At 69.7% G+C, this 115,343-nt stretch carries 71 protein-coding genes and 1 pseudogene (2 of these 72 only partly in view); 35 read left to right on the forward strand and 37 right to left on the reverse strand.

From position 1 onward, the window contains the following. The 8 genes from PcP3B5_RS14885 to PcP3B5_RS14920 all read right to left on the reverse strand — a co-directional run. A protein-coding gene (locus PcP3B5_RS14885; protein ID WP_061561713.1) for a gamma-butyrobetaine hydroxylase-like domain-containing protein crosses the window boundary here: on the reverse strand, nucleotides 1–156 show its 5' portion. Its footprint begins 123 nt before the window's first position; 156 of the gene's 279 nt are visible here — the first part of the coding sequence; the start codon lies at nucleotides 154–156; its stop codon lies off the left edge, out of view. Continuing rightward, the gene (locus PcP3B5_RS14890; RefSeq protein WP_043272713.1) at nucleotides 153–1,118 is read right to left on the reverse strand and encodes a HEAT repeat domain-containing protein; all 966 of its coding nucleotides are present in this window, start codon (nucleotides 1,116–1,118) and stop codon (nucleotides 153–155) included. Before PcP3B5_RS14890 ends, PcP3B5_RS14885 begins: the two co-directional genes overlap by 4 nt. After that, nucleotides 1,115–1,969, reverse strand: coding sequence for an ABC transporter ATP-binding protein (locus PcP3B5_RS14895; RefSeq protein WP_043272716.1), 855 nt, complete (start codon nucleotides 1,967–1,969; stop codon nucleotides 1,115–1,117). Before PcP3B5_RS14895 ends, PcP3B5_RS14890 begins: the two co-directional genes overlap by 4 nt. Next, nucleotides 1,966–2,754: an ABC transporter permease gene (locus PcP3B5_RS14900; protein ID WP_061561714.1), complete on the reverse strand. Its 789-nt coding sequence runs from the start codon at nucleotides 2,752–2,754 to the stop codon at nucleotides 1,966–1,968. Before PcP3B5_RS14900 ends, PcP3B5_RS14895 begins: the two co-directional genes overlap by 4 nt. Before the next feature lie 48 nt (nucleotides 2,755–2,802). Then, complete coding sequence (locus tag PcP3B5_RS14905; protein ID WP_061561715.1) at nucleotides 2,803–4,209, reverse strand: ABC transporter substrate-binding protein; 1,407 nt, start codon at nucleotides 4,207–4,209, stop codon at nucleotides 2,803–2,805. 193 nt (nucleotides 4,210–4,402) lie between these two features. Then, complete coding sequence (locus PcP3B5_RS14910) at nucleotides 4,403–4,648, reverse strand: 4Fe-4S dicluster domain-containing protein (protein ID WP_009622146.1); 246 nt, start codon at nucleotides 4,646–4,648, stop codon at nucleotides 4,403–4,405. A 237-nt stretch (nucleotides 4,649–4,885) separates the two neighbouring features. Then, on the reverse strand, nucleotides 4,886–6,628 hold the full coding sequence (locus PcP3B5_RS14915; RefSeq protein WP_061561716.1) for a fumarate reductase/succinate dehydrogenase flavoprotein subunit: 1,743 nt from the start codon (nucleotides 6,626–6,628) through the stop codon (nucleotides 4,886–4,888). Continuing rightward, a complete protein-coding gene (locus PcP3B5_RS14920; RefSeq protein WP_061561717.1) occupies nucleotides 6,625–7,374 on the reverse strand; it encodes a GntR family transcriptional regulator in 750 nt (249 codons plus the stop codon). The genes PcP3B5_RS14915 and PcP3B5_RS14920 overlap by 4 nt, the downstream gene beginning before the upstream one ends. A gap of 306 nt (nucleotides 7,375–7,680) precedes the next feature. Between PcP3B5_RS14920 and PcP3B5_RS14925 the strand changes: the two genes are divergently transcribed. Beyond that, complete coding sequence (locus tag PcP3B5_RS14925; protein ID WP_061561718.1) at nucleotides 7,681–8,640, forward strand: alpha/beta fold hydrolase; 960 nt, start codon at nucleotides 7,681–7,683, stop codon at nucleotides 8,638–8,640. Here the strand turns inward: PcP3B5_RS14925 and PcP3B5_RS14930 are convergent. Together PcP3B5_RS14930 and PcP3B5_RS14935 are read right to left on the reverse strand one after the other, a co-directional pair. Next, a complete protein-coding gene (locus tag PcP3B5_RS14930) occupies nucleotides 8,628–9,845 on the reverse strand; it encodes an MFS transporter (protein ID WP_061561719.1) in 1,218 nt (405 codons plus the stop codon). The genes PcP3B5_RS14925 and PcP3B5_RS14930 overlap by 13 nt on opposite strands. Nucleotides 9,846–9,918: 73 nt before the next feature. Next, complete coding sequence (locus PcP3B5_RS14935; RefSeq protein ID WP_061561720.1) at nucleotides 9,919–10,836, reverse strand: AraC family transcriptional regulator; 918 nt, start codon at nucleotides 10,834–10,836, stop codon at nucleotides 9,919–9,921. Between the two features lie 105 nt (nucleotides 10,837–10,941). Here PcP3B5_RS14935 and PcP3B5_RS14940 point away from each other — a divergent pair, with 105 nt between their 5' ends. The 6 genes from PcP3B5_RS14940 to panE all read left to right on the forward strand — a co-directional run bounded on the left by PcP3B5_RS14940 (nucleotide 10,942) and on the right by panE (nucleotide 16,367). Next, the gene (locus tag PcP3B5_RS14940) at nucleotides 10,942–11,496 is read left to right on the forward strand and encodes a carboxymuconolactone decarboxylase family protein (protein WP_009622140.1); all 555 of its coding nucleotides are present in this window, start codon (nucleotides 10,942–10,944) and stop codon (nucleotides 11,494–11,496) included. Nucleotides 11,497–11,550: 54 nt separating this feature from the next. Then, a complete protein-coding gene (locus PcP3B5_RS14945) occupies nucleotides 11,551–12,612 on the forward strand; it encodes an acyl-CoA dehydrogenase family protein (RefSeq protein ID WP_061561721.1) in 1,062 nt (353 codons plus the stop codon). Then, nucleotides 12,609–13,445: an ABC transporter ATP-binding protein gene (locus tag PcP3B5_RS14950; RefSeq protein WP_061561722.1), complete on the forward strand. Its 837-nt coding sequence runs from the start codon at nucleotides 12,609–12,611 to the stop codon at nucleotides 13,443–13,445. The genes PcP3B5_RS14945 and PcP3B5_RS14950 overlap by 4 nt, the downstream gene beginning before the upstream one ends. Beyond that, a complete protein-coding gene (locus PcP3B5_RS14955) occupies nucleotides 13,411–14,610 on the forward strand; it encodes an ABC transporter substrate-binding protein (protein WP_061561723.1) in 1,200 nt (399 codons plus the stop codon). Before PcP3B5_RS14950 ends, PcP3B5_RS14955 begins: the two co-directional genes overlap by 35 nt. Continuing rightward, nucleotides 14,607–15,368 (forward strand): ABC transporter permease, encoded by a 762-nt coding sequence (locus PcP3B5_RS14960; RefSeq protein WP_061561724.1) that lies wholly within the window; start codon nucleotides 14,607–14,609, stop codon nucleotides 15,366–15,368. Before PcP3B5_RS14955 ends, PcP3B5_RS14960 begins: the two co-directional genes overlap by 4 nt. A gap of 81 nt (nucleotides 15,369–15,449) precedes the next feature. After that, nucleotides 15,450–16,367, forward strand: coding sequence for a 2-dehydropantoate 2-reductase (gene panE, locus PcP3B5_RS14965; protein WP_061561725.1), 918 nt, complete (start codon nucleotides 15,450–15,452; stop codon nucleotides 16,365–16,367). An 87-nt stretch (nucleotides 16,368–16,454) separates the two neighbouring features. On the opposite strand, the gene PcP3B5_RS14970 is transcribed toward panE, so the two are convergent. From PcP3B5_RS14970 to PcP3B5_RS30725, 5 genes are read right to left on the reverse strand one after another with little or no spacing between them, the layout of a single operon-like run. After that, nucleotides 16,455–17,579, reverse strand: coding sequence for a DUF3396 domain-containing protein (locus PcP3B5_RS14970; protein WP_082816333.1), 1,125 nt, complete (start codon nucleotides 17,577–17,579; stop codon nucleotides 16,455–16,457). Beyond that, complete coding sequence (locus PcP3B5_RS14975) at nucleotides 17,576–18,661, reverse strand: DUF3396 domain-containing protein (RefSeq protein WP_061561726.1); 1,086 nt, start codon at nucleotides 18,659–18,661, stop codon at nucleotides 17,576–17,578. The genes PcP3B5_RS14970 and PcP3B5_RS14975 overlap by 4 nt, the downstream gene beginning before the upstream one ends. A gap of 15 nt (nucleotides 18,662–18,676) precedes the next feature. Beyond that, entirely contained in the window at nucleotides 18,677–19,378 is a 702-nt protein-coding gene (locus PcP3B5_RS14980) for a VRR-NUC domain-containing protein (protein WP_061561727.1), read from the reverse strand. Then, the gene (locus PcP3B5_RS14985; protein ID WP_061561728.1) at nucleotides 19,375–19,893 is read right to left on the reverse strand and encodes a PAAR domain-containing protein; all 519 of its coding nucleotides are present in this window, start codon (nucleotides 19,891–19,893) and stop codon (nucleotides 19,375–19,377) included. The genes PcP3B5_RS14980 and PcP3B5_RS14985 overlap by 4 nt, the downstream gene beginning before the upstream one ends. A gap of 47 nt (nucleotides 19,894–19,940) precedes the next feature. Then, a complete protein-coding gene (locus PcP3B5_RS30725) occupies nucleotides 19,941–20,303 on the reverse strand; it encodes a PAAR domain-containing protein (RefSeq protein WP_081884721.1) in 363 nt (120 codons plus the stop codon). Nucleotides 20,304–20,730: 427 nt separating this feature from the next. Between PcP3B5_RS30725 and PcP3B5_RS32600 the strand changes: the two are divergent. Further along, nucleotides 20,731–20,843 (forward strand): annotated as a pseudogene (locus PcP3B5_RS32600) (polar amino acid ABC transporter ATP-binding protein); the annotation flags it as partial. A 114-nt stretch (nucleotides 20,844–20,957) separates the two neighbouring features. Further along, the gene (locus PcP3B5_RS14995; protein ID WP_043272729.1) at nucleotides 20,958–22,088 is read left to right on the forward strand and encodes an MFS transporter; all 1,131 of its coding nucleotides are present in this window, start codon (nucleotides 20,958–20,960) and stop codon (nucleotides 22,086–22,088) included. Between the two features lie 251 nt (nucleotides 22,089–22,339). Here the strand turns inward: PcP3B5_RS14995 and PcP3B5_RS15000 are convergent, their stop codons facing one another. The 8 genes from PcP3B5_RS15000 to PcP3B5_RS15035 form a co-directional block, all read right to left on the reverse strand. Next, nucleotides 22,340–23,200 (reverse strand): efflux RND transporter periplasmic adaptor subunit, encoded by an 861-nt coding sequence (locus tag PcP3B5_RS15000; protein ID WP_061561729.1) that lies wholly within the window; start codon nucleotides 23,198–23,200, stop codon nucleotides 22,340–22,342. A gap of 13 nt (nucleotides 23,201–23,213) precedes the next feature. Next, nucleotides 23,214–23,426, reverse strand: coding sequence for a DUF1656 domain-containing protein (locus PcP3B5_RS15005; protein ID WP_061561730.1), 213 nt, complete (start codon nucleotides 23,424–23,426; stop codon nucleotides 23,214–23,216). Continuing rightward, the gene (locus PcP3B5_RS15010) at nucleotides 23,413–25,410 is read right to left on the reverse strand and encodes an FUSC family protein (protein WP_082816334.1); all 1,998 of its coding nucleotides are present in this window, start codon (nucleotides 25,408–25,410) and stop codon (nucleotides 23,413–23,415) included. The genes PcP3B5_RS15005 and PcP3B5_RS15010 overlap by 14 nt, the downstream gene beginning before the upstream one ends. Nucleotides 25,411–26,114: 704 nt before the next feature. Next, complete coding sequence (gene aceF / locus PcP3B5_RS15015) at nucleotides 26,115–27,716, reverse strand: dihydrolipoyllysine-residue acetyltransferase (protein WP_061561731.1); 1,602 nt, start codon at nucleotides 27,714–27,716, stop codon at nucleotides 26,115–26,117. An 11-nt stretch (nucleotides 27,717–27,727) separates the two neighbouring features. Next, nucleotides 27,728–30,376 (reverse strand): pyruvate dehydrogenase (acetyl-transferring), homodimeric type, encoded by a 2,649-nt coding sequence (aceE, locus tag PcP3B5_RS15020; RefSeq protein WP_061561732.1) that lies wholly within the window; start codon nucleotides 30,374–30,376, stop codon nucleotides 27,728–27,730. A gap of 218 nt (nucleotides 30,377–30,594) precedes the next feature. Beyond that, nucleotides 30,595–31,569 carry a DNA-binding protein gene (locus PcP3B5_RS15025; protein ID WP_061561733.1) on the reverse strand — a complete coding sequence of 325 codons (975 nt, stop codon included), beginning with the start codon at nucleotides 31,567–31,569 and terminating at the stop codon, nucleotides 30,595–30,597. Nucleotides 31,570–31,724: 155 nt separating this feature from the next. Then, the gene (locus PcP3B5_RS15030) at nucleotides 31,725–32,039 is read right to left on the reverse strand and encodes a hypothetical protein (RefSeq protein WP_061561734.1); all 315 of its coding nucleotides are present in this window, start codon (nucleotides 32,037–32,039) and stop codon (nucleotides 31,725–31,727) included. Between the two features lie 148 nt (nucleotides 32,040–32,187). Further along, entirely contained in the window at nucleotides 32,188–32,697 is a 510-nt protein-coding gene (locus PcP3B5_RS15035; RefSeq protein WP_009622104.1) for a DUF4142 domain-containing protein, read from the reverse strand. A gap of 169 nt (nucleotides 32,698–32,866) precedes the next feature. Between PcP3B5_RS15035 and PcP3B5_RS15040 the strand changes: the two genes are divergently transcribed. The 3 genes from PcP3B5_RS15040 to PcP3B5_RS15050 all read left to right on the forward strand — a co-directional run bounded on the left by PcP3B5_RS15040 (nucleotide 32,867) and on the right by PcP3B5_RS15050 (nucleotide 36,904). After that, nucleotides 32,867–33,364, forward strand: a complete 498-nt coding sequence (locus tag PcP3B5_RS15040) for a sigma-70 family RNA polymerase sigma factor (protein WP_043317692.1) — start codon at nucleotides 32,867–32,869, stop codon at nucleotides 33,362–33,364. Between the two features lie 52 nt (nucleotides 33,365–33,416). Further along, nucleotides 33,417–34,379 (forward strand): FecR family protein, encoded by a 963-nt coding sequence (locus PcP3B5_RS15045; protein ID WP_043272740.1) that lies wholly within the window; start codon nucleotides 33,417–33,419, stop codon nucleotides 34,377–34,379. A gap of 164 nt (nucleotides 34,380–34,543) precedes the next feature. After that, nucleotides 34,544–36,904, forward strand: a complete 2,361-nt coding sequence (locus PcP3B5_RS15050) for a TonB-dependent siderophore receptor (RefSeq protein ID WP_420820171.1) — start codon at nucleotides 34,544–34,546, stop codon at nucleotides 36,902–36,904. 393 nt (nucleotides 36,905–37,297) lie between these two features. Here the strand turns inward: PcP3B5_RS15050 and PcP3B5_RS15055 are convergent, their stop codons facing one another. Next, nucleotides 37,298–37,675: a hypothetical protein gene (locus tag PcP3B5_RS15055; RefSeq protein ID WP_043272741.1), complete on the reverse strand. Its 378-nt coding sequence runs from the start codon at nucleotides 37,673–37,675 to the stop codon at nucleotides 37,298–37,300. 185 nt (nucleotides 37,676–37,860) lie between these two features. Between PcP3B5_RS15055 and PcP3B5_RS15060 the strand changes: the two genes are divergently transcribed. Then, a complete protein-coding gene (locus PcP3B5_RS15060; RefSeq protein WP_082816335.1) occupies nucleotides 37,861–38,406 on the forward strand; it encodes a GNAT family N-acetyltransferase in 546 nt (181 codons plus the stop codon). Here the strand turns inward: PcP3B5_RS15060 and PcP3B5_RS15065 are convergent. After that, the gene (locus PcP3B5_RS15065; protein ID WP_061561736.1) at nucleotides 38,382–39,770 is read right to left on the reverse strand and encodes an aminotransferase-like domain-containing protein; all 1,389 of its coding nucleotides are present in this window, start codon (nucleotides 39,768–39,770) and stop codon (nucleotides 38,382–38,384) included. The genes PcP3B5_RS15060 and PcP3B5_RS15065 overlap by 25 nt on opposite strands. A 150-nt stretch (nucleotides 39,771–39,920) precedes the next feature. Between PcP3B5_RS15065 and PcP3B5_RS15070 the strand changes: the two genes are divergently transcribed. From PcP3B5_RS15070 to PcP3B5_RS15090, 5 genes are all read left to right on the forward strand, one after another. Further along, nucleotides 39,921–41,201: a hydroxymethylglutaryl-CoA reductase, degradative gene (locus PcP3B5_RS15070; protein ID WP_061563268.1), complete on the forward strand. Its 1,281-nt coding sequence runs from the start codon at nucleotides 39,921–39,923 to the stop codon at nucleotides 41,199–41,201. Further along, nucleotides 41,198–42,118 carry a hydroxymethylglutaryl-CoA lyase gene (locus tag PcP3B5_RS15075; RefSeq protein ID WP_061561737.1) on the forward strand — a complete coding sequence of 307 codons (921 nt, stop codon included), beginning with the start codon at nucleotides 41,198–41,200 and terminating at the stop codon, nucleotides 42,116–42,118. Before PcP3B5_RS15070 ends, PcP3B5_RS15075 begins: the two co-directional genes overlap by 4 nt. Before the next feature lie 33 nt (nucleotides 42,119–42,151). Continuing rightward, a complete protein-coding gene (locus PcP3B5_RS15080) occupies nucleotides 42,152–42,643 on the forward strand; it encodes a hypothetical protein (protein WP_061561738.1) in 492 nt (163 codons plus the stop codon). After that, the gene (locus PcP3B5_RS15085) at nucleotides 42,643–44,025 is read left to right on the forward strand and encodes a tripartite tricarboxylate transporter permease (protein WP_061561739.1); all 1,383 of its coding nucleotides are present in this window, start codon (nucleotides 42,643–42,645) and stop codon (nucleotides 44,023–44,025) included. The genes PcP3B5_RS15080 and PcP3B5_RS15085 overlap by 1 nt, the downstream gene beginning before the upstream one ends. Nucleotides 44,026–44,159: 134 nt before the next feature. Continuing rightward, complete coding sequence (locus PcP3B5_RS15090) at nucleotides 44,160–44,627, forward strand: aminoacyl-tRNA deacylase (protein WP_009622089.1); 468 nt, start codon at nucleotides 44,160–44,162, stop codon at nucleotides 44,625–44,627. A 15-nt stretch (nucleotides 44,628–44,642) separates the two neighbouring features. On the opposite strand, the gene PcP3B5_RS15095 is transcribed toward PcP3B5_RS15090, so the two are convergent. Next, on the reverse strand, nucleotides 44,643–45,548 hold the full coding sequence (locus tag PcP3B5_RS15095) for a LysR family transcriptional regulator (RefSeq protein ID WP_061561740.1): 906 nt from the start codon (nucleotides 45,546–45,548) through the stop codon (nucleotides 44,643–44,645). Nucleotides 45,549–45,647: 99 nt separating this feature from the next. On the opposite strand from PcP3B5_RS15095, the gene PcP3B5_RS15100 reads away from it, so the two are divergent. The 3 genes from PcP3B5_RS15100 (at nucleotide 45,648) to ycaC (ending at nucleotide 47,983) form a co-directional block, all read left to right on the forward strand. Beyond that, a complete protein-coding gene (locus PcP3B5_RS15100; protein ID WP_061561741.1) occupies nucleotides 45,648–46,514 on the forward strand; it encodes a pirin family protein in 867 nt (288 codons plus the stop codon). A gap of 100 nt (nucleotides 46,515–46,614) precedes the next feature. Beyond that, the gene (locus PcP3B5_RS15105) at nucleotides 46,615–47,301 is read left to right on the forward strand and encodes a hydrolase (RefSeq protein ID WP_061561742.1); all 687 of its coding nucleotides are present in this window, start codon (nucleotides 46,615–46,617) and stop codon (nucleotides 47,299–47,301) included. A gap of 55 nt (nucleotides 47,302–47,356) precedes the next feature. Then, nucleotides 47,357–47,983, forward strand: coding sequence for an isochorismate family cysteine hydrolase YcaC (gene ycaC / locus PcP3B5_RS15110; RefSeq protein WP_058489618.1), 627 nt, complete (start codon nucleotides 47,357–47,359; stop codon nucleotides 47,981–47,983). Between the two features lie 414 nt (nucleotides 47,984–48,397). Here ycaC and PcP3B5_RS15115 read toward each other — a convergent pair whose 3' ends face one another. After that, a complete protein-coding gene (locus PcP3B5_RS15115; RefSeq protein ID WP_061561743.1) occupies nucleotides 48,398–49,321 on the reverse strand; it encodes a LysR family transcriptional regulator in 924 nt (307 codons plus the stop codon). Nucleotides 49,322–49,436: 115 nt separating this feature from the next. Between PcP3B5_RS15115 and PcP3B5_RS15120 the strand changes: the two genes are divergently transcribed. From PcP3B5_RS15120 to PcP3B5_RS15140, 5 genes are all read left to right on the forward strand, one after another. After that, nucleotides 49,437–50,264: an HTD2 family dehydratase gene (locus PcP3B5_RS15120; protein WP_061561744.1), complete on the forward strand. Its 828-nt coding sequence runs from the start codon at nucleotides 49,437–49,439 to the stop codon at nucleotides 50,262–50,264. 20 nt (nucleotides 50,265–50,284) lie between these two features. Then, complete coding sequence (locus PcP3B5_RS15125; RefSeq protein ID WP_009622074.1) at nucleotides 50,285–51,445, forward strand: acyl-CoA dehydrogenase family protein; 1,161 nt, start codon at nucleotides 50,285–50,287, stop codon at nucleotides 51,443–51,445. 25 nt (nucleotides 51,446–51,470) lie between these two features. Then, nucleotides 51,471–52,820, forward strand: coding sequence for an MmgE/PrpD family protein (locus PcP3B5_RS15130; protein WP_061561745.1), 1,350 nt, complete (start codon nucleotides 51,471–51,473; stop codon nucleotides 52,818–52,820). A gap of 138 nt (nucleotides 52,821–52,958) precedes the next feature. Further along, nucleotides 52,959–54,149 carry a CaiB/BaiF CoA transferase family protein gene (locus tag PcP3B5_RS15135; protein WP_043272759.1) on the forward strand — a complete coding sequence of 397 codons (1,191 nt, stop codon included), beginning with the start codon at nucleotides 52,959–52,961 and terminating at the stop codon, nucleotides 54,147–54,149. 24 nt (nucleotides 54,150–54,173) lie between these two features. Continuing rightward, nucleotides 54,174–54,989 carry an HpcH/HpaI aldolase/citrate lyase family protein gene (locus PcP3B5_RS15140; RefSeq protein WP_061561746.1) on the forward strand — a complete coding sequence of 272 codons (816 nt, stop codon included), beginning with the start codon at nucleotides 54,174–54,176 and terminating at the stop codon, nucleotides 54,987–54,989. A gap of 139 nt (nucleotides 54,990–55,128) precedes the next feature. On the opposite strand, the gene PcP3B5_RS15145 is transcribed toward PcP3B5_RS15140, so the two are convergent. The 3 genes from PcP3B5_RS15145 to PcP3B5_RS31475 all read right to left on the reverse strand — a co-directional run bounded on the left by PcP3B5_RS15145 (nucleotide 55,129) and on the right by PcP3B5_RS31475 (nucleotide 56,760). Continuing rightward, nucleotides 55,129–55,473: a cupin domain-containing protein gene (locus PcP3B5_RS15145; protein ID WP_009622067.1), complete on the reverse strand. Its 345-nt coding sequence runs from the start codon at nucleotides 55,471–55,473 to the stop codon at nucleotides 55,129–55,131. A 131-nt stretch (nucleotides 55,474–55,604) separates the two neighbouring features. Then, a complete protein-coding gene (locus tag PcP3B5_RS31470) occupies nucleotides 55,605–56,435 on the reverse strand; it encodes a tetratricopeptide repeat protein (protein WP_145923905.1) in 831 nt (276 codons plus the stop codon). Beyond that, the gene (locus PcP3B5_RS31475) at nucleotides 56,416–56,760 is read right to left on the reverse strand and encodes a hypothetical protein (RefSeq protein ID WP_145923906.1); all 345 of its coding nucleotides are present in this window, start codon (nucleotides 56,758–56,760) and stop codon (nucleotides 56,416–56,418) included. The genes PcP3B5_RS31470 and PcP3B5_RS31475 overlap by 20 nt, the downstream gene beginning before the upstream one ends. A 733-nt stretch (nucleotides 56,761–57,493) precedes the next feature. On the opposite strand from PcP3B5_RS31475, the gene PcP3B5_RS15150 reads away from it, so the two are divergent. Then, complete coding sequence (locus tag PcP3B5_RS15150; RefSeq protein ID WP_061561747.1) at nucleotides 57,494–58,000, forward strand: DUF3015 domain-containing protein; 507 nt, start codon at nucleotides 57,494–57,496, stop codon at nucleotides 57,998–58,000. Between the two features lie 497 nt (nucleotides 58,001–58,497). On the opposite strand, the gene PcP3B5_RS15155 is transcribed toward PcP3B5_RS15150, so the two are convergent. Both PcP3B5_RS15155 and PcP3B5_RS15160 read right to left on the reverse strand, forming a co-directional pair. Then, entirely contained in the window at nucleotides 58,498–60,081 is a 1,584-nt protein-coding gene (locus PcP3B5_RS15155; protein WP_058489626.1) for a GGDEF domain-containing protein, read from the reverse strand. A gap of 287 nt (nucleotides 60,082–60,368) precedes the next feature. Further along, a complete protein-coding gene (locus PcP3B5_RS15160) occupies nucleotides 60,369–60,920 on the reverse strand; it encodes an RNA polymerase factor sigma-70 (protein WP_061561748.1) in 552 nt (183 codons plus the stop codon). 299 nt (nucleotides 60,921–61,219) lie between these two features. Between PcP3B5_RS15160 and PcP3B5_RS15165 the strand changes: the two genes are divergently transcribed. The 7 genes from PcP3B5_RS15165 (at nucleotide 61,220) to PcP3B5_RS15195 (ending at nucleotide 105,507) form a co-directional block, all read left to right on the forward strand. Continuing rightward, nucleotides 61,220–74,191, forward strand: a complete 12,972-nt coding sequence (locus PcP3B5_RS15165) for a non-ribosomal peptide synthase/polyketide synthase (protein WP_061561749.1) — start codon at nucleotides 61,220–61,222, stop codon at nucleotides 74,189–74,191. Nucleotides 74,192–74,422: 231 nt separating this feature from the next. After that, nucleotides 74,423–75,841, forward strand: a complete 1,419-nt coding sequence (locus tag PcP3B5_RS15170; RefSeq protein ID WP_043272768.1) for an aspartate aminotransferase family protein — start codon at nucleotides 74,423–74,425, stop codon at nucleotides 75,839–75,841. A 238-nt stretch (nucleotides 75,842–76,079) separates the two neighbouring features. After that, entirely contained in the window at nucleotides 76,080–76,298 is a 219-nt protein-coding gene (locus tag PcP3B5_RS15175) for an MbtH family protein (protein WP_009622053.1), read from the forward strand. Between the two features lie 45 nt (nucleotides 76,299–76,343). Beyond that, nucleotides 76,344–77,051, forward strand: coding sequence for a thioesterase II family protein (locus PcP3B5_RS15180; protein WP_061563269.1), 708 nt, complete (start codon nucleotides 76,344–76,346; stop codon nucleotides 77,049–77,051). 209 nt (nucleotides 77,052–77,260) lie between these two features. After that, nucleotides 77,261–95,872 (forward strand): non-ribosomal peptide synthetase, encoded by an 18,612-nt coding sequence (locus PcP3B5_RS15185; RefSeq protein WP_061561750.1) that lies wholly within the window; start codon nucleotides 77,261–77,263, stop codon nucleotides 95,870–95,872. Further along, entirely contained in the window at nucleotides 95,872–104,478 is an 8,607-nt protein-coding gene (locus PcP3B5_RS15190; protein ID WP_061561751.1) for a non-ribosomal peptide synthetase, read from the forward strand. Before PcP3B5_RS15185 ends, PcP3B5_RS15190 begins: the two co-directional genes overlap by 1 nt. A gap of 66 nt (nucleotides 104,479–104,544) precedes the next feature. Beyond that, nucleotides 104,545–105,507 (forward strand): alpha/beta hydrolase, encoded by a 963-nt coding sequence (locus PcP3B5_RS15195; RefSeq protein WP_043272771.1) that lies wholly within the window; start codon nucleotides 104,545–104,547, stop codon nucleotides 105,505–105,507. A gap of 405 nt (nucleotides 105,508–105,912) precedes the next feature. Here the strand turns inward: PcP3B5_RS15195 and PcP3B5_RS15200 are convergent, their stop codons facing one another. From PcP3B5_RS15200 to pvdM, 5 genes are all read right to left on the reverse strand, one after another. Next, complete coding sequence (locus PcP3B5_RS15200; protein WP_081884723.1) at nucleotides 105,913–108,369, reverse strand: TonB-dependent siderophore receptor; 2,457 nt, start codon at nucleotides 108,367–108,369, stop codon at nucleotides 105,913–105,915. Nucleotides 108,370–108,577: 208 nt separating this feature from the next. Continuing rightward, complete coding sequence (locus tag PcP3B5_RS15205) at nucleotides 108,578–110,233, reverse strand: cyclic peptide export ABC transporter (RefSeq protein WP_043272773.1); 1,656 nt, start codon at nucleotides 110,231–110,233, stop codon at nucleotides 108,578–108,580. 116 nt (nucleotides 110,234–110,349) lie between these two features. Then, the gene (pvdO, locus tag PcP3B5_RS15210; RefSeq protein WP_009622042.1) at nucleotides 110,350–111,204 is read right to left on the reverse strand and encodes a dihydropyoverdine dehydrogenase; all 855 of its coding nucleotides are present in this window, start codon (nucleotides 111,202–111,204) and stop codon (nucleotides 110,350–110,352) included. A 27-nt stretch (nucleotides 111,205–111,231) separates the two neighbouring features. Beyond that, nucleotides 111,232–112,512, reverse strand: coding sequence for a pyoverdine-tailoring periplasmic protein PvdN (pvdN, locus tag PcP3B5_RS15215; RefSeq protein WP_061561752.1), 1,281 nt, complete (start codon nucleotides 112,510–112,512; stop codon nucleotides 111,232–111,234). 19 nt (nucleotides 112,513–112,531) lie between these two features. After that, nucleotides 112,532–113,878, reverse strand: coding sequence for a pyoverdine-tailoring dipeptidase-like protein PvdM (gene pvdM, locus PcP3B5_RS15220; RefSeq protein WP_061561753.1), 1,347 nt, complete (start codon nucleotides 113,876–113,878; stop codon nucleotides 112,532–112,534). Nucleotides 113,879–114,050: 172 nt separating this feature from the next. Here pvdM and pvdP point away from each other — a divergent pair, with 172 nt between their 5' ends. Further along, nucleotides 114,051–115,343, forward strand: partial view of a pyoverdine maturation tyrosinase PvdP gene (gene pvdP / locus PcP3B5_RS15225; protein WP_061561754.1) — the 5' portion only. The gene runs 336 nt beyond the window's last position; the window shows 1,293 of its 1,629 coding nt (coding positions 1–1,293); the start codon lies at nucleotides 114,051–114,053; its stop codon lies off the right edge, out of view.

Consider the following 115,343-nt stretch of genomic DNA (forward strand, 5'->3'; position numbering starts at 1 on the left):
CGTGATGCGCCCCTGCAGGCGCGCCGCGCGGCACTGCGAGCAGGGGCAGGCGCCGCGCAGGCGGGCGAAGGCGATGCGCTGCACTTCGCCGTCGCCCCAGTCGATGCGCAGCTCGCGCTCGTTGCTGGAACGGTGCAGGGCGCGGGGCGCGTTCATGCCGGCGCGCCCAGTTGGGTGAGGGCGATGCGCACGGCCTTGCGCACTTCCGGGTCGCCGTCGGCCTGGGCTGCCTGGAGAGCGGGCAGGGCGCGGATGTCGCCCAGCTCGCCCAGGGCCAGGGCGGCTTCCTTGCGCAGGTTGCTGATGGCGTGGCCGAGCAGGCCCTGCAAGGCTTCGCGGGCGGCCTGGTAACGGAGGTTGCCGAGGGCCCGCGCGGCGCGCAGGCGCACCTGCCAGAAGTCGTCTTCCAGCGCTTGCAGCAACGCCTCGCCGGCCTCTTGCAGGCCCAGCTTGCCGAGGGTGGCGGCGGCTTCCTCGCGGACCTTCCAGGCCTTGTCGCGCAATGCCGCGCCCAGCGCCGGCAGCACGCTGGCATCGCTGGCCAGGCCGAGGGCGCCGGCGGCGGCGCGGCGCACCTCGCTGTCGGCATCGTCGCTGGCCAGGGCGGCCAGGCGCGGCAGGGCCTCGATGCGCTTGAGCCAGCCGAGGATGCCCACCGCCTCGCGGCGCACGCCGGCGTCGGCATCGTCCAGGGCGGCCAGGGCCGGGTTCACGCTTTCTTCCAGGCGCAGTTCGCGCAGGGCGCGCAATGCGCTGCGGCGCACGAAGGTGTCGGCGTGGGCCGCCCAGGGCAGCAGCAGGCGCCCGGCCTCGGCGGTCTTCAGTTCGCTGAGGCTTTGCGCGGCGGCTTCGCGCACGCTTTCGTCGCTGTCGGCCAGGGCCTGGCACAGGGCCTGGACCACTTCGGGTTCCTCCCAGGCTTCCAGCAGGCGCGCGGCCTCGGCGCGCACGGCGGCGGCCGCGTCACCGGTCAGTGCCCGGGCCAGCCAGGGCAGGGCCTCGGGTTCCTCCAGGTCGGCCAGTTCGATCAGAGCGATGCGGCGCACGCCGGGGTCGGCGTGCTGCAGGCGCGGTTGCAGGTCGAGGATGTCGGGGTTGTCGGTCGTGAACGGGGTCATATGGCGAATCGCGCTCTTGTCGGATCATTGTTCGGCAGGCCTAGGGGCGTCAGGCGCGGCAGTTGGCGGCCGTCTTCGTGGCGCAGCAGTTCCAGGCAGTGGCGTTTGAGGCGGGCGAAGCCGGCGCTGGTCAGCAGCTCGGCATGGCGCGGGCGCGGGAAGTCCAGGCGGATTTCCTCGAGGATGCGCCCCGGGCGTGGGCTCATCACCAGGATGCGGTCGGCGAGGAACAGCGCTTCGTCTATGTCGTGGGTGATGAACAGCACGCTGGTGCGCAGGCGCGTCCAGATGTCCAGCAGCAGCTCCTGCATCATCATCCGCGTCTGCGCGTCTAGGGCGCCGAAGGGTTCGTCCATCAGCAGCAGGCGCGGCTGGTTGATCAGCACCCGGGCGATCTCCACACGCTGCTGCATGCCGCCGGAAAGCTGCGACGGCCAGCGATTGGCGAAGCCTTGCAGGCCCACCAGCTGGAGCATTTCCTCGGCCCGGGCGTGGCGTTCGGCGCGCGGCACGCCGCGCATCTTCAGGCCGAAGGCGACGTTGTCGCGCACCCGCCGCCAGGGCAGCAGGGTGTGCTGCTGGAACACCATGCCGCGCTGCGGCGAGGGGCCGCCCACCGGCTGGCCGTCCACTTCCAGGCGCCCGCCGCTGGGGCGCAGGTGGCCGGCCAGGGCGCCGAGCAGGGTGGACTTGCCGCAGCCGGAGGGGCCGAGCACGCAGACGAATTCGCCGGGCTCGATGGCGAAGCTCAGCGAGTGCACCGCTTCGAAGGCGTCGCGGCCGCTGCCCAGGTGGATCGACAGGCCCTCGACGCGCACGTGCCCGGCGGGCACTCGTTCAGGCAGGCTCATGGCTTGCCTCCGGCCTGGCGCTGCCAGGGCGTGGCCAGGGCGCCGAGCTGGCGCACCAGCAGGCTGCTGGCCATGCCGAGCACGCCGATGAGCAGCATGCCGACGACGATGTCGGGGTAGTTCTGCAAGGTGTAGGACTCCCAGGTGTAGTAGCCGATGCCCCATTGCCCGGAGATCATCTCGGCGGTCACCAGGCAGAACCACGAGGTGCCCATGCCGATGGCAAGGCCGGTGACGATGCTCGGCAGGGCGCCGGGCAGCACCACCTCGCGCAGCAGCGCCAGGCGGTTGGCGCCGAGGCTGCGGGCCGAGGCGAGCAGGCGCGGGTCCACCGCCTCGACGCCGTGGATGGTGTTGAGCAGGATGGGGAACAGCGCGCCGGTGAAGGTGATGAAGATCATCGACAGCTCGGCGCTGGGGAACATCAGGATCGCCAGCGGTATCCAGGCCACCGCCGGGATCGGCCGCAGCACTTCCAGCGGCGGCAGCAGGCCGTCGCGGGCCCAGCGGCCGCGGCCGATGGCCAGGCCCAGGAGCACGCCGGCGACGGCCGCCAGCAGGTAGCCGGCGAGCACCCGCGCCAGGCTCGCGCCCAGGTGCCGGCCGAGCTTGCTGGACTGCGCCAGTTGCACGGCGGCGTCCAGCACTTCGCCGGGGCCGGGGACGTTGGCGAAGGTGACCAGGCCGAGGTTCAGGTGCCGGGCGCTGGCCAGCTGCCAGAGCGCCAGGCAGGCCAGCAGCGAGGCCAGGCGCAGGCTCCAGCGGGACAGGGTTGTGAGGTTCATTTTCGTGGCTCCGCAAGGGCCCGGCGCGCAGGGCGCCGGGCGTGGACGTCAGCGGCTGGCGACGGCCTGCTGGCTGGCACCGGCGAAGTCGCGCACTTCGCCGCCGTTGCTCTGCGCGTAGCGCTCGGCCTGCTCCTTGAGCAGGAAGGCGTCCAGCGCGCCGTCCCTGCCCTGGACGAACCAGGCCTGGCTGGCCAGCAGCTTGATGCCGCTGTCGCTGGCCTGGGCATAGACGGCGCGGATGTCCTTGCCCTGCTGCTTGAGCTTGGCCGCTTCGCCCAGGGCTTCCCGCGCCGAGGCGTAGCTGCGCACCCTGGGTTCGCCGCGCACCCACACCTGCGCGACGTGGCGCGGGTCGGCGATGGCCTTGCCGGTCAGCGCGTCCGTGGCCGTTAGCGGCTGCTGGGCATAGTTCTTCAATGCGGCGTCGTAGTCGGCGCCGGCGGCCTTGAAGGCGGCGCGGATGTAGCGGTCGTCGACGAACTGCTCGACGTTCAGCCCGCGGTCGGCCTTCTTCAGCAGCTTCAGGGTGTCGATGGCGGTGGTCACGGCCTGGCGGTACTCCGGCTTCCAGGTCAGGTCGCGGGTCTGCAGGCCGAGCGGGCCGTGGAACAGGTAGTTCACCTCGGCGGGGATGCCGGCGACCTTCTCGATCAGCTCGCTGTACTTCTCCGGTTCCGCGGCCAGCAGCTGGTTGGCCTCGTAGGTGGCGCGCAGGTAGGCCTCGACGATCTCCGGGTATTTCTGCGCGTAGTCCGCCTCCACCAGGGCGCCGTGGAAGGTCGGCGCCTTGGCCTGCGAGCCGTCGTAGATCTTGCGGGCAATGCCGCGGCTCTCGAACAGCTCGGCGAAGGGCACGAAGTCGGCGTGGGCGGCGATCTTGTTGGCCTGCAGCGCGGAGCCGGCGACTTCCGGCGGCTGCGCGATGATGGTCACGTCCTTGTCCGGGTCCCAGCCCTGGGCGGCGATGGCGCGCAGCAGCAGGCCGTGGGCGGTGGAGGCGAAGGGCACGGAGATGGTCTGGCCCTTCAGCTCGGCCAGTGACTGCACCTTGGAAGAGGCCGGCACCACGATGCCGTTGCCGCTGCCCTCGATGCTGCCGGAGAGCACGCTGATGAACAGGCTGCGTTTGCCGGCGGCTTCATGGGCCACGCCGTTGAGCGAGCCGGGGAAGTCGGCCATGGCGCCGAAGTCCAGCTTGCCGGCGACCATCTCGTTGGTCAGCGGCGCGCCGCTGGTGAAGTTCTTCCACTGGATGTCGTACTGCGCGTCCTTGTACTTGCCGTCGTGGGGCAGGTACTTGGGCAGCAGGTTCAGCTCGCGGACCAGCAGGCCACCGGCGGCGCAGTTGATGGTGGTGTCCTGGGTGCCGATGGCCACGCGGAGAGTCTCGGCATGGGCGGAAAGGCTGGCGATGGCCAGCGCGAGGCCGGCCAGGGTGGTGCGCAAGGTCATGGGTGTTCCCCTCGAATCATGAGTGTTGGAATCGTCTCCGCCGCCGGTGTGCGGTGGGAAACGAGGGGGCGTTGCATCAGGCGTCCGGTGGCGTGTCCGGTAGCTTTTCGTAGGAGCGAGCTTGCTCGCGAACGCTCCTCTGCCAAAGCGGGTTCGCGAGCAAGCTCGCTCCTACAAGGGCAAAGGGTTGGCATCAACGCAGCAGGTAGGGAATCTCCACCTTCACCGCGCCGGTCGGGCAGTCCTTCTCGCAGGGCATGCAGTACCAGCATTCGTCGAAGGCCATGTAGGCCTTCTGGGTGGCCGGGTTGATCGCCAGCAGATCCATCGGGCAGACCTCCACGCAGACGGTGCAGCCCTTGTCGGCGATGCACTTGTCCTCGTCCACGGTGACCGGGGCGCTGGAGCGGAAGAAGATTTCCTGGGGTTGGTGGGGCATGGCACGGCTACCTCGTGGTTCGATTGCACCCGCTTTCGTGGCGGCGGGCTGGGTGTTTCTGTCGGGATATGGCGCTCGGCTCACCACCCTCTCCCCAGCCCTCTCCCTAAAGGGAGAGGGGGCCGTTCGGAGGTGCCTGGTAACCTGGCGTCATCCTGAAATCTGCGGGTTCCCGCTGCACGGACAGCTCCCTCTCCCGCTTGCGGGAGAGGGCGGGGGAGAGGGGCTCTAGGGCTCCTAGGCCGCCTCGTTCTTCACCCGCAACCGCTCATAGGCCTTCTGCTCCTCGTCGTCCAGGGCGATCAGGTACGGCTCCACCGGCTTCTTGAAACTGGTCATCTCGCCGCTCTCGTCCTTCTTCAGGTGCGCATGGCAGAACCACTCGGCATCGTTGCGCTGCGGATAGTCCACGCGGTGGTGGTACAGGCCCCAGCGGCTCTCGGTGCGGAACAGCGAGGCGCGCGCGGCCATCTCGGCGCAGTCGCGGATCACGCTGACTTCCATGGCGCGCATCAGCTCGTGGGGGTTGTTCGCCTTCAGCTGCTCCAGGTCGCGGCCGATCTCGGCGAAGCGCTGCAGGCCGATCTCCATCTTCTTCGTCACCTTCGGCGGCTGCAGGTAGTCGTTGACCATGCGCCGCAGCTTGTACTCCACCTGGGCCGGCGCCAGGCCGTGCTCGCGCCTGAGCGGGGCGAAGACGCGTTCGCGCTCGCGCTCCACCTGGGCCTGGTCGACTTCGCTGAAGTCCCGCTCGGCCACGTACTGCGCGGCGTTCTGCCCGGCGAACCAGCCATAGGTGAAGGCGCCGAGCATGTAGTTGTGCGGCACCGCGGCCATGTCGCCGGCGGCGTACAGGCCCTTGACGCTGGTCTCGGCCTTCTCGTTGACCCACACGCCCGAGGCCGAGTGGCCGGAGCAGAAACCGATCTCGGAGATGTGCATCTCCACCATCTGGCTGCGGTAGTCGGTGCCGCGGTTGGCGTGGAACTGGCCGCGGCTGGGGCGTTCGTTGCCGTGGAGGATTTCCTCGATGGTCTGGATGGTCTCCTCGGCCAGGTGGTCCAGCTTGAGGAACACCGGGCCGTTGCCGCCTTCCAGCTCCTGGTGGAACTCCCACATCATCTGCCCGCTCCAGTAGTCGCACTCGATGAAGCGCTCGCCCTTGGCGTTGGCGGTGTAACCGCCCAGCGGGCCGGTGACGTAGGCGCAGGCCGGGCCGTTGTAGTCCTTGATCAGCGGGTTGATCTGGAAGCATTCCAGGTTCGAAAGCTCCGCACCGGCGTGGTAGGCCATGGCGTAGCCGTCGCCGGCGTTGGTCGGGTTCTCGTAGGTGCCCATCAGGTAGCCGGAGGCGGGCAGGCCCAGGCGCCCGGCGGCGCCGCAGGCGAGGATCACCGCCTTGGCGCGGATCACCTGGAACTGCGCGGTGCGGCAGTCGAAGCCGAGCACGCCGTTGACCGCGCCCTCGGCGTCGGTGAGCAGCCGGGTGGCCACCAGGCGATTGGTGATCTCCACCCGCGCGCGCTTGAGCTGGCGGTAGAGCACCTTCTTGATGTCGTGGCCCTCGGGCATCGGCAGCACGTAGGCGCCCATGTGGTGGACCTTCTTCACCGCGTAGTCGCCCACCTCGTCCTTCTCGAACTTCACGCCCCAGCGGTCGAGCTGCTCGATGGTCTCGAAGCTGTGGGTGGCGTAGGCGTAGACGGCGGCCTGGTTGACGATGCCGTCGTTGGCCACGGTGATTTCCTTGGTGTACTGCTCGGGCGTGGCGTGGCCGGGGATGACGGCGTTGTTCAGGCCGTCCATGCCCATGCTGATGGCGCCGCTGCGCTTGACGTTGGCCTTGTCCACCAGCAGCACGCGCAGCTCGCGGTTGGCTTCCTTGGCCTTGATCGCCGCCATGGGGCCGGCGGTGCCGCCGCCGATGACGACGATGTCGTAGGCGCTTTGCTTGTCTTCGGGGAGGTCGCTGTGGCTCATGCTCGGGGGCCCTTGTGACGGTCGATGCGCAGGCGGTACTGGAAGGCGTCGCCGCGGTAATAGAGGTGTTCGTAGTCCAGCGGCTGGCCGTCGGCGCCGTGGGTGAGGCGTTCGATGCGCATCACCGGCGAGCCTTCCTCCACCTCCAGGGCGGCGGCCAGCTCGGCGTCGGCGAGGATGGCGTCGATTGCCAGGTCGGCATGCCCCAGGGGCAGGCCGCAGTCGTTCTCGAGGATCAGGAAGATGTCGCGGCTCACCAGGTCGGCCTTCTCCAGCCGGCGGCCGACGGCCTCGGGCAGGTAGGTGACCTCCAGCGACACCAGCTCGCGGTTGACCAGGCGCGCGCGCTTGATCTGCGCCACGCTGTCGCCCTCGGCCACCTGCAGGCGCACGGCCACCTGGGCGTCGGCCGGCACGAAGCGGAAGCTGCGCAGGCGGTTGATCACCTCGTAGCCGCGTTCGCCCATGGACTCGGCCAGGCCCTGCAGGGTGCTGACGTTCTGGAACGCCTTGGGCCGGGCGACGAAGGTGCCCTTGCCGTGGATCTTGAAGATCAGGCCTTCCTTCTGCAGGTCGCCCAGGGCCTGGCGCACGGTGATGCGGCTGACGCCATGGGCCTTGCCCAGCTCGGCCTCGGAGGGCATGCGGCTGAGCGGCGGGTAGCTGCCGTCGAGGATGCGCGTGCGCAGCAGCTCCTTGAGCTGGCTGTACAGCGGGACAGGGGAGAGGGGGAGTAGTTCGGTCATGGCTATGACTTGTTATGACGAGTTGTGGGGCGACTATAGGGGAATAAGAATCCGGGTGGGAAAGACCGGATTTGCATATGGATATATGCATGTAGGGCGTATAACCGTTCGCGGTTATACGCCGATACGCCGGGGTTATGGCCAACGCCCAGGTCAACCCCGGCGTCGCCGGGAATCAAGGCCAAACGGCGGATAACGCCGTAGGCGTTATGCGCCCTACAAAAGCCCCGCTATTCGTCCAACGAATGGAAATGACGTCGTCACACCCCTGCTGCTAGCGTCCCGACAAAATCCCGGAGATTCGCCATGCCCCCCATCGAGCGACGCCTGCTGCCGGTCAACGGCATCCACCTGTGCGTACACATCGCCGGCCCCGTCGATGGCCGACCGGTCTGGCTGCTGCACGGCTTCCCCGAATGCTGGCACTCCTGGCGCGCGCAGATTCCGGCGCTCGCGCAGGCCGGCTACCGCGTGCACGTGCCGGAGATGCGCGGCTACGGCCGCAGCGACGCCCCCGAGCCCATTGAGGCCTATGACCTGCAGAGCCTGTGCGGCGACGTCCTCGGCGCCATGGACGCCCTCGGCCAGGGCCGCGCGGCGGTGCTCGGGCACGACTGGGGCGCCCTGGTGGCCTGGCACCTGGCGCTGCTCGCCCCGGAGCGGGTGGCGGCCCTGGCCGCGCTGTCGGTGCCCTATGCCGGGCGGCCCAAGCGGCCGGCCACGGAGATCCTCCGCGAGGTCTTCGCCGGGCGCTTCAACTACATCCTCTACTTCCAGCAGCCGGGCGTGGCCGAGGCCGAACTGGACGCCGACATCGAGCGCAGCCTGCGCCTGTTCTTCCGCGATGCCGGCGACGACGCCCCCTTCCTCCAGGACAAACCCGCCGACGCCCGCCTGTTCGAAGGCCAGCCCACGCCCCGGCAACTGCCGGCCTGGTGCGGCGAGGCGGACCTGGCGCATTACATCGAGACCTTCGCCGGCCGCGGCTTTCGCGGGGCGCTCAACTGGTACCGCAACTTCGAGCGCAACTGGCGCTTCAGCGAGCCCCTGGCCGGCCGCCAGGTCGGCCAGCCGACGCTGTTCCTGGTGGGCGACCGCGACCCGGTGGCGAGCCTGGAGGCCTATACCCTCAAGCGCATGCCCGAGGTGGTGGCGGACCTCGAACAGCACCGCCTGCAAGGCTGCGGCCACTGGATCCAGAACGAGCGCCCGGCCGAGGTGAACGCCTTGCTGCTGGACTTCCTGGCGCGCCGCTACCCGGCCTGAACGGTGTCGGCGGCGGGCTCCGGCCACAGCGCCACCAGCACCAGCAGGGAGCCGACCAGCAGGTACGGCAGGCGCGGCTCGACGCCATAGAGCAGGCTGCCGGCCAGCGGCCCGAGCACCACGCCCAGGCCCTGGGCGGCGCCCATGGAGCCGGCGGTGGAGCCTTGCTCGTCGGCGTTCACCGCGTTGGCCGCCAGCGCCGAGAAGGCCGGGAACACCCAGCCCATGCCCGCCGCGGCGACGAAGAAGGCCAGCCACAGCTGCCAGGGCTGCAGCGCCAGGCTGGTGCCGGCGAAGCCGATGCCGGCCACCAGCGCGCCAACGCGGATCAGCCGCTGCGGCGCCCAGTCCAGGCGGCGCACCAGCAACTGGGCGAGGATCAGCGCCACGCCCACGCAGGTCAGCGCCACCCCGGCGGCCTGGGCCGCCGCGCCCGGCGCCAGGCCCAGGCGGTCGAGGGCGAAGAAGCCCACGGTGATCTGCGCCACCGCCACGCAGAACATGGCGACGAAGGCCACCAGCATGGGCCGGCGCAGGCGCGCATCGCCCAGGCGGATGCTCTGCGCCACGCGCTGCAGGTGGTGCTCCTGGCTCTGCAGGCGGGTGAGCAGCGCCAGGAACCCCAGCAGCGGCAGCACGCTCATGGCGTACAGCGGCAGGCTCAGGCTGTGCCGGGCGAGCAGGGCGGCGATGGCCGGGCCCAGCACCATGCCCACGGCATTGGCCGCGCCCAGGCTGGCCAGGGCGGCGGCGCGCTGGCGCGGCGGGTAGTTGTCGGCGACCAGCGCCTGCCCGGCGGCCGGCAGCGCGGCGTAGAAGGCGCCCACCGCGCCACGCCCGAGCAGCAGGCCGAGGAACGACAGCGCGGCGATGGGCTGCAGGCGCAGCGCAACATCGACGAAGACCGCCAACAGCACGTAGGACAAGGTCACCCCGGCGCTGCCCAGCAGCAGGATGCGCCGCCGGCCCAGGCGGTCGCTGGCATTGCCCCAGGGCCGCGCCAGCAGCAGCCAGAGCACGCCGGACACGGTGACCGCCGCGCCTGCCTGCCAGGCCTGCAGGCCGAGCAGCCGGGCGATGGGCCCGACCAGCGAGACGAAGGCCATCATCGCCATGGTCCCGGCCATGCTGGAGAACAGCAGCGGGCGCAGGTCGAAACGGGCGTCGGCGGTACCGGGCTGCGCGGCTTCGGTGGAATCGGACACAGCGGGCTCCTTGGGGTGAGGGAAGGCGCAAGGCTAGCACGGCGCTGAGAATTATTCTCGTTTGCTGGGCCTGTCAGCGCCCCTGGCCGCCGTCGCGGCCGCGCCGGTACGCCCCCGGCTGCTGCCCGGTGCTCTTGTGGAAGGCGCGGGTGAAGGCCGCCACCGACTGGTAGCCGACCGCCGCGGCCACCTCGGCCACGCTCTGGTCGGCCTTGAGCAGGCGGCAGGCCTGGCCCATGCGCAGGGCCAGCAGCACCTGGCCGGGGGACTGCCCGCAGGTTTCGTTGAAGCGCTTGAAGAACGCCGAGCGTGATAGCCCGGCGCAGGCCGCCATGTCCTCCAGCGTCCAGGGCAGCTGCGGCTGCTCGATCATGCGTTCCAGCAGGCCGGCGAACTGCGGCTGCCGGGCCAGGGCCACCAAGCCGCCGAGGCCGGGGTTGTCCAGCACCTGCTGGCGCAGCACATAGAGGAACAGCAGGTGGCTCAGGCGTTCCAGCAACTGCTGCGAGGGCGCCGGCTGGCGCGCGCATTCCTCCAGGATCAGTTCGAACAGGCTGCGCGCGGCGCGTTGCGAGGGTTCCTCGGCGCGCAGCACCAGATAGGCGGGCAGCGCCTCGATGATCAGCGCCGAGAGCCCGGAGTGGAAATGGAAGAAACCGCAGACCAGGCCGACGCCGTCCTCGGCCTGCAGCTCCAGGGCGGTCATGGCCTGGCGCGGCTGGCAGGCGGCGGCCTCGGCGCTGGCGGCGTCGGACAGCCGGTAGGGCAGGTCGCGCAGCAGGAACACGGCATCGCCGCCCTCCAGGCGCACCGGCGCCTCGCCCTCCAGGTGCAGCCAGCAATGGCCCTGCACCACCAGGTGGAAGCTGGCCCGCGCCAGGCCCTGGGTGGAGGCGTGCCAGCCGCCGCAGTAGCGGCCCACGTGGAACAGGCTGGCGTCCAGCTCCAGGCTGTCTAATAACCAATCGACAAGGGGGCTCGACGAAATCATCTAATGAAAAGACTCAGGAGCAAGTGATAGCGACTTTAGAATATTGAACGGTTTTCTTATTACCAACAGACTTTTTCGACACCTACCGCACACGGAGTCGAACTCATGTCCCGCCTGCCCATCCAGACCCTCGACAGCGCCCCGGAAGCGGCAAAGCCGTTCCTGCAGAACGCGCTGAAGAACTCCGGCTTCATTCCCAACCTGCTCGGCGTGCTGGCCAACGCCCCGGCCGCGCTGGAGACCTACGTCACCGTCTCCGGCCTCAACGGCAAGGCCGAGCTGGGCCTGGCCGAGCGCGAGGTGGTCCAGCTGATCGCCGCCACCACCCACGGCTGCGACTTCTGCGTGGCCGGCCACACCGCGGTGGCGGCCAACAAGGCCAGGCTGCCTGAGGAAGTGATAGCCGCCCTGCGCGAACAACGCGAGCTGCCGGAGCCGCGCCTGGAGGCTCTGGCTGCCTTCGCCCGCGAGGCCATCGCCAGCCGTGGCGCGGTCAGCGACGCGGGGCTCGCGGCCTTCCGCGCCGCCGGCTTCAGCGACGGCAATGCCTTGGAAGTGCTGCTGGGCATCAGCCTGGCGACCCTCTGCAACTTCGCCAACGTACTGGCGCAAACGCCGCTGAACCCCGAGCTGGGCAAGTACCGCTGGGAAAAGGCCTGAGTTGCGCATGACCGGGTGGCTGCCCCGCGGCTGCCCGCTAAAAGGAGAGCGACCATGCTCGATCCGACCCTGAGCCACTGGCTCGAGGCCCAGGCCGAGGCCCTCGACCTCGGCCATGCCGACCCGCAGTCGGTGCTGCCGCAACTGGCCAGCGCCGGGCTGTTCGGCATCGGCGTGCCCGAGGCGCGCGGCGGCGCCGGCGGCGGCCTGCTCGACGCGGTGGAGGCCATCGCCGCGGTGGCCGGCCATTCGCTGACCGCCGCCTTCGTCTTCTGGGGCCAGCGCGCCTTCATCGAATACCTGCTGCAGAGCCCCAACCAGGCGCTGGGCGAACGCCTGCTCGGCGAGCTGCTGGACGGCCGCCTGGCCGGCGCCACCGGGCTGTCCAACGCCATGAAGTTCCTCTCCGGCATCGAGAGCCTGCAGGTGCGGGCCACCCCGGCCGACGACGGCTGGACCCTGGACGGCCGCCTGCCCTGGGTGACCAACCTGCGCAAGGGCCACTTCGTGGTGGCCGCGGCCATCGAGCGCGAGGGCGCGGCGCCGCTGGTGGCGGCCATCCCTTCGGCCAGCACCGGCCTTGCGCGTTCCGACGATCTGCAACTGCTCGGCCTGCAGTCGAGCAACACTGCCGCTCTGGATTTCGACGGCGTGGCGCTGCCCCGCGAGTGGCTGCTGCACGACGACGCCCGGCGCTACCTGCCGCAGGTGCGCCCGGCCTTCCTCGGCCTGCAGTGCGCCATGACCATCGGCCTCGCGCGCCGGGCCCTGGAAGCGGTGCGCGAGCACCTGGGCGGCAGCCGCTCGGTGCTGCGCGAGGAAGAGGAACGCCTGCGCGGCGAACTGGACGGCCTGGTCGAGCGCCTGCGCGCGGGCCTGTCCAGCGGCGAGTTCGCCAGCGAGCCGGCGCGGCTGTTCCGCATCCGCATCGGCCTGGCCGAAGGCGCCGCCGCGGCGGTGCAGCTGGAGCTGCAGGCCAGCGGCGGCAAGGCCTACCTCAGCCGGCACGGCGCGGCCTTCGCCCGGCGCTGGCGCGAGTCGGCCTTCGTGCCCATCGTCACGCCCAGCCTGGTGCAGTTGCGCACCGAGCTGCAGCGCCAGGAGGCGCGGGCATGAGCGAGGTGCTGCTGCAGGCCGCCGGCGTCGCCCTGGGCTACCCCGAGGGCAAGGGCTGGCGCAGCGTGCTGGAAGGCTTCGAGCTGAGCCTGGCGCCGGGGGAGGTGGTGTCCATCCTCGGCCCCAGCGGCGTCGGCAAGTCCAGCCTGCTGCGCGTGCTGGCCGGGCTGCAGAAGCCGGCGGCGGGCAGCGTGCGCCTGCTCGGCGAGGCCATCGACGGCCCGCACCCGCGCGTCGCCGTGGCCTTCCAGGACCCGAGCCTGCTGCCCTGGCTGAGCCTGGAGAAGAACGTCGCCTTCGGCCTGGACTTCGCCCGCCAGCCGAAGCTGGACAAGGCTACGCTGCACCAGCGCGTCGACCAGGCGATCGCCGCGGTCGGCCTGCAACAGGCGCGCGGCTACCTGCCGGCGCAGCTTTCCGGCGGCATGGCCCAGCGCGCCGCGCTGGCCCGCTGCCTGGCGCGCCAGCCGCAGGTGCTGCTGCTGGACGAACCCTTCGGCGCGCTGGACGAAGTGACCCGCGCCGACATGCAGCAACTGCTGCTGCAGGTGATCCACGAACGGCGCACCGCCGCCGTGCTCATCACCCACGACATCGACGAGGCCCTGCTGCTCTCCGAACGCATCCTGCTACTGGGCGACACCCCGGCGCGGACGTTGGGCGAATGGCGCATCGACCTGCCGCAACCCCGCGCGGAGCTGGTCGAGGAACTGGGCGCGCTGCGGGTCGAGATCCTCAAAACCCTACGGCGGGCGAGCCGATCCCACGCGAATTCCCACCCTGCGCCGGAGGCTGCCCATGTGCCTGGACGATCCCACTCATTCTCGACGTGACATTCTCAAACTCGGCGCGCTGCTCACCGCAGCCGGCGCGCTGCCGCTGCTGACCAGCCTGCGCGCCCGCGCCGCCGCCGAGCCGGACGCCCCGGTGCGCATCGGCTACCTGCCGATCACCGACGCCACGCCGTTGCTGGTGGCCCACGCCAACGGCCTGTTCGAGGCCGAGGGCATCAAGGCCGAGCGCCCGGTGCTGCTGCGCAGCTGGGCGCAGGTCATCGAGGCGTTCATCTCTGGCCAGGTCAATGTCATCCACCTGCTGTCGCCGATGACCGTCTGGGCCCGCTACGGCAGCAAGGTGCCGGCCAAGGTGGTGGCCTGGAACCACGTCGGCGGCTCCGGCCTGACCGTGGCGCCGGACGTGACCGAGGTGAAGCAGCTGGGCGGGCGCACCCTGGCCATCCCGTTCTGGTACTCGATCCACAACGTGGTGCTGCAGCAACTGCTGCGCGACAACGGCCTGGCGGCGGTGAGCAAGCCGGCCGACGCGGCGCTGGCGGCCAACGAGGTCAACCTGGTGGTGCTGCCGCCCTCGGACATGCCGCCGGCCCTGGCCGGCGGGCGCATCGCCGGCTACATCGTCGCCGAGCCGTTCAACGCCCTGGCGGAGAACCTCAAGGTCGGGCGCATCCAGCGCTTCACCGGCGACGTCTGGCGCAACCACGCCTGCTGCGTGGTGTTCATGCACGAGCACGACCTGAACGGCCGCCCGGAGTGGTCGCAGAAGGTGGTCAACGCCATCGTCAAGGCCCAGCTGTGGACCCGTGACAACCGCGCCGAGGCGGCGAAGCTGTTGTCCAAGGACGGCGCCAACCGCTACACCCCGCACGCGCCGGAAGTGCTCGGCCGGGTGCTGGCCCCGGCGCCCGGCGAGCGCGAGAAGTACCTGGCCGACGGCGCCATCCGCCACGCCGACTGGCACGAGGAGCGCATCGACTTCCAGCCGTACCCGTTCCCCAGCTACACCGAGGAACTGGTCAGGCGCCTGAAGGACACCCTGATCCAAGGCGACAAGGGCTTCCTCGCCGCGCTGGACCCGGCGCACACCGCGCAGGACCTGGTGGACGACCGCTTCGTGCGCAACGCCCTGGCCCAGGTCGGCGGCCTCGGCGCCTTCGGCCTGCCCGAGGGCTTCGCGCGCAGCGAGGAGATCGCCACGTGACGGCGCCGGCACTCTCCGGCCGCCGCCACTGGCTGCTGGGCCTGGCCGGGCTGTTGGCGCTGCTCGGCCTGTGGTGGAGCGGCGTGCGCCTGTTCGGCGGCGACGGCCTGGGCCAGCTGTTCTCGCCCCAGGCCACCCTGGCCAGCCTGGGCGAGCTGCTGGGCCGCGGGGAGCTGTACCAGCACGTGCTGGTGAGCCTCAGGCGCGTGCTCCTCGGCCTGCTCCTGGCGCTGGCGGTGGGCGTGCCCCTGGGCTTGCTGGTGGGCGCCTCGCGCAATCTGGAGGCGGCCACCACGCCGGCCTTCCAGTTCCTGCGGATGATCTCGCCGCTGTCGTGGATGCCCATCGCGGTGATGCTGATGGGCGTGGGCGACCAGCCGATCTACTTCCTGCTGGCCTTCGCCGCGGTCTGGCCGATCCTGCTCAACACCGCCGCCGGCGTGCGCCAGCTCGACCCGCGCTGGCTGCAGCTCTCCCGCAGCCTCAGCGCCACGCCCTGGGAGACGCTGCGCAAGGTGATCCTGCCCGGCGTGCTCGGCCACGTGCTGACCGGCGTGCGCCTGGCCATCGGTATCCTCTGGATCGTCCTGGTGCCCTGCGAGATGCTCGGCGTCAGCGCCGGGCTGGGCTACTACATCCTCGACACCCGCGACCGCCTGGCCTACTCGGAACTGATGGCCATGGTCCTGCTGATCGGTGCCCTGGGCTTCGCCCTCGACGCCCTGGCGCGCAGCCTGTACCGCCGGCGGGCGGGCTAGGCCATGCATTTTCCCGGCACTGCGTCTATATACAGGCAATGAGCCGGCGCCATCGTGCCGGGCAGCCGAGGAGGGTGGGCCATGCGCATTCTGGTGGTCGGGGCGGGTTCCACGGGTGGTTTCTTCGGCGCGTGCCTGGCCCGGGCCGGGCGCGACGTGACCTTCCTGGTGCGCGCCGGGCGGGCGCACCAGTTGCAGCAGGAAGGGCTGCAGGTGCTCAGCCCCCACGGCGATTTCGTGCTGACGCCGCAACTGGTCGGCGCCGAGCACCTGGACGGGCCCTACGACCTCATCCTGCTGACGGTGAAGGCCTACGCCCTGGAGGCGGCGCTGCGCGACATCGCCCCGGCGGTGGGGCCGGGCACGATGATCCTGCCGGTGCTCAACGGCATGCACCAGGTCGACGCCATCGTCGATCACTTCGGCCGCGGGCCGCTGCTGGGCGGCGTGTGCAAGATCGCCAGCACCCTGGACGAGCGCGGCCGCATCGTCCAGTACGGCACCCTCAACGAACTCTCCTACGGCGAGATGGATGGCGCCCGCAGCGAGCGCATCCTGCGCCTGGACGCACTGCTGCAGGACGCCGGCTTCGACGCCCGCCTGAGTAGCGACATCCACCGCGAGATGTGGGAGAAGTGGGTGCTGCTGGCCGCCCTGGGCGGCATCACCTGCCTGATGCGCGGCAACGTCGGCTCGGTGGTCGCCGCGCCCCAGGGCGAGGCCTTCGTCAACCGCCTGCTGGACGAGGTGGTGGCGGTGGTCCGCGCGGTGGGCCTGGAACCGCGCGATGCCTTCCTCGCCGAGGCGCGCCGGCAGCTGACCCTGCACGGCTCGCCGCAGACCTCGTCGATGTACCGCGACCTGATCGGCGGCCGCCCGGTGGAAGCCGAGCAGATCATCGGCGACCTGCTCGGCCGCGGCCAGACGGCCGGGCTGGACCTGCCGCTGCTGCAGGCGGCCTTCGTGCACCTGGCGGTGTACGAGCAGGGGATGGGGTGATTGGCGTAGTCGGGGTGGCGATTTCCTGCACTTGGATTGGCCGGGAAGCTAAGTGCGTCCTCCCCAGTCATCAGGCCGCATCACGGGCTATAAGCGCTCTTCCAGGGTGTTGGCTGCGCTCAGCGCGGGTTCGTTGGCCAGTAACTTGGCGCGCCAGGCGAGTATCTCGCTGTCCTCGACATCCAGGCGCTTGAGCCACTGATCGGCGGACCAGCCGACCAGTCGTAGTTCGCCGTCGTGCGAACCGCCGTGCAGCGAACCCACGGTTTCGTAGCGGATGCCTTTGAGCAGGTGATTGAGCAGCACGTAGGCGGCGGGTTTTGGGTCTTCGGCATCACCGCCGAGATAGGGGGAGGCACCGGCCTGGATCACTACGCCGCCATCGTAGTCGTAGAAAGCGAAATGACTGGGTGGTAATTGCGAACGCAAAGCCTCCAGGCCACCAACCAGCTCCAGGCGTGCCTGATCGAGCACGGTCAACCAACTCACGGTCTTGATCTTGGTGGGTCTGAACTCGGGAATATTGGCCAACAGTGCGGCTGTTCCCACATCCAGACCTGGCATACGCGCAGCCATAAAGGCTTCGGTCGGCTCATTGTTGTCTCGGTTGGTCGGCGACAGATTGTAGGCGTGCCCGGCATAGCCCTGCGTGGGAGCCAATCGACGTGCGAAGTCGAGGAACAGGCGCAGGAAATTCAGCGGATTCTGCTCTTGGTACAGCAGCGGCACGGAGAAATCTAGAACGCTAAGATCACGCCCCTTCTTGGCCTGCCAGCCCCGCTTGCCATAAATATCAAACAGCCAGGCACTGGCGTCGCGAGACTGCTCGCCGCTGGTGTAGCAGAAGCTGAGATGGTCGTCTTCATCCATTGCTTCCATCATCTCGCGTAGTGGCTTGACATCATGGTACGCAGCCAGCGGCTTGCCCTCAGGTGGCTCTTCGCGCCAGAGCCAGGTGAGGTGGGGCTCGGCCAGTCGCTTGAACTCGTCGAAGCATTGGCACAGCGCCTCGCGCACCAAAGGGCTATGGGCCTTCTTGAAATAGAGCGTGCCGCGCAGGCAGAGCACGGCACCGATATAGTCCTCGGGGCCGCCTTTCATCAGCAGGTTGCCGGGCACCGGCGGCGGCTCTACGTACTTTGCCTGTATGCTCTCACCTTGCCTTGCAAGGCACTCAAGCAGTTGATCCGCCAAACGCTGCCGCTCGCTCATAGACGCTCCGGCAAGGTGTTGGCCGCGCTCAGAGCGGGTTCGTTGGCCAGTAACTTGGCGCGCCAGGCGAGTATCTCGCTGTCCTCGACATCCAGGCGCTTGAGCCACTGATCGGCGGACCAGCCGACCAGACGCAACTCGCCATCATGGGAGCCGCCGTGCAGCGAGCCCACGGTTTCGTAGCGGATGCCTTTGAGCAGATGATTGAGCAGCACGTAGGCGGCCGGCTTCGGGTCGTCGCCGTCGCCCCCTGACGGATAGGCACCGGCCTGGATTACCACGCCAGCACCGTAGTCGTAGAAGGCGAAATGGCTGGACGGCAGTCGGTCGCGCAGGGTATCCAGCCCGCCAGCCAAGTTCAGTCGCTGCTGATCGAGCACAGTCAGCCAACTCACGCTCTTGATCTTAGAATGTTTGAACTCGGGGGTATTGGCCAACAGGCCGGCCGTTCCCACATCCAATCCTGGCATACGCGCAGCCATAAAGGCTTCGGTGGGTTCGTTGCTGTCGCGACTGGTCGGCGACAGATTAAAGGCATGCCCGGCATAACCCTGCTCCGGAGCCAATAGACGTGCGAAGTCGAGGAACAGTCGTAGGAAACTCAACGGGTTCTGCTCCTGGTATAGCAGCGGCACGGAAAACTCCAGAACGCTTAGATCGTCTCCCATCTTCGCTTCCCAAGCAGCTTGGGCAAAGATATCGAAATACCACGGGCTCGCATCGTTAGATTGCTTGCCACTGGTGTAGCAGAAGCTCAGTGGATAATCCTCATCCATGCTGGCCAGCATTTCACGCAATGACTTTGAATCAGCATAAGCCGTCAACGGCTTACCCTCTGGTGGCTCTTCTCGCCAGAGCCAGGTGAGATGGGGCTCGGCCAGTCGCTTGAACTCGTCGAAGCACTGGCACAGCGCCTCGCGCACCAAAGGGGTATGGGCCTCCTTGAAGTAGAGCGTGCCCCGCAGGCAGAGCACGGCGCCGATATAGTCCTCAGGGCCGCCCTTCATCAGCAGGTTGCCGGGTATCTCCAGTAGGTGCGGCTGCTTGGCCAATTCTTCGGCCAGGTTGAGTTCTGGTTCCATGAGATTTTCTCCGAATCAATAGGCTGGAATCATGGGACGAGGGGAGCGGCCACGAGTCAGGATAAGCATCACCCCACTGGCGATGGCGGCAGCCCATCCCAGTTGCTCCACTGGAACCTTGGACTGCTGCTGTTCCTGGCTACAGTCACAGTCGGTGGACTTCATCTCAACGACCTTGCTCTTGTCGCCTGCGATCTTTCCATAGGCGTTTGTCTGCTTTCCATCCCGTGAGTCAGGTGGAAACTTCATCTCGACCACCTGCTTGATATTGTCCTGGGACGGCGGCTTGGTCGGGTCTTGGACGATCACCACGTCGGGCCGACGAATCATGCCTCGGCCCGGCTTGAACGGCGGATGCTCCGGGTCTTCGTCCCAGTATTTACTGATCCAGCCTGGAATCCAGCCATGCGGACTGTTGCCGGTATGGCTGTCGAGAATCGGCTGCGGCGGGTTCTTGGTCATGTCGTAACTGACCTCGGGCTTGTACGGGCTACGGCCTTGCAGGATTTCGTCCAACTCGCCCAGGCGCTGGGCCACGCAGGTCTGCTTGAGGTTCTTGCCATCCTGGCTGACGTTGGGCGTGCTGCTGCAATAGCAGATCGCCGAGCACAATACCTTCTTGTCCTGCGGGGCGAGTTTGGGTTCCAGGATGTTCAGCGGATTGTTCTGGCCTTCCGGGCTCATGCCGCCCTGGGCGAGGCTGGGCTGATCGCTCATGCTTCGCCCCTGGGCAGCAGGTCGATGTAGATGTTTTCCGCCGTCTCGTGCCTGACCCATGACGTCATGCCTTCGGCATCCGTGGTGTCGATGGCGGACCAGCCGGCGCTGGACCAGAGCTTGACCCTGCGGCCGGCGACGGGCTTGCCCGTTTCCTGGTCGATCAGCTGAAAGCGCCCGGAGTACGGCGCGGTGCTGCCAGGGAACGGCGCCACGGGAGTAACCGGCGCGGGGGTGAACGTATCGCCGATGATGACGGTGCCCGAGCCTCCGATGATGACGTTGCCGTGCGCACCCAGGCTGCCCAGTGTGGCGGCGGGCTGGCCATTGATGAACACGCTCGATGAAACGCCGGAGACGATCGGGCTGCCGCAGGCGCTGACATCGCCTTGTCGCGCTGCGGGCAGGCCGTCGAAGATAACGTCAGGCGAGCCGCTGACGATGGGGTTGGTGCCGTGGCCTGGTAGTGGACAGGCCGTTGGATCGGTGACGCGGGCTGCGGGTTTCCCACTCATGTGCGATTCCTTGCGATAGCCAGAGATGGAGGACGAAACGCTGTCGGCTAGTCAGGCTTTACAACCTGGTAGTCCGGCTGAAGCAGGCCGGGGATGCCGTCATCGTCGGCGTATTCGCGAATCTGCCCGGAGCTTTGCAAGCTGCTGACGATGGTGTCGCCGTTGTCGGTGGCGCTGCCCACGATGGCCATCGGTTGGCCGTTGTGAGAGAGCGCCGCACCGGCACCGGAGACGATCCTGCTTTCGGTGTTGTCCGGATAGCGAACCAGGTCGCCCACGCAGGCGATCGGGTAGCCATGGATTTTCATGCTGGTGCTGGCCGTAGCGACTTCACCGCCCAAACGGGTGCGGGCGCCCAGCGTGGCAAGGTCATAGGTGGCCTTCACGGGCCGTGCGGCGAGCTTCGCCATGGACTCGGAAACCAGACGTCGCGCTTCCTCTACGGTGTAATTCACGGCACATCCTTCCTGTGGGGCGAGCGCACTTTCGTGCGCAAATATAGGGAGTGCGAAAGTAACAAAGCTAAAGTGCGCAACTTCTTGCGCGCCTCCCCTCTAGCTCGCATGGATAGGATGCAAGAGAAATTTGTAACCCTTTATTCATGCCTGGCCGGCGTGGGGCGGATCGCACTTTTGAGCGTCCTGGCAACCTTCCCGCACCAGAAAAGGGGTTAGTCGTTCTTACAGGAGCAGCCTGTTCGCGAACCCGCCCCTCCGATAGTTCACGAATATCTGAACCGATTATTTGTTCGCCGCCATTTTCTCCTGCCCCTACCTGCGACAACTGCACCGACGCCAGGCCAGCCTTGGCGCTGCTCGACAAGGTCGGCCGCGCGCACAAGTCCCCCACCAGCTCTCCGGCGGCCAGCTGCAGCGCGTGGCCATCGCCCGCGGGCGGGCATCATGCTGTTCGACGAGTCGACCTCGGCGCTCGACCCCGAGTTGGTGGGCCCAGGGCCAACCGCAACCGCAGGCGACCATGGCGGGCCGAGCCGGGCACTTCCCCTCGGCAGACGGGCGTGCATCGGGTAAGGTGCGCGCTTGCCTTGTCGTCCGGGAGGGACCATGTCGTCAGACCCCGCGCAGCCGCGCCTGCGCCGCGCCGATAACGATTCCCGCCGCGCCGCCCAGGTCCTGGGCCTGTGCCTGCCCGGCGACGTGGTGCTCTACCTGCTGCTGCCGATGTACGCCGCCGACTTCGGCGTCAGCCTGGCCCAGGCGGGCATCCTGCTGGCGGCCAACCGCCTGGTGCGCATCGTCGGCTACGGCTGGGTGGTACGCTTCTACGCCCGCCACGGCGACCGCGCCACCTGCAGCCTGGCGGCCTGCGCCTCGGCGTTGTGCGCGCTGGGCTATGCGACGCTCTCCGGCGTCGCCGCGCTGCTGGTGCTGCGCCTGATGTGGGGCCTGAGCTACGCCAGCTTCAACCTCAGCACCCAGACCCTGGCCACCGCCGAGGCCCAGGGCGCCGCGCGCCGCGCCGGGCGTTCGCGGGCGACCATCTCCATCGGGCCGATGCTGGCGCTGCCGCTGGCGGCGGTGATGGCCCAGGCCTGGGGGCCGCGCAGCGTGTTCTTCGTGCTCTGTGCCAGCGCGTTGCTGGGCCTGTGGCGGGCGCGCTCGCTGCCGGCCCGAGGGCACGACCTGCATACCCCGAGCGGGCGCCGCCTGCGCCTGCCGGACAGCATCGCCACCTGGTCCTTCATCGAGGGCGTGACCCTCGACGGCCTGTTCATCTTCGGTCTGTCGCTGTACGCGGAAAGCCACCTGGGCGGCACCGGCGTGCTGGTGGCGGGCATCCTGATGGCGGTGCGCTACCTCAGCGAGATGCTCTTCAGCCCCTTCGGCGGCCGCCTGGCCGACCACTTCGGCGCGCTGCGCATGCTGGTGACGCTGTCCCTGGCGACCTCGGCGGCGTTGCTGATCTTCGGCAGCCACTGGCTGTTCGCCGGCGCCTTCCTGGTCCTGCTGCTGCGCGCCCTGCAACTGCCGCTGGTGATGACACTGGTGGCCCAGCGCAACCCGCAGAACCGCATCCAGGCCCTGGCCGGCAACGCCATCTGGCGCGACATAGGCGCAGGCCTGGGCCCGATGCTGGCCGGCGTGCTGCTGCCCGTTGTGCCGGCCTTCTGGGCCTACGCCGGCGCCGCGGCGGTGTTGGCGCTCAGCGCGCTGGGGTGTGCCTGGCGGCGTTGATCGTGTGGGTTAGATCGCGGATGGAGTCCGCTCCTACCCCTCCGGCAAACACAATGCCCGTAGGATGGTGTTGAGCGAAGCGATACCCATCGCCATGACCGCATGGGTTTCGCAAGCTCAACCCATCCTACGAAGAGCACCCCGGCGCGGCCTGTAGGAGCGCGCCCTGCGCGCGATTCGCGGGCAGGGCCCGCTCCTACAGGGAATGGTGCGGGCGGGGCGGCGTAGGAGCGGATCTCGTTCGCGATGCTCTAAGGGCTGGCCTCGATATTGACCGTGGCGGTCATGCCGGCGCTGAGGTGGATGTCCTTCGGCACTTCCAGCAGTTCGATGCGCACCGGGATGCGCTGGGCCAGGCGCACCCAGTTGAAGGTCGGCTCGACGTTGGCCAGCAGCTGGGTGTCGGGCAGGGCGTTGCGGTCGGTGATGCCGCTGCTGATGCTCTGCACCCTGCCCTTGAGCACGCGTTCGCCGCTCATCAGCGTCACCCGCGCGGGCTGGCCGACGTGGATGCCGGGCAGCTTGGTTTCCTCGAAGTAGGCGGTGACGTAGAACGAGCCCTGGTCCACCAGGGCCATGGCGGCCTGGCCGGTCTGCGCGTAGTTGCCCTGGGCCAGGCGCAGGTTGGTCACCTGGCCGTCGCGCGGGGCGCGCACCTCGCTGCGCTGCAGGTTGATCTCGGCCAGGCGCGCCGCGGCCAGGGCTTCCTGGTACTGGCTGTTGGCGATGTTGGCGTTGAGCTGCGCGGTCTCGCGGTCCTCGGCGCTGATCGCCGCGCTGGTCAGGCGCTTGCGGCGGTTGGCCTCGCTCTGCCGCAGCAGGTATTCCTGCTTGCGCGTCTCGGCCAGGGCGCGGGCCTGGTCGAGGTTGGCCTGGTAGCGGTCGCGGTCGATGCGCATCAACAGGTCGCCGGCCTTGACCTTCTGGTTGTCGACGATGGGCAGCTCGGTGACCCAGCCGGACACGTCCGGGGCGATCACCACCACGTCGGCGCGCACCCGAGCGTCCCGCGTCCAGGGCGAGAGCATGTAGTAGCGCCACAGCCAGAGCCCCGCCAGCACGGCGGCGGCGACCACCAGCAGGGTGGTCAGCACTCGCAGGAAGCCTCGCACGCAATGCTCCTCGTTATCCGTTGACGACGCCGGCGCACCAGGTGACGGCGGCCAGCAGCAGGGTGAACAGGGCGCAGTCGAACAGCGCCTCGTGCCAGATCCAGCGCCCCGCCGGCGTGGCCTGCAGCAGCTTGCGCAGCGCGATGGTCAGGGTCAGGGCGAGCAGCGCGTAGAGGAACATCGGGCTGACGTAGACGCCGCCCAGGGGCTGTTCAACCAGGGCCATGCTCGTCCTCCAGGCGGCACCAGGCGCGCCAGGTGTTGCTCAGCTGGCGCAGCGCGGCGCGGGCCAGGCGGTTGTTCTCGTCCAGGTGGCCGGGGTCGCTGCGCAGGGCGGCGTCCAGTTCGTCGCAGAGTTCGTCCAGGCGCGCCTCGCGCCCCGGGGCCGGGCCGGCCTGGAACAGGTCGCCCAGGTTGTCGAGGAAGGCCTGCCGGCGTTTGCGCAGCACGCCGCGGGCGCCGGCCAGGCAGTGGCGCAGGTGCAGCAGCTCGCTGCCCATGTCCAGCGCCAGCAGGCCGTCGAGCCAGCGCCGCTGCATGGCCTGGGGCAGCAGCGCGTAGTGCCGCGCCAGGCGGATCAGGCGGTCGGCCATGCGTCCGCCGAACCAGCTTTCCGCCTGGTCCAGCGGGTAGCGGGTGAGGCGCCCCAGGTCCAGCGCCATGGCCTGGCCCAGGCGGCGGATGACCCAGTCCGGCGGCAGCGCCAGCAGGCGGAACACCATGGCGGCGAAGCCCACGCCGATGACCGTAGCCTGGGCCGAGTTGAGCAGGCTGGCGAAGTCGTAGTGCATGTCGTTGCGCGGCGCGATGAAGGTGATGAACTGGATGGCGAAGGTGGTGGCGGTACCGATCAGCGCCGGCGGCCCGGCCATGCCCAGTGCGGCGAAGAACAGCGGCACGCCCAGGGCCATGCACAGCAGGGGGAAGCCGTTCCACTGCGGCAGCAGCCACTGGTCCACCACTATGGCGGCCAGCAGCGCGTAGAGGATGCCGCGCAGGAAGCTCATGCTCAGTTCCACGGCGTTGTCGCGGTTGGCGAACAGGCTGCAGAGGATGCCGGCCATGAGCATGCCGCCCACCGCCGCCGGCCAGGCGCTGGCCAGCCAGAAGGCGGCGATGCCCAGCAGCGCCAGGGCGCTGCGCAGGCCGTAGAACAGCGCCATCAGCCAGTCGCGGTGCCAGGACAAGCCGCTGCTGGCATCACCGCTGAACTCGCCGCTGGCCACCCCAGCGGCGGCCGTTTCGGCGGCTTCGACCTTGATCAGCAACACCGCGCAGCGCGCCAGGCAGTAGCGCAGGTCGTTGTCCAGGGCCTCGTCGGCGCTGGCTTGCAGCAGGCGGTCGCGCAGCGCCTGCAACTGTTCGGGGGTGTGGCGCGGCAGCAGTGCCAGCAGCTCGTCGAGCCAGGGTTGCAACTGCGCTTGCGCTTCGGGCGAAAGCACCTGCCGCTGGCGCGACGCCCCGCGTGCGGTGCGCAGCAGGCTCAGCACGTCGCGCGACAGGGTGCGCAAGGCCAGCGCGCGGCGCTGGCCCTGGTGGCCTTCGAACCAGGCGTGGTCGCGCTGGGCGTCGGCGGCGACGATCCGGCCGAGCAACTGGAGGATGCCCTCCGGCTCGCGGGCCTGGCCGCGCAGCGCGTTGGCCGCTGCCTGCAGCGCCGCGTCGAGGGTTTCGCGGGCGACCCGCGCGAGGTTTTCCTCGACCCGCTGCGGCCACAGGGTGGCGCTGACCACCGAGGCGCAGACGATGCCCAGGCAGATTTCCGTGCAGCGCGCCACGGCCTGGTCGAACACCTGCAGCGGCACGTTGATCGCCGGCAGGGCGATGATCGCCACCGTGTAGCCGGACAGCACGAAGGCGTAGGAAACGTGGTTGCGCAGCAGGGTCGAGGCCGCGGTGCACAGGCCCATCCACAAAGCCACCACCAGCAGGAACAGCCAGGGCGTCTGGGCGAACAGGGCCATGATGAGCACCGCCATGCTGGTCCCGACCAGGGTGCCGAGCAGGCGGAACAGGCCCTTGGCGACGACCATCCCGGACAGCGGCTGGGACACGATGAACACCGTCATCAGCGCCCATTGCGGCTGTTCCAGGTCCAGGCGGAAGGACAGCCAGAGGGCGATGCCGCCGGCCAGCAGGGTCTTGCCGGCGAAGCGCAGGGCAGGGCCGCTGGGGGCGATGAAGGCGGTCAGGGCAGGGCTGGCTAACACGGCGTCGACAGGCTCCGGCTGAGGCTTGCGGCCCGCTCAGGTGGCGCGCATCAAGGGCGGCGCGGCCCCGTTATCGGGAAGCATAGTCGATGGGGCGGTTCGCTCGGTGCATGGGGGTTCAGAGGGCGGGTTCGGCAGTGGTGTGTTGGTGGAGCCCGTTGCCCTCACCCCAGCCCTCTCCCGGAGGGAGAGGGGGCCGTTTGGAGCGGGGGGTGAGTTCGGAGTTGTCCTGTACTCCTCACTACCCCCGCCATTCCCGCGAGCGCGGGACGCGGCTCCATCACCAACAGCGCTTGCGCTGGCCCGAAGGGAAATAACCCAGTGCTTTGCACGTGGGTTCAGGGAGTTTGGTGATTGCGCTTCACGCTGAACGGTTCCCTCTCCCGCTTGCGGGGGAGGGTTAGGGTGGGGGAGCGGAGTAGAGGTTTGGCAGTGGAGTGTCGGCGGAGCCCGTTGCCCTCACCCCAGCCCTCTCCCGGAGGGAGAGGGGGCCGTTCGGAGTGGTTGGCGAAGACGGAGTTGTCCTGGGCCCCCTGTGCGCCCTGCGGGGCGCCATTCCCATGTAGGAGCGCGCCCTGCGCGCGATTCGCAGGCCGCACCGGGGGCTCTTCGTAGGAGCGAGCTTGCTCGCGAACAAACGCGGTGCCATGTGGTTCGCGAGCAAGCTCGCTCCTACGAAAAGCGTTGATAGCCGGCGGCGCGGATCACAGCAGCAGCGTTCGGATGTCCCCCAGCAGTTCGCCCAGGCGTTTGGTGAAGCGCGCGGCGGCGGCGCCGTTGATCACGCGGTGGTCGTAGGACAGCGACAGCGGCAGCATCAGGCGCGGCTGGAAGGCCTTGCCGTCCCACACCGGTTGCAGGGTCGCCTTGCTCACACCCAGGATCGCCACTTCCGGCGCATTGACGATCGGCGTGAAGCCGGTGCCGCCGATGTGGCCGAGGCTGGAGATGGTGAAGCAGGCGCCCTGCATGGCGTCGGCCGAGAGCTTCTTGGTGCGGGCCTTTTCCGCCAGCTCCGCCGCCTCGGCGGCCAGCTGCAGCAGACTCTTCTGGTCGACGTCGCGGATCACCGGCACCAGCAGGCCGTCCGGGGTGTCCACGGCGAAGCCGAGGTGCACGTACTTCTTGCGGATCAGCGCCTTGCCGCTGGGGGCCAGGGAGCTGTTGAAGTCCGGCAGTTCCTTCAGCAGGTGCGCGCAGGCCTTGAGCAGGATCGGCAGGATGGTCAGCTTGGTGCCGGCCTTTTCCGCCGCCGCCTTCTGCGCCACGCGGAAGGCTTCCACCTCGGTGATGTCGGCCGACTCGAACTGGGTCACGTGGGGCACGTTCAGCCAGCTGCGGTGCAGGTTGGCGGCGCCGACCTGCATCAGGCGGGTCATGGCCACTTCTTCCACTTCGCCGAACTTGCTGAAGTCGACTTCCGGGATCGGCGGGATGCCCGTGCCTGCCGCCGCGCCTTTCGGCCGTTGCAGCTGCTGCTTGACGAACAGTTGCACGTCCTCCTTGAGGATGCGGCCTTTCGGGCCGGTGGCCTGCACTTCGGCCAGCTCGACGCCGAACTCGCGGGCCAGCATGCGCACGGCCGGGCCGGCGTGGACCTTGGCGCCGTCGCGGCTGGGCGCGCCCACCGGAGGCGGCGCCTCGGCCTTCGCCGGCGCGGCGGCGGGCTTGGCTTCTGGCGCAGGTGCTTCCGTCGCTGCCGGTGCCGAGGGCGCTGCTGCCGGAGCTGCCTCGCCCTCGGCCTCCAGTTCGAGGATTTCATCGCCTTCCTTCAAGGTGTCGCCGAGCTTCACCTTGAGGGCCTTGACCACGCCAGCGGCGGGCGAGGGGATTTCCATGCTGGCCTTGTCGGATTCCAGTGTCAGCAGGCTCTGGTCGGCCTCGATGCGCTCGCCCACCTTGACCATCAGCTCGATGATCTCGCCCTGGCCATTGCCGATGTCCGGCACGCGCACTGTCTGCATGCCGCCACCGCCGCTGGCCCGGGGCGCCGGCTCGGGCGCTGCAGCCGGCGGCGCCTTGGGTTCCTCGGCGGCCGGGGCGGGGGCCTCGGCCTGGGTTTCGGCGGCGCCGCCCTCAGCCTCCAGTTCGAGGATTTCGTCGCCTTCCTTCAGGGTGTCGCCCACCTTGACCTTGATGCTCTTCACCACCCCGGCCTTGGGCGCGGGGATTTCCATGCTGGCCTTGTCGGATTCGAGGGTCAGCAGGCTCTGCTCGGCCTCGATCTTGTCGCCGACCTTGACCAGCAACTCGATGACTTCACCCTGGCCGTTGCCGATGTCGGGTACGCGGATCAGCTCACTCACAATGCGTCTCCTCAGCAGTCCAGGGGGTTGCGCTTGTTCGGGTCGAGGCCGAGCTTGACGATGGTCTCGGCGACCACCTTGGGCTCGATGTCGCCGCGGTCGGCCAGGGATTCCAGCGCGGCCAGGACGATCCAGCGGCGGTCCACCTCGAAGAAGTCGCGCAGCTTGCGGCGGCTGTCGCTGCGACCGAAGCCGTCGGTGCCCAGCACCTTGTATTCCTTGCCCGGCACCCATTGGCGGATCTGCTCGGCGTATAGCTTCATGTAGTCGGTGGAGGCGATGACCGGGCCCTTGCGGCCTTCCAGGCATTGCTCGACGTAGCTCAACCTGGGCTTCTGCTCCGGGTGCAGGCGGTTCCAGCGCTCGGTGGCCAAGCCGTCGCGGCGCAGCTCGTTGAAGCTGGGCACCGACCAGACGTCGGCGCCGATGCCGAAGTCCTCGCGCAAAATCTTCGCCGCGGCTTCCACCTCGCGCAGGATGGTGCCCGAGCCCAGCAGCTGCACGTGGTGGGCGGCGTCCTTCCTGTCCTCCTCCAGCAGGTACATGCCGCGGATGATGCCTTCCTCCGCGCCGGCGGGCATCGCCGGGTGCGGGTAGTTCTCGTTCATCACGGTGATGTAGTAGAAGATGTTTTCCTGCTCCTGCAGCATGCGCCGCGCGCCGTCGTGGATGATCACCGCCAGCTCGTAGGCGTAGGTCGGGTCGTAGGTGCGGATGTTCGGGATCACCGAGGCGAGCACGTGGCTCTGCCCGTCCTCGTGCTGCAGGCCTTCGCCGTTCAGGGTGGTGCGCCCGGCCGTGCCGCCGAGCAGGAAGCCGCGGACCATGGCGTCGCCGGCGGCCCAGGCCAGGTCGCCAATGCGCTGGAAGCCGAACATCGAATAGAAGATGTAGAACGGCAGCATCGGCTGGCGGTAGTTGCTGTAGGCGTTGCCGGCGGCGATGAACGAGGACATGGCGCCGGCCTCGGTGATGCCTTCCTCGAGTATCTGGCCCTTCTTGTCCTCGCGGTAGAACATCAGCTGTTCCCTGTCGACCGGCTCGTACAGCTGGCCCACCGAGGAATAGATGCCGAGCTGGCGGAACATGCCCTCCATGCCGAAGGTGCGCGCCTCGTCGGGGATGATGGGGACGATGCGGGGGCCCATCTCCTTGTCCTTGATCAGCTGCGAGATGATCCGCACGAAGGCCATGGTGGTGGAGATTTCGCGGTCGCCGGTGCTGTCGAGCAGGGCCTTGAGGGTGTCCAGCGGCGGCACCGGCACGCTGAAGGCGTTGCCGGGGCGGTGCGGCACCGAGCCGCCCAGCTCGGCGCGGCGCTCGGCCAGGTACCTGGCCTCGGCGCTGCCGGGCTCGGGTTTGTAGAAGGGCACTTTCTCAAGGTCCGCATCGCGGATCGGGATGTTGAAGCGGTCGCGGAAGGCGCGCAGGCTGGCCACGTCTATCTCGTGGATGTTGTGGGCGATGTTCTTCGCCTCGCCGGTGCCGGTGCCGTAGCCCTTGATGGTCTTGGCCAGGATCACGCTCGGCTGGCCCTTGTGGTTCACCGCCGCGTGGTAGGCCGCATAGACCTTGTAGGGGTCGTGGCCGCCGCGGTTGAGGTTCCAGATTTCCTCGTCGGAGAGGTCCTTGACCATCTCCAGCAGCTCCGGGCGGGTGCCGAAGAAGTGCTCGCGCACGTAGGCGCCGTCCTTGGCCTTGTAGTTCTGGTAGTCGCCATCCACCGCCTCGTCCATCCGCGCCTGCAGCAGGCCGGCGGTGTCCTTGGCGAACAGCGGGTCCCAGAGACGGCCCCAGATGACCTTGATGACGTTCCAACTGGCGCCGCGGAACACGCCTTCCAGTTCCTGGATGATCTTGCCGTTGCCGCGCACTGGGCCGTCCAGGCGCTGCAGGTTGCAGTTGACCACGAAGATCAGGTTGTCCAGCTTCTCGCGCCCGGCCAGGGAGATGGCGCCGAGGGATTCGGGCTCGTCGGTCTCGCCGTCGCCTAAGAAGCACCACACGCGCTGCTGGCCCGGGGGGATGAAGCCGCGGCTTTCCAGGTACTTCATGAAGCGCGCCTGGTAGATCGCCTGGATCGGCCCCAGGCCCATGGACACCGTGGGGAATTGCCAGAAGTCCGGCATCAGCCAGGGGTGCGGGTAGGACGACAGGCCGTGGCCGTCCACCTCCTGGCGGAAGTTCTCCAGCTGTTCCTCGCTCAGGCGCCCCTCGATGAAGGCGCGGGCGTAGATGCCGGGGGAGGCGTGGCCCTGAAAGTAGATGAGGTCGCCGCCGTGTTCCTCGGTGGGGGCGCGGAAGAAGTAGTTGAAGCCGATGTCGTAGAGCGTCGCCGAGGAGGCGAAGGTGGAGATGTGGCCACCCAGGGACGGGTCCTTGTGGTTGGCGCGCATCACCATGGCCAGGGCGTTCCAGCGCACCAGCGAGCGGATGCGCCGCTCCATGAACAGGTCGCCGGGCATGCGCGCCTCGTGGGTCACCGGGATGGTGTTGCGGTACGGGGTGGTGATGGCGTAGGGCAACTGGGTGCCGGTGCGGCTGGCCAGCTCGCCCATGCGCGTCATCAGGTAGTGGGCGCGCTCTTCGCCTTCGCGGTCGAGCACCGACTCCAGGGCGTCCAGCCACTCCTGGGTTTCAACGGGATCGATATCGTGCATTGCGGAATACCTTGCCGGTTGCGATAGGTCCACGCTTGTTCAGCGCCCCGGGCAATCCCCCGGCCGAAGGGGCCGGAAAGCCGCTGGACCAATCGCCGGCAGGGCCGACGTCCCGGCATGCGGGAGGCTGCTGGTCGCTGCGAAAGAAACCCGGGTGGTCGCTATAGCCTAGCTGGCAAGACGCGGGGCGCCACCGGCAATAAGTCGCAGAAGGCCCTTCAGGGCGCGCCCGGCGCTTCGTCGCGCAGCGCCAGGCTCAGCTCCTGCAGGCGCTGTTGCAGGGCCTGCAATTGCCGGGACTGCTCGCGGCCGTGCTGTTCCAGGCGCGCCAGTTCCTCGCCCTGGGCCAGGTTGCGCTGCTCCAGCACCGAGCGGGCGCCTTCGGCCTGGGCCCGCTCCTGGCGCAGGGCTTCCATCGCCAGGGCGTGGCGGGCCAGTTGTTGCTGCTGTTCCTGCTGCTGGTCGCGCAGCAGGCGGGCCTCGGTGAGCAGGCGCGCGTTGTCGCGGTTCAGCCGCGTCAGCTCGTCCTGGCGCGCGGCCAGGTGCTGCTGCGACTGGCGCAGTTCTTCCGTCAGCTGCTGCAACTGGGCCTGGTGCTGGCGTTGCTCCTGTTCCCGCTGTTCCTTCGTGGCCTGGCGCTGCTGCTCCAGGGCGAAGCGGGCGTGGTTGTGCTTTTCCTCCAGCGAGGCGATCTGCGCGTCACGCTCGCGCAGGCGGGTTTCCAGGTCGCCGGCGGCCTGGCGCAGGCGCGCGCTGGTCAGCTCGCCCTGGTGCTTCTGCTGGCGCGTCTGTTCCAACTGCTCGCGGGTTTCCCGCAGTTGCGCCTCCAGCGCCTGGTTCTGCGCCTGTAGCTGCTCGATGCGCGCCTGGGCGCTGCGGACCTGCTGCTGGTAGTCCAGGCGCTCGCGGGACAGCCGGGCGCGGTCCTCGGCCACCGAGTCGCGGGCTTCCTGCTGCAGACGCTCGGCCAGCTGAGTGACCAGATTGCCCAGTTCCTCGCTGAGGGAGAGGGGATGCCCGGCCGTGCCGCCGGCCTCGGCTTCCAGTTCCTTCAGATAGCGATGGATGGTGGTCTTGGAGCCGGTGTTGCCCAGCTCGACGCGCAGGGCATCGATGCTCGGGTTTTCCCCGCGGGCCAGTATGGCCATGCGTGCTTTCTGTACCAGTGCCTTGTTGATTCCGCCCCGTGCCATGGCCGCTCCAGTGATTTCGTACCGTACTACGTAGCATGTAATTACATACTAAAAATGTGCGATGCGAAAGCGCCCAATGCGCCGCTCCTGAGGGCGGCGCGTAGGGGGTGGGATTCGAAGGTCGATGAGCAGAGTGGGGCACGCGTGGCGCCGGTTCAGCGCCGGCGGCTCACCAGGCAGACGGCGGCCAGTACCCCGCAGGTGGCGGCGAGGATGAGCGCGACCTGCCAGGGATGCTCGCTGGCATAGTCGCCGCCGCGGCGCAGCGCGCGCCGGCCCTGGTAGGCCAGGCGGTCGCCGATGGCCTGGCAGTCGTCGCTCAGGTGGCGCAGGCGCGCCTTGAACGCGGGGATGTCCTTGGCGGCCAGCTCGCGGCCGCCATCGAGCAGCGCCGTCAGCTCGTCGACCAGGGTCTGCAGTTCGGCCACGCTGTCGTGGCGGCGGGAGGGAAACCATCGATGCGGGGTCATGGGGTTCTCCTGTGGTGTCTTCGGGCGGCCTGGTCCGGGGCGTTGCCCGGCGCCGTCCGCGGTTGATCGTCCCCAGTAGGTTTAGCCTGTTTCCTTCGGCAGAGGCCGGCGCCCGACGAGGGTTCGGGGATTCGGATGGCCGCGGCGCTCAGCCGGAACCGTGGGCCTGGGCCAACTGGCGGGCCATCTGCAGGTGCAGGCGCAGCACCGCCAGGTTGTTCTGGGCGAATTGCCGCAGGTCCTCGTCCTCGGTCTGTTGCGCCGCTTCGCTGAACAGCTGCAGCGCCTCTTCCTGGGCGCGGACCTGGCTGCTGGCGAAGGCCGCGTCGAAGTCGTCCTGGCGCGCCTCCAGGTCCTTCAGCCTGGCGCGGCTGGCCTCGTCGGGCCCATCCGCCAATTGCAGCCGGCGGCTTTCGGCCAGGGTCTTGAGCTGGACCTGGGCCTTGGTGTTGTCGTCGATGAGGTGGACGGCGAAGGTCTTCACGTCCGCCGAGCGGCTCTTGCTCAGCGCCAGCTTGGCCGCGCCCACATTGGCCAGGCTGGTGGCCGAGGCGCGGCTGACGAAATCCTGCACCCCGGCATCGGCCGCCAGCAGCGGTGCGGATACCAGCAGGGCGCCCCAGAGCAGGGCGCCGCGGAGGATGCCAGTGCCTTTCATATTCGATGCTCCTTACTCGTTGCGTTGCGTCTACATGGGTTGACGGGCGCAGGCGCCCCGGGGTTCCGGAGGCTTGCCGGGGAAATGCCGCGGGAAGTTGCCGGGCGGAGATTGCACGTGGAAAACAGGAAGCATTACCATTTGCTGATTCTTCGCGTTTATTCCTCCCATGCCCGCCAAACCCCCGCGCAAGCCTGGCCTCTTCGAACACTACGAGGAGCTCATCGGAGCCTGGACCCGCCGCCTGCGCAATCGGCACGAGGCGGAGGACCTGGCCCACGACACCTACCTGCGCCTGCTGGAAGCCCCGCAGGCCACGGTGGCGCAGCCGCGCGCCTACCTGCACCGCACGGCGCGCAACCTGGCCATCGACGCCTTCCGCCGCGAGCAGGCGCACCCGCCGGTGGGCATGGAGCACCTGGACGAGCACGAAGCGCCCGACGGCGACCCGGAGACCACCATGCACGCGGTACAGCTGGCCAGTTCCATCGAACGCGCCCTGGCCGAGCTGCCGGCCAATTGCCGCAAGGTATTCGTCTGGCAGAAGCTGGAGGGGCTGTCCCAGGCGGAAATCGCCGAGCGCCTGGGGTTGAGCAAGAACATGGTGGAAAAATATATGATCCGTACCCTGCGCCACCTCAGGGACCGCCTGGGCGACACACCGTGATGAAGGACCAGCCAGTGAAACCGACCCCAAGCACCTCGCCGGGGAGCGCCCCATGGCGTTGACCGAACAACCGCGCGACGCCGCCGCCCGCTGGTTCGCGCGGGTGCAGGACGGCGCCCTGGACGCCGCCGAGCAGGCCGCCTTCGACGCCTGGCTGGCGACGCCGGAACACCGCCACGAATTCGAGCAGCTGCAGCGCCTGTGGGGCGCCGCCGACCTGATCCCGGCGCAGCGCCTGCGCGAGCTGGCCGCCGACGAGCCGGTCGCCTTGCGTCCGCAAAAGACCCGACGGCGCTGGCCGGCGTTCGCCGCGGCGGCCTGCGTGGCCGGGCTGGCCGCCGGCATCGCGCTGTTCAGCGGCTGGGGCCGCGACTACAGCGCCGAGTTCCACACCGTCCTGGGCGAGCGCCGCCAGGTGGAGTTGCCCGACGGCAGCCAGTTGGAGCTCAACGGCAATACCCGCCTGCAGGTACGCTTCCGAGACCAGCGCCGCGACGTGACCCTGGAGCGCGGCGAGGCCATGTTCAGCGTCGCCCATGCCGCCGACAGGCCCTTCGTGGTCGACGCCGGCCTGGGCGCGGTGACCGTCACCGGCACGCGCTTCGACGTGCGCCGCGACGCCGACGAGGTGCGGGTGGCGGTGGAGGAGGGCAAGGTACGGGTCGCCGGACGTGAAGCGGCCAGCGCCGAGCAATTGCTGACTGCGGGCCTGGGCACGCACATCGACGCCCAGGGGCGGGTGGCGCCGGCCGCCGCCACCGACGTCGCCGCGCAGACCGCCTGGCGCGACGGGCGCCTGGTGTTCAACGGCGCGAGCCTGGCCGAAGTGGCCCGCGAGGTTTCCCGCTACCGCGCCCAGCCGCTGCGCGTCGGTAGCCCGGAAGTGGCGAAGATGCGCCTGACCAGCGTGTTCCGCGTGGACGACACCGACGCCCTGCTGATGGCGCTGCCGCACCTGCTGCCGGTCAAGGTGCGGACCTTGGCCGACGGCTCAAGCGAAATAATTCTCCGTTAGATTCAGGTTTTCATCACCCTGTTTCGTCTTCCCCGGCAAAGGCTCGCAAGGCCCGTTTCCTGCGCGCCGCCATTGGGACCTCAAGGAACAGGAACATCGTGACCAACCCTTCGCTCCGCCGCTCCAACCGCACCGCCCGCCACCTGCTGCCGCTGGCCCTGAGCCTGGCCATCGCCGCCGCCATCGGCCAGGCCCAGGCCGCCCAGGTGGACATCCGCCCGATGCCGCTGAACGACGCGCTCAAGCAACTGGGCCAGCAGACTTCGCTGCAACTGTTCTTCACCCCCGACCTGGTGGAAGGCAAGCAGGCCCCTGCGGTCAGCGGCGAGCTGACCCCGGAACAGGCCCTGGAACTCCTGCTGCAGGGCAGCAGCCTGGACTACGAAGTGGTCGGCAACGGCATCGTCCTGCGCAAGCGCGCGGCCGGCGCCGATGAGCCGCTGCAGATGGAATCCTCCGAGGTGAAGGTGGTCGGCGACTGGCTGGCCGACGCCCAGGAGCGCGACGTGCAGAACCACCCCGGCGCGCGCACCGTGGTGCGCCGCGAGGCCATGCAGGAGAAGGGCGTGGTCAGCGTGCGCGAGGCGCTGCGCGGCATCCCCGGCGTGCAGGTGCAGGACAACAACGGCACCGGCGGCAGCGACGTTTCCCTCAACGTCGGCGTGCGCGGCCTGACCTCGCGCCTGTCGCCGCGCTCGACCATCCTCATCGACGGCGTGCCGGCCGCCGTGGCGCCCTACGGCCAGCCGCAGCTGTCGATGTTCCCCGGCGTGGCCGGCAGCTACGACAGCATCGACGTGGTGCGTGGCGCCGGCTCCGTGCGCTACGGCCCGCAGAACGTCGGCGGGGTGATCAACTTCGTCACCCGCGCCATCCCCGAGAAGTTCTCCGGCGAAGTGGGCACCACCGTCGAGCACGCCGGCCACGGCGGCTGGAAGCAGATGCACAACGCCTTCATCGGCGGCACCGCGGACAACGGCATCGGCATGGCCCTGCTGTATTCCGGGGTGAAGGGCGACGGCTACCGCGACAGCAACAACCACAACGACATCGACGACGTCACCCTGAAGACCCACTGGGCGCCCACCGACGCCGACGATTTCGCCCTGAACCTGCACTACTACGACGGCACCGCCGACATGCCCGGCGGCCTGACCCAGGCGCAGTACGACCACGACCCGTACCAGTCGGTGCGCGACTACGACAACTTCCGCGGCCGCCGCAGCGACGGCTCGTTCAAGTGGACGCGCAAGATCGACGACCTGACCCAGCTGGAAGTGCTGACCTACTACAGCGACAGCTTCCGCGGCAGCGACATCGCCAACCGCGACCTCAAGACCCTCGCGTCCTACCCGCGCAACTACCACACCTTCGGCTTCGAGCCGCGCGTCTCGCGGATCTTCTTCGTCGGCCCGACCACCCAGGAGGCGAGCATCGGCTACCGCTACCTGAAGGAAGACATGGAAGAGCGCGCCTCCCAGGTGGCCCTGGTGAACAACGTGCCGACGCCGCAACCCGGCGCCGACGGCCACATCTACCAGGACCGCACCGGCGGCACCGAGGCCAACTCGCTGTACATCGACGACAAGATCGACGTCGGCAACTGGACAGTCACCCCCGGCATCCGCTTCGAGCGCATTTCCACCGACTGGCAGGACCGCCCGGTGCTGGACAACAAGGGCAAGCCGGTGCAGGCCAAGAACCGCAGCAAGGACTACAACGAGCCGCTGCCGGCGCTGAGCGTGATGTACCACGTCTCCGACGCCTGGAAGCTGTTCGCCAACTACGAGACCTCCTTCGGCAGCCTGCAGTACTTCCAGCTCGGCCAGGGCGGCCGCGGCGACCAGACCGCCGACGGCCTGGAGCCGGAGAAGGCGCGCACCTACGAGATCGGCACGCGCTACGACGACGGCGCCTTCGGCGGCGAGGTGACGCTGTTCTACATCGACTTCGACGACGAGCTGCAGTACATCAGCAACGACGTGGGCTGGACCAACCTGGGCGCCACCAAGCACCAGGGCATCGAGACCTCCGCGCACTACGACCTGGCGGCGCTGGACCCGCGCCTGGAAGGCCTGACCGCCTACGGCACCCTGACCTACACCCGCGCCACCTACGAAGGCGAGATCCCCGGCTTCAAGGGCCGCGACCTGCCGTTCTACTCGCGCCAGGTGGCCACCCTGGGCCTGCGCTACGTGCGCGACCGCTGGACCTACAACGTCGACGCCTTCGCCCAGTCCGCCCAACGCGCCCCCGGCCCGAGCACCAACGCCGACGGCAGCTTCACCCACGACTACATCACCGAACCGACCGCCGACGGCCAGTACGGCGACATCCCCGGCTACGCCCTGTGGAACGCCCGTGTGGGCTACGACTTCGGCCCGCAACTGTCCAACCTCAAGCTCGGCGCGGGGGTGAAGAACCTCTTCGACAAGGAGAGCTTCACCCGCTCCAGCGACAACAACGCCGGCATCTATGTTGGTCAGCCGCGGACGTTCTTCGTGCAGGCCAGTGTGGGGTTCTGACAGAGCCTGATCTGGGATGGGCGTCGGGGTGCCAGGATGACGCCCAACCTCCCGGCCACTCCGGACAGCCCCCTCTCCCTTCAGGGAGAGGGCTGGGGAGAGGGAACGGAGTTTGATCCGAGGCATGGTGTTTCTCCGGACGCCGTGTTTCCCCCTCCCTAACCCTCCCCCGCAAGCGGGAGAGGGGACCGTCCGGTGTGAACGGGAAGTCCTGAGTCAGCCGGAAAGGTCTGCACCGCGCTCGCGTTCCGTAGGATGGGTTGAGTTTGCGAAACCCATGCTGTCATGGCGATGGGTATCGCTCCGCTCAACCCATCCTACGCCGGGGTTTCGGCTGGCACGGCTTCTCGTAGGTGCGCGCCCTGCGCGCGATTTCGCGGGCAGGGCCCGCTCCTACGCGCTGAACCGGCGAATCGCCTCCAGCACCGTTTCGCGGTCACCACGCAAGGGCTGCCTGCCCAGGTATTCGACGAACCGCGGATCATCCAGCAGCGCCAGGAAACGCTCACCATCCTCGGTCAGGCGTTCGCCGTCGCTGGGAGTGCCGACCTCGTTGCCGTGGTAGATGCCCTCCAGCAACCCCAGGCGGCGCAACAGGTCGGTGAGGATCAGGGCGTTGGCGATGACCACGTCGGCATCCGGCGTTTCCGCGCCCAGGCGGCGGTGCAGTTCGGCGTGGTAGTGGCGGGCGATGGCCTCCACCGGGAAGGGCCCGCCGTCGGCGCGAAGGGCGCCGTCGAGCAGGCGCCGGGTCAGTTCCAGGTCGATCATGGCTTGGCCTCCGTCACTGCGCGCGGTCTCCTCGCATGGGTATTTCAATGGTTCCGCAGCCCCCTGGAGCGGCGGGCCGGCCCTGCTCGTAGTAAAGCAGGCGCCAGGGCTGCCGTCAGCGCAGGTGCCGACAGCGCCGGGCTGCGTTAGGCTGGCGAACCGTCATCGCCCGAAGAACCCCCGCCATGCCGACGCCACCCGTGGAGTACCGCCTGACGACCCGCGACGCCGTGCTGGTGCGCCCCAGCCTGGCGCTCTGCGAGCCCTTGCGCCGGGCGCTGCAGGACAGCTACGCGGAGCACGCGCCCTTCCTCGACTGGGTGACCCCGCAGGTGAGCGCCGAGCAGGTGCTGCGCTCGCTCAAGGGCGCCATCGCCAACTACGCCGTGCCCTTGGCGGAGAAGCGCCTGTTCCTGCTGTCCGCCGACCGCGCCGAGGTGATCGGCTGCATCGGCCTGCAGCCGCGGGGCAGGGGAGAGAGCTACGTGATCGGCTACTGGGCCAGTTCGCGCTTCGCCGGCCAGGGCTACCTGAGCGCGGCGTTGCGCGAAGTCTGCGGGCAGTTGCCGCGGGCCCGGCTGTACCTCACCACCTCCTCGGCCAACCCGCGCAGCCAGCGCCTGGCCGAGGCCGCCGGCTTCCGCCTGGTGCGCACCCTGCGCGGGGTGCGCAACGATGCCTGGCACGGCACCCAGGACACCCTCATCTACCGTCGTGAGCCACGGGCCTGACGCACGCAGGCGGCGAACAGCGGGTCCTGCAGGTAGGCCACGTTCAGGCGCATCCAGGGGTTGGCCTGGCCGCGGTCGGTGCTGAAGATCGCCCCCGGCGCCAGCGCCAGGCCCTGGGGCAGCGCATCGCGGGTGAAGGCCTCGGCGTCGTCGATGTGCGGGAAGCGCGCCCACAGGTACAGGCTCTGCTGCGGGCGGCACAGCACTTCGGCGCCCAGCGCGTCCAGTACCGCCAGCCCGGCATGGGTGGCGGCGGCGACCTGGGCCTGCAGGCGGGTGAGGTGGCGCAGGAAGTAGCCTTCGCCCAGCGCCACGTCCACCGTGCGCTCGCACAGCTCCGAGCAACTGGTGTGCAGCAGCATCTTCAGGTCCGCCAGCTCCTCGATGCGCTCGCGGCTGCCGGCGATGAAGCCGACCCGCAACGAGGCCGAGATCGACTTGGAGAAGCTGCCGACGTAGAGCGTGCGGCGTAGCTGGTCGAGGGTGGCGACCTTGATCGCCGAGCTGGGCTTGAAGTCGGCCATGGCGTCGTCCTCCACCAGCAGCAGGTCGTGCTCGTCGGCCAGTTTCAGCAACTGGTGCGCCTTCACCGGCGAGATGTCCGAGCCGGTGGGGTTGTGCCCCACCGACTGCAGGAAGAACAGCTTCGGCCGCTCGCGGCGCAGCAGTTGCTCCAGCGCCTGCAGGTCCGGCCCGTCGGCCAGGCGCGGCACGCTGAGCATGCGCGCGCCCTGCAGTTGCAGCTTGCCGAACAGCGGGTAGTAGCCGGGGTTCTCCACCAGCACTGCGTCGCCGGGGGCGACGAAGCGCCGGACGATCAGGTCCAGCGCATGGTTGGCGCCGTGGGTGGTGAGGATCTGCCGTGGGTTGCCGTCGATGGCGTAGCCGGCCAGGCGGCGCACCAGGCTCTGGCGCAGGGCCGGGTTGCCCAGGCGGTTGCCGTAGCGGAACAGCGAATTGGCGTCGGTGCGCAGCACCTGGCGGGTGAAGCGGTCCAGGCGCATGTCCTGCAGCCAGGCCACCGGCGGGAAGCCTTCGCCCAGCGGCGCCCGGGCCGGCTCGTGGACGAACTGCTGGCGCATCATCCAGATGGTGTCCAGGGCGCGGGTGTAGGGCAGGGGTTCCTCGGCCTCGCTGCTGCGCGGGGCGCTGGCGCGGACGAAGAAGCCCTTGCCGTGGCGCGCCTCCACCAGGCCCTGGGCGGCCAGCAGTTCGTAGGCGGTGATCACGGTGTTCTTCGAATGGCCGTGCAGGCGCATGTATTCGCGCAGCGAGGGCAGGCGGTCGCCGCGCTGCAGCGCGCCTTCGCGGATCTGCCGGGCGAGGGACTGGGCGACCTGTTCGGCGAGGGTCTGGCGGGACACGGCGGTCTCCGGGCTGTCATGGGTACAGTGTGGGTACTGTTGGGGCGAACTGTACCTTCATCGGCGGGACCAGTCATAGCACCTTGGGGCCTCGGGCGGCCCGGCGCCGCCCGCATCCCACTCCACACAAGAATGACAATGGACGCCCCGATGCTCATCGATTCCCGCCTTCCCGCATTCCGCAACCTGTCGCCACGCCAACGTCTCGACCACCTCGCGGCCCTGCTGCAACTGCCCGAACTGCAGCACCTGGGCACACCCGGCGCACTGCCGCTGGAGGTGGCCGACGGCATGATCGAGAACGTGCTCGGCACCTTCGAGCTGCCCTACGCGGTGGCCAGCAATTTCGTGGTCAACGGCCGCGAGCTGCTGGTGCCGATGGTGGTGGAGGAGCCGTCGATCGTCGCCGCCGCCTCCTACATGGCCAAGCTGGCCCGCGCCGGCGGCGGCTTCCAGACCTCCAGCAGCGCGCCGCTGATGCGCGCCCAAGTCCAGCTGGTGGGCCTGGGCGACCCGTTCAACGCGCGCCTGGCGCTGCTGCGGCACAAGGCCGAGATCGTCGAGCTGGCCAACCGCAAGGACCAGTTGCTCAACAGCCTGGGTGGCGGCTGCCGCGACCTGGAAGTGCACTGCTTCGCCGACAGCCCGCGCGGGCCGATGCTGGTGGCGCACCTGATCGTCGACGTGCGCGACGCCATGGGCGCCAACACGGTGAATACCATGGCCGAGGCCGTGGCCCCGCTGATGGAGCGCATCAGCGGCGGCCAGGCGCGCCTGCGCATCCTCTCCAACCTCGCCGACCTGCGCCTGGCTCGGGCCCAGGTCCGTATCGCCCCACAGCAGTTGCAGTCGCCGGACTACAGCGGCGAGGCGGTGATCGAGGGCATCCTCGACGCCCACTGTTTCGCCGCCGTCGACCCCTACCGCGCGGCCACACACAACAAGGGCATCATGAACGGTATCGACCCCCTGATCGTCGCCACCGGCAACGACTGGCGCGCCGTGGAGGCGGGCGCCCACGCCTACGCCTGCCGCAGCGGCCACTACGGCTCGCTGAGCACCTGGGAGAAGGACGCCGAGGGACACCTGGTGGGCAGCATCGAGATGCCCATGCCGGTGGGCCTGGTCGGCGGCGCCACCCGCACCCATCCGCTGGCCCAGCTGTCGCTGCGCATCCTCGCCGTGCGCAGCGCCCAGGAACTGGCCGAAATCGCCGTGGCCGTGGGCCTGGCGCAGAACCTCGGGGCCTTGCGCGCCCTGGCCTGCGAAGGCATCCAGCGCGGCCACATGGCGCTGCACGCACGCAACATCGCCCTGGTGGCCGGCGCCCGCGGCGAGGAAGTGGACTGGCTGGCGCGGCGCCTGGTGGAAGCCGGCGACGTGCGCGCCGACCGCGCCGTGGAACTGCTGCGCGAAAGGCGCGGCGCATGAGCGGCTTCGTCAGGATCGTCGAGGTCGGCCCGCGCGACGGTCTGCAGAACGAGCCACAGGTGCTGCCGGTGGAGGCGCGCATCGATCTGGTCCGGCAACTGGCGGACGCCGGGCTGCGGCACATCGAGGCCGGCGCCTTCGTCTCGCCGCGCTGGGTGCCGCAGATGGCCGGCAGCGACGAGGTGCTGCGGCGCCTCGGGCACCGGCCCGGGGTGCGCTTCAGCGCCCTGGTGCCCAACCTGGTGGGCCTGGAGGCGGCGCTGGCGGCCGGCTGCGAGGAGGTGGCGGTGTTCGCCGCCGCCTCCGAGGCCTTCTCCCAGCGCAACATCAACTGCTCCATCGACGACAGCCTGCTCCGCTTCGAGCCGGTGCTGGCGCTGGCCCGCGAGCGGGGCGTGCGGGTGCGCGGCTACGTGTCCTGCGTGCTCGACTGCCCCTACAGCGGCCCGGTGGCGCCGCAGCAGGCCGGCGAGGTGGCCGAGCGCCTGCATGCCCTGGGCTGCTACGAGATCAGCCTGGGCGACACCCTCGGCAAGGGCACCCCGGACGCCACCGCGCGGCTGCTGGAGCACTGCGCCCAGCGCCTGCCGCTGACGGCGCTCGCCGGGCACTTCCACGACACCTTCGGCATGGCCCTGGCCAACCTGCTCGCGGCGCTGCAGGCCGGGGTGCGCACCTTCGACAGCTCGCTTGCCGGCCTCGGCGGCTGCCCCTATTCGCCGGGCGCCGGCGGCAACGTCGCCACCGAGGACGTGCTGCACCTGCTGCACGGCATGGGTTACGCCACCGGTATCGACCTGCCGGCCGTGGCCCGCCTGGGCACCCTCATCAGCCGCCGCCTGGGCCGGCCCAACGCCTCGCGCGCCGGCCGCGCCCTGGTGGCCGCCGAGCGTCGCAGCACCGCGCCCGCACTCTGACAACAAGAAGCCCGGCAGGGCAGGAGACTCACCATGGACACCCGCGACAGGGCGCCGCTGCCAGCGCCGAACCCGCATCCCGACTCCCGCCTCTACGAAGTCTGGGGCGACACCGTCGACAGCCGCCACCTGGCCGGCGCCATCGCCATAGGCGCGCTGGTCAGCCTGGGCGCCTTCCTGCTCGCCGAGCGGCTGTTCCTCGGCGTCGTCGAATCGGCGCAGATGGCCCGCGCCTACGCCATGCTGGTGGGCATCCTCGGCTGCCTGGCCGGCGGGGCGATCAGCGCCGTGCTGTTCAAGCCCAAGCGCCGGGTGGTCGAGCACGTGGCCGACGCCGCCTGGCGCGAGCGCGCCCTGCGCGAGCTGGAGGCCGAATACGGCGGCCTCGGCGAGCTGGACGACCTGCCGCCGGAGGTGCTGGCGGAGCTGAAGGAAGTCCAGCTGTACGAGCTGTTCGCCCAGGCGCGCACGCCCCGGGAGAAGCCCGCGCCCGCCGGGTTGCCGGCGACGGGAGGGGCGGCCTGATGGAGCTTTTCATCGAGCAGTTGCCCATCGCCCTGCTGATGGCCGTGACCGGGGCGCTGCTGTTCGCCGCCATCGGCCTGGTCTCCGGCAGCGACGAAACCACCACCCTGGCGCCGCTGACGCTGCTGGTGGTGCTGCTGGGCGTGGCGCCGGCCGGGGTGTTCGCCTTCTTCCTCGCCGGCGCGGTGGCCAAGCACATGACCCACGCGGTGCCCACGGCGCTGCTGGGCATCCCCGGCGACACCATGGCCACGCCGCTGATGCGCGAGGCGAACTTCCTGCGCAACCTCGGCGTGCCGCACATCGCCCTGCGCAAGATGATCTCCGGCGCGGTGCTGGCGGCGTTCATCGCCGTGCCCCTGGCGGTGCTCTTCGCGGTGCTGCTGGCGCCCTTCGGCGCGGCCATCAAGCAGGCGGCGCCCTGGGTGTTCCTCTGCGCGGCCCTGGCCATCGCCTGGTTCTCCGCCGGGCGCTGGGCCGCGCTGCTGGCCCTGGGGCCCTTCGTGCTGCTGATCGTGGCGCTGCAGGCGCTGACCGCCCAGCACGGGGTGAAGCTTACGGTCAGCTACTTCCTCGGCATCGCCGTGGGGCCGCTGATCGTCTCGCTGTTCGCCCTGCTGGCGCCGGCCGAGCGCCAGCGCATGCGCCGCAGCGAGCCGCGCACCTTCGCCCTGGCGCCGGACGTGAAGGGCTGGGACGGCTACTTCCCCAACCCGCTCAAGGTGCTAGACCGCCGCCAGACCGGCTGGACCCTCGGCACCGCCGCGCTGTCCAGCGCCACCTTCGTGTTCAGCCCGGTGGCCATGACGGTGATCCTCGGCGAGGTCGTCGGTTCGCGCATCCGCCACGCCTACCACCGCCTGACCTCGGTGCTGGCCGTGCGCAACGGGGTGACCGAATCTACCTACATCGCCGAGGCGATGATCCCGCTGATCGCCTTCGGCCTGCCGCTCAGCCCGGTGGCCGCGGGCCCGGCGGCGCCGCTGTTCAACGCGCCGCCGCGCTTCCACGTGGACGCCGCCAGCGGCCAGGTGCACAACCTGCACAGCCTGATGGGCCCCTGGGAATTCCTCGTGGTCGGCCTGCTGGCGGTGCTGGTGGCGGCGCTCGTCGCCTATCCCTTCGCGATGAACTTCGCCCACCGCGCCGCCGCTTTCGTCGCGCGGCGCGTGAGCCACGAGGCGGTGATCGCCACCTTCGTCGGCCTGGTCCTGGTGGTCGGCCTGTGGGAGGGCGGGCTGCTGGGCCTGCTGGTGATCCTCAGCATGGGCCTGGTCGGCGGCCTGCTCGGGCGCTTCCTGGGCTTCAACATCGGCGTGCAGTTCATGGGCTTCTACAGCGCCGTGCTCAGCGTGCCGGCGCTGCTCGCGCTGGCCGGCTGACGCCCCTGGTCGGCCCGCCGCCCGCGCCGGGGCGGCGGCGCTAGACTGGAGCAAACGGGGGCGGGAAGCCCCCGCCAGCCGGCCGCGCCGGCGCCACGGGGCAGTGGGGCGGCGCCGCTTCCCGGAGGTGAGCCATGAGCATGTCCAGTCGCTTGCAGAATTGCCTGTCGCAGCATCGCAGCCGCTACGATCTGCTGCCCCACGCCACGTCCATGACCACCCGCGAGGCCGCCCGCCGCGCCGGCGTGCCGCCGCAGCAGATGGCCAAGCCGGTGATCCTCGACGACTTCCAGGGCCACTGGCTGATGGCCGTGGTGCCGGCCAGCCGCCAGGTCGACCTGCACAAGGTGCACAAGCTCACCCGGCGCAACTGGCGCCTGGCCCGCGAGGGTGATTTCTCCGCGCGCTTCGAGGACTGCGCGCCCGGCGCCATCCCTGCGGTGGGCAGCCTGTTCGGCCTGGAAACCCTGATCGACGAATCCCTGGGCGAGCAGGCGGACATCTACTTCGAGGCCGGCGACCACAACGCCGTGGTGCACATGAGCGGCCGCCAGTACCTGGAACTGATGCCCGAGGCGCGGCAAGGGCGCTTCTGCGAATAGCCGGGTCGGTGGGCGTCAGGCCATGTCGCTGTGGGCGAAGCCCTGGCCGAGGAAGTCCAGCAGGCCGCGCACCGACGGCAGCAGGCCGCGCCGCGACGGGTAGACGGCATGCACGATGCCGGTGCGCGGCGCCCAGTCCGGCAGCAGGTTGAGCAGGCTGCCGTCGGCCAGTTGCTCGCGCACCACCACCGAGGGCAGGTGCACGGCGCCCACGCCGGCCACCGCCGCCTGGCGCAGCGCCATCAGGTCATCGGTGATCAGCCGCGGCTGGTAGCGGGCCTGGGCGCGCACGCCGTCGGGGCCGTCCAACTGCCACTGGTAGTCGCGCTGCGGCGAGCCCCAGTGCAGCGTCGGCAGCGCCGCCACCTCGGTGGGCGAGGGGCGCTGGCCCAGGCGCTGGCGCAGGGCCGGCGCGCCCACCACCATCTGCCGGCTTTCGCCCAGCACCTTCATCACCAGCTCGCTGCCTTCCAGCGGCGGGAAGCGCACACGCAGGGCGATGTCGAAGCCTTCCTGGATCAGGTCCACCTGGCGGTTGGTGGCCTCCACCTGCAGCTCCACCAGCGGGTAGCGCAGCATGAACTCGGCCAGCATCGGGCCGACCCAGAAGTTCAGCAGCGCCGTGGGGCAGCTCAGCCGCACCCGGCCCTGGGGCTCGGCGCGGTGGCGCTCGATGACCTCGGCGGCGCCCTCGGCCTCCACCAGCATGGCCAGACAGTGGCGGTGGTAGTCCTGGCCGATCTCGGTCACCGAGAAGTGCCGGGTGGAGCGCTGGATCAGGCGCACGCCCAGGCGTTCCTCCAGGGCGGCGATGCGCCGGCTGAGCTTCGACTTGGGCTCGCCCAGGGCGCGCCCGGCCGGGGCGAAGCCGCCATGCTCGACCACCTGGGCGAAGTAGTAGAGGTCGTTGAGGTCTTCCACGGCGCTGTTCTCCAAATGGAACGCTGAAGGTGATTTTCGCAGTCTACCGGCTATAGCGTTGCAGTTCTAAGGTGGCTCCAGACTCTCAGGAGGCACCCCATGAAAGACATCCTCGGCATCTACAGCGCCCCGCGCCCGCACTGGGTCGGCGACGGCTTCCCGGTCCGTACCCTGTTCTCCTACGACCGCCTGGGCGACCAGCTCAGCCCCTTCCTGCTGCTCGACCACGCCGGGCCGCAGGACTTCCCCGGCGACGGCGCCCGGCGCGGCGTCGGCCAGCACCCGCACCGCGGCTTCGAGACCGTCACCCTGGTCTACCAGGGCGAGCTGGAGCACCGCGACTCCAGCGGCGCCGGCGGGCGCATCGGCCCCGGCGACGTGCAATGGATGACCGCCGGCGCCGGCATCCTCCACGAGGAGTACCACGCCCCGGCCTTCAGCCGCAGCGGCGGCACCCTGCACATGGTGCAGCTGTGGGTGAACCTGCCGGCGCGCGACAAGCTCACCGCGCCGGCCTACCAGACTCTGCTGGACGCCAGCATCCCCCGCGCCGAGCTGCCCGGCGGCACCGGCCAATTGCGGGTGATCGCCGGCGACTACCGCGGCCATCGCGGCCCGGCCCACAGCTTCAGCCCGCTGGATGTCTGGGACCTGCGCCTGAACACCGGCAAGGCCTTCGAACTGCGCGTCGAGCCGGGCCGCAACACGGCGCTGGTGGTGCTGCGCGGCAGCCTGCGGCTGAACGGCGGGCAACGGGCGGAGGAGGGCCAACTGGTGCTGTTCGAGCGCCGCGGCGATGCCATCCACATCGAGACCGACAGCGACGCCCTGGCGCTGCTGCTGTCCGGCGAGCCGCTGGACGAACCCATCGTCGGCTACGGCCCCTTCGTCATGAACAGCCGCGAGCAGATCGAGCAGGCCCTCGACGACTTCCGCCGCGGGCGTTTCGGACAGATGGCCGGCTGAGCGTCACGTGCCGGACTCGGCCAGCGCCTAGTCTGGTTGGATGCCCGCGCCGGAGCGCGCGGGCCGTTCGGGCAGGACGCCCACTTGCGAGGAAACGAAAATGAGCCGATTCGGCAACGTCGCCAACTTCGACGGCCAGCGCCCGGTGATCGACCCCGACGACACCGCCATGCTGCTGATCGACCATCAGAGCGGGCTGTTCCAGACGGTCAAGGACATGCCCATGACCGAACTGCGCGCCAACGCCATCACCCTGGCGAAGATCGCCAGCCTGGCGAAGATCCCGCTGATCACCACAGCCTCGGTGCCCCAGGGCCCCAACGGCCCGCTGATCCCCGAGATCCACGAGGCCGCGCCGCACGCGCAGTACGTGGCGCGCAAGGGCGAGATCAACGCCTGGGACAACCCCGACTTCGTTGCCGCAGTGGAGAAGACCGGCAAGAAGACCCTGGTCATCGCCGGCACCATCACCAGCGTGTGCATGGCCTTCCCGGCGATCGCCGCGGTCAACGCCGGCTACCGGGTGTTCGCGGTGATCGACGCCTCCGGCACCTACTCCAAGGCCGCCCAGGAAATCACCCTGGCCCGCGTGGTGCAGGCCGGCGTGGTGCCCATGGACACCGCCGCGGTGTGCTCGGAAATCCAGCGCACCTGGAACCGCCCCGACGCCGCCGAGTGGGCCGAGGCCTACAGCCACATCTTCCCGCACTACCGCCTGCTGATCGAAAGCTACGCGAAGGCCCAGGCGGTGGTGAGCAACCACGAAACGCTGGATTCGCAGCGCTGACAACCCACCTTGCCCGGCGCGGGCCGGGCGTTTCCCCCAGCAAGAGGAAAGCGCAATGAGCAAGCCCTATGTTCGCCTCGACAAGACCCAGGCCGCCGTGCTGCTGGTCGACCACCAGGCCGGACTGCTGTCCCTGGTGCGCGACATCGAACCGGACAAGTTCAAGAACAACGTGCTGGCCCTGGCGGACCTGGCCAAGTACTTCAAGCTGCCGACCATCCTCACCACCAGCTTCGAGAGCGGCCCCAACGGCCCGCTGGTGCCGGAGCTGAAGGAACTCTTCCCCGACGCCCCGTACATCGCCCGCCCGGGCAACATCAACGCCTGGGACAACGAGGACTTCGTCAAGGCGGTGAAGGCCACCGGCAAGAAGCAGCTGATCATCGCCGGCGTGGTCACCGAAGTCTGCGTGGCCTTCCCGGCGCTATCGGCCCTGGAGGAAGGCTTCGACGTCTTCGTGGTGGCCGACGCTTCCGGCACCTTCAACGAAGTCACCCGCGACGCCGCCTGGCGCCGCATGGAAGCCGCCGGCGCGCAACTGATGACCTGGTTCGGCGTGGCCTGCGAACTGCACCGCGACTGGCGCAACGACATCGAGGGCCTGGCGGCGTTGTTCTCCAACCACATCCCGGACTACCGCAACCTGATCAGCAGCTACAGCACGTTGACTGCTGGGAAGTGAGTCTGGGGCGCGCCGGTGCAGCGGTGCGCGTGGACCAACAGACCGCCGACCGGGGACGCCCGGTCGGCGGTTTTTTGGCTGAGCTTCGAGGGCGAAGTCTGTAGCCCGGCTCCCTGAGGGGCCGTTCGTGCCACCGGGACGTCCGGCGTGGCCGGTGAATCGCGGACAAAGTCCGCTCCTACGCCCGTGCTTCCCTGGAACGTAGGAGCAGTCTTGCCGATTGCACCGAGGCGCTTTTCGTAGGATGGGTTGAGCCTTGGCGAAACCCATGCGGCCGCGGTGATGGGTATCGCTTCGCTCAACACCATCCTACGGAGTGGTTTGCCGGCGGGCGTAGGAGCGGACTCTGTCCGCGATTCGGCGGATAACGCCGTAGGCGTTATGCGCCCTACGAACGCGCAGCCGAGGGCGCTCTTAAACCCCATCCGCAACCGCCCCCACGCTACCCTCATCCCCCACCCGCCGCAGCAACTCCACCAACGTCCGCGCACACCCCGGCAACGCCTCGCGCTCACGCATCAACACACTGCGCTCACGCACCACCCAGGGCTCGTCCAGCTGCAGGATGCTCAACCCCATGCTGCGCTGGTGGCGGCGCGCGGCGGTTTCCGGGAGCACGCCGATGCCCACCCCGGCCTCGATCATCCGGCAGGCCGCCTCGAAGCTGGCCACCTGGATGCGCAGGTTGAGGGTGCCGCCCAGGCGCTCCACCTGCTCGCGCAGGAAGCTCTGCAGGGTGCTGCCCTCGTGCAGGCCGACGTGGGAATAGCCGAGGGTGTCGGCCAGGGTAGGGCGGCCCAGGCGTTCCAGGGCATGGCCGGGCGGCACCACCAGCACCAGGTGGTCGGTGCTGAAATGGAGGATCTCCAGGCCCTCGGCGCGCACCGGGCCGGCGACTATGCCCAGGTCCGCCGAGCCGTCGAGGATGGCGCGGACGATGTCGCGGTTCAGGCGCTCCTGCAGGTCCACGGTGACGGCGGGGCGCTCGGCGAGGAAGCCGGCCAGCACCTCCGGGAGGAACTCGGTGACCGCCGTGGTATTGGCGAAGATGCGGATGTGCCCGGCCTGGTCGCCGCCCTGTTCGCCGAAGTCGTCCTTGAGCCGTTCCACCTGGCGCAGGATCAGGCGCGCGTGCTGCAACAGGCGCTGGCCGCTGGGAGTCAGCTCCACGCCGCGGTTGTCGCGGTACAGCAGGCGGCTGTCGAGCTGGCCTTCCAGGGCCTTGATGCGGGCGCTGGCGGCGGCCGCCGAGAGGTGCGCGCGGCGGGCGCCCTGGGTCAGGCTGGGGGATTCGGCGATATGCACGAAGAGGCGCAGGTCGGCCAGGTCGAAATGCATGGTGAAGGTATCCGGGTGGCGTTCGGTTTCGGTTAACGCCGGATTATGGAAATGCGGATTCTCGGAACGCAAGCCCCTCGGCATCCTGTTCGGAAACTTCCACGGAAGAGAAACCATGAGTGAAATGTCCTACACAGCCTGGATAGGCCGCACCCAGGAAAGCCAGGAAGAACTGAGCACGCTGCTGGTCAGCCGCCTGGCCGCCACCCTCGGCGAACCGGCCCCCGCCGCCGGCGAGGCGCTGCCGCCGCTGTGGCATTGGGCATTCTTCCAGGACGCCGTGCCCGAGGCCGGCCTGGGCGCCGACGGCCACCCGGCGCGCGGCGGTTTCCTGCCGCCGGCGGACGGGCGCAACCGCATGTGGGCCGGCGGCCGCCTGGAGTTTCACGAGCCGCTGCGTGTCGGCCGGCAGGCCAGCCGGGTGACCACCATCCTCAAGGTCGAGGAAAAGCACGGGCGCACCGGCGCGCTGCTGTTCGTCACCCTTCGCCACGACTACCTGCAGGACGGCCGCCTGGCCCTGCGCGAGGAGCAGGATATCGTCTACCGCGAACCCAGCCCGCCCAAGCTCGGCGGCACCGAGGCGCTGCCCGAAGGCGCCTGGCGCGAGGCGGTCGAGCCCAGCCCGGTACTGCTGTTCCGCTATTCCGCGGTGACCTTCAACGGCCACCGCATCCACTACGACTGGCCCTACGTCACCGGTGCCGAAGGCTACCCCGGCCTGGTGGTGCACGGCCCGCTGATCGCCACCCTGAACCTGCGCGCCTTCTGCCGCGCCAACCCCCAGGCGCGCCTGCGCCGTTTCGCCTACCGCGGCCTGCGCCCGCTGATCAGCCCCGAGCCGTTCGAGCTGGGCGGCCGCCCCAGCGGCCCCGGCAAGGCCGAGGTCTGGGCCGGCAACGCGGCCGGCATCGCCCAGCGCGGCGAAGTGGAATTCGACTGAACCCCCATCGAGGAACCCCCATGAGCAGCACCCCGGAAGAACTGCAGGCCATCCGCGAAGGCGTGCGCGCCCTGTGCGCGGAATTCCCCAGCGCCTACTGGCGCGAGATCGACGAACGCAAGGGCTTCCCCGAAGCCTTCGTCAAGGCCATGACCGAGGCCGGCTGGCTGTCGGCGATGATCCCCGAAGAATACGGCGGCTCCGGCCTGGGCCTGGCCGAGGCCTCGGTGATCCTCGAAGAGGTCAACCACTGCGGCGGCAATTCCGGGACCATCCACGGGCAGATGTACAACATGTTCACCCTCCTGCGGAATGGCAGCGAGGAGCAGAAGCGTTATTACCTGCCGAAGCTGGCCAGCGGCGAGCTGCGCCTGCAGTCCATGGGCGTCACCGAGCCGACCACCGGCACCGACACCACCAAGATCAAGACCACCGCCGTGCGCCAGGGCGACAAGTACGTCATCAACGGCCAGAAGGTGTGGATCTCCCGCGTACAGCACTCCGACCTGATGATCCTGCTGGCGCGCACCACGCCGCTGGCCGAGGTGAAGAAGAAGGCCGACGGCATGTCGATCTTCCTGGTCGACCTGCGCGAGGCCATCGGCAACGGCCTGACCGTGCAGCCGATCGCCAACATGGTCAACCACGAGACCAACGAGCTGTTCTTCGACAACCTGGAAATCCCCGCCAGCAGCCTGATCGGCGAGGAAGGCAAGGGTTTCCGCTACATCCTCGACGGGCTCAACGCCGAGCGCACGCTGATCGCCGCCGAGTGCATCGGCGACGGCCGCTGGTTCATCGAGAAGGCCAGCCAGTACGCCCGCGACCGCGTGGTGTTCGGCCGCCCCATCGGGCAGAACCAGGGCGTGCAGTTCCCCATCGCCGAGGCGCACATCGAGGTGGAGGCGGCCGACCTGATGCGCTGGAAGGCCTGCGCGGAATACGACGCCGGGCGCAACGCCGGGGCCGCGGCGAACATGGCCAAGTACCTGGCGGCCAAGGCCAGCTGGGAGGCGGCCAACGCCTGCCTGCAGACCCACGGCGGCTTCGGCTTCGCCAACGAGTACGACGTCGAGCGCAAGTTCCGCGAGACGCGCCTGTACCAGGTGGCGCCGATCTCCACCAACCTGATCCTGTCCTACGTGGCCGAGCACCTGCTCGAACTGCCGCGCTCCTTCTGACCTGCGAGCCCAAGGACGACAAGCGATGAACAATACCCACGCCCTGGCCGAATTCCTCGCCGGCCTGCGCTACGAAGACCTGCCGGCCGCGGTGGTCGCGCGCACCGAAGACCTGTTCCTCGACTGGCTCGGCTCGGCCCTGGCCAGCCAGGGCCGCCACCCGATCCCGCTGTTCCAGCGCCATGCACAACGCATGGGGCCGGCGGACGGGCGCAGTCGCGTGCTGGTCGATGGTTCCTCTACCTCGGCCTACTTCGCCGCGCTGGTCAATGGCGCCAGTTCGCACCTGGTGGAACAGGACGACCTGCACAACAGCTCGGTGCTGCACCCGGCCACGGTGGTATTCCCGGCAGCCCTGGCCGCCGCCCAGGACCTGGGCAAGTCCGGCCGCGAGCTGATCCTCGCCAGCGTCGCCGGCTACGAGGCGGGCATCCGCATCGGCGAATTCCTCGGCCGCTCGCACTACCGCATCTTCCACACCACCGCCACGGTCGGCACCCTGGCCGCCGCCGTAGCCGTTGGCAAGCTGCTGGGCTTCGACAGCCGCCAGTTGGTGAACTGCCTGGGCAGCGCCGGGACCCAGGCCGCCGGGCTCTGGGAATTCCTCCGCGACGCCGCCGACTCCAAGCAACTGCACACCGCCAAGGCCGCCGCCGATGGCCTGCTCGCCGCCTACCTGACCGCCGACGGCCTGAGCGGCGCGCAGAACATCCTCGAAGGCGAGCAGGGCATGGCCGCCGGCATGTCCAGCGATGCCGACCCGCGCCGGCTGGTGGACGGCCTGGGCAGCCGCTGGGCGCTGGTCGAGACCTCGTTCAAGTTCCACGCCTCCTGCCGCCACACCCATCCCGCGGCCGACGCCCTGCTGGCGCTGATGCAGCGCGAAGGGCTGCAGGCCGAGGACATCGCCCGCGTCACCACCCGCGTGCACCAGGGCGCCATCGACGTGCTCGGCCGTGTGGTGGTGCCGCAGACGGTGCACCAGGCGAAGTTCTCCATGGGCACGGTGCTGGGCCTGATCGCCGTGCACGGCAAGGCCGGGCTGGTGGAGTTCGAGCAGTTCGCCCTGCAGGACCCGCGCGTGGCCGCCTTCCGCGACAAGGTGGGCATGCAGTTGGATACCGAAGTGGACGGCGCCTACCCGCAGCGCTGGCTGGGCCGCGTCGAGGTGCTCACTACCGATGGCCGCCAGTTGCACGGCGGCATCGACGAGCCCAAGGGCGACCCGGGCAACAGCCTCAGCCGCGCCGAGCTGGAAGACAAGTTCCGCCGCCTGCTGGCCTTCGCCGGCGCCCGCGGCGAAGCCGAGGCCAGCCGGCTGATCGATGCCAGTTGGCGCCTGCACGACCTGCCGAGCCTGGAAGCCTTTGCCTGAGTAGCCCACGGCCCGGGCGGGCGGCCTCCGGAACCCGGGGGTTCACAGAGCGCGGGGCGCCGCCCGCCCGGACCGTGGATACACACCGACAGCGCCGCGCCGTCCATGGCGGCGGCGCACGAGACACCTGGAGCACCCATGAACCCGCGTCCCCTCGACGGCATCACCGTCATCAGCCTGGAACACGCCATCGCCGCGCCGTTCTGCACCCGCCAGCTGGCCGACCTCGGCGCCCGCGTCATCAAGGTCGAGCGCCCCGGCGTCGGCGACTTCGCCCGCGGCTATGACGAGCGCGTGCGCGGCATGGCCTCGCACTTCGTCTGGACCAACCGCTCCAAGCAAAGCCTGGCCCTGGACCTCAAGCAGGGCGAGGCCCACGCCGTGCTGGAGCAACTGCTGGAACAGGCCGACGTACTGGTGCAGAACCTCGCGCCCGGCGCCGCCGCGCGCCTGGGACTGTCGTTCGAGGCGCTGCACGAACGCTTCCCGCGCCTGATCGTCTGCGACATCTCCGGCTATGGCGAAGGCGGCCCCTACGAGCAGAAGAAGGCCTACGACCTGCTGATCCAGAGCGAGAGCGGCTTCCTCTCGGTCACCGGCGGCCCCGGCCCGGACGAAATGGCCAAGGCCGGCTGCTCCATCGCCGACATCTCCGCCGGCATGTACGCCTACAGCGGCATCCTCTCGGCGTTGCTGTTGCGCGGGCGCACGGGGGAGGGCAGCCGGGTGGAGGTCTCCATGCTCGAAGGCATGGCCGAGTGGATGGGCTTCCCCATGTACTACGCCTTCGAAGGCCAGGCGCAACCGCCGCGCGCCGGCGCCGCCCACGCCACCATCTACCCCTATGGACCGTTTCCCGCCGGCGACGGCAAGAACGTGATGCTCGGCGTGCAGAACGAACGCGAGTGGAAGGTCTTCTGCGAAATGGTGCTGCGGCGCCCGGAACTGGCGGAAGACCCGCGCTTCACCGCCACCAGCCTGCGGGTGGCCAACCGCGACGCCCTGCGCGCACTGATCATCGAGGCCTTCGCCGGGCTGAGCGCGGCGCAAGTGGTGGAGCGCCTGGAACAGGCGCAGATCGCCAACGCCCACGTCAACGACATGCAGGGCCTGTGGAACCACCCGCAACTGCAGGCCCGCGACGCCTGGCGCGAGATCGACAGCCCTGTGGGCCGCCTGCCGGCGCTGCTGCCGCCGGCCCGCAGCAATGCCTATGCGCCGCGCATGGACGCCGTGCCGGGCCTGGGCGAGCATACCGACAGCCTGCTCGCCGAGCTGGGCTACAGCGCCGCCGACATCCAGCGCCTGCACGAGCAGGGCGCAGTGTGAGCCGAACCTGACCAAGGACCCCGCATGAGCCCCATCGTCCGTTCCGCCCTGTTCGTCCCCGGCAGCCGCCCGGAGCGCTTCGCCAAGGCCCTGGCCAGCGGCGCCGACGCCGTGATCGTCGACCTGGAAGACGCCGTCGAGGCCGCGCTCAAGGCCCGCGCCCGCAACGACCTGGCGGCCTTCCTCGAAGCCAATCCGCAGGCCCGCGTGCGGGTGCGGGTGAACGCCGCCGGGCACCCCGAGCACGTTGCGGACCTGGAACTGTGCCGCCTGCCGGGAGTGGCGGGCATTCTTCTGCCCAAGGTCGAATGCGCCGACGACCTGCGTGCCGCGTCAGCCTGCGGCAAGCCGATCTGGCCGTTGATCGAAAGCGCCCGCGGCTTGCTGGCGGTGGGGGAGATCGCCGCCTGCGCCGGCGTCGAGCGCCTGACCTTCGGCGGCCTCGACCTGGCCCTGGACATCGGCATGAGCAGCGGCACCGCGGCGGCCGCCATGGTCTACGACCAGGTGCGCCTGAGCCTGCTGCTGCATTCGCGGGTCAACGGCCTGCAGGCGCCGCTGGACACCGTCTACCCGGCCTTCGACGACGCCGAAGGCTTCGCCGCCACCCTCCGCCACGGCCACGACCTGGGCCTGGTGGGCGCGCTGTGCATCCACCCGAAGCAGGTCGCCGTGCTCCACGCCGCCCTGGCCCCCAGCGCCGAGGAACTGGCCTGGGCACGCCGGGTGCTGGCGGCAGCCGAAAGCGGCGCGGCGGCCTTCCAGGTGGACGGCCAGATGGTCGACGCCCCGGTCCTGGCCCGCGCCCGCCGCCTGCTCGCCAATGCAGGCGAGCCGTAGGGCGTACAAAGTCCTACACCTTCCGGTAATGCCCCGTAGGATGGTGTTGAGCGAAGCGATACCCATCGCCACGGCCGCATGGGTTTCGCAAGCTCAACCCATCCTACGAAGAGCGCTTCGGTGCCGTAACGTAAACTAATCAGGCAAACACGAAATACTTGCGCACCGTCTCCACCACTTCCCAGGTGCCTTTCAGCCCCGGCTCGATGACGAACACGTCGCCGGCCTTCAGGTGCACCGGCTGCTCGCCCTCGGGGGTGATGATGCAGTAGCCGTCGAGGAAGTGGCAGTACTCCCACTTCTCGTAGTTCACCTCGAACTTGCCGGGGGTGCAGATCCAGGTGCCCATGATCTTGCTGCCGTCCGCCGAGGTGTAGGCATTGAGGTTGACGGTGTGCGGGTCGCCGCCGATGCGCTTCCACTTGGTGGCATCCAGCACGGGGGTGGGGCAGGTTTCGCGCAGTACGGTGATGAAGTCGGACATGACAGCTCCAGGTCGGTGGGATGTGGCTCGTCACCATAGGGGCATTGTCCGGGCCGGGGTTGCCTGGATTCGACATAAATGTGCTTGAAAGCGCTATATTTAAATGCCATTTCTGGCAATAGCGCTAATTGTTAAACTCCTGCCTTTACAGGTTTGAGTACCCAGCAGTCTGAAATATTCAGCTTGATGAGAGCATTGGAAACCACTTCGGAGAATCGCTTTGATGTGTCTTTGTCAATGTTGAATTTTCTAAATTGCCCATCCTCACAGATCCATTTTGTCATTTCTGGATTTTCATTTAGTAGTTTGGAGAGCTCCGAGATGGCCTCGTCCTTCATTGAGTTCTGGAAATAGAGTATTGAGAGATTGTAGCGAGGCCATACGTAAGATTTGTCGATATCTATAGCTTTTTCAAAGTGAGCCTTTGCCGATTTAAAGCTCTTTTCTTGTGTTTCTTTTAGTTTTGGTATTTTCTCTTTTGCGGTTTTTGGATTTTCCGCGCTTTTCTGAGAGAAGAGTGCCAGTCTGAGTTCGGAATACCCTGTAAGATTCAGGGCTTCAGTGCTGTCTGGGAATATATCTAAGTATTTTTTAAAACTTTCTGTGGCGTTCGAGTACTGTCCATTTTGCAAAAAGCGCATTCCTTCCTGCAGGTAATCTAGGGAGCCTTGTGCTTTTTTTAGATCGTTCTGTGCCGCAGCAAGCATTGACTCTGATTCTTTGAGTTCCAACTCCTTGCTCTTTGCATACGCAAGTAGGTGCTCATTGCTTTCTCTGAGTTTTTCTTCCTGCGCCTTCAGAGCTATGACTTGTTTCTCGAGAGGCGTTAATTTTGTTGCGCTGTAATATATGCTCCCCAAAAGAAAAACTCCTCCGGCAATAAGTAGTGCCATCGAAGCCACTGATGAGTTTCTCAGGCTGTTTAAGTCATTTAGGCTGCTTTTAAGCTCCAGAATTTCCATTTCTTGTCTTCCTTGTGGGAGGGGGCTTTTGAATTCCAGTCGCTACAACCTTTATCAGGTCTTCAACAATGTTAAATGCCCGGTTGAAGAAGAATGTTATTCTCGCGGATGAGATTGTGATAAGCCCGCCCGAACCATAGAAGGCTATTAGTGTCTGTGTGCTTATCTCTCTTTCAGAGAAGGTTAAATATATTGCGTAAATTAATAGCAGAAAGGAGAGTATGGTAAGGGCTAGATATACTATTCTTTCTATCTGAAATATTCTAAGAACTCTCTCAAGTGCATCCAGGCATGCTTTGAAGAGTTGTTCGTCTTTTGCTGACATACCGAAGCGCCTCCTGCGGTTTTCATGGCATGCATGAAATTTTTTCGTTTAGCGTAGGTATAGGTGGTTGCTTGGATTTATCAAGATATTTTTTCTTGCATGATTTTTTATTTTTTTGGCGACATTTTTTTGGCCTCAGGCTTTCGAGAAAAAGCCCGTTGCTTCTGGAGGGGAGCCACAGGTGAGGTGAGCTTTTGAATAAGCACGGAAGCTATTTATATTTTATTGGAATTTATCTGAGCTCTTAGCGGTTCGCTTTATTGATTCCAGCTTCGTCCCGCCTTTCGTTCTTTTCGTTAATCCAATCAATAGGTCTGGGGCGCTAGCCGAGCGCTCGGTCTTCACCGTCAGTGCGCCGTTGTCGTCGTGGAATTCGAATACCGGTGACTGGGCTTTCAGGAGGTAAGACGGTATTCCGCTGTAGGGTGCTGGTAGCGTATTTTTATCGCACCTTCAGGTTCTAGAGGTGGCATCCCATGAAAAGATGCCACGCGCGGTACTGTGCCTTGCCTTGCTCATCATGACCGCACGACTTGTAGCAAACAAAGCGCCTGAACAGGATATGAGGCTCCGTATGCGCCCATACTACTTGGGCTGCGAAACTCGGCCACCAAAGTTTGAAACCTTGCGATTCCTTGCCTACACCTAAAGTCGAGCCAGGCTGTTCCAGTGGTGCTGGGCAGCGAAGGGGTAGGGCACACCAACCATGTCAAACGACCAAGGAACGACATCCATGACAAGCAAACTGCTCGGCAAGAGTGCGATCTTCGCGGTTCTCGGCGCCGCCAGCCTGTTCGCCCAGGCGGACCAGGCCGGGGGCAACGGCTGCGGTTGGGGCAACATGCTGTTCGAAGGGCAGCGCGGGTTGTTCCCGCACCTGCTGGCTACCACCACCAACGGGACTTCGGGCAACGCCACCTTCGGCCTGACTTCCGGCACCAACGGCTGTAACTCCGATGCGCGGCTGGGGTATGGCGGTCGTTCGATCTTTGCCATGAACGGCATGCTCGACAACATTGCCGAGGATATGGCCAAGGGGCATGGAGATGCGCTGGATGCCTATGCCACTCTGCTGGGTGTGCAAGCGCAGGATCGTGCTCGCTTTGCCCAGGTTACCCAGCAGCACTTCGGTGAGATTTTCGCCAGCAAGGATGCGACCGGGGAGCAGGTCTATGCCAACACCCTGGCGGTGATGCAGCGGGATCCGACGCTGGCGCGCTACGCGAAGCAGCCCGCCTGAGGTTCGCGCAACGAGAATGCCCTCTTCGGGGGGAGTGCTGTTCACTTAAGGAAGAATGCCGTTTCTCTTCATGGGAGAAGCGGCATTTTTCATATGGGATGGGGCTGGGGCTTCGATCTCTAACCCGTCATTCGCGAATTCCCTCGCCACGGAGGCCCGAACCAGGCGTCCCCAGCGCGGGTTTCGCTCGGCCTTCTGAAGGGCGTTCCGGTGCGTAGGATCACCGGCCACGCCGAACGCCCCGGTGGCACGGACAGCCCCCTCTCCCTCTGGGAGAGGGCTGGGGTGAGGGCAACGGACTCCTCCCGCACACCTCTGCCAACCCTGACTCCACACACACTCCCTAACCCTCCCCCGCAAGCGGGAGAGGGGACTGTTCGGTGTGATGCTCAACCACGAACCCGCCTGAAATAGCCAATGGGCAACGGCGCATAACCGCGAACGGTTATGCGCCCTACGTTCTGGCGCGCTACCACCGGATGCTCCGGGCCGGGCCCTCAGGACGGATGAGGCTGCGCCACGCCAACCGGCCGCTCGTCCGCCACCATGACGCGGTTGCGGCCGGCCTGCTTGGCCTGGTAGAGCAGGGCGTCGGCGGTCGCGAGCACCGCGCCGACGTCCGTCCGTCCCTCGCTGCTGAAGGCCACGCCCAGCGACAGGGTCACCCGGCCCACCTGCGGGAAGTCCGTGCGTTCCGTCGTCAGGCGGATGCGCTCGGCGACTTCCGCCGCCACGCCGAGCGAGGTGGCCGGCAGCAGCAGGATGAACTCCTCGCCGCCGGCGCGGCACGGCAGGTCGCCGCTGCGCGAGTTGCACCGCAGCACCTCGGCGAAGGCTTGCAGCACCTGGTCGCCGGCGGCATGGCCGAAGGTGTCGTTGACCTGCTTGAAGTGGTCGATGTCCATGCTGATCACCGCGAAGGGCTCGCCGCGCGCCACCCAGCTCGCCAGGGTCGCCTCCAGCGCGCGGCGGTTCGCCAGGCCGGTCAGCGGGTCGCTCTGGGCCTGGCGGTTGAGCTGGCCGATGCGCTCCTGGGTCATCTGTCCGCCGATGATCAGCGCCCGACGGATGCGCCAGGCCTCGAAGTACCAGGCGCGCACTCCCTCGATGCGCTCGGTGTTGTCCAGCTGCGCCGCGTAGTCGGCCAGCCGGCGCAGGGGATGGCTGATCCGCGCGGCTATCCACCACAGCAGCGGGAAGCCGAGCAGGATCATCGGCACTATCCCCGCCAGCACCTGCAGCATCAGCGCGCGCACGGCGCCGAGGGTGACGCTCAGCGGCTGCTGCGAGACCACGCCCCAGCCGCTGTCCGGCACCGCCGCGTAGCCGGCGAGCATCTCCAGGCCCTCGTGATTGGTGACCTGCATGGCGCCGCTTTCGCCGCGCAGCGCGGCGTCCACCGCGGCGTTGACGCCGATCGTCTGGCCGATGCGTTCGCGCTCGGGGTGGTAGAGCAACTGGCGCTGCTCGTCCACCAGGTAGACGAAGGAGGTGTCCTTCTGGAAGTGCCGGCTGACGATGTGGTTCAGCGAATTGGCGCGGTTCAGGTAGATGGTCCCGCCGACCAGGCCGAGGTAGTCGCCGCGGGCGTTCCACACCGGATGGGAGACGAACACCACCCGCTCGCCGGACTGCGAATGGAAGGCCGGGCTGATCATCGCCTGGCGCATTTCCAGGGGGCGCTTGGAGAGGATCTTGCGCCCATTGGCACTGAGCCACTGGGGCAGGGCGCTGAGGATCCGCCCGGTCGCGTCGACGATGACCACTGTATTGAAGCTGCCGTCCTGGCGGGCCAGGCGTTCCACCTCGGCGCCGCGGACCGCCGCATCGGCGAAATCACGCCCGAGGACAGTCGCGCTGTAGGCCAGGCGGTCCAGGGACGAGGCGAGGCTCTGGCTGATGCTCAGCGCAACCTTGGCCGCATAGGCCCGGTTGTGTTCCAGCGCACTGAGGACCAGCGTCTCCCGCTGGATCCGGTAGGTGGCGAACAGGTCGTTGGCCAGGGTCGCGATGGCCGCCAGCGAGGCGAACAGAAGGATCAAGGTGCGCAGGTTGAGCCTGGGCATGGGCCCCAAGGACATGGTGGATTCCGTCGATACTGTGGAGATCGCCGCGCCATCCACCCGGGCCGGACATGCCTGGCGCGAGCGCGCTTTCGAGGGGCTCGACGCCGTGGCTGGAGGCGGGTGGATGGCAGACGCCAGGGCGCCATTATGGACAAGGCCGGGCGCCGCGCCGGGGTATTGGCGGAGATTCAGGGGCGGGGGCTGTAAAGCAGGAAGATTCCGTCGGGAATATGGGACAGGTCGGGGGCGGCTGCCCCTTGCCCCGGCGATGCATGGCATCCGGCACCGGGGCGCAAGGGGCTTCAGGCGCGGCGGGCGGGCTGTTCGTCCTTGGCCACGCTGGCGCAGCAATGCAGCAGGGCATCGCGGATCATGAAGTTGACCAGGGTCGGGGAAACCCCCAACTCGCGGGCGATCTCTTTCTGCTGCACGCCGTGCAGGCGGTACATCTCGAAGGCGTAGCGGGTACGCTCGGGCAGCTGGCTCAGGGCCTCGTCGATCTGTTCGAGGGTGTCGAAGTTGATGTGCAGGGTTTCCGGCGTGGCGCCGTAGGCCGCCTCGGCCTCCATCAGCTCCTGCGGCGCGCCGGTGTGGCGCTGCTCCAGCGCCTGCTTGCGGTAGTGGTCGATGGCCAGGTTGCGCACCACCTGGAACAGGTAGCTCATCTGCGCCTTCAGCGGAATGGAGGCGCCGGAGGCGCTCTGCAGGCGGAAGAAGGTGTCCTGCACCACGTCCTCGGCATGGGAACGGCAGCCGAGGAAGCGCGAGGCGAACTTGACCAGGATGGAACGATTCTCGATGAAGGTCGCGACCAACGGGGAGGCATAACGGGAGGTGGGCAGTTCATCCAGCATGAGAATCACCTAGCGGCAGTGTGGGTGGGCAAATCGCTAGTCAGGTACGCATCCAGCGAGCCGAGCCGGAAAGTATTTGAAATGAGAATCATTGTCAACAATTGTAAATGAATGTTCTTGCTGGCCGGAAAGCCCCGTGCAGACTGGCTTTGTGCCATCCGGGCGGGCTCGCCGGCCTAGCTGAGAACACTAATTATTTCGAATGATCGTCCGTACACCTCTGAGAGAACCGGCTGAAGGCCCAAGTGGGACTTTTCCGGTCGATGACCAGTCGCGGTTGCACTCAGCAGGAAATCCAAATGGACGCGTTCGAACATCCCTCCTCAATGGCCCAGGCCCTGCGCCAGCGTGCCGGCACCCAACCCGACCGGCTGGCCTTGCGCTTCCTGGCCGAAGACGGCGCGGGTGACGTGGTGCTCAGCTATGCCGAGCTGGACCGCCGCGCCCGCTGCATCGCCGCCGCCCTGCAGGCCCGGGCGGGGCAGGGCGAGCGCGCGGTGCTGCTGTTCCCCAGCGGCCCGGACTACGTCGCCGCCTTCTTCGGCTGCCTGTACGCCGGCATGGTCGCGGTGCCCGCCTACCCGCCGGAGTCGGCGCGCCGCCACCACCAGGAACGCCTGCTGTCGATCATCGACGACTGCGCGCCGCGCCTGGTGCTGACCCAGGCCGAACTGCGCGGGGCGCTGCTGGAAGGCTGCCCGGCGCTGTCCGGCGCTGCCGCGCCGCAGCTGCTGTGCGTCGACGAACTGGACCTGGCCGGTGCCGAGGCCTGGGTGGAAACCGAGGTCCGTCCCGAACACATCGCCTTCCTGCAGTACACCTCCGGCTCCACCGCGCTGCCCAAGGGCGTGCAGGTCAGCCACGGCAACCTGGTGGCCAACGAGCGGCTGATCCGCGGCGGCTTCGGCATCGGCGCCGACGACGTGATCGTCAGCTGGCTGCCGCTGTACCACGACATGGGCCTGATCGGCGGCCTGCTGCAGCCGGTCTACAGCGGCGTGCCCTGCGTGCTGATGTCGCCGCGCTACTTCCTCGAACGCCCGCTGCGCTGGCTGGAAGCCATCAGCCAGCATGGCGGCACCGTCAGCGGCGGGCCGGACTTCGCCTACCGCCTGTGCACCGAGCGCGTCAGCGAGTCGGCCCTGGCCGGCCTGGACCTGAGCCGCTGGCGCGTGGCCTTCTCCGGCTCCGAACCGATCCGCCAGGACAGCCTGGACGCCTTCGCCGACAAGTTCGCCGCCAGCCGCTTCGAGGCCTCCAGCTTCTTCGCCTGCTACGGCCTGGCCGAGGCCACCCTGTTCGTCAGCGGTGGGCAGCGCGGCCAGGGCATCGCCGCCCTGGGCGTGGACGAGGCGGCCCTGGCGCAGAACCGCATCGAAGCGGGCAGCGACAGCGTGCTCATGTGCTGCGGCCGCAGCCAGCCGGAACATGCGGTGATGATCGTCGACGCCAGCGATGGCGCCGCCCTGGACGAGAACCGGGTGGGCGAAATCTGGGCCGCCGGGCCGAGCATCGCCCACGGCTACTGGCGCAACCCCGAGGCCAGCGCCAAGACCTTCGTCGAGCGCGACGGCCGCACCTGGCTGCGCACCGGCGACCTGGGCTGCCTGCGCAGTGGTGAGCTGTACGTCACCGGGCGCCTGAAGGACATGCTCATCATCCGCGGCCACAACCTCTACCCGCAGGACATCGAACGCGCCGTGGAAACCGAGGTGGATGCCGTGCGCAAGGGCCGCGTGGCCGCCTTTGCCGTGCAGGTCGATGGCGAGGAGGGCATCGGCATCGCCGCCGAGGTCGGCCGCGCGCTGCAGAAGCGCATCCCTGCCGATACCCTGATCGACGCCATCCGCCAGGCGGTGGCCGAGGCCTGCCAGGAGGCGCCGAAGGTGGTGGCGCTGCTCAACCCCGGCGCGCTGCCGCGCACCTCCAGCGGCAAGCTGCAACGCTCGGCCTGCCGCACGCGCCTGGCCGACGGCAGCCTGGACGCCTACGCCGTCTACCCCGGCCAGGCACCCCGGGCCGAAGCCGCGCCGGAGCAAAGCGCCGATGCCTTGCAGGCGCGCATCGCCGAACTCTGGCGCGAGCACCTGGGCGTCGAGCGCGTCGGCGCGGACGACAACTTCTTCCTGCTGGGCGGCAACTCCATCGCCGCCGCCCAGGCCATGGCCGCGCTGCGCGATTCCCTGGGCGTCAACCTGAACCTGCGCCTGCTGTTCGAGGCGCCGCGCCTGGCCGACTTCAGCGCCGCCGTGGCCGCCCGCCTGGCCAACGGCGCCGCGGCGCAAGCGCCCATGGCCCAGCTGCCGCGCGGCGGCGACCTGCCGCAATCCGCGGCCCAGCGCCGCCTGTGGCTGAACTGGCAGATCGAACCCCAGGGCTGCGCCTACAACATCCCCGGCGGCCTGCTGCTGCGCGGCGAGCTGGACGAAGACGCGGTCTACGACAGCTTCGCCCGCCTGGTGCAGCGCCACGAGTCGCTGCGCACGCGCTTCCTCGAACGCGACGGCCAGGCGCTGCAACGCATCGAGCCGCGCGGCGAATTCCACTGGCAGGTGCTGCAACTGGACGCCGGCGAAGCCGGACGGCGCCGCGAGGCCGAGGCCCGCGAGCCGTTCGACCTGGAAAAGGGCCCGCTGCTGCGGGTGAGCCTGGTGCGCCTGGACGACGACCTGCACCAGCTGTGGGTGACCCTGCACCACATCGTGGCCGACGGCTGGTCGCTGAACCTGCTGCTGGACGAATTCGCCCGCCTGTACGCCGAAGCGCAGGGCGGCCAGGCCGCCGAACTGGCGCCGCTGCCGGTCGGCTATGCCGAGTTCGCCAGCTGGCAGCGCCAGTGGCTGGAGGCGGGCGAGGGCGCCCGCCAGCTGGGCTACTGGCGCGAACAGCTGGGCGAGGAAGCCCCGGTGCTGGAACTGCCCACCGACCATCCGCGCGGCAACGCCGCCTCGCCAGCGGCGCGCCTGAGCCTGCGCCTGGACGACAAGCTCGGCCAGGCCCTGCGCGAAGCGGCCCAGGCCAACCAGGCCAGCGTCTTCATGTGGCTGCTGGCGGCCTTCCAGGCCCTGCTGCACCGCCACAGCGGGCAGGCCGACATCCGCGTCGGCGTGCCCAGCGCCAACCGCCAGCGCCAGGAAGTCCAGGGGCTGGTGGGCTTCTTCATCAACACCCTGGTGCTGCGCGCCACGCCTGCTCCGCGGCAGGCCTTCGGGCAGTTGCTGGCCCAGGTGCGCGAAGCCACCCTGGGCGCCCAGGAACACCAGGACCTGCCCTTCGACAGCCTGCTGGAAGCCCTGCCGGGCCACGGCGGCCAGCCGTTCCAGGTGCTGTTCAACCACCAGCAGCGCGACCTTTCCGCCCTGCGCCGGCTGCCTGGCCTGCTGGCCGAGGAACTGCCCTGGCACAGCCGCGAGGCCAAGTTCGACCTGCAATTGCAGACCGAGGAAGACGCCCGCGGCCGCCTGCGCCTGAACTTCGACTACGCCGCCGAACTGTTCGATGCCGCCAGCATCCAGCGCCTGGCCGACCAGTACGTGGCGCTGCTGCGCCAGGTGGTGGCGCAACCGCAACTGTGCCTGGGCGACATCGCCCTGGCGACGGACGCGGAACTGGCGCGCCTGGAGCAGTGGGGCAGCGCGCCCTGCGAGCCGGCGCGCAGCTGGCTGCCGGAACAACTGGAACGCGAATTGCCGGCCCATGCCGAACGCGTGGCGCTGCAATGGGACGGCGGCGAACTCAGGCACGCCGAACTGCACGCCCAGGCCAACCGCCTGGCCCACTACCTGCGCGACAAGGGCGTGGGGCCCGACGTGCCGGTGGCCATCTGCGCCGAACGCTCGCCGCAGCTGCTGGTGGGCCTGCTGGCCATCCTCAAGGCCGGCGGCGCCTACGTGCCGCTGGACGCGGACTACCCCGCCGAGCGCCTGGCCTACATGCTCGACGACTGCGGTGCCAGCCTGCTGCTGACCCAGTCCCACCTGCTGGAGCGCCTGCCGAGCCTGGAGGGTGTCGCCACCCTGTGCTTCGACGGCCTCAAGCTGGACGGCTGGCCGAGCAGCGCGCCGGGCCTGCACCTGCACGGCGACAACCTGGCCTACGTCATCTACACCTCCGGCTCCACCGGCCAGCCCAAGGGCGTGGGCAACACCCACGCCGCCCTGGCCGAGCGCCTGCAATGGATGCAGGCCACCTACGCGCTGCAGGCCGACGACGTGCTGATGCAGAAGGCCCCGGTGAGCTTCGACGTCTCGGTGTGGGAATGCTTCTGGCCGCTGCTGGCGGGCTGCCGCCTGGTGCTGGCCGGCCCCGGCGAACACCGCGACCCGGCGCGCATCGCCCAGCTGGTGCGGCAGTTCGGCGTGACCACGCTGCACTTCGTGCCGCCGCTGCTGCAACTGTTCATCGACGAGCCCGGCGTGGAGGAATGCACCAGCCTGCGCCGCCTGTTCTCTGGCGGCGAGGCGCTGCCGGCGCAGCTGCGCGACCGCACGCTGCAACGCCTGCCCGGCGTGGCCCTGCACAACCGCTACGGCCCGACGGAAACCGCGATCAACGTCACCCACTGGCACTGTTCGCTGGAGGATGGCGCGCGCTCGCCCATCGGCCGGCCGCTGGGCAATGTGGTCTGCCGCGTCCTCGACAGCGAACTCAACCCGCTGCCGCCGGGCGCCGCCGGCGAGCTGTGCATCGGCGGCGCCGGCCTGGCCCGTGGCTATCTGGGCCGCCCGGGGCTGAGCGCCGAACGCTTCGTCGCCGACCCGCTGGGCGTGCCCGGCGCACGCCTGTACCGCACCGGCGACCGCGCGCGCTGGAACGAGCAGGGCGTGCTGGAATACCTCGGCCGCCAGGACCGCCAGGTGAAGCTGCGCGGCTTCCGCATCGAGCTGGACGAAATCCGCGCGCGCCTGCTGGCCCAGCCCGGCGTGGCCCAGGCCGTGGTGCTGATCCGCCAGGCCGGCAATCTCGGCAGCCAAGTGCTGGGCTACTACACCGCGACCGCCGATGCCCCGGCCGAGGCCGAACACGGCCAGGCCCTGCGCACCGCGTTGCAGGCAGCATTGCCGGAATACATGGTCCCGGCGCAGCTCATGCGCCTGGACAGCATGCCCCTGGGCCCCAGCGGCAAGCTGGACCTCAAGGCCCTGCCCGAACCGAGCGGGCAGCAGCGCGAGCACGTCGCCCCGCGCGACGAAGTGGAGCAGCGCCTGGCCAGCATCTGGAGCGAAGTGCTGGGCCTGCCGCAAGTGGGCCTGGACGACGACTTCTTCGAACTGGGCGGCCACTCGCTGCTGGCCACCCGGATCGTCTCCCGGGCGCGCCAGGCCTTCGCCATCGAACTGCCGCTGCGCGAGCTGTTCGACGCCAGCCGCCTGGGCGCCTTCGCCGAGCGGGTGCGCCAGCTGCGCGCCGCCGGCAGCCGCGACAGCCAGGGCGCGATCCGCCCGGTGGACCGCAGCCAGCGCGTGCCGCTGTCCTACTCGCAGCAGCGCATGTGGTTCCTCTGGCAACTGGAGCCGGACAGCCCGGCCTACAACGTCGGCGGCATGGCGCGGCTGCGCGGCGCGCTGGACCTGGACTGCTTCGAGCGCGCCCTGCAAGCCCTGGTGCAGCGCCACGAAACCCTGCGCACCCGCTTCCCCAGCGTCGACGGCGTGCCGCATCAGCAGGTGCAGGAGGGCAGCGAGCTGCGCATGCAGCGCCTGGACTTCTCCCACCTCGACACCGAAGCCCGCCAGCAGGCCCTGCAGCAACTGGCCGACGACGAGGCGCACAAGCCCTTCGACCTCGAGCAGGGCCCGCTGCTGCGGGTGTACATGGTCCGCCTGGCCGAGGACGAGCACTACCTGGTGGTGACACTGCACCACATCGTCACCGAAGGCTGGGCCATGGACATCTTCGCCCGCGAGCTGAGCGCGCTCTACGAGGCCTTCCTGGCCGGCCGCGAATCGCCCCTGGCGCCGTTGCCGGTGCAGTACCTGGACTACAGCGTGTGGCAGCGCGACTGGCTGGAGGCCGGCGAACGCCAGCGCCAGCTGGACTACTGGACCGCCCAGCTGGGCGACGAGCATCCGGTGCTGGAACTGCCCGGCGACCGCCCGCGGCCGCCAGTGCAGAGCCACCGCGGCGACCTCTACCGCTTCGACCTGGCGCCACAGCTGGCCGAGCGCGTGCGCCGCTTCAACGCCGGCAACGGCCTGACCCAGTTCATGACCATGACCGCCGCCCTGGCCGTGCTGCTGTACCGCTACAGCGGCCAGCAGGACCTGCGCATCGGCGCGCCGGTGGCCAACCGCATCCGCCCGGAGAGCGAAGGGCTGATCGGCGCCTTCCTCAACACCCAGGTGCTGCGCTGCCGCCTCGACGGGCAGATGAGCGTGGCCGGGCTGCTGGAGCAGGTGCGGCAGACGGTGATCGACGGCCAGTCGCACCAGGACCTGCCCTTCGACCACCTGGTGGAAGCCCTGCAGCCGCCGCGCAGCGCCGCCTACAACCCGCTGTTCCAGGTGATGTGCAACGTCCAGCGCTGGGAGTTCCAGCAGACCCGCCAGCTGGCCGGGATGACCGTGGAGTACTGCGTCAACGACGCCCGCGCCACCAAGTTCGACCTCAACCTGGAGGTCACCGACCTCGACCAGCGCCTGGGCTGCTGCCTGACCTACAGCCGCGACCTCTTCGACGAGCCGCGCATCGCCCGCATGGCGCGCCACTGGCAGAACCTGCTGGCGGCGATGATCGCCGACCCGCAACAGAGACTGGGCGAGCTGCCGATGCTGGATGCCGGCGAGCGGGACGCGCTGCTGACCTGCAGCGGGCCGCAACTGAGCGACACCCTGCACGGCCTGTTCGCCGCCCAGGCCGCGGCCACGCCGCAGGCCCCGGCGCTGACCTTCGCCGGCCAGAGCCTGAGCTACGCCGAACTGGACGCCCGCGCCAACCGCCTGGCGCGCCTGCTGCGCGAACGCGGCGTGGGCCCGGAAGTGCGCGTCGGCCTGGCCCTGGAGCGCTCGCTGGAAATGGTCGTCGGCCTGCTGGCGATCCTCAGGGCCGGCGGCGCCTACGTGCCGCTGGACCCGGAATACCCGCTGGAGCGCCTGCACTACATGATCGAGGACAGCGGCGTGCGCCTGCTGCTCGGCGAGCCGGCGCTGTTCGAGGCCCTGGGCGCGTTGCCCGAAGGCGTCGGCCGCTGCTGCCCGGCGCAGGAGGGCGAGGCCCTGGCGGCACTGGACGACGGCCCGCTGCCGGCCTTCGCCCAGCCGCAGCACCTGGCCTACCTGATCTACACCTCCGGCTCCACCGGCAAGCCCAAGGGCGTGGCGGTGTGCCACGGCGAGATCGCCATGCACTGCCGCGCGGTGATCGAGCGCTTCGGCATGCGCGCCGACGACTGCGAGCTGCACTTCTATTCCATCAACTTCGACGCCGCCAGCGAACGCCTGCTGACGCCGCTGCTGTGCGGCGCCCACGTGGTGCTGCGGGCCCAGGGCCAATGGGGCGCCGAGGACATCTGCCAGCTGATCGCCGAGCACCGCGTGAGCATCCTCGGCTTCACCCCCAGCTACGGCAGCCAGCTGGCCCAGTGGCTGCAGACCCAGGGCCGGCAGCTGCCGGTACGCCTGTGCATCACCGGTGGCGAGGCGCTGACCGCCGAGCACCTGCAACGCATCCGCCAGGCCTTCGCGCCGCGTTACTTCTTCAACGCCTACGGCCCCACCGAGACGGTGGTCATGCCCCTGGCGGCCCTGGCCCCGGAGCAGGTGGAAGCCGGCGCCGGCGTGCCCATCGGCAGCCTGGTGGGCGAGCGCAGCGCCTGCCTCCTCGACGCCGACCTGGCCCTGGTGCCCCAGGGCGCCGGCGGCGAGCTGTACGTCGGCGGCGCCGGCCTGGCCCGCGGCTACCACGAACGCCCGGCGCTGACCGCCGAACGCTTCGTGCCCGACCCCTTCGGCGCGCCCGGCGGGCGCCTGTACCGCACCGGCGACCGCGTGCGTCAGCGCGCCGACGGCCAGGTGGAATACCTCGGACGCATCGACCAGCAGGTGAAGATCCGCGGCTTCCGCATCGAGCTGGGCGAGATCGAGGCGCGCCTGCAGGAACACCCGCAGGTGCGCGAGGCGGCCGTGCTGGCCGTTGACGGGCCGAGCGGCAAGCAACTGGTGGGCTACGTGGGCTGCGCAGAGGCGGGCGCCGACGAGGCGGCCCAGGCCGACCTGCGCGAGGCGCTCAAGGCGCACCTCAAGCAGCAACTGCCGGACTACATGGTGCCGGCGCACCTGGTGCTGCTGGAGGGCCTGCCGCTGACCGCTAACGGCAAGCTCGACCGCCGCGCGCTGCCGGCGCCGGACGCCAGCCTTGGCCAGCGCGCCTACGAGGCCCCGCGCAGCGAGCTGGAACGCCAGCTGGCGGCGGTCTGGGGCGAGGTGCTGAACCTCGCCCAGGTCGGCCTGGACGACAACTTCTTCGAACTGGGCGGCGACTCCATCCTCTCCATCCAGGTGGTCAGCCGCGCCCGCCAGCAGGGCATCCAGTTTAGCCCGCGCGATCTGTTCCAGCACCAGAGCGTGCGCAGCCTGGCCGGCGTCGCCCGCAGCGCCGGCGCCAGCCTCGCCGAGCAGGGCGAAGTGCAGGGCGAGAGCGCGCTGACGCCAATCCAGCTGTGGTTCTTCGAACTGCCCCTGGAGAACCGCGCGCACTGGAACCAGTCGCTGCTGCTGGAGCCGCGCCAGGCGCTGGACGCCGAGCTGCTGCGCCAGGCCCTGCTGCAACTGGTCAAGCACCACGACGCCCTGCGCCTGACGTTCCGCCAGGAAGGCGGCCGCTGGCACGCCGAACACCGGGCTGCGGACGATGGCGCCTGGCTGCTCTGGCAGGCGCAGGTGGCGAGCTTCGACGACTGCGCCGAAGTGTTCGAGCGCGCCCAGCGCAGCCTGGCCCTGGACGGCCCGCTGCTGCGCGCGGTGCTGGTGGACGGCCCCGGCGCCCAGCGCCTGCTGCTGGCGATCCACCACCTGGTGGTGGACGGCGTGTCCTGGCGCGTGCTGCTGGAAGACCTGCAGCAGGTTTATCGCCAACTCGCCGCCGGCGAAGCGCCGCAACTGCCGGCCAAGACCAGCGCCTTCCGCGACTGGACCGCGCGCCTGCAGGCCTACGCCGGCAGCGAGCCGCTGCGCGAGGAACTGCACTGGTGGCGCAGCCAGCTGGACGGCGCCCCCGGCGCCTGGTTCTGCGACAACCCGCAAGGCCGCAACGACGAGGCCCTGGCCCGCAGCCTGAGCCTGCGCCTGGACCGCGAGCGCACCCGCCAGCTGCTGCAACAGGCCCCGGCGGCCTACCGCACCCAGGTCAACGACCTGCTGCTGACCGCCCTGGCCCGGGTACTCTGCCGTGTCAGCGGCGAGGCCTCGGTGCTGGTGCAACTGGAAGGCCACGGCCGCGAGGCGCTGTTCGACGACATCGACCTCAGCCGCACGGTCGGCTGGTTCACCAGTGCCTTCCCGCTGCGCCTGGCGCCCGCCGGCGAGCCGGGCGAGGCGGGGCTGGCGGCTTCGATCAAGGCGATCAAGGAACAGCTGCGCGCCGTGCCGCACAAGGGCCTGGGCCACGGCGTGCTGCGCCACCTGGGCGACGAGGCCGGGCGCCGCGCCCTGGCCGCGCTGCCGCAGCCGCGCATCACCTTCAACTACCTGGGCCAGTTCGACCAGAGCTTCAGCGAGGACGCCCTGTTCCACCCGCTGGACGAGCCCACCGGGGCCATCCACGACGCCGCCGCGCCGCTGCCCAACGAGCTGAGCGTGGACGGCCAGGTCTACGGCGGCGAACTGGTGCTGCGCTGGACCTACAGCGCCGAGCGCTACGAGGAGCAGACCATCGCCGAGCTGGCCAACGCCTACCGCGACGAACTGCAGGCGCTGATCGCCCACTGCCTGGACGACGATGCCGGCGGCCTGACGCCTTCCGACTTCCCCCTGGCGCGCCTGAGCCAGGCGCAGCTGGACGCCCTGGCGGTGCCGGCGGCGCAGATCGACGACGTCTACCCGCTGACGCCCATGCAGGAGGGCCTGCTGCTGCACACCCTGCTGGAGCCGGGCACCGGCATCTACTACATGCAGGACCGCTACCGCATCGACAGCGAGCTGGACCGCGAGCGCTTCGCTGCCGCCTGGCAGGCCGTGGTGGCGCGCCACGAGGCGCTGCGCGCGTCCTTCTCGTGGAACGCCGGCGAGGCCATGCTGCAGGTGATCCACAAACCCGGCCGGCTGCGCATCGAGTTCCTCGACTGGAGCGAGCTGCCCGCCGACGGCCACGAGGAACGCCTGCAGGCCCTGCACAAGAAGGAGCGCGAGGCCGGTTTCGACCTGCTCAACGAGCCGCCCTTCCACCTGCGCCTGATCCGCCTGGGCGCGGCGCGCTACTGGTTCATGATGAGCAACCACCACATCCTCATCGACGCCTGGTGCCGCGGCCTGCTGATGAGCGACTTCTTCGAGATCTATGCCGCCCTGGGCGAGGGCCGCGCGCCGCAGCTGCCGGCCGCGCCGCGCTACCGCGACTACATCGCCTGGCTGCAGCGCCAGGACCTGGAGCACTCGCGCCGCTGGTGGCAGCAGAACCTGAACGGCTTCGAACGCGCCACCTACATCCCCAGCGACCGGCCGATCCTCCACGAGCGCGCCGGGGAAAGCGGCGGGATGATCGTCGGCGACCGCTACACCCGCCTGGACGCCGCCGACGGCGCGCGCCTGCGCGAACTGGCGCAGCGCTACCAGCTCACCGTCAACACCTTCGCCCAGGCGGCCTGGGCCCTGGTGCTGCGGCGCTACAGCGGCGAGCGCGACCTGCTGTTCGGCGTCACCGTGGCCGGGCGCCCGGTGGGCCTGCCGCAGATGCAGCGCACCGTGGGGCTGTTCATCAACAGCATCCCGCTGCGCGTGCAGTTGCCGGCGCCGGGCGCGCGGCAGACGGTGCGCGACTGGCTGACCGGGCTGTTCGAACGCAACCTGGAACTGCGCGAGCACGAGCACCTGCCGCTGGTAAGCATCCAGGAAGCCAGCGAACTGCCCAAGGGCCAGCCGCTGTTCGACAGCCTCTTCGTGTTCGAGAACGCCCCGGTGGAAGTGGCGGTGCTGGACCGCGCGCAGAGCCTGAAGGCCAGCTCCGATTCCGGGCGCACCCACACCAACTTCCCGCTCACCGTGGTCTGCTACCCCGGCGACGACCTGGGCCTGCACCTGTCCTACGACCAGCGCTACTTCGAGGCGCCGACCATCGAGCGCCTGCTCGGCGAGTTCAAGCGCCTGCTGCTGGCCCTGGCCGACGGCTTCCATGGCGACGTGGCCGAGTTGCCGCTGCTGGGTACTGAGGAGCGGCGCTTCCTGCTGGAAGACTGCAACCGCAGCGAGCACGCCTACCCGCTGGAGCAGGGCTACGTGCGCCTGTTCGAAGCGCGGGTGGCCGCGCACCCGCAGCGCATCGCCGCCAGTTGCCTGGACCAGCAATGGAGCTACGCCGAGCTGAACCGCCGCGCCAACCGCCTGGGCCACGCGCTGCTGGCCGCCGGCGTCGGCTTCGACCAGCCGGTGGCCCTGCTCGGCGAGCGCGGCCTGGACCTGCTGGGCATGATCGTCGGCAGCTTCAAGGCCGGCGCCGGCTACCTGCCGCTGGACCCGGCGCACCCGACGCAGCGCCTGACGCGCATCCTCGAACTCAGCCGCACGCCGGTGCTGGTGTGCAGCGCCGCCTGCCACGAACAGGCCCTGGCGCTGCTCGCCGAACTGGGCTGCGGCAGCCGCCCGCGCCTGCTGGTGTGGGACGAGGTGCAGCACGGCGTAGCCGCCGAGCACGATCCGCAGCGCTACAGCGGGCCGCGCAACCTGGCCTACGTGATCTACACCTCCGGCTCCACCGGCCTGCCCAAGGGCGTGATGGTGGAGCAGGCCGGCATGCTCAACAACCAGCTGAGCAAGGTGCCGTATCTGGCGCTCGACGAGGGCGACGTGATCGCCCAGACCGCCTCGCAGAGCTTCGACATCTCGGTCTGGCAGTTCCTCGCCGCGCCGCTGTTCGGCGGCCGCGTGGCCATAGTGCCGAACGCCATCGCCCAGGACCCGCAGGCCCTGCTGGAACACGTGGTGGAGCAGGGCGTGAGCGTGCTGGAAAGCGTGCCCTCGCTGATCCAGGGCATGCTCGCCGAGGAGCACAAGGCGCTGCCCGGCCTGCGCTGGATGCTGCCCACCGGCGAGGCCATGCCGCCGGAACTGGCGCGGCACTGGCTGCAACGCTACCCGCAGGTGAGCCTGGTCAACGCCTACGGCCCGGCGGAGTGCTCGGACGACGTGGCCTTCTTCCGCGTCGACGCGGCCTCCACCGAGGCCACCTACCTGCCCATCGGCAGCCCCACCGACAACAACCAACTGTACCTGCTGGATGCCGAAGGCGACTTCGAACTGGTGCCGCTGGGCGCAGTGGGTGAGCTGTGCGTGGCCGGCACCGGCGTCGGCCGCGGCTACGTCGGCGACCCGCTGCGCACGGCCCAGGCCTTCGTCCCGCATCCCTTCGGGGCGCCGGGCGAGCGCCTGTACCGCACCGGCGACCTGGCGCGGCGCCGCGCCGACGGCGTGCTGGAGTACGTCGGGCGCGTCGACCACCAGGTGAAGATCCGCGGCTTCCGCATCGAGCTTGGCGAGATCGAGGCGCGCCTGCACGAGCTGCCGGAGGTGCGCGAGGCCGCCGTGGCTGTGCAGGAAAGCGCCACCGGCAAGTACCTGGTCGGCTACCTGGTGCCCGCCGCGACGGTAGTAGAGGAGGGCGCCTGGCTCGAACAGGTGCGCCAGCACCTGCGCGCCGACCTGCCGGACTACATGGTGCCGCTGCACTGGCAGGTGCTGGCGCGCATGCCGCTCAACGCCAACGGCAAGCTCGACCGCAAGGCCCTGCCGGCGCTGGACATCGGCCAGGCCCTGGCGCACGCCTACCAGGCGCCGCGCACCGAGCTGGAAGGCACCCTGGCGCAGATCTGGGCCGAGGTGCTCAAGGTCGAGCGCGTCGGCGTGCTGGACAACTTCTTCGAACTGGGCGGGCACTCGCTGCTGGCCACGCAGATCGCCTCGCGGGTGCAGAAGGCCCTGCAACGCAACGTGCCGCTGCGGGCCATGTTCGAGTGCAGCACGGTGGAAGAACTGGCCAGCTACATCGAGGCCCAGGCCGCCAGCGCCATCGACGAGCGCAAGGCGGCGCGCCTGGACGACCTGATGTCGCAGCTGGAAATGCTCTAGCCCGGCACTTCCCGCGGGGCAGCCGAGGCCCCGCGGGGGTATCGCGAAACACCTGCAGCCCACGCGCGGTTCGCCGCGCGCAGGCCGCCCCGCGCCCGCGGAAAGGGCGCCGGGGCAGGGCGCGGCCGGCAGTAAATCCCGAGCGCCGCGCTGCGTTATCCACTACAGCCGCTCCGCCATCGCGGGGCACCCGTCAACCGTGGCACACCACCACGTCTCGAGGTTGAAGACATGCAAGTCGCTACCAGCGTCATCGATGACCAGCCTGCCCATGCCGAACCGGCCGCGGGCGAAACCCTCTACGAATTCAGCGAGTCGCCGTTGCTGGCGCGCCAGCGCCACCAGGAATCCAACGCGCGCAGCTACCCGCGGCGCATCCCCCTGGCGCTGAAGAAGGCCCGCGGGCTGTACGTCGAGGACGTCGAGGGCCGCCGCTTCATCGACTGCCTGGCCGGCGCCGGCACCCTGGCCCTGGGCCACAACCACCCGGTGGTGATCGAGGCGATCCAGCAGGTGCTGGCCGACGAACTGCCGCTGCACACCCTGGACCTGACCACCCCGGTGAAGGACGCCTTCGTCCAGGACCTGTTCGGCCTGCTGCCGCCACAGCTGGCGCGCGAGGCGAAGATCCAGTTCTGCGGGCCCACCGGCGCCGACGCCGCGGAAGCTGCGCTCAAGCTGGTGCGCACCGCCACCGGGCGCAGCACCGTGTTGTCGTTCCAGGGCGGCTACCACGGCATGACCCAGGGCGCCCTGGGGCTGATGGGCAACCTCGGGCCGAAGAAGGCCCTGGGCGCGGTGCTGGGCAACGGCGTGCAGTTCCTGCCGTACCCCTACGACTACCGCTGCCCCTTCGGCCTCGGCGGCGAGGCCGGGGTGCGCGCCAACCTGCACTACCTGGAGAGCGTGCTGAGCGACCCGGAAAGCGGCGTGCCGCTGCCGGCGGCGGTGGTGGTGGAAGTGGTGCAGGGCGAGGGCGGCGTGGTGCCCGCCGACCTGCAGTGGCTGCGCGGCCTGCGACGCATCACCGAGAAGGCCGGGGTGGCGCTGGTGATCGACGAGATCCAGACCGGCTTCGGCCGCACCGGGCGCATGTTCGCCTTCGAGCACGCCGGCATCGTCCCCGACGTGGTGCTGCTGTCCAAGGCCATCGGCGGCAGCCTGCCGCTGGCGGTGGTGGTCTACCGCGACTGGCTGGACACCTGGCAGCCCGGCGCCCACGCCGGCACCTTCCGCGGCAACCAGATGGCCATGGCCGCCGGCTCCGCGGTGATGCGCTACCTGAAGGAACACGACGTGCCCGGCCACGCCGCGGCCATGGGCGAGCGCCTGGCCGAGCACCTGCGCATCCTCCAGCGCAGCTACCCGCAGCTGGGCGACATCCGCGGCCGCGGGCTGATGCTCGGGGTGGAAGTGGTCGACGCCGAAGGCGCCGCCGACAGCCTCGGCCACCCGCCGGCCAACCCCGCGCTGGCCTCGCGCATCCAGCGCGAATGCCTGCGCCGCGGGCTGATCCTCGAACTGGGCGGCCGCCACGGCGCGGTGGTGCGCTTCCTGCCGCCGCTGATCATCAGCGCCGAGCAGATCGACGAAGTGGCCCGCCGCTTCGCCCGCGCGCTGGCTGCGGCGGTGCCTGCCGGCAAATTGTAGGAGCGCGCCCTGCGCGCGATTTCGCGGGCAGGGCGCGCTCCTACATGGGAATGGCGCGGGTGGGGCAGCGTAGGAGCGGATCTTATCCGCGAATCGCGCCGGAACCCCCGGCTATCGCGGACAAGGTTCGCTCCTACGAAGACGAAGAGCTTCACCACCTAATTTTCCCACCACCCACTTCGTTAACCCATAGCGGCCACCCACAGGGTGGCCGGCCCATCCAGTTGAGGAAAGCGCAATGACTTCTGTATTCGACCGCGAAGACATCCCATTCGAAGTGGTGGTGAACCACGAGGAGCAGTACTCCATCTGGCCGCAGTACAAGGAAATCCCCGCCGGCTGGCGCGCCGTGGGCAAGAGCGGGCTGAAGAAGGACTGCCTGGCCTATATCGAGCAGGTCTGGACCGACATGCGCCCGCTGAGCCTGCGCCAGCACATGGACAAGGCGGCCGGCTGAGTGGCGCTGCGACTTTTCTGCCTGCCGTACTCCGGCGCCAGCGCCATGGTCTACAGCCGCTGGCGGCGCAAGCTGCCGGCCTGGCTGCAGCTGCGCCCGGTGGAACTGCCGGGGCGCGGCGCGCGCATGGCCGAGCCGCTGCACACCGACCTGGCCGGCCTGGCCCGGCAACTGGCCCGCGAGCTGCACGACGAAGTACGCCAGGGCCCCTACGCGGTCCTCGGCCACAGCCTGGGCGCGCTGCTCGCCTGCGAGCTGCTCTACGCCCTGCGCGAGCTGGGCAGCCCGACGCCCCTGGGGCTGTTCGCCTCGGGCACGGCGGCGCCGTCGCGGCGCGCGGAATACGACCGCGGCTTCGCCGAGCCGAAGAGCGACGCCGAGCTGATCGCCGACCTGCGCGACCTGCAGGGCACCCCCGAGGAAGTGCTGGCCAACGCCGAGCTGATGAGCCTGACGCTGCCCATCCTGCGCGCCGACTTCCTGCTCTGCGGCAGCTACCGCCACCAGCGCCGCGCGCCGCTGGCCTGCCCCATCCAGGTGCTCGGCGGCCGCGCCGACAAGGCCAGCGAGGAACAGCTGCTGGCCTGGGGCGAGGAAACCTGCGCCGACTTCGAACTGCAACTGTTCGACGGCGGGCACTTTTTCATCCATGAGCAGGAGGCCACCGTGCTGCCTTGCATCGAGCGGCGCCTGCAACGCTGGCGCGCGGGCGAGGGTTCGCTCGCTCCGCTGGCGCAGGCCGCGACCTTCTGAGCCCATCGGCAACGCGCGGGCCGGGTGCTGGCGACGGCACCCGGCTTTCGCCGCTTTCTGATTATAACTATTTGATATTTAGGTAGAAATTATTTCCTGCCGGCCGCCTCGATCAGTGCCGCGAAGCTAATTTTCCGCCGTTCCTGTCCGTTCCCCATGAGCCCACTCGAGCCCTGGCGCTCGTTGCCCACGTGCACGGAAGAAGACAGATGAACGCAGAACAGTCCCTGAAACTCGCCCGCCGCTTCATAGAGCTGCCCCTGGAAAAACGCCGGATGTTCCTCGAGAGCCTGGCCGCGGAAGGCGTCGACTTCTCGCTGTTCCCGATTCCGGCCGGGGTGGAGAGCGTCGAGCGCAAGCGGCCTTCCTACGCCCAGCAGCGCATGTGGCTGCTCTGGCAGCTGGACCCGCACAGCGGCGCCTACAACCTGCCCGGCGCCGTGCGCCTGCAGGGGGCGCTGGACCGCCAGGCCCTGGAGCGCGCCTTCGCCAGCCTGGTGGAGCGCCACGAAACCCTGCGCAGCGTCTTCGTCGCGGATGCGGACGGCACCCCGTTGCTGGCGCCCATGCCTGGCGAACTGCGCGTGGCCTACGAGGACTTCAGCGCCCTGGCCGCGGACGAGCGGGAAGCGCGCGTGCGCGAGGAAGCCCAGCGCGAGTCGCTGCAGAGCTTCGACCTGGGCCGCGGCCCGCTGCTGCGGGTGCGCCTGATCCGCCTGGGCGAGCAGGAACACGTGCTGCTGCTGACGCTGCACCACATCGTCTCCGACGGCTGGTCGATGAACCTGCTGATCGAGGAGTTCGGCCGCTTCTACAGCGCCTATGCCGAGGGCCGCGAGGCCCAGCTGTCGGCGCTGCCGGTGCAGTACGCCGACTACGCCCTGTGGCAGCGCAGCTGGTTGGAGGCCGGCGAGCAGGAGCGCCAGTTGGACTACTGGCGCAAACAGCTCGGCGAGCATCACCCGGTGCTGGAACTGCCGACCGACCACCCGCGCCCGGCCCAGGCCAGCTACCGCGGCGCCCGCTATGAATTCGCCGTGGAACCGGCACTGGCCGAAGCCCTGCGCGCCGCCGCGCGGCAGCAGGGGCTGACCCTGTTCATGCTGCTGCTGGGCGGCTTCGACGTGCTGCTGCAACGCTACAGCGGCGAGGGCGACCTGCGCGTCGGCGTGCCCATCGCCAACCGCAACCGCGCCGAGGCGGAAGGGCTGATCGGCCTGTTCGTCAACACCCAGGTGCTGCGCGCGGTATTCGACGCGCAGACGCCGGTGCAGGGCCTGCTGGCCCAGGTGCGCGATAGCGTGCTGGGCGCCCAGGCCCACCAGGACCTGCCGTTCGAACGCCTGCTGGACGCCTTCCAGGTGGAACGCAGCCTGAGCCACAGCCCGCTGTTCCAGGTGATGTACAACCACCAGCCGCAGGTGGCCGACATCGAGGCCCTGGACGACGTGGCCGGCCTGCGCCTGAGCCGCCTGGACTGGCAGAGCCGCACCACCCAGTTCGACCTTTCCCTGGACACCTACGAAAAGGGCGGCCGCCTGTACGCCGCGCTGACCTACGCCACCGACCTGTTCGAGGCGGCGACCATCGAACGCATGGCGCGGCACTGGCAGAACCTGCTGCGGGCGATGATCGACACCCCGCAGAGCGCGGTCGGCGAGCTGCCGATGCTGGATGCCGGCGAGCGCGAACTGATCCTGCAGCAGTGGAACGCCACGGCCGTCGAATACCCGCTGCAACGCGGCGTGCACCAGCTGTTCGAAGAACAGGCCGAGCGCCACCCGGATGCGCCGGCGCTGGCCTTCGGCGAGCAACGCCTGAGCTATGCCGAGCTGAATGCCCGCGCCAACCGCCTGGCCCATGCGCTGATCGAACGCGGCGTCGGCCCGGACAGCCTGGTGGGCATCGCGGTGGAGCGCTCCATCGAGATGGTCGTCGGGCTGATGGCGGTCCTCAAGGCCGGCGGCGCCTACGTGCCGCTGGACCCGGAATACCCCGCCGAGCGCCTGGCCTACATGCTGGAAGACAGCGGCGTGAAGCTGCTGCTGAGCCAGTCGCACCTCGACCTGCCATTGGCTAAGGGCGTGCAGCGTATCGATCTGGATCAGGACGGCGACTGGCTGGAAGGCTACAGCGACACCAACCCCGATGTGGTTCTGGACGGCGAGAACCTCGCCTACGTGATCTACACCTCCGGGTCTACCGGCAAGCCCAAGGGCGCGGGCAACCGCCATCGCGCACTGACCAACCGCCTGTGCTGGATGCAGGAAGCCTACGGCCTGGATGCCGGCGATACCGTGCTGCAGAAGACGCCGTTCAGCTTCGACGTGTCGGTCTGGGAATTCTTCTGGCCGCTGATGACCGGCGCTCGCCTGGTCGTAGCGGCGCCGGGCGATCACCGCGACCCGGCGAAGCTGGTGGAGCTGATCAACCGCGAAGGCGTCACCACGCTGCACTTCGTGCCCTCGATGCTGCAGGCCTTCCTGCAGGACGCCGCAGTCACCAGTTGCTCCAGCCTGAAACGCATCATCTGCAGCGGCGAAGCACTGCCGGTGGATGCCCAGCAGCAGGTCTTCGCCAAGCTGCCGCAGGCCGGCCTGTACAACCTCTACGGCCCCACCGAGGCCGCCATCGACGTCAGCCACTGGACCTGCGTGGAGGAGGGCAAGGACGCCGTCCCGATCGGCCAGCCCATCGCCAACCTCGGCTGCCATATCCTCGACGGCAATCTGGAACCAGTCCCGGCAGGTGTACTGGGCGAGCTGTACCTGGCCGGCGAAGGCCTGGCCCGCGGCTACCACCAGCGCCCGGCGCTGACCGCCGAACGCTTCGTCGCCAGCCCCTTCGTGGCCGGCGAGCGCATGTACCGCACCGGCGACCTGGCGCGCTACCGCGCCGACGGTGTGATCGAATATGCCGGCCGTATCGACCACCAGGTGAAGCTGCGTGGCCTGCGCATCGAACTGGGCGAGATCGAGGCGCGGCTGCTGGAGCACGAATCGGTGCGCGAAGCGGCGGTGCTGGCCGTGGATGGCAAGCAACTGGTCGGCTACGTCGTGCTCGATGCCGAGCAGGACGACTGGCGCGAAATCCTGGCCGCGCATCTGGCCGCCAGCCTCCCGGAATACATGGTCCCGGCGCAGTGGCTGGCCCTGGAAGGCATGCCCTTGAGCCCCAACGGCAAACTGGACCGCAAAGCCCTGCCCAAGCCCGACGCGACCGTGACCCAGGCCGACTACATCGCGCCGCGCAACGAGGTGGAACAGCGTCTGGCGGCCATCTGGCAGGACCTGCTGGGCATTCCCCAGGTCGGCCTGGACGACAACTTCTTCGCCCTGGGCGGCGATTCCATCATCGCCATCCAGGTGGTCAGCCGGGCGCGCCAGGCCGGGCTGCAACTGAGCCCGCGCGACCTGTTCCAGCACCAGAGCGTGCGCGGCCTGGCCCAGGTCGCCCAGCCCCTGACGGCTACTCCGGTGGAACAGGCACCAGCCCATGGCGAGGCGGAATTGGCGCCGGTGCAGCATTGGTTCTTCGAGCAAGCCATCCCCGAGCGCCAGCACTGGAACCAGTCGCTGCTGCTGCAAGCCCGCCAGCCGCTGGATGGCGAACGCCTGGAGCGGGCGCTGCTGCGCCTGCTGGCACACCACGACGCCCTGCGCCTGCGCTTCCGCCAGGAAGACGGTGCCTGGCACCAGGCCTATGCCGAACAGGCCGAAAGCCCGCTGTGGCGCCGACGGGCCACATCGCCCGAGGCGCTTACCGCCCTCTGCGAAGAAGCCCAGCGCAGCCTGGACCTGGAACGCGGCCCGCTGTGGCGCGCACTGCTGGTGGACCTGGCCGACGGCAGTCAGCGCCTGCTGCTGGTGATCCACCACCTGGTGGTGGATGGCGTGTCCTGGCGCATCCTGCTGGAAGACCTGCAGCGCCTGTACGCACAGCCGGACGCCGAGCTGCCGCCGCGCAGCAGCGCCTACCAGGCCTGGACCCGCCAATTGCAGGAACAGGCCCGACAACGCCAAGGCGAGCTGGCCTACTGGCAGGCGCAACTGGCCGACGCCCCGCGCAGCCTGCCATGCGACAACCCGCAAGGCGCGCTGGAGAACCGTCACGAACGCAAACTCGCCCTGACCCTCGACGCCGAACGCACCCGCCAGCTGCTGCAAGAAGCTCCGGCGGCCTACCGCACCCAGGTCAACGACCTGCTGCTGACTGCCCTGGCCCGGGTGATCTGCCGCTGGAGCGGCGAGGCCAGCGTGCTGGTGCAGTTGGAAGGCCACGGCCGCGAGGACCTGGGCGACGGGCTGGACCTGAGCCGCAGCGTCGGCTGGTTCACCAGCCTGTTCCCGCTGCGCCTGGCCCCGGCCGCCGACCTCGGCGCCTCGATCAAGGCAATCAAGGAACAGCTGCGCGGCGTGCCGGACAAGGGCGTCGGCTACGGCCTGCTGCGCTACCTGGCCGGCGCCGAAAGCGCCCAGGCCCTGGCGGCGCTGCCGCAGCCGCGCATCACCTTCAACTACCTGGGCCAGTTCGACCGCCAGTTCGACGAAAACGCCCTGCTGGTACCGGCCACGGAAAGCGCCGGCCAGGCCCAGGACCCGCGCGCGCCCCTGGCCAACTGGCTGAGCATCGAAGGCCAGGTCTACGGCGGCGAGCTGAACCTGAGCTGGGCGTTCAGCCAGGAGATGTTCGCAGCGGCCAGCGTGAAGCGCCTGGTGGACGACTACGCGCGCGAGCTGCAAGCGCTCATCGACCACTGCCGCGACCCGCGCCACGCCGGGGCGACGCCCTCGGACTTCCCCCTGGCCGGCCTGGACCAGGCGCAACTGGACGCGCTGCCGCTGGACCTGGCCTCGGTGCAGGACCTCTACCCGTTGTCGCCGATGCAGCAGGGTATGCTGTTCCACAGCCTGCACGGCCAGGCCGGCGACTACGTGAACCAGCTGCGCATGGATATCGGCGGGCTGGACCTGGCGCGTTTCCGCGCCGCCTGGCAGGCCGCGCTGGATGCCCACGACAGCCTGCGCAGCGCCTTCCTCTGGGCCGACGGCTGGGCGCAGCCGCTGCAGGCCGTGCTCGGCCACCTGGAACTGGACCTGCGCCTGGCGCCGGCCGGCAGCGACCCGCAGGCCCTGGCCGAGGCCGAGCGCGCCGCCGGCTTCGACCTGGCCCGCGCGCCCCTGCAGCGCCTGCTGCTGGTGCCCCTGGCCGACGGCGGCCTGCACCTGGTCTACACCTACCACCACATCCTCATGGACGGCTGGAGCAACGCCCGGCTCCTCGCCGAAGTGCTGCAGCGCTATGCCGGCCAGGCGCCCGAGGTGGCGCCGGGGCGCTACCGCGACTACATCGCCTGGCTGCAGCAGCGCGACCTCGGCGCCGCCGAGGCCTTCTGGCGCGAACAGTTGGCCGCGCTGCCGGCGCCCACCCGCCTGGGCGGTCGGGAGCATGCCCAGGACTCTGGCCAGGGCGAGCACCTGCACGAACTGGATGCCGCCACGACACAGCGCCTGACGGCCTTCGCCCAGGCCCAGCGCGTCACCCTCAACACCCTGGTGCAGGCTGCCTGGTCGGTGCTGCTGCAACGCCACGCCGGCCAGTCGACGGTGGCCTTCGGCGCCACCGTCGCCGGCCGTCCCGCCGAGCTGCGGGGCGTCGAAGGGCAGGTCGGCCTGTTCATCAACACCCTGCCGGTGATCGCCACGCCGCAGCCACACCAGAGCGTGGCGGACTACCTGCAGGAGCTGCAGGCGGCGAACCTGGCCTTGCGCGAGTTCGAGCACACACCGCTGTACGACGTCCAGCGCTGGGCCGGGCAGGGCAGCGAGGCGCTGTTCGACAGCATCCTGGTGTTCGAGAACTTCCCGGTGGAGCAGGCCCTGGACCGCGCGCCCGCTGGCCTGAGCCTGCGCATGGCGGCCAACCACGAGCAGACCAACTACCCGCTGACCCTCGGCGTCACCCTGGGCGAGCGCCTGGCGCTGCAGTTCGTCTACGCCCGCAGCGCCTTCGACGCCGTTGCGATCGCCAGCCTGGAGCAACAGCTGCGCCGGGTGCTGCTGCAGATGGCCGAGGCGCCGCAGCAGCGCCTGGGCGAACTGGCCTTGCTGGACGCCGGCCAGCGTCGCGAGGCGCTGGCCGACTGGCAGCAGCCGCTGCAAGGGCTGTCGGGGGAGGGCGTGGCCGCGCTGTTCGACCGCCAGGCTGCCGCGACGCCCGATGCCGTGGCATTGGTCCAGGGCGATGCGCAACTGACCTACGCCGAGCTTGCGGCCCGCGCCGAGGCCATCGCCCGGGGCCTGCGCGCCCGCGGCGTGGGTGCCGAGAGCCTGGTGGCGATCGCTGCCGAGCGCTCCTTCGCGCTGGTGGCGGGCCTGCTGGGCATCCTCAAGGCTGGCGCCGGCTACCTGCCGCTGGACCCGGACTACCCGGCCGAACGCCTGGCCTACATGCTGCGCGACAGCCGCGCGGCCTGGCTGCTGCACGACGTCGCCGCGGCGGCCCGCCTGGCGCAGCTGGAAGGCGTCGAGCGCCTGGCCCTGGACGATGCCGGCTGGCAGGCCCAGGCCCCGGCCGGGGCGCTGCCGCCGGTGAACGGCGGGCAACTGGCCTATGTGATCTACACCTCCGGCTCCACCGGCCGGCCCAAGGGCGTGGCGGTGAGCCAGGCGGCGCTGGCCGGACACTGCCTGGCGGCGGCCCGGGCCTACAAGATGGAGCCGGCAGACTGCGTGCTGCAGTTCGCCTCCATCAGCTTCGATGCCGCCGCCGAGCAGCTCTTCATGCCGCTGCTGGCGGGCGCCAGGGTGCTACTCGGCGCCGCCGGGCAGTGGAGCGCCCAGCGCCTGGCCGACGAGGTGCAGCGCCACGGGGTGAGCGTGCTCGACCTGCCCCCTGCCTACCTGCAACAGCAGGCCCAGGAGCTGCTGCGCAGCGGTCGCGGCATCGCCGTGCGCGCCTGCATCCTCGGCGGCGAGGCCTGGGACGCGAGCCTGCCGGAGCAGGGCGCGCTGCGGGCGCGGCAGTGGTTCAATGCCTACGGCCCCACCGAGGCGGTGGTCACACCCCTGGCCTGGCGCTGCCAACTGCCGCTGGCGGCGAGCCCGGCCATCGGCCGGGCCCTGGGCGCGCGCCGCGTGTGCATCCTCGACGCCGCCCTGCAACCCTGCGCGGCAGGCATGGTCGGCGAGCTGTACATCGGCGGCGAGTGCCTGGCGCGCGGCTACCTCGGGCGGGCCGGGCAAACGGCCGAACGCTTCGTTGCCGACCCCTTCGCCGGCGACGGCGCGCGCCTGTACCGCACCGGCGACCTGGCGCGCTACCGCGCCGACGGGCAGATCGAATACCTCGGGCGCATCGACCAGCAGGTGAAGATCCGCGGCTTCCGCATCGAGGTCGGTGAAATCGAGAGCTGCCTGCTGGCCCACCCGCGGGTGGCCGAGGCGGCCGTGCTGGCGCTGGACGCCGCCAGCGGGCCGCAACTGGCGGCCTACCTGGTGGCCGCCGGCGAGGCGGGCGACGCCTGGCTGGCCGAGGTTCGCCAGTGGGCGGCGCAGCGCCTGCCGGCGCACATGCTGCCGACAGCCTGGCAGGTGCTCGCCGGCCTGCCGCTGAACGCCAACGGCAAGCTCGACCGCCAGGCCCTGCCCAGGCCGGACCTGGCGGCCGGCCGCACTGCCGGCGAAGCGCCGCAGGGCGCCCTGGAGCAGCGCGTGGCGGACATCTGGGCGGAACTGCTGGGCGTCGAGGGCATCACCCGCGACGAGCACTTCTTCGAGCTGGGCGGCCATTCCCTCAGCGCCACCCGGGTGATCTCGCGCCTGCGCCAGGAACTGGGGCGGGAGGTGCCGCTGCGCAACCTGTTCGAGCAGCCGACACTGGCCGCCTTCTGCGCCGCCCTGCAGCGCCTGGAGGCGCAGGCCGCGCCGAGCCTGCGGCCGCTGCCCAGGGACGGCGAGCTGCCGCTGTCCCACGCCCAGCAGCGCATGTGGTTCCTCTGGCAACTGGAGCCGGACAGTGCCGCCTACCACCTGCCCAGCGTGCTGCACATTCGCGGCGCGCTGGACCGGGAGGCGCTGCAAGGGGCCTTCGACTGGCTGGTGCAGCGCCACGAGAGCCTGCGCACCCGCTTCGAGGCCGTGGAAGGCCGCGCCGTGCAGCGGGTCTCGCCGGCACTGCCGCTGCCCATTGCGAGCCGCGACTGCGCCGGCCTGGACGACGACGCCCTGCGCCAGCGGGTGGCGGAAGCCATCCGCCAGCCCTTCGACCTGGCCAACGGCCCGCTGCTGCGGGTGTGCCTGCTGGATCGCGGCGGGGACGACGCCGTGCTGGTGGTCGTTCTGCACCATATCGTTTCCGATGGCTGGTCGATGCAGGTCATGGTCGACGAGCTGCTGCAGGCCTACGCCGCCCTGCGCCGCGGCGAGCAGCCGGGCCTGGCGCCGCTGGCGCTGCACTACGCCGACTACGCGGCCTGGCAGCGCGCCTGGCTGGACGGCGGCGAAGGCGAGCGGCAGCTGGCCTACTGGCGCCAGCGCCTGGGCGCCGAACAGCCGCTGCTGGAATTGCCGGCCGACCACCCGCGCCCGGCCCAGGCCAGCGGCCGCGGCCGGCGCCTGGAACTGGCGCTGCCCGGCGAATTGGGCAAGGCGCTGCAGGCTTGCGCGCGCCGCGAAGGCGTCACGCCGTTCATGCTGCTGTTGGCGTCCTTCCAGGTGCTGCTGCAGCGCTACAGCGGCCAGTCCGACATCCGCGTCGGGGTGCCCATCGCCAACCGCAACCATGCCGGGACCGAGCGGCTGATCGGCTTCTTCGTCAACACCCAGGTGCTGCGCAGCGAGATCGACGGCCGCCGGGACGTCCGTAGCCTGCTCGGCCAGGTGCGCGAGGCTGCCCTGGGCGCCCAGGCGCACCAGGACCTGCCGTTCGAGCAACTGGTGGACGCCCTGCAGCCCGAACGCAGCCTCAGCCACAGCCCGCTGTTCCAGGTGCTGTACAACCACCAGAGCGACGAGCGCCAGGGCACGGAAGTCGAAGGCCTGCGCATCGGCAGCTTCCCCTGGGAAGGCGCCACGGCGCAGTTCGACCTGGCCCTCGACACCTGGGAAAGCCCGGCCGGCCTCGGGGCGGCGCTGACCTACGCCACCGACCTGTTCGAGCCAGCCAGCATCGAGCGCATGGCGCGGCACTGGCAGAACCTGCTGCGGGCGATGATCGACGACCCGCAGCGCGCGGTCGGCGAACTGCCGATGCTGGATGCCGGCGAGCGCGAGCTGATCGTCGAGCGCTGGAATGCCACGGCTGCTGAATACCCGCTGCAGCGGGGCGTGCACCAGCTGTTCGAGGAGCAGGCCGAGCGTCATCCGGATGCACCGGCGTTGGCCTTCCGTGAGCAGCGCTTGAGCTATGCCGAGCTGAATGCGCGTGCTAACCGCCTGGCCCATGCGCTGATCGAGCGGGGTGTGGGGCCGGATAGCCTGGTCGGCATCGCGGTGGAGCGCTCCATCGAGATGGTCGTCGGGCTGATGGCGATTCTGAAAGCTGGCGGCGCCTATGTGCCGCTGGACCCGGAGTATCCCGCCGAGCGCTTGGCCTACATGCTGGAAGACAGCGGCGTGAAGCTGCTGCTGAGCCAGTCGCACCTCGACCTGCCGCTGGCCGAGGGCGTGCAGCGTATCGATCTGGATCAGGACGGCGACTGGCTGGAAGGCTACAGCGACATCAACCCCGCTGTGGTTCTGGACGGCGAGAACCTCGCCTACGTGATCTACACCTCCGGCTCCACCGGCAAGCCAAAAGGCGCGGGCAACCGCCATCGCGCGCTCACCAACCGGCTGTGCTGGATGCAGGAAGCCTACGGCCTCAACGCCGGCGACACGGTATTGCAGAAAACGCCGTTCAGCTTCGACGTCTCGGTCTGGGAGTTCTTCTGGCCGCTGATGACCGGAGCTCGCCTGGTCGTCGCTGCGTCGGGCGATCACCGCGATCCGGCGAAGCTGGTGGAAGTGATCAACCGCGAAGGCGTCACCACGCTGCACTTCGTGCCCTCGATGCTGCAGGCCTTCCTGCAGGACGCCGCAGTCACCAGTTGCTCCAGCCTGAAACGCATCATCTGCAGCGGTGAAGCACTGCCGGTGGATGCCCAGCAACAGGTCTTCGCCAAGCTGCCGCAAGCCAATCTCTACAACCTCTATGGCCCAACCGAAGCTGCCATCGACGTTACACACTGGACTTGCGTGGAGGAGGGCAAGGACGCCGTACCGATCGGCAAGCCCATCGCCAACCTGGGTTGCTACATCCTCGACGACAGCCTGGAACCTGTTCCGGTAGGCGTACTAGGCGAACTGTACCTGGCCGGGGAAGGCTTGGCTCGCGGCTACCACCAGCGCCCGTCCCTGACTGCCGAACGCTTCGTCGCCAGCCCCTTCGTAGCTGGTGCACGCATGTACCGCACCGGCGACCTGGCCCGCTACCGCGCCGACGGCGTGATCGAATACGCCGGGCGCATCGACCATCAGGTGAAGCTGCGTGGCCTGCGCATCGAACTCGGCGAAATCGAGGCGCGCCTGCTGGAGCACGAGCTGGTGCGCGAGTCAGCAGTGCTGGCCGTGGACGGCAAGCAACTGGTCGGCTACGTCGTGCTCGATGCCGAGCAGGATGACTGGCGTGAAATCCTGGCCGCGCATCTGGCCGCCAGCCTGCCGGACTACATGGTGCCGGCGCAGTGGCTGGCCCTGGAACAGATGCCCCTGAGCCCCAACGGCAAGCTCGACCGCAAGGCGCTACCCAAGCCGCAACAGGACCCGCAGCAGGAACGCGTCACGCCACAGAACGAGATGGAACGGCGCATCGCCGCCATCTGGGCCGAGCTGCTGAAGCTCGACGACGTGGGCGCCACCGACAACTTCTTCGCCCTGGGCGGCGATTCCATCGTCTCCATTCAGGTGGTCAGCCGCGCCCGCGCGGCGGGCATCCACTTCACCCCGAAGGAGCTGTTCCAGCACCAGACGGTGCAGGCCCTGGCCCGAATCGCCCGCAGTGGCGCCGCGGCCCAGGTGGACCAGGGGCCGGTGACCGGCGAGACGCCGCTGCTGCCGTTCCAGCGGCTGTTCTTCGAGCAGGCGATCCCCAACCGCCGGCACTGGAACCAGTCGCTGCTGCTGCAGCCGCGCCAGGCATTGGATGCCGAAGCGCTGGAGGCCGCCTTGCAGGCGCTGGTCGAGCACCACGACGCCCTGCGCCTGCGCTTCACCGAGGTCGATGGCCAGTGGCGTGCCGAACACGCCGGAGTTACTGGCGAACCTCTGCTGTGGCAAGCCGAGGCCGAGAACGGCGAGGTCGTAGAGGCCCTGTGCGACGAAGCCCAGCGCAGCCTGGACCTGGCTCGCGGGCCGCTGATCCGCGCGCTCTTGGTGAGACTGGCCGACGGCAGCCAGCGCCTGCTGCTGGCCATCCACCACCTGGTGGTGGACGGGGTGTCCTGGCGCATCCTGCTGGAGGACCTGCAGCGCGCCTACGAACAGCGCCTCGCCGGCCAGGCACCGCAACTGCCGGCCAAGACCAGCGCCTTCAAGGCCTGGGCCGGGCGCCTGGCGGAATACGCCCGCGGCCCGGCGCTGCAGGCCGAGCGGCAGTACTGGCAGGACAGCCTCGGCGGCGTCGAGGCCGACCTGCCTTGCGACAACCCCGCCGGCAGCCTCAGCCAGCGCCACGCCGCCCACGTGCAGAGCCGCCTGTCGCGGCCGCTGACCGAGGCGCTGCTGAAGCAGGCCCCGGCCACCTACCGCACCCAGGTCAACGACCTGCTGCTGACCGCCCTGGCGCGCGTGCTGTGGCGCTGGACCGGCCGGCGCGCCAGCCTGGTGCAGTTGGAAGGCCACGGCCGCGAGGCGTTGTTCGACGACCTCGACCTGAGCCGCAGCGTGGGCTGGTTCACCAGCCTGTTCCCGGTGCGCCTGGAACCCGCCGAGGACCTCGGCGAGTCGCTGAAGGCGATCAAGGAGCAACTGCGCGGCGTGCCGAACAAGGGGCTGGGCCATGGCCTGTTGCGCTACCTGGCCGACCCGCAGAGCGCCGCGGCCCTGGCCGCGCTGCCCCAGGCGCGGGTGACCTTCAACTACCTGGGCCAGTTCGACGCCCAGTTCGACGAGGCGGCGCTGCTGCGGCCCGCCGCCGAGCGCGCCGGCGCCGAGGTGGACGCCGACGCGCCGCTGGACAACTGGCTGAGCCTCAACGGCCGGGTCTACGACGGCGAGTTCAGCCTGGACTGGAGCTTCAGCCGTGAGCAGTTCGCGCAAGCGACCCTCCAGCGCCTGGCCGAGGACTACGAACGCGAACTGGCCGCGCTGGTGGAGCATTGCCTGCAACCCCGGCAACGCACCCTCACGCCCTCGGACGTCCCCCTGGCCGGGCTGGCCCAGGCGCAGCTGGATGCACTGCCGGCAGCGCTGGCGACAGTCGAAGACCTCTACCCGCTGTCGCCGATGCAGCAGGGCATGCTGTTCCACAGCCTGTACGAGACGGACCAGACGGCCTACGTAAACCAGCTGCGCATGGACCTGCACGGCGTCGACCCGCAACGCCTGGCAAGCGCCTGGCAGCGCGCGCTGGACCTGCACCCGAACCTGCGGGCGGCCTTCGTCTTCGTCGACGACCAGCCGCTGCAGGCTATACCCGCGGCCGCGGAACTGCCCTTGGAAATGCTCGACTGGCGCGAGCGCGCCGATGCCCCGGCGGCGCTGCAAGCCCTGGCGCAGGCGCAATTGCAACGCGGCTTCGCCCTAGACGAGGCACCGCTGCTGCGCCTGCACCTGGTGCGCCTGGGCGCGGAGCACTACCACTGCCTGTTCACCCATCACCACATCCTGCTCGACGGCTGGAGCACCGCGCGCCTGCTCGGCGAGGTGCTGCAGGCTTATGCCGGCGAGACGCCGCAGCCCGCCGCAGGCGCCTACCGCGACTACATCCGCTGGCTGGGCGAGCGCGACGCGGCGGCGGCCGAGGCCTTCTGGCGGCAGCGCCTGGCGCCGCTGCAGGTGCCCACGCGCCTGGCCAGCGTGCTGGGCGCCGAGGCGCCGGCAGCCGAGGAGGGGCACGGCGACCACGTGCTGCGCCTGCCCCAGGCGCTGGTCCAGGCCCTGGACGGCTTCGCCCGGCAGCAGCGGGTGACGCTCAACAGCGTGCTGCAGGCGGCCTGGCTGCTGTTGCTGCAACGCTACACCGGGCAGGACTGCCTGGCCTTCGGCGCCACCGTGTCCGGCCGGCCCGGCGAGCTTGCCGGCATCGAACAGCAACTGGGGCTGTTCATCAACACCGTGCCCCTGATCGCCAGCCCGGCGCCGCAGTGCAGCGTCGCCGACTGGGTGGCCCAGGTGCAGGACGCGGCCAGCGCCGCCCGCGAGTGGGAACACACCCCGCTGTACGACATCCAGCGCTGGAGCGGGCACGGCGGCGAGGCGCTGTTCGACACCCTGCTGGTGTTCGAGAACTACCCGGTGGCCGAGACCCTGCAGCGCGGCCTGCCCGGCGGCCTGCGGGCCGAGAACGTGCAGGCCTTCGACCAGACCCACTACCCGCTGAGCATCGCGGCCCTGCTCGAAGGCGAGCTGCGCCTGGAGTTCCGCTACCAGCGCCGGCTGTTCGGCGCGGCGCGGGTGGCGGCCATCGCCGGGCACCTGGCGCAACTGCTGGAAGCCTTCGTCGCGGCGCCCGAGGCCAGGCTGGCCAGCCTCGACATGCTCGGCGCCGACGAGCGCCGGCTGCTGCTGGATACCTGGAACCCCTGCCTGCCGGTGGCCGACAAGCGCTGCGTGCACCAACTGATCGAGGAACAGGCGCGCCTGCGCCCGCAGGCGACGGCGCTGATCTTTGGCGACCTGCAGCTCAGCTACGCGCAGCTCAACGCCCGCGCCAACCGCCTGGCGCACCACCTGCGCGGCCTTGGCGCCGGCCCCGAGACGCTGGTAGGCATCTCGCTGCAGCGTTCGGTGGAAATGGTCGTCGGCCTGCTGGCCACCCTCAAGGCGGGCGCCGCCTACGTGCCGCTGGACCCCGACTACCCGGCCGAACGCCTGGCCTTCATGGTCGAGGAAAGCCGCATCGCGCTGTTGCTGACGCAGTCGCACCTGCAGGGGCGCCTGGCGCTGCCCGCGGGCGTGCCGAGCCTGAGCCTGGACACCCTGGCGCTGGACGCCGAGCCGGACGGCGACCTGCCGAACCTCTGCCGGCCGCAGCACCTGGCCTACGTGATCTACACCTCCGGCTCCACCGGCCGGCCCAAGGGCGTGGCGGTGGAGCACGGTCCGCTGGCCATGCACTGCCTGGCCATAGGCGCGCTCTACGGCATGACCCCGCAGGACCGCGAGCTGCAGTTCGCCTCGATCAACTTCGACGGCGCCCACGAGCGCTGGCTGGTGCCGCTGATCCACGGTTCGGCGCTGATGCCCCGCGACAACGAGCCGTGGAGCGTGGAGCGCAGCGTCGAGGAAATCCGCCGGCACGGCATCACCATCGCCTGCTTCACGCCGAGCTACCTGCAGCAGATGGTCGACCACGTCGAGCAGGACGGCATAGGCCAACTGCCTATCCGCTCCTTCACCGTCGGCGGCGAAGGCACCTCGCGGCACACCTTCGAGCGTATCCAGCAGGTGCTGGCGCCCGAGCGCATCATCAACGGCTACGGGCCCACCGAAACCGTGGTCACCCCGCTGATCTGGCGCGCCTACCGCGGCGACGGCTTCAGCGCCCAGTACATGCCCATCGGCCAGCCGGTGGGCGAGCGCAGCGCATACATCCTCGACGAGCAGCTGCGGCCGCTGCCGCTGGGCCTGGTCGGCGAGCTGTACGTCGGCGGCAGCGGCCTGGCCCGCGGCTACCAGGGCCGCGCGGAACTGACCGCCGAACGCTTCGTGCCCGACCCGTTCGGCCAGCCGGGCGGCCGGCTGTACCGCACCGGCGACCTGGCGCGCTATCGCGAGGACGGGGTGGTGGAGTACCTCGGCCGGGTGGACCACCAGGTGAAGATCCGTGGCTTCCGCATCGAACTGGGCGAGATCGAGGCGCGCCTGCTCGAACGCGAAGAGGTCGGCGAAGCCCTGGTGATGGCCGTGGAAGGCCCCACCGGCGCGCAACTGGTCGGCTACCTGGTGGCCGCGCCGGGACGCTCGGAGGCCCTGGATGAAGAGGCGCTGAAGGCGGCGCTGCGCGAAACGCTGCCCGACTACATGGTGCCGGCCCACCTGATGCAACTGGTCGCCATGCCGCTGTCTCCCAATGGCAAGGTGGACCGCAAGGCCCTGCCGCGCCCGGCCCTGGAACGCGCCGGCGGCGCCGGCGCGCGCCCGGTGACGCCGCTGCAGCGGGCCCTGGCGGCGATCTGGGCGCAGCTGCTGCAACTGCCGGAGGTGGGCCTGGACGACCACTTCTTCGAACTCGGCGGGCATTCGCTGCTGGCGACCCAGGTGGTCTCGCGGGTACGCCGCGAACTGGGCCTGGAGCTGCCGCTGCGCAGCCTGTTCGAACAGCCGGTCCTGGCCGCCTTCGCCGCCCTGGCGGCCCGCGCCGGGGCCGACCAGGCACCGCCGCTGCAGGCCCTGCCGCGCAGCGGCGACCTGCCGCTGTCCTACGCGCAGCAGCGCCAGTGGTTCCTCTGGGAACTCGACCCGCAAGGCTGCGCCTACAACATGCCGCTGGCCCTGGAACTGCGCGGCGAGCTGGACGTGGCACGCCTGGGCCGGGCCTTTTCCGCCCTGGTGCAGCGCCATGAGAGCTTGCGCACGCGCTTCGTCCGGCAGGACGGCGAGGTGCGCCAGCGCATCCTCGACAGCCAGGCGCCGGAGCTGGCCTTCCACGACCTCGGCGAGCTGCCCGAGGGCGAGCGCGAGGGCCGTGCCATGGCCATCTTTGCGGCGGCCCGGGCACAGCCCTTCGACCTGGAGCAGGGCCCGCTGCTGCGCATCGACCTGGTGCGCCTGGGCACCCGCCGGCACCGCCTGGGGCTGGTGCTGCACCACATCGTCTCCGACGCCTGGTCGATGCGCGTCATGGTCGCCGAGCTGAGCGCTCTCTACGCCGCTGGCGGCGATGCGCGGGCGGCGGGGCTGCAGCCGTTGCCGCTGCAGTACGCCGACTACGCGCAGTGGCAGCGGCAGTGGATGGACAGCGGCGAGGGCGAGCGGCAACTGGCCTACTGGCGCGCCTGCCTGGGCAGCCAGCACCCGGTGCTGGAACTGCCCGCCGACCGTCCGCGGCCGGCCCAGCGCAGCCAGCGCGGGGCCAGCCTGGCGCTGCAGCTGCCGGCGGCGCTGGTCAGCCGCCTGCGGGCCCTGGCCAGCGCCCATGACAGCACGCTGTTCATGCTCCTGCTGGCGGCCTTCCAGGCCTTGTTGCATCGCCTCAGCGGCCAGGAGGAAATCCGCGTCGGGGTGCCGGTGGCCAACCGCACCCGCCAGGAAACCGAGGGCCTGCTGGGCTTCTTCATCAACACCCTGGTGCTGCGCGCCGACTTCGCCGACGACCAGGCCTTCCCGGCGCTGCTGGGCCAGGTCCGCCAGCGCATGCTGGAGGCACAGGCCCACCAGGAACTGCCCTTCGAGCAACTGGTGGAGGCGCTGCAGCCGGAGCGCAGCCTGAGCCACAGCCCGCTGTTCCAGGTGCTGTTCAACCACCAGGGCGAGGCGGGCCCGCAGGCCGGGGCGGCGCTGGACGGCCTGCAGCTGGAGATGCTCGAGGGCGGCGCGCCCGGCGCCCAGTTCGACCTGCTGCTCGACACCGCCGAGCACCAGGGCGCGATCGCCGCCACCCTGGTGTACTCCACCGACCTCTTCGATGCGTCGAGCATCGAGCGCCTGGCCCGCCAGTGGACCTGCCTGCTGCAGGCGCTGGCCGAGGACCCGCAGCGACGCGTCGCCGAACTGCCGCTGCTGGACGAGGCACAGCGCGCCGCGCGCGCGGCCGAGGGCCAGGGGCCACGGCGCGACTACCCGTTGCAGCTGTGCGTGCACCAGTTGATCGAGGAACAGGTGCGCCGCACGCCCGAGGCGGAAGCGCTGTACTTCGCCGGCGAACGCCTGAGCTATGCCCAGGCGAACCGCCGGGCCAACCAGCTGGCGCGCCTGTTGCGCCAGCGCGGGGTCGGGCCGGAAGTGCTGGTCGGCGTGTGCATGCAGCGCTCGCTGGAGATGCCCATCAGCCTGCTGGCGATTCTCAAGGCAGGCGGCGCCTACGTGCCGCTGGACCCCGACTACCCGGCAGAGCGCCTGGCCTACATGCTGGAGGACAGCGGCATCGGCCTGCTGCTGACCCAGGCCGGGCTGCTGCCGTCGCTGCCGCCGGTCGCCGGCGTCGAGGCCCTGGCGCTGGAGCACCTGGCGCACGAGCTGGCGGCGCAGGAGGATTCGGACCTGGAGAACCTCTGCCAGGGCGAGAACCTTGCCTACGTCATCTACACCTCCGGCTCCACCGGCCGGCCCAAGGGCGCCGGCAACCGCCACCTGGCCCTGCACAACCGCCTGGCCTGGATGCAGGAGGCCTACGGCCTGGGCGCGGGCGACAGCGTGCTGCAGAAGACGCCGTTCAGCTTCGACGTCTCGGTGTGGGAATTCTTCTGGCCGCTGATGACCGGCGCGCGCCTGGTGGTGGCGCGGCCCGGTGAGCATCGCGATGCGCAGCAGCTGATCGAGACCATCCGCGAGCAGGGCATCAGCACGCTGCATTTCGTGCCCTCCATGCTGCAGGCCTTCCTCCAGCATCCGCATGCCGGGCAGTGCGAGAGCCTGCGGCGCATTATCTGCAGCGGCGAGGCGCTGCCGCTGGAAGCCCAGCAGCAGGTGTTCGCCAGGCTGCCGGCGGCGGCCCTGTACAACCTCTACGGCCCCACCGAGGCGGCCATCGACGTCAGCCACTGGACCTGCCGTGAGCGCGCCGGCCACTCGGTGCCGATCGGCCAGCCCATCGCCAACCTCGGCTGCCACGTGCTCGACGCCGAACTGGAACTGGCGCCCGGCGGGGTGACCGGCGAGCTCTACCTGGGCGGCACCGGCCTGGCGCGCGGCTACCACCGCCGCCCGGCGCTGACCGCCGAGCGCTTCGTGCCTGACCCGCGCGGCAACGGTGAGCGCCTGTACCGCAGCGGCGACCTGGTGCGCTGCGGCGCCGACGGCGTGCTCGACTACCAGGGGCGCATCGACCACCAGGTGAAGATCCGCGGGCTGCGCATCGAACTGGGCGAGATCGAGGCGCGCCTGCAGCAACTGCCGGGCATCGCCGAGGCCGTGGTGCTGGCCCTGGACGGGCGCACCGGCAAGCAACTGGTGGCCTACCTGGTGCCGGACGAGCGGCGCTGGCTGGACGACCCGCAGCAGGCCGAGGCCGCGCGCCAGGCAGTGCGCCAGGCCCTGCGCGAGACGCTGCCGGAGTACATGGTGCCGGCGCACTTCTGCCTGCTGGAGCGCATGCCGCTGTCGCCCAACGGCAAGCTGGAGCGTAAATCGCTGCCGGCGCCGAACGTTCAACAGACACACCGGAACCACAGGGCGCCCGAGAGCGCGCTGGAGCAGGAACTGGCGGAGGTCTGGCGGGAAGTCCTGCAGGTCGATGAAGTGGGGCTGGACGACAACTTCTTCGACCTCGGCGGACACTCCCTGCTGGCCTCCCAGGTGATCGCCCGGCTGCAGCAGCAAGGCCGCAAGGTTCCCCTGAAATGGCTGTTCGAGGCCGCCGATCTCGACGCGTTCGCGCGCCAGGTGGCCACGTTGCAGTCCCCCGCGGCCGATGCCGACCTGGGGGAACTGGAAGCCTTCCTCGACGAGTTGGAGAACGTGTGATGGACAAGACCACCGCCTTGCGGATCGCCCAGCGCTTTGCCGGACTGGGCCCGCAGCAGCGCCGGCAGTTCCTGGACAAGATGCAGGCGCAGGGGGTGAGCTTCGAGCAACTGCCGATACCGCCGGGGGAGCCGGCGGCGGAGGGCGAGCCGCTGTCCTATGCGCAGCAGCGGCTGTGGTTCCTCTGGCAGCTGGAACCGCAGGGCAGCGCCTACAACATGCCCCTGGCGCTGCGCCTGCACGGGCCGCTGCAACTGCCCGCGCTGCGCTCGGCGTTCGCCGCGTTGCTGCAGCGCCACGCGGTGCTGCGCAGCGTGTTCCGCATGGGCGAGGCGGGGCCCCGGCAGGTGCTGCGCGAGGACGTCGCGGTGGACCTGGCCGTGCAGGCGGTGGCCGACGAGGCGCAGCTGCGCGCCGCCGTCGAACACGAGACCGCGCGGCCCTTCGACCTGCAGGAAGGGCCGCTGCTGCGCACCCGCCTGCTGCGCCTGGAAGAGCAGGAGCACGTCCTGGTCATCACCCAGCATCACATCGTCTCCGACGGCTGGTCGATGCGCCTGCTGGTGGACGAACTGCTGGAGAGCTACGCCGCCTTCGCCGCCGGCAGGCTGCCGGAGCTGGCCGAGCCGCCGATCCGCTACGCCGACTACGCGGCCTGGCAACGCCGCTGGATGGAGGCGGGGGAAGGGCAGCGGCAACTGGACTACTGGCGCGAACGCCTGGGCGAGGCCGGCCAGGCACTGGAGCTGCCGCTGGACCGCCCGCGGCCCCGCGAGTTGCAAGGCGAGGGGCGGCGCCTAGGCTTCCAACTGCCGCCGGAGCTGGTCCAGGCTCTGGAGCGCCTGGCGCGCGCCGAGGGCGCCACGCTGTTCGCCCTGTTGCTGGCCAGCTTCCAGGCGCTGCTCTACCGCTACAGCGGCCAGGAGGACATCCGCGTCGGCGTGCCGGTGGCCAACCGCAGCCGGGTGGAAGTCGAGGGCGTGCTCGGCTTCTTCGTCAACACCCTGGTGCTGCGCGCCCAGGTGCAGGGCTCGCTGGGCTTCCGCCAGTTGCTGGCCCAGGTGCGCGACAGCGTGGTGGGCGCCCAGGCCCACCAGGACCTGCCGTTCGAACAGGTGGTGGAGGCGCTGCAGGCCGAGCGCAGCCTGGAGCGCAACCCGCTGTTCCAGGTGATGTTCAACCACCAGCAGGCCGCGACCTCGCTCGCAGCGCCCGGCGCGGCTCCCGGCGGGCTGCGCCTGGAGATGCTCGAATGGGAGAACGTCAGCGCCCAGTTCGACCTCACCCTGAATACCGAGAGCACCGCCGACGGCGGCCTGGTGGCCTCGCTGATCTACCCCCGCGAGCTGTTCGACGAGGCGACCATCGAACGCCTGGCCGGCGACTGGCAGCGCCTGCTGGAAGCGGCCGCCGCGGACCCGCAGGTACGCATCGGCGAGCTGCCGCTGCTGGCCGCCGAGGAACGCCAGGCCACCTTGCAGCGCTGGAACGGCGGCCTTCGCGAATACCCGGTCGCCGATGGCCTGGCGACGATCGTCGCCGGCTGGGCGGCGCGCACCCCGGACGCGGTGGCGGCCAGCCTGGGCGATGCGCGGCTGACCTACGCCGAGCTGAACGCCCGCGCCAACCGGCTGGCGCGCCACCTGGCGACGCTGGGGGTGACCGCGGAAGTGCGGGTGGGCATCGCCCTGCCGCGCACCCTGGACATGCTGGTGGCGCTGCTGGCCACGCTCAAGGCCGGCGGCGCCTACGTGCCGCTGGACCCGGACTACCCGGCAGAGCGCCTGGCCTACCTCGCCCAGGACAGCGGCATCGGCCTGGTGCTCGGCGACGCGGCGGCCGCGGCGCTGCCCTGGCCGGCCGGCGTCCGCCTGCTGCGCCTGGACGAGCTGGAAGCGAACCTGGCGCAATACTCCACGGACAACCTGCCGCCACGTTCCACGCCCGACAACCTGGCCTACGTCATCTACACCTCCGGCTCCACCGGCAAGCCGAAGGGCGCGTTGCTCAGCCAGCGCAACGTATTGCGCCTGTTCAGCGCCACCCGGGACTGGTTCGGCTTCGACGCCGGCGACGTCTGGACGATGTTCCACTCCTACGCCTTCGACTTCTCCGTCTGGGAAATCTTCGGCGCGCTGCTGCACGGCGGGCGCCTGGTGCTGGTGCCCTTCGAAGTCAGCCGTTCGCCCGAGGAGTTCCTGGCCCTGCTGCGGCGCGAGCGCGTCAGCGTGCTCAACCAGACGCCGTCGGCGTTCCGCCAGTTGCTGCCGCTGGCCTGCGCCGGCGGCGACGACCTGGCGCTGCGCTACGTGGTGTTCGGCGGCGAGGCGCTGGAGATCGCCAGCCTGCGGCCCTGGTTCGAACGTTTCGGCGAGCGCCGCCCGCAACTGGTGAACATGTACGGCATCACCGAGACCACGGTGCACGTCACCTATCGCCCGCTCGGCCTGGCCGACCTGGAAGGCGGCGCCAGCAGCCCGATCGGCGAGATGATCCCGGACCTGGGCGGCTACGTGCTGGACGCCGACCTCAACCCGGTGCCGCGCGGCTGCATCGGCGAGCTGCACGTCGGCCATGCGGGCCTGGCGCGCGGCTACCACCAGCGCGCGGCGCTGACCGCCGAGCGCTTCGTGCCCAATCCCTTTGCCGGCGACGGCAGCCGCCTGTACCGCTCCGGCGACCTGGCGCGCTACCGCGCCGATGGCGTGCTCGACTACGTCGGGCGGATCGACCACCAGGTGAAGATCCGCGGCTTCCGCATCGAACTGGGCGAGATCGAGGCGCGCCTGCTCGATCACCCGGCGCTGCGCGAAGCGGTGGTGCTGGCGCTGGATGCGGCCCACGGCAAGCAACTGGCCGCCTACCTGGTCCCCCGGGATGCGAGCCTGGTGCAGGAGGGCGCCGAAGAAGCCCGCCAGGCCCTGCGCCAGGCATTGAAGGCGCACCTGCTGGAAACCCTGCCGGAATACATGGTGCCGGCGCAGATGCACCTGTTGCCGGTATTGCCGTTGACCACCAACGGCAAGCTCGACCGCAAGGCCCTGCCCAGCACGGGCGGCGGCGAGCTGCGCCAGGCCTGGGCGGCCCCGCAGAACGAGGCGCAGGCGCGCCTGGCGCAGATCTGGGCCAACGTGCTGGGCCTGGAGCAGGTGGGGCTGGACGACAACTTCTTCGAACTGGGCGGCGATTCCATCATTTCCATCCAGGTGGTCAGCCGCGCCCGCCAGGCCGGGCTGCACTTCACGCCCCGCGACCTGTTCAGGCACCAGAGCGTGCGCGCCCTGGCCGAGGTCGCCCGGGCTGGCGCCGAAACAGCACCGCGGGCGGTGGCCGAGGGCGAGCTGCCGCTGCTGCCGATCCAGCGCTGGTTCTTCGAGCTGCCGCTGCCCGTGGCCGCGCACTGGAACCAGTCGCTGCTGCTGCGCGCCGAATCCGCGCTGGACGGCCAGGCGCTGGAGCGCGCCCTGGCGGCCCTGGTGGAACAGCACGACGCCCTGCGCCTGGGCTTCGTGGCGCATCCCCAGTGGCATGGCGTCTACCGCGACGCGGCAAGCCAACGGCAGTTGCAGCGACAGGACCCGCTGCTGTGGCGCCGGCAGGCACGCGACGCCGCCGAGCTGGAAGCACTGTGCACGGCGGCCCAGGCCAGCCTGCGCCTGGACGGCCAGCTGCTGCGCGCGCTGCTGGTGGACATGGCCGACGGCAGCCAGCGCCTGTTGCTGGCCATCCACCACCTGCTGGTGGATGGCGTGTCCTGGCGCATCCTGCTGGAAGACCTGCAGGGGCTCTACCAGCAGCAACTGGAGGGCCAGCCGGCGCAGCTGCCGCCGCGTACCAGCTCCCTGCAGGACTGGCACGCCGCCCTGCAAGGCTATGCCAGCGGCGCCGCCCGCGAGCAACTGGACTACTGGCGCGCCCAGCTCGATGGCGCCCCCGCGGGGCTGCCCGGCGTGCCCGCCGAGCTTCCGCCAGGCGCCCTCGACGGCCGCCTGGCCGCCAGTGCCTGTACGCGGCTGGACGCCGAGGCGACCCGCCAACTGCTGCAGGATGCTCCCGGCGCCTACCGCACCCAGGTCAACGACCTGCTGCTGTGCGCCCTGGCGCGTGTGGTGACGCGCTGGAGCGGCGAGCCGTCCATGCTGGTGCAGCTGGAAGGGCATGGCCGCGAGGACCTGTTCGACGGCATCGACCTGACCCGCAGCCTCGGCTGGTTCACCAGCCTGTTCCCGCTGTGTCTGAGCGTGCCCGCCGAGCCCGGCGCGGCCATCCGCGCGGTGCGCGACCAATTGCGCGCAGTGCCGGACAAGGGCCTGGGCTTCGGCGCGCTGCGCTACCTGGGCGATGCCCGCGCGCAGGCCGAGCTGGCCGCTCTGCCGGCGCCGCGCATCACCTTCAACTACCTCGGCCAACTCGACCGCAGCCTCGCCGCCCAGGGCCCGCTGCAGCCGGCGGGCGAATCGCCCGGCGCCGAGCGCGCCGAAGGTTCGCCGCTGGACAACTGGCTGGCGATCAACGGCCAGGTGTACGGCGGCGAGCTGCACCTGTACTGGACCTACAGCAGCGCGCTGTTCGACGCCGGCGTGGTGGAGGGCCTGGCCGCGTCCCTGGAGGACGAACTGCGCGCCCTGCTGGAGCATTGCCTGGGCGCCCGCGGCCAGGCGCGCCCGGAGGACTTCCCCCTGGCCGGCCTCGACCAGGCCGCGCTGGACGCCCTGCCGCTGGAGCTGGCACGGGTGGAGGACATCTACCCGCTGTCGCCGATGCAGAAGGGCATGCTCTTCCACAGCCTCGAAGACAGCGAGCCGGGGCTGTACGTCAACCAGTTGAGCATCCGCGTCGACGGCCTCGACCCGGCGCGCTTCGCTGCCTGCTGGCAGCAGGCCTGCGCGCGCCACGCGATACTGCGCAGCGGTTTCCTCTGGCAGGCGGGGCTCGGCGAGCCCCTGCAGTTCGTGCTGCGCCAGGCGCCGGTGCCGATCCGCGAGGTGGACTGCCGCGCCGCGGCGGACGCTGCGGCGCAGGTGGCCGAGCTGGCGGCGCAGGACTGCGCCCAGGGCTTCGATTTCGCCGCGCCGCCGCTGCAGCGCATCACCCTGGCGCGGTTGGAGGACGATGCCTGGCAACTGATCTGGACCAGCCACCACATCCTGCTGGACGGCTGGAGCAGCTCGCAGCTGGTCGGCGAGGTGCTCGGGCTGTATGCCGGCGAGACGCTGCCGGCGCCGCGGGGGCGCTATGCCGACTACATCGGCTGGCTGCAGCGGCTCGATGGCGAGCAGCTGCAGCGCTTCTGGCGCGAACGCCTGGCGCAGCTGGACGAACCCTGCTACCTGGCGCCCGGCATGGCGCCGCGGCCCGAAGGCGGGCGCAGCGGCCACGCGGCCATCTACTCCACCTTCGATGCGCCGACCACGCGCCGCCTGCAGGCCTTCGCCCAGGCCCAGCGGGTGACGGCCAACACCCTGGTGCAGGCGGCCTGGCTGTTGCTGCTGCAGCGCCACACCGGCCAGGCCAGCGTGGCCTTCGGCGCCACCGTGGCCGGGCGCCCGGCGGCGCTGCCCGGCGCGGAGAACCTGCTGGGGCTGTTCATCAATACGGTGCCGGTGATCCAACGCATCGAGCCGACGCAGCGGGTGGGCGACTGGCTGCGGCAACTGCAGCACTATAACGTCGAGGCCCGCGAGCACGAGCAGGCGCCCTTGCACGACATCCAGCGCTGGGCCGGGCAGGGCGGGCAACCGCTGTTCGACAGCCTGGTGGTGTTCGAGAACTACCCGCTGGACCGCCGCCTGCAGGAGGCCGCCGGCGGCGGGCTGCGCTTCGGCGAGTCGAACATGCGCGACGTCACGCACTTCCCCATGGACCTGGCGGTGCACCTGGGCGAGACCCTCAGCATCGAATTCCTCTACCTGCGCCAGTCGTTCGCCGACGCAGGCGTTCTGGCCATCCGCCGGCATTTCGAGCACCTGCTGCTGGCCCTGCTGGAGGACGCCGGGCGCGCCCTGGGCTGCCTCGGCCTGGAGCCGCCGCCCGGCATCCGCGCCTTGCCGCAGGAGACGCCGGCCGCGCTGCTGCCACAGCGCATCGGCGACTGGGCGGCGCGCCAGCCGCAGGCCACCGCGCTGGTCTGCGCCGGCCAGCGCATGAGCTACGCCGAACTGGACCGCCGCTCCAGCCAACTGGCGCACTGGTTGCGCGCCCAGGGCATCGGCCCCGAGGCGCGGGTGGGGGTGGCGCTGGAGCGCTCCTGCGAACTGCTGGTGGGCCTGCTGGCGGTGCTCAAGGCCGGCGCGGCCTACGTGCCGCTGGACCTCGGCTACCCGGCCGAGCGCCTGGCCTTCCTGGTACGCGACTCGGCCATGGCGCTGCTGCTGACGCGCCAGGCCCTGGGCGAACGGCTCGGCCTGCCCGAGGGGCTGGCCCGCGCCGACCTGGACGCGTTGCAGGCGGAGCTCGACGCGCTGCCGGCGCGGGCGCCGGCCGTCCAGCTGCACGAGGACAACCTGGCCTACCTGATCTACACCTCCGGCTCCACCGGCACGCCCAAGGGCGTGGCCGTGGCCCACGGCCCCATCGCCCGGCACTGCCGCGCCATAGGCGCGCTGTACGAGCTGGACGAGCGGACCTGCGAACTGCATTTCCTCTCCTTCGCCTTCGACGGCGCCCACGAACGCTGGCTCAGCGTGCTCGGCCACGGCGGCAGCCTGCTGCTGCGCGACGAGGAGCTGTGGACTCCCGCGCAGACCCTGGAGGCCATGCGCGAACACCGGGTGGACGTGGCCTGCTTCCCGCCGGCCTACCTGCTGCAACTGGCCGAGGAGGCCGAGCGCCAGGGCTGGGCGCCGCGGGTGGGCACCTACTGCTTCGGCGGCGACGCCGTCGCCGAGGCCAGCTTCGAACGGGCCAAGCGCGCCTTGCGACCGCGGCGCCTGGTGAACGGCTATGGCCCGACCGAGACGGTGGTCACGCCGCTGCTCTGGCGCGCCGACGGCGACGCCCATTGCGACGCCGCCTACGCCCCCATCGGCAGGGGCGTGGGCCCGCGCCGCCTGCGCCTGCTGGATGGCGACCTGAACGCGCTGCCTGCCGGCGTGGCCGGCGAGCTGTATCTCGGCGGCGCTTACCTGGCGCGCGGCTACCTCGGCCGTCCCGCCCTCACCGCCGAGCGCTTCGTTCCCGACCCCTTCGGCAACGGCGAGCGCCTGTACCGCAGCGGCGACCTGGTGCGCGAGCGTGACGACGGCCTGCACGACTACCTCGGCCGCCTCGACCACCAGGTGAAGATCCGCGGCTTCCGCATCGAGCTGGGCGAGATCGAAGCCGCCCTGCGCGCCCTGGAGACGGTGCGCGACGCCGCGGTGATCGCCCGCGACGGCGAGCAGGGCCGGCAACTGCTGGGCTACGCGGTGGCCCCCCCGGGCAGCGAGGCCGGGCTGCTGGCGGCGCTGCGCCAGCGCCTGCCGGAGTACATGCTGCCGGCGCGCCTGTTGTGCCTGGAGCGCCTGCCGCTGCTGCCCAACGGCAAGCTCGATCGCCAGGCCCTGCCGGCGCCGGAGGCGGCCAGCGAGCGCGCCTACCTGGCCCCGCGCAACGACCGGGAGCGGCGCCTGGCGGCCATCTGGGCGGAAATCCTGGGCGTCGAGCGGGTGGGCCTGGACGACAACTTCTTCGAGCTGGGCGGCGATTCGCTGCAGGCGCTCAAGGTCATCGCCAGGGTCCGCCAGGCGCCGGAGCTGGGCCTGGAGCTGCGCCTGCGCGACCTGATGCAGAAACCCAGCATCGGCGCCCTCTGCGGCGAGGCGGGGGAACAGGACTTGAACCCGCTGCTAGCGCTCAACGGCGCCGGCGCCGAGGCGACTCTGTTCTGCCTGCATGCGGGCTTCGGCACCGTGTTCGACTACGAACCCCTGGCCCGCGCGCTGGAGGGCAGCCACCCGGTGCAGGCGGTGCAGTGCCGCATGCTGCTGAGCGGCGAGTGGACGGACGATTCGCTGGAGGGCATGGCCATCGACTACGCCCAGTACATCCGCCAGCAGCAGCCCCGGGGCCCGTACCACCTGTTCGGTTGGTCGCTGGGCGGCACCCTGGCGACGCTGGTGGCCGCGGAGCTGGAGCGCCAGGGCCAGGAAGTGGCCTTCCTCGGCCTGCTCGACAGCTACGTGCCGGGCGAGGAGGGCGTGGCCGACGGCAGCTGGCAGGACGACCTCGAGGCCTTCCTCGGCGTGGTCCTGGGCCTGCCGCCGGGGGCGGCGGAGGACGAAGCGCCGAGCGCCGCGCCGCAAGCCGCCGAGGTGGCGCGGCGGACGGCCGCGGCCCTGGCCCGCGCCAATGGCGACAGCGCCTACGCGGCCCTGGGGGCGGACGAGCTGGCGCGAGTCTTCCTCGTCGCCTGGCGGCTGAAGCAGTTGTCCCTGGCGCTGCCGTCGCTGCCGGCCACCCGCGTCGCCACGCACTGCTGGTGGGCCGCGCAGCGCCAAATACCGCTGCTGCCGGGGCGCCAGGCGCTGCACGAGGCGATCGACGCCGGCCACTTCGAGCTGCCGCGCCACCCGCGCTTCATCGCCGCCCTGCGCCAGGCGCTGGCGAGCCGCACGGCGCTGGCCTGAAACCTTCCCCAACGCGCCGGCCAGGGTACCTCCTGGCTGGCGCCGGTCTTCCTGCGGAGTGATTGCATGTCCCTACATCCGGATCTCGAGGCCTTTCTCGAGCTGGTCGAACTGGGCCGCCTGAGCGGCAAGAGCCAGGCCTTCCAGGACCTCGGCGCAGAACGCGCGCGGCGCGATTTCGAGGCGGCCTCGCTGTCGCTCGACAGCCCCGTCGCCGCCGGCCTGGAGGTCGAGCGGCTGAACTACCCCAGCCGCGACGGCCAGGAACTCGCGGCCCGTCTCTACCGGCGCAGCGGTGCGCCACGCCCGGCGCCGGTGCTGCTGTACCTGCACGGCGGCGGCTACGTGGTCGGCAGCCTGGACTCCCACGACGCCCTCTGCCGGCGTCTGGCACTGGCGAGCCGCTGCGCGGTGCTGGCGGTGGATTACCGCCTGGCGCCGGCCTGGCGCTTCCCCACGGCGCTGGAGGACGTGGCGGACGCCCTGGTCTGGCTGCGCGAGCAGGGCGCGACCCTGGGCCTGGACCCCGCGCGGGTGGCCTTCGGCGGCGACAGCGTGGGTGCCAGCCTGGCCCTGGTGCTGGCCTTGCAGGCCGCCGCCGCGCCCGAAACCGCGGCGCTGCGACCGCGCGCGCTGCTGCTGGCCTACCCGGTGGCCGACGCCAGCCGCCAGCGCCCCTCGCACCAGCGCTACGCCAGCGGCTATCTGCTGGAGAGCGCGACCCTGGAATGGTTCTACGACAGCTACGCGCGCAACCCGCAGGACCGCCTCGACTGGCGCTTCTCGCCACTGCTGGCGCCGAGCCTGGACGGCCTGCCGCCGGTCCACCTGGCGCTGGCCGGCCACGACCCGCTGTACGACGAAGGCCTGGCGCTGGCCGAGCGCCTGCGCGAAGCAGGCAACGACCTCACCCTGGACCTGCGCCCGGACCTGACCCACGACTTCATGCGCATGCACGGGCTGGTGGGAGAGGTGGCCGCCATCCATGCCAGCCAGGCTGCCTGGCTGGATCGTTGGCTGGTGGGGTGAGCGTTTTGCCGGTTGCTTCCCTCACCCCAGCCCTCTCCCGGAGGGAGAGGGTGCCCTCGGAGCGGGCGGCGAGTCCAATCGCGGACAGAGTCCGCTCCTACGCCCCCCGGCAAACACAACCCGTAGGATGGCGTTGAGCGAAGCGATACCCATCACCGTGGCCGCATGGGTTTCGCCAAGGCTCAACCCATCCTACGGAAAGCGCCTCGGCGCAGCCGGCAAGACAGTCCGCAACCCTCAGCCCAGCCCTCTCCCTGAAGGGACAGGCGGTGAGTCCGGAGTCATCCTGCGTAGGATGGGTTGAGCGAAGCGATACCCATCATCACCTGTCGCGCAGACACGAAAACGCCGTTTCCCCGCGAAGGGAAACGGCGTTGTCGTTCAGGCCGACGGCCTGCGGTTCGCTCAGAAGTCCCAGCGGGTGGTGAGCATCAGGTTGCGCGGCTCGCCGTAGTAGCCGGTGTTGTAGAACCCGAGGTTGCTGAAGTACTTCTTGTCGAACACGTTGTTCAGGTTGAGCGTGGCCGACAGGTTGTCGGTGACCTGGTAGCGCGTCATCAGGTCCACCAGCCAGTAGCTGCCCTGGGTGTATTTCACCGTTTCGTAGTTCTGGTCGCTGACGTTCGTCCAGATCTTGCTCTGGTAGCTGGCGCCGCCGCCGACGGTGAACTGGTTCAGCTCGCCCGGCAGCTGGTAGGTGGTGTACAGGCGGAACAGCTGGTCCGGGTTGAGGGTGCGGATGCGGTGGCCGTCCTTGTCGCGGCTGACCGCGTGGGTGTAGCCGGCCTGCAGCTGCCAGCCCGGCAGGAGCTCGCCGGAAACCTCCGCCTCGAAGCCGCGGGTCTTGGTGCCGTCGACGCTTTCGTAGGCGATGCCGCCGGAAGGGGTGACGTCGCTGGTCTCGACTGCGAGGTTGTCCTGCTGCGACTCGAACACCGCGAAGCTGGCGTTGAGCAGGCCGTCGTAGAACTCGCCCTTCACGCCCAGCTCGTAGCTCTTGCCTTCTTCGGGCTCCAGCGGCTTGTCGTTGATGTCGCGCAGTTGCTGCGGCTGGAAGATGCCCGTGTAGCTGGCGTACACCGAGTAGTTGTCGTTCAGGTCGTACACCGCGCCGAGATAGGGCACCACCACGCCGCTCTTGCGGGTGCTCTGCGGGGTGACGTAGTAGCCGTACTGGCTGTCGGAGATCTGCTCGGCGCTGTCGTGGTAGTCGGCCACGCGGGCGCCGGCGATCAGCGCCAGGTCGTCGGTCGGCTTCAGGCGCACGGTGCCGTAGTAGCCAGACTGGTGCAGCTGCGAGTAGTTCTTCAGGTTGGCCTTGGAGCCCCAGTCCGGCTCGGGGAACTTGCCGTTCCAGGTGAAGATGTTGGGGATGCTGGAGTCGTAGGGGGTGGGGTAGTCCCAGTAGCCGTTGCCCTTGGTCACCGAGCGCGAGGCGTTGTAGCCGAACACCGCCTCGTGCTCGCGGCCGAACAGTTCGAAGGGGCCGGAGGCATACATGTCCACCGAGTCGCGGCGGGTGTCGCCGGTGTACTTGCCGTGGAAGAGGATGCCGCCTTCGCCGGTGACCGGGTCCGGGTAGCCGCCGCCGGCGGAGCCCAGCGGGGCGTGGTAGCCGCTTTCCTGGTGGTTCAGGTGCAGCTTGAGCGTCCAGTTGTTCTCCAGCGTGTGCTCGAGGGTGGCGAAGACCGTGCGGTTGTACTGTTCCCAGGAGCTCCAGTTGGCGCCGGGGTTGAAGGATCGCGAGAAGTCGGTCTTGGAACCGTCGGAGTAGAACAGCGGCACCCCGGCCCAGTTGGAGGCGGTGGGGGTGGTGTCCTGGTAGTCCATGCCGATGCTGAACAGGGTGCTCGGCGTCAGGTCGGCTTCGAGGATGCCGTAGTAGGTGGAGTTCTTCTGCTCGTAACGGTCCATGTAGGAGTTCTTGTCCTGGTAGGCCGTGACGAAGCGTCCGCGGATGTTGCCTTCGTCGGTCAGCGGGCCGCCGACGTCCAGCTCGCCGCGGTAGTTGTCCCAGGAGCCGGCGCCCAGCGACACGTGGCCGGCGAAGCTGCGGGTCGGGCGCTTGCGGATCAGGTTCAGGGCCGCGCCGGGCTGGCCGCTGCCGGTGAGCAGGCCGGTGGCGCCCTTGATCACCTCGATGCGGTCGTAGATGGCCATGTCGCTGAGGGTCTTGCCGTCGGCGTAGGCGGTATCCAGGTAGGAGGGGATGCCGTCGTACTGGAAGTTGGTGATCTGCGAGCCGCGCGCCCAGTAGGCGCTACGCTCGCTGTCGAGCTTCTGCACGGTGACGCCCGGGGTGTGCTTCATGACGTCGTCGATGCTGTTGAGGCCGAAGTCGTCCATCTGCTGGCGGCTCATCACGGTGACCGTCTGCGGGGTTTCCCGCGGCGTCAGCGGCAGCTTGGTGATGCTCGACACCAGGCCGGTGGTATAGGAGCCGGTGCCGTCGGTGGTGGCGCCCAGCCCTCGGCCCTCGATGGTCACCGCGCCCATCTGCAGCAGGTCGGAGGTGACCGCGCTGAGGGTGATGGTGTTGCCTTCGCGGTGATAGGAGATGCCACTGCCCTGCAGCAGCGTGTCCAGAGCCTCCTCGGGCTCCAGCGAGCCGCTGACTCCCCTGGACTTCACGCCCTTGACCACGTCCGGGCTGTAGAGGACTTCCAGGCCGGCCTGCTTGCCGAACTCGCGCAGGGCGCTGGCCAGCGACTGGGCGGGAATGTCCAGCTTCACCGGCTCGGCGTGGGCCACGCCGGCGCTCAGCAGGGCGGCGAGCAGGGCGCCGGGCAACAGCCGGCGCTGGGGGGCAACGGGGTGGATGGCCTTGGCCAGCCGGCTTCGGCTGATGCGGGGGCGGGACATGGGGGACGGACTCCTTATGGTAGATGCAGAATCTATATGCTGATGAGAAGCATTATTTTTATGAAGATGCAGTTGCTCTGACGGCATTCGCCCTGATAACGAACCAGGCGCAGCGGAATTTAGAAAAAAGTGGCGCTCTGCCATCGGATGCCTCGGGCGCCGCCTTGGCGCCCGAGGCATCCGGCCGGGGAGGGCTGTGGCCCGGCCCTCAGGCCAGGGCCCGCTCGCTGACCAGTTGCCCCTGCTCCATGCGCACCAACTGGTCGGCAACGTCGAAATAGCGGTCGTCGTGGGAGATGACGATGAGTGTCCGGCCCTGGCGCTTCAGGTCGGGCAGCAGCTCGGTGTAGAAGATGCGGCGGAAGGTTGGGTCCTGGTCGGCGGCCCATTCGTCGAACACCAGGATCGGCCGCTGGTCCAGCCAGGCATGCACCAGGGCCAGGCGCTTGCGCTGGCCGGTGGAGAGGTCGGTGGTGGTGAAGGCGCCGTCGGCCACCCCGACCTTGTGTGCGATCTCCAGGCGCTCCAGGTAGCGCGCGGCTTCGGCGGGTATGTCGCGCTGCCCGTCCATCAGCTCCTCGAAAAGGAAGAAGTCGGCGAAAATGGTGGTGAACAGTTGCCGGTAATCGTCGCGGCTGCTGGCCTCGACGACCTTGCCGTTGACCAGCACCTCGCCGCTGTGGGGCGTGTACAGGCCCAGCAGCAGCTTGATCAGGGTGGTCTTGCCGCCGCCGTTCTCGCCGACGACGAAGAGCATCTCGCCGGCCTCGATCTTCAGGTTCAGCGGACCCATGACGAAGGGCGGGGCGTCGCCCACCGCCGGGTAGGCGTAGCGCACGTCGCGCAGCTCCAGGGTGCGCAGGGGCTCCATGGCCGGCTCCCGCGCGTCGCCCTCCAGCAGCAGGTAGGGCTCGGGGTTGGAGAAGCGCTCATTGAGCTCGGCGATGCGGCGCAGGGCGATGCGGTTGCGGCCGAGCAGCGGCAGCAGGCCGAGCACGCTTTCCAGCGGGCCCTTCATGAACAGCAGGGTCATGATGAAGCCGCTGAGCACGCTGCGATCGCTGGTCGGCCACCAGGTCTGCACGGCGAGGGTGGCGCCTATCACCACGAAGAACAGCAGCGAGCCGAAGGTGCTGGCGGCGAGGAAGATGTTCACCGAGCGTACCTGCAGGCGGCAGATGTTGTCGGCGGTCTCGCCCAGCTGGTGGCGGTGCAGGCGTTGCCGGCGCGGGCGGTGGATGCGCAGTTCCTTGGCGCCTTCGGCCATGCCCCGGTAGTGCTTCTGCAGCAGGTCTTCCTGTTCTCGCGCCTGTTCGAAGCCGGCCAGGCCGCGGCCGCGGGCGATGTACTGGGCGATGGTGCCGAGGACCACGGCGCCGGCGGCGACGAGGAACATCGGCAGGGACAGGGTCGCCAGGTAGCCAAGGCACCCGAGGGTGACGGTCAGCGAGATGATCAGCTGTGGCAGGCCGAAGGCCAGGTCGCTGACGGTGTCGATGTCGTGGGTGAGCACCGGGATCAGGCGGTGGCTGCGGTAGCGTTCGAGTTGCTCGATGGGCGCCGAGAGCACCCGGCCGCCGAGGTCCTTGCGCAGCCGCGCGATCACCTTCTGGCCGACGTAGTTGGTGCCGACGTTCGACAGGATCGAGCTGAGCAGGGCCAGGGCGCAGATGGCGGCGAAGGCGAACATCATGCCCTGGGTCATGCCGCCTTTGGCGTTCAGCACGCGATTGATGGCGGTGAGCAGGGCGGTGATGCTGATGCCGCCGACCACGCCCAGGGCGATGGACAGGGCGAGGGTCGCCCAGAAGGGCTTGAGGATACCCAGGAGTTCCCGGGTGGCGCTGCGCTGCGTTGCGGACATGGGGTTACCTCGGCGCGTCGGGGCGCGACGCACGGGATGCGAAGGTTGAAGTGGCGCCCACCCCGGTAACGAGCGCGGGCGCGGGAAAATTAGCCGGTCGGCCGCCGAGGCCGCGCTCAGAGTTCGCGGGCGACGCGGAAACCTATCCAGTCGCCGCGGTCGCTCTTGTAGGCGTTGTTGCGGTTGCCCGAGCGGGAGAAGATCGGCGCCTCGCCCCAGTCGTTGCCGCGGATCTGCACCAGCTTGCAGTCGCTGTCGATCCAGGCGCTGCCGTCGCTGGGGGCGCCGTCGTAGTTGTCGTGCCAGCAGTCGGCGACCCATTCGTAGACGTTGCCGTGCATGTCGTACACGCCGAAGGCGTTGGGCGGGAAGCTGCCCGCCGGCGAGGTGAAGTTGTAGCCGTCGGCGGCGCCGTAGGTGTTGGCGTGCTTGGCGATGCTGTACTCCTTGCCCTCGTCGAAGGGGAACGGGAAGGGCCCGGCGCTGCCGGCGCGGGCGGCATATTCGCGTTCGGCTTCGCTGATCATCCGGTAATGCTGGCCGGTCTTCTTCGACAGCCAGGCCGCGTAGCCCTTCACGTCCTCGTAGTCGACGCACACCGCCGGCTGGCGCGGGCCCTGCCTGTAGCGCGGCTTGCCGGCGATGCATTCGCGGCCGGGGCGGGTGTCGCCGTTGGCCAGGCGCACGCCGGTGGCCTTCAGGTAGGCGTCCAGCTCGGCGGCGGTGACCTGGTAGCGGCTGATGGCGAAGGGCCGGGCGAAGGTCACGGTGTGCAATGGGCCTTCGTCCGGCTGGCGGCCCGTCTCGTCGTCCGGGGTGCCCATGGTGAAGCTGCCGGCGGGCAGCACCACCATCTCGGGGCAGTCCTTGCAGTCCTTGAACACGGCGCCCGGCTTGTGCGCCTCGGCGGCGAAAGCGGTGGGGGCGGCCAGGAGCAGGGTGGCCAGGGCCAGGGGCGGTAATGCGTGCATGGCGGTTCTCGTGAAGTGGGAAGCGGGTCAGGCGAGCTGCGGAGCGAGAATGTCCAGCACCCGGTCGATCTGCGCCTCGTCGTTGAGCAGGCTGGGCGCCAGGCGCACCACCGGGCCGACGTCGCGGTCCACGGCGTCGCTGATCACCTTGTGCGCCATCAGGTGCCGGGCCACGGCGTCGCAGTCGCGGCCGTCGACGCGGAAGAAGGTGAAGCCGGAGGAGAGTTCCGGGCTGGTCGGCGTGACCAGGCGCACTTTCGCGTGCTCGGCCAGGCGCTGCTTGAGGTAGCCGTTGAGCTGGTGGATGCGCGCCTGGACGTCGGCCTTGCCCAGCTGCAGGTGCAGCTCGAAGGCCTTGCCCAATGCCAGGCGGTGCTCGAAGGCGTGGTAGCCGCCGGGGGTCATCAGGGTGCCGAAGCTGTCGGCGCGGGTGAAGGTGGGGATGCTTGGCACCAGGTGCTCCTGCAGCTGCTCCTCGCGGGCGATGATGACGCCGGTGCCGCGCGGGCCGAACAGCCACTTGTGGGTGCCGGCGATGAAGTAGTCGCAGCCGAAGTCGGCGAAGTTCGCGTCCTCCACGCCGAAGCCGTGCACGCCGTCGACCACGTAGATGATCCGCTCGGCGGCGTCGCGGTTGCGGTTGGCCTCGGCCACCAATTGGCCGATCTCGCGCACCGGCAGCTTCACGCCACTGCCCGACTGCACCCAGGTCATGCCCAGCACCCGCGTCTCGGGGCGGATGTTGCGGTGGATATTGGCGAGGATTTCGTCGGCCGATGCCCCGTGCGGGTCCTTGAACAGGGGAAATTCGCGTACCTGTGTGCCCATGCGCTTGTGGCGGTATTCCAGGGTGGTGTAGGTGGAATAGTGCTCGTGGCTGGAGGTGAGGATTTCCTTGCCCGGCGCCACCAGCAGGCCGCCGTAGATGGCGGCGAGGCCGTCGGTGGTGCTGCCGGTGAGGGCCACCTGCGCCGGCTTGACGCCGAAGTAGCGGCCGGCCCAGGCGCGCGTCTCGTCCTCGTATTTCCAGATTTCCTCGCGGTCCCAGTCCACCGCCTCGCCGGGGTTGGCGTTGAAGCGCGCGCGCAGCGCGTCTATGGCCTGCTGCACCGGGCGCGGGTGCGAGGTCAGCAGGAAGTTGGCGAAGTGCAGGTAGTTCGGGTCGAGGTCGAATTGCCGGCGCAAGGCCTGCCACTTGTCCGCGCCGGCCGGCGCGGCGGCGGCCAGGGCCAGGTCGGAAGTCTGCAGCAGGGGCAGGCTGGCGGCGAGCAGCCCGGCCTGCTTGAGGAAGGTACGGCGGTCGTTCATGGAATGTCCTTGGCGCGGTTCAGCGGGTGGCGACGGGCGGTTTGGCGCGCTTCTGCACCTCGCCCCATACGCGCAGGAAGTTGCCGCCCCAGAGCTTGGCGATGTCGGCGTCGGAGTAGCCGCGGGTGATCAGCTCGGCGGTGACGTTGCGGATTTCGCTCTCGTCCTTCCAGCCGTCCAGGCCGCCGCCGTCGTTGAAGTCGGAGCTGATGCCGACGTGGTCGATGCCGACCTTCTTCACCGTGTAGTCGATGGCGTTGACGAAGTCCGCCAGACCGGCCTTGGGCTCCTCGTCGAGGATGCCGTAGAGGCTGCTGGCGTATTCGCCGAACTTCTTCTCCGGCCAGATGGCGATCACCGGGTCGCCGGGCATCAGGGCGTAGTCCAGGCCGGCCAGCGGCGGCAGGTCGAAGCGCGCGCGCAGGGCGTCGAGCTTCTCCAGGGTGGGCTTGCTCAGCGGGCGCAGGTAGGCCGGGAAGCCGACCACCTGGATGACCCCGCCGCTGTCCTTGATCAGCTGCATTTCGTGGTCGCTGAGGTTGCGGCGGATGTCCACCAGCGCCCGCGGCGCCGAATGCGAGGCGACGATGGGCGCGCGGCTGAGGGCGGCGACCTGCTCCAGTGCCCTGGTCGACATCTGCGAGACGTCGATGATCACCCCCAGGTCATTGAGCCGTTGCACCGCCTGCTTGCCCAGGGGCGAGAGGCCGCCCAGGGCGTCGGGCGAATCGTTGAAGAAGGGCAGGGGGCGGGAGGAGTCGGACCAGCTGTTGTTGCCCACGTAGTTGAAGCCGAACATGCGCATGCCGCGAGCCGCCCACAGGTCCAGCTGGGACAGGTCGTCGCCCAGCGGGTAGGCGTTGAGCATGCTCATGACGATGGCGAACTTGCCTTCCATGGCCAGGCGGCGGAAGTCCTCCGGCGTGTAGGCGATGCCCACCCGCTCGGGGAAGTCGCGGACCATGCCGGTGAGAATCCTGTAGCGGATTTCCTGCTGGTGCCGCGCCTCGTCGACGAAGCCCGGCGTGGGCTTGTGCGGGGCGTCGGGGCCGCTCCACATCTCCGGCCAGCCGAAGATCGCCAGGGCTGCGCCGGACAGGCGGCCGCGCCCGGCCTTGACCAGGTCCAGCTGCGAGGGGCCGTCTCGGTCGGCCTCGTGGCCTTCGGTGCCGAAGTCCAGGGGGACGGTCACCCGGCTGTCGAAAGACAGGATGCGCTCGTGCAGCGCCTCGGCGTGGGCCATCACCTCGCGCGGGTAGGGCTGGGCGCGGGCCAGCAGCAGCCAGGCCGCGGCGCCCGCCACGAGGGCCAGTACGAGCAGGGGCAGGGTGAGCCAGAGGATCTTTTTCGTGCGGGTGCTAGTCATTGCCGTCCCAGTCAGCGTTGGAGTCGGATGGCAGCCCGGGGCAGGGCATCGCCTGTGGGGGAGGACGAGGCGTGCGGGCGGAAATTTAGCGCCGGCGCGCCGCTAAATTTGCCGCCGGGCCGACCGTTCTAGCCTCGGTACAGCCTGCTTGGCGACGGACACAGGACGGACGATGACGGTTTCTCGACGCGGTTTCATGGCGGCCCTGGCAGTGACGGGGGCGGCGGCGTTGCCGACGGCGGCTTACTTCGGCTACCGCGAACTGCAACGCCGCGAGCTGGACGCGCGGGAGCCGGAGACGCCCGGCGAAGCCAGCCTGGAAACCAGCGCCGGCGCCGAGCTGCGCCTGGCCGACCGCCTGCGCGGCATCTGGGACCTGCGCCTGCTCGATGCCGGGCCCGGGCTGCCGGGCCTGCCCGCCGAAGGCCTGCAGTTGATCCTCGACTGCGGCCCACGCGGGCGCGGGCTGATCGGCTGGCTGGACACCCCCGAGCGCCTGCGCGGCACGGAACAGCCGCGCTACCGAGTGCTCGGCGACCTGGTCGGCGCCAGCTCGGCGAACATCCGCTGGCGCCTGCTGGGCGAGGACAACGCGCCCGGCCACGAATGCAGCGCCGTGTTCGACGAGGTGTGGGACAACTTCGCCAACGCCGGCGACGGCACCCTCAGCGGCCGCCTCCAGCGCCTGGACCGAGACCTGTCCCTGCCGCAGCAGGACTGCCGCTTCGTCGCCAAAAAACGCCCCTTTCCCCTGGCCCGCGAGCGCCTGCCGCTCAACGAGGCGCTGCTGGCCTGGCTGGTGTCGCCGCAGCACCGCCTGTTCCACCAGCTCTGGCATGCCTCGCGGGACAAGTGGCACCACCTCGACGAGGCCCAGCGCAACGCCCTGCGCGGCGTGGGCTGGCAGCCCGGGCCGCTGGACGCCGAACGCGACGCGCGCGGCCGGCACAAGGACCGCAACGCCTCGGGCATCGATTTCCTCTTCATGCACCGCCGCATGCTGGCCAAGGCTCGCTCGCTGCAGGACCTGCCGTCCTGGCAGCGCCTGCCGCCGCCGGCGGTGCCGCTGGAATACGACCGCGCCGGCTTCATCCGCTACTTCGAGAACGCCGACGGCTGCTCGGTGCCGCCGGCCTGGGTGGCGGTGGACGATGACGAATACAGCCAGTGGCTGCGCGGCCTGAAGAGCGCCGATGCCTACCACGGCAATTTCCAGGTCTGGGAGTCGCAGTACCAGGACCCGGCCTACCTGGCGAAGCTCACCCTGGGCCAGTTCGGCTCGGAGCTGGAACTGGGCCTGCACGACTGGCTGCACATGCGCTGGGCCAGCGTGACGCGCGACCCGTCCAACGGCGCGCCGCTGATGACCGACCGCAACTACGCCGACTTCGCGCCGCGCTGGTTCCTGCGCGAGAACGACTTCCTCGGCGACCCCTTCTCGTCCCACGTGAACCCGGTGTTCTGG

Origin of the sequence: Pseudomonas citronellolis (genome assembly GCF_001586155.1) — a bacterium.
In the GTDB taxonomy this organism is placed as follows: domain Bacteria; phylum Pseudomonadota; class Gammaproteobacteria; order Pseudomonadales; family Pseudomonadaceae; genus Pseudomonas; species Pseudomonas citronellolis.

What these genes read in the sequence shown, in the direction of transcription:
- PcP3B5_RS14905 (WP_061561715.1), bottom strand. Translation starts at nt 4,209, where the DNA reads ATGACCTTGCGCACCACCCTGGCCGGCCTCGCGCTGGCCATCGCCAGC.
- PcP3B5_RS15085 (WP_061561739.1), top strand. Translation starts at nt 42,643, where the DNA reads ATGGAGCTTTTCATCGAGCAGTTGCCCATCGCCCTGCTGATGGCCGTG.
- PcP3B5_RS15200 (WP_081884723.1), bottom strand. Translation starts at nt 108,369, where the DNA reads ATGTCCCGCCCCCGCATCAGCCGAAGCCGGCTGGCCAAGGCCATCCAC.
- pvdN (WP_061561752.1), bottom strand. Translation starts at nt 112,512, where the DNA reads ATGAACGACCGCCGTACCTTCCTCAAGCAGGCCGGGCTGCTCGCCGCC.
- PcP3B5_RS14925 (WP_061561718.1), top strand. Translation starts at nt 7,681, where the DNA reads ATGCCCCCCATCGAGCGACGCCTGCTGCCGGTCAACGGCATCCACCTG.
- PcP3B5_RS15205 (WP_043272773.1), bottom strand. Translation starts at nt 110,233, where the DNA reads ATGTCCGCAACGCAGCGCAGCGCCACCCGGGAACTCCTGGGTATCCTC.
- PcP3B5_RS31470 (WP_145923905.1), bottom strand. Translation starts at nt 56,435, where the DNA reads ATGGAAATTCTGGAGCTTAAAAGCAGCCTAAATGACTTAAACAGCCTG.
- PcP3B5_RS15180 (WP_061563269.1), top strand. Translation starts at nt 76,344, where the DNA reads ATGGTCTACAGCCGCTGGCGGCGCAAGCTGCCGGCCTGGCTGCAGCTG.
- PcP3B5_RS30725 (WP_081884721.1), bottom strand. Translation starts at nt 20,303, where the DNA reads ATGGCGAAGCTCGCCGCACGGCCCGTGAAGGCCACCTATGACCTTGCC.
- PcP3B5_RS15170 (WP_043272768.1), top strand. Translation starts at nt 74,423, where the DNA reads ATGCAAGTCGCTACCAGCGTCATCGATGACCAGCCTGCCCATGCCGAA.
- PcP3B5_RS15140 (WP_061561746.1), top strand. Translation starts at nt 54,174, where the DNA reads ATGAGCCCCATCGTCCGTTCCGCCCTGTTCGTCCCCGGCAGCCGCCCG.
- PcP3B5_RS15075 (WP_061561737.1), top strand. Translation starts at nt 41,198, where the DNA reads ATGAGCGGCTTCGTCAGGATCGTCGAGGTCGGCCCGCGCGACGGTCTG.
- PcP3B5_RS14900 (WP_061561714.1), bottom strand. Translation starts at nt 2,754, where the DNA reads ATGAACCTCACAACCCTGTCCCGCTGGAGCCTGCGCCTGGCCTCGCTG.
- aceE (WP_061561732.1), bottom strand. Translation starts at nt 30,376, where the DNA reads ATGCACGATATCGATCCCGTTGAAACCCAGGAGTGGCTGGACGCCCTG.
- PcP3B5_RS15145 (WP_009622067.1), bottom strand. Translation starts at nt 55,473, where the DNA reads ATGTCCGACTTCATCACCGTACTGCGCGAAACCTGCCCCACCCCCGTG.
- PcP3B5_RS15135 (WP_043272759.1), top strand. Translation starts at nt 52,959, where the DNA reads ATGAACCCGCGTCCCCTCGACGGCATCACCGTCATCAGCCTGGAACAC.
- PcP3B5_RS15160 (WP_061561748.1), bottom strand. Translation starts at nt 60,920, where the DNA reads ATGCTGGATGAACTGCCCACCTCCCGTTATGCCTCCCCGTTGGTCGCG.
- pvdM (WP_061561753.1), bottom strand. Translation starts at nt 113,878, where the DNA reads ATGACTAGCACCCGCACGAAAAAGATCCTCTGGCTCACCCTGCCCCTG.
- PcP3B5_RS15130 (WP_061561745.1), top strand. Translation starts at nt 51,471, where the DNA reads ATGAACAATACCCACGCCCTGGCCGAATTCCTCGCCGGCCTGCGCTAC.
- PcP3B5_RS14935 (WP_061561720.1), bottom strand. Translation starts at nt 10,836, where the DNA reads ATGATTTCGTCGAGCCCCCTTGTCGATTGGTTATTAGACAGCCTGGAG.
- PcP3B5_RS15060 (WP_082816335.1), top strand. Translation starts at nt 37,861, where the DNA reads ATGCCGACGCCACCCGTGGAGTACCGCCTGACGACCCGCGACGCCGTG.
- PcP3B5_RS15115 (WP_061561743.1), bottom strand. Translation starts at nt 49,321, where the DNA reads ATGCATTTCGACCTGGCCGACCTGCGCCTCTTCGTGCATATCGCCGAA.
- PcP3B5_RS15155 (WP_058489626.1), bottom strand. Translation starts at nt 60,081, where the DNA reads ATGTCCTTGGGGCCCATGCCCAGGCTCAACCTGCGCACCTTGATCCTT.
- PcP3B5_RS15100 (WP_061561741.1), top strand. Translation starts at nt 45,648, where the DNA reads ATGAAAGACATCCTCGGCATCTACAGCGCCCCGCGCCCGCACTGGGTC.
- PcP3B5_RS14920 (WP_061561717.1), bottom strand. Translation starts at nt 7,374, where the DNA reads ATGACCGAACTACTCCCCCTCTCCCCTGTCCCGCTGTACAGCCAGCTC.
- panE (WP_061561725.1), top strand. Translation starts at nt 15,450, where the DNA reads ATGCGCATTCTGGTGGTCGGGGCGGGTTCCACGGGTGGTTTCTTCGGC.
- PcP3B5_RS15080 (WP_061561738.1), top strand. Translation starts at nt 42,152, where the DNA reads ATGGACACCCGCGACAGGGCGCCGCTGCCAGCGCCGAACCCGCATCCC.
- PcP3B5_RS14995 (WP_043272729.1), top strand. Translation starts at nt 20,958, where the DNA reads ATGTCGTCAGACCCCGCGCAGCCGCGCCTGCGCCGCGCCGATAACGAT.
- PcP3B5_RS15005 (WP_061561730.1), bottom strand. Translation starts at nt 23,426, where the DNA reads ATGGCCCTGGTTGAACAGCCCCTGGGCGGCGTCTACGTCAGCCCGATG.
- PcP3B5_RS14940 (WP_009622140.1), top strand. Translation starts at nt 10,942, where the DNA reads ATGTCCCGCCTGCCCATCCAGACCCTCGACAGCGCCCCGGAAGCGGCA.
- PcP3B5_RS15190 (WP_061561751.1), top strand. Translation starts at nt 95,872, where the DNA reads ATGGACAAGACCACCGCCTTGCGGATCGCCCAGCGCTTTGCCGGACTG.
- PcP3B5_RS14975 (WP_061561726.1), bottom strand. Translation starts at nt 18,661, where the DNA reads ATGGAACCAGAACTCAACCTGGCCGAAGAATTGGCCAAGCAGCCGCAC.
- PcP3B5_RS15055 (WP_043272741.1), bottom strand. Translation starts at nt 37,675, where the DNA reads ATGATCGACCTGGAACTGACCCGGCGCCTGCTCGACGGCGCCCTTCGC.
- PcP3B5_RS15070 (WP_061563268.1), top strand. Translation starts at nt 39,921, where the DNA reads ATGCTCATCGATTCCCGCCTTCCCGCATTCCGCAACCTGTCGCCACGC.
- PcP3B5_RS15195 (WP_043272771.1), top strand. Translation starts at nt 104,545, where the DNA reads ATGTCCCTACATCCGGATCTCGAGGCCTTTCTCGAGCTGGTCGAACTG.
- PcP3B5_RS14950 (WP_061561722.1), top strand. Translation starts at nt 12,609, where the DNA reads ATGAGCGAGGTGCTGCTGCAGGCCGCCGGCGTCGCCCTGGGCTACCCC.
- PcP3B5_RS15030 (WP_061561734.1), bottom strand. Translation starts at nt 32,039, where the DNA reads ATGACCCCGCATCGATGGTTTCCCTCCCGCCGCCACGACAGCGTGGCC.
- PcP3B5_RS14955 (WP_061561723.1), top strand. Translation starts at nt 13,411, where the DNA reads ATGTGCCTGGACGATCCCACTCATTCTCGACGTGACATTCTCAAACTC.
- PcP3B5_RS15090 (WP_009622089.1), top strand. Translation starts at nt 44,160, where the DNA reads ATGAGCATGTCCAGTCGCTTGCAGAATTGCCTGTCGCAGCATCGCAGC.
- PcP3B5_RS31475 (WP_145923906.1), bottom strand. Translation starts at nt 56,760, where the DNA reads ATGTCAGCAAAAGACGAACAACTCTTCAAAGCATGCCTGGATGCACTT.
- PcP3B5_RS15175 (WP_009622053.1), top strand. Translation starts at nt 76,080, where the DNA reads ATGACTTCTGTATTCGACCGCGAAGACATCCCATTCGAAGTGGTGGTG.
- PcP3B5_RS14980 (WP_061561727.1), bottom strand. Translation starts at nt 19,378, where the DNA reads ATGAGCGATCAGCCCAGCCTCGCCCAGGGCGGCATGAGCCCGGAAGGC.
- PcP3B5_RS15165 (WP_061561749.1), top strand. Translation starts at nt 61,220, where the DNA reads ATGGACGCGTTCGAACATCCCTCCTCAATGGCCCAGGCCCTGCGCCAG.
- PcP3B5_RS15035 (WP_009622104.1), bottom strand. Translation starts at nt 32,697, where the DNA reads ATGAAAGGCACTGGCATCCTCCGCGGCGCCCTGCTCTGGGGCGCCCTG.
- ycaC (WP_058489618.1), top strand. Translation starts at nt 47,357, where the DNA reads ATGAGCAAGCCCTATGTTCGCCTCGACAAGACCCAGGCCGCCGTGCTG.
- PcP3B5_RS14915 (WP_061561716.1), bottom strand. Translation starts at nt 6,628, where the DNA reads ATGAGCCACAGCGACCTCCCCGAAGACAAGCAAAGCGCCTACGACATC.
- PcP3B5_RS15120 (WP_061561744.1), top strand. Translation starts at nt 49,437, where the DNA reads ATGAGTGAAATGTCCTACACAGCCTGGATAGGCCGCACCCAGGAAAGC.
- PcP3B5_RS15125 (WP_009622074.1), top strand. Translation starts at nt 50,285, where the DNA reads ATGAGCAGCACCCCGGAAGAACTGCAGGCCATCCGCGAAGGCGTGCGC.
- PcP3B5_RS14910 (WP_009622146.1), bottom strand. Translation starts at nt 4,648, where the DNA reads ATGCCCCACCAACCCCAGGAAATCTTCTTCCGCTCCAGCGCCCCGGTC.
- PcP3B5_RS15025 (WP_061561733.1), bottom strand. Translation starts at nt 31,569, where the DNA reads ATGGCACGGGGCGGAATCAACAAGGCACTGGTACAGAAAGCACGCATG.
- PcP3B5_RS15040 (WP_043317692.1), top strand. Translation starts at nt 32,867, where the DNA reads ATGCCCGCCAAACCCCCGCGCAAGCCTGGCCTCTTCGAACACTACGAG.
- PcP3B5_RS14890 (WP_043272713.1), bottom strand. Translation starts at nt 1,118, where the DNA reads ATGACCCCGTTCACGACCGACAACCCCGACATCCTCGACCTGCAACCG.
- PcP3B5_RS15105 (WP_061561742.1), top strand. Translation starts at nt 46,615, where the DNA reads ATGAGCCGATTCGGCAACGTCGCCAACTTCGACGGCCAGCGCCCGGTG.
- PcP3B5_RS15045 (WP_043272740.1), top strand. Translation starts at nt 33,417, where the DNA reads ATGGCGTTGACCGAACAACCGCGCGACGCCGCCGCCCGCTGGTTCGCG.
- PcP3B5_RS15185 (WP_061561750.1), top strand. Translation starts at nt 77,261, where the DNA reads ATGAACGCAGAACAGTCCCTGAAACTCGCCCGCCGCTTCATAGAGCTG.
- PcP3B5_RS14985 (WP_061561728.1), bottom strand. Translation starts at nt 19,893, where the DNA reads ATGAGTGGGAAACCCGCAGCCCGCGTCACCGATCCAACGGCCTGTCCA.
- PcP3B5_RS15150 (WP_061561747.1), top strand. Translation starts at nt 57,494, where the DNA reads ATGACAAGCAAACTGCTCGGCAAGAGTGCGATCTTCGCGGTTCTCGGC.
- pvdO (WP_009622042.1), bottom strand. Translation starts at nt 111,204, where the DNA reads ATGCACGCATTACCGCCCCTGGCCCTGGCCACCCTGCTCCTGGCCGCC.
- PcP3B5_RS14895 (WP_043272716.1), bottom strand. Translation starts at nt 1,969, where the DNA reads ATGAGCCTGCCTGAACGAGTGCCCGCCGGGCACGTGCGCGTCGAGGGC.
- PcP3B5_RS14945 (WP_061561721.1), top strand. Translation starts at nt 11,551, where the DNA reads ATGCTCGATCCGACCCTGAGCCACTGGCTCGAGGCCCAGGCCGAGGCC.
- PcP3B5_RS14970 (WP_082816333.1), bottom strand. Translation starts at nt 17,579, where the DNA reads ATGAGCGAGCGGCAGCGTTTGGCGGATCAACTGCTTGAGTGCCTTGCA.